Origin of the sequence: Crenobacter caeni (assembly GCF_010435965.1) — a bacterium.
In the GTDB taxonomy this organism is placed as follows: domain Bacteria; phylum Pseudomonadota; class Gammaproteobacteria; order Burkholderiales; family Chromobacteriaceae; genus Craterilacuibacter; species Craterilacuibacter caeni.
Genome location: NZ_JAAGAA010000010.1, coordinates 56,454 through 166,722, shown reverse-complemented (window position 1 = coordinate 166,722; position 110,269 = coordinate 56,454). Strand labels below are relative to the sequence as shown.

The 110,269-nt window shown below is 65.7% G+C and carries 110 protein-coding genes, 1 tRNA gene and 2 pseudogenes (2 of these 113 only partly in view); 62 read left to right on the top strand and 51 right to left on the bottom strand.

The genetic code is table 11. From position 1 onward, the window contains the following. The 10 genes from GZH52_RS12190 to rsmI all read right to left on the bottom strand — a co-directional run. A protein-coding gene (locus tag GZH52_RS12190) for a hypothetical protein (RefSeq protein ID WP_163316730.1) crosses the window boundary here: on the bottom strand, positions 1-45 show its 5' end (the start). Its footprint begins 252 nt before the window's first position; 45 of the gene's 297 nt are visible here — the first part of the coding sequence; its start codon is at positions 43-45; its stop codon lies off the left edge, out of view. Continuing rightward, the gene (locus tag GZH52_RS12185) at positions 42-512 is read right to left on the bottom strand and encodes a DUF5681 domain-containing protein (protein ID WP_163316729.1); all 471 of its coding nucleotides are present in this window, start codon (positions 510-512) and stop codon (positions 42-44) included. Before GZH52_RS12185 ends, GZH52_RS12190 begins: the two co-directional genes overlap by 4 nt. Beyond that, positions 509-952 (bottom strand): hypothetical protein, encoded by a 444-nt coding sequence (locus GZH52_RS12180; protein WP_163316728.1) that lies wholly within the window; start codon positions 950-952, stop codon positions 509-511. Before GZH52_RS12180 ends, GZH52_RS12185 begins: the two co-directional genes overlap by 4 nt. Position 953: 1 nt before the next feature. Beyond that, positions 954-3,176 (bottom strand): hypothetical protein, encoded by a 2,223-nt coding sequence (locus tag GZH52_RS12175; RefSeq protein ID WP_163316727.1) that lies wholly within the window; start codon positions 3,174-3,176, stop codon positions 954-956. Further along, complete coding sequence (locus GZH52_RS12170; protein WP_163316726.1) at positions 3,173-3,532, bottom strand: CHC2 zinc finger domain-containing protein; 360 nt, start codon at positions 3,530-3,532, stop codon at positions 3,173-3,175. Before GZH52_RS12170 ends, GZH52_RS12175 begins: the two co-directional genes overlap by 4 nt. A gap of 21 nt (positions 3,533-3,553) precedes the next feature. Then, a complete protein-coding gene (locus tag GZH52_RS17020) occupies positions 3,554-3,685 on the bottom strand; it encodes a hypothetical protein (protein ID WP_275405073.1) in 132 nt (43 codons plus the stop codon). Then, entirely contained in the window at positions 3,682-4,017 is a 336-nt protein-coding gene (locus tag GZH52_RS12165; RefSeq protein WP_163316725.1) for a helix-turn-helix transcriptional regulator, read from the bottom strand. Before GZH52_RS12165 ends, GZH52_RS17020 begins: the two co-directional genes overlap by 4 nt. A 171-nt stretch (positions 4,018-4,188) precedes the next feature. Beyond that, on the bottom strand, positions 4,189-5,550 hold the full coding sequence (locus tag GZH52_RS12160) for a tyrosine-type recombinase/integrase (protein WP_163316724.1): 1,362 nt from the start codon (positions 5,548-5,550) through the stop codon (positions 4,189-4,191). Between the two features lie 153 nt (positions 5,551-5,703). Further along, positions 5,704-5,788: transfer RNA gene (locus tag GZH52_RS12155), tRNA-Leu, on the bottom strand. A 70-nt stretch (positions 5,789-5,858) separates the two neighbouring features. Beyond that, complete coding sequence (rsmI, locus tag GZH52_RS12150) at positions 5,859-6,683, bottom strand: 16S rRNA (cytidine(1402)-2'-O)-methyltransferase (protein ID WP_163316723.1); 825 nt, start codon at positions 6,681-6,683, stop codon at positions 5,859-5,861. 60 nt (positions 6,684-6,743) lie between these two features. Between rsmI and GZH52_RS12145 the strand changes: the two genes are divergently transcribed. From GZH52_RS12145 to GZH52_RS12130, 4 genes are read left to right on the top strand one after another with little or no spacing between them, the layout of a single operon-like run. Further along, complete coding sequence (locus GZH52_RS12145) at positions 6,744-7,889, top strand: penicillin-binding protein activator (RefSeq protein WP_163316722.1); 1,146 nt, start codon at positions 6,744-6,746, stop codon at positions 7,887-7,889. Beyond that, complete coding sequence (locus GZH52_RS12140) at positions 7,859-8,218, top strand: YraN family protein (protein ID WP_163316721.1); 360 nt, start codon at positions 7,859-7,861, stop codon at positions 8,216-8,218. The genes GZH52_RS12145 and GZH52_RS12140 overlap by 31 nt, the downstream gene beginning before the upstream one ends. Before the next feature lie 28 nt (positions 8,219-8,246). After that, positions 8,247-8,837, top strand: coding sequence for a phosphoheptose isomerase (locus GZH52_RS12135; protein WP_136552516.1), 591 nt, complete (start codon positions 8,247-8,249; stop codon positions 8,835-8,837). Then, positions 8,834-9,418: a BON domain-containing protein gene (locus GZH52_RS12130; RefSeq protein WP_163316720.1), complete on the top strand. Its 585-nt coding sequence runs from the start codon at positions 8,834-8,836 to the stop codon at positions 9,416-9,418. The genes GZH52_RS12135 and GZH52_RS12130 overlap by 4 nt, the downstream gene beginning before the upstream one ends. A 55-nt stretch (positions 9,419-9,473) precedes the next feature. On the opposite strand, the gene GZH52_RS12125 is transcribed toward GZH52_RS12130, so the two are convergent. From GZH52_RS12125 to GZH52_RS12110, 4 genes are all read right to left on the bottom strand, one after another. Then, positions 9,474-10,640 (bottom strand): EAL domain-containing protein, encoded by a 1,167-nt coding sequence (locus GZH52_RS12125; protein ID WP_163316719.1) that lies wholly within the window; start codon positions 10,638-10,640, stop codon positions 9,474-9,476. A gap of 129 nt (positions 10,641-10,769) precedes the next feature. Then, complete coding sequence (locus tag GZH52_RS12120; RefSeq protein ID WP_163316718.1) at positions 10,770-11,684, bottom strand: Tim44 domain-containing protein; 915 nt, start codon at positions 11,682-11,684, stop codon at positions 10,770-10,772. Positions 11,685-11,742: 58 nt separating this feature from the next. Next, complete coding sequence (tsaA, locus tag GZH52_RS12115) at positions 11,743-12,432, bottom strand: tRNA (N6-threonylcarbamoyladenosine(37)-N6)-methyltransferase TrmO (protein ID WP_163316717.1); 690 nt, start codon at positions 12,430-12,432, stop codon at positions 11,743-11,745. Between the two features lie 43 nt (positions 12,433-12,475). Beyond that, positions 12,476-13,222: a GNAT family N-acetyltransferase gene (locus GZH52_RS12110; protein WP_163316716.1), complete on the bottom strand. Its 747-nt coding sequence runs from the start codon at positions 13,220-13,222 to the stop codon at positions 12,476-12,478. Between the two features lie 185 nt (positions 13,223-13,407). On the opposite strand from GZH52_RS12110, the gene mnmG reads away from it, so the two are divergent. Genes mnmG through GZH52_RS12090 form a run of 4 tightly spaced genes read left to right on the top strand, consistent with a single transcriptional unit; the run spans position 13,408 to position 17,564 of the window. Next, the gene (mnmG, locus tag GZH52_RS12105; RefSeq protein ID WP_163316715.1) at positions 13,408-15,300 is read left to right on the top strand and encodes a tRNA uridine-5-carboxymethylaminomethyl(34) synthesis enzyme MnmG; all 1,893 of its coding nucleotides are present in this window, start codon (positions 13,408-13,410) and stop codon (positions 15,298-15,300) included. Next, a complete protein-coding gene (gene rsmG / locus GZH52_RS12100) occupies positions 15,297-15,923 on the top strand; it encodes a 16S rRNA (guanine(527)-N(7))-methyltransferase RsmG (RefSeq protein WP_163316714.1) in 627 nt (208 codons plus the stop codon). Before mnmG ends, rsmG begins: the two co-directional genes overlap by 4 nt. Continuing rightward, complete coding sequence (locus tag GZH52_RS12095; RefSeq protein ID WP_163316713.1) at positions 15,920-16,711, top strand: ParA family protein; 792 nt, start codon at positions 15,920-15,922, stop codon at positions 16,709-16,711. Before rsmG ends, GZH52_RS12095 begins: the two co-directional genes overlap by 4 nt. Before the next feature lies 1 nt (position 16,712). After that, positions 16,713-17,564 (top strand): ParB/RepB/Spo0J family partition protein, encoded by an 852-nt coding sequence (locus tag GZH52_RS12090; protein WP_163316712.1) that lies wholly within the window; start codon positions 16,713-16,715, stop codon positions 17,562-17,564. A gap of 45 nt (positions 17,565-17,609) precedes the next feature. Here the strand turns inward: GZH52_RS12090 and GZH52_RS12085 are convergent, their stop codons facing one another. Continuing rightward, positions 17,610-18,497, bottom strand: a complete 888-nt coding sequence (locus GZH52_RS12085; RefSeq protein ID WP_163316711.1) for a LysR family transcriptional regulator — start codon at positions 18,495-18,497, stop codon at positions 17,610-17,612. 124 nt (positions 18,498-18,621) lie between these two features. On the opposite strand from GZH52_RS12085, the gene GZH52_RS12080 reads away from it, so the two are divergent. The 14 genes from GZH52_RS12080 (at position 18,622) to glmS (ending at position 32,296) form a co-directional block, all read left to right on the top strand. Continuing rightward, positions 18,622-19,617 carry a TDT family transporter gene (locus GZH52_RS12080; protein WP_203525736.1) on the top strand — a complete coding sequence of 332 codons (996 nt, stop codon included), beginning with the start codon at positions 18,622-18,624 and terminating at the stop codon, positions 19,615-19,617. A 176-nt stretch (positions 19,618-19,793) separates the two neighbouring features. Then, on the top strand, positions 19,794-20,801 hold the full coding sequence (locus GZH52_RS12075; protein ID WP_163316710.1) for an ornithine carbamoyltransferase: 1,008 nt from the start codon (positions 19,794-19,796) through the stop codon (positions 20,799-20,801). A gap of 376 nt (positions 20,802-21,177) precedes the next feature. Beyond that, on the top strand, positions 21,178-21,546 hold the full coding sequence (locus GZH52_RS12070; RefSeq protein ID WP_163316709.1) for an ATP synthase subunit I: 369 nt from the start codon (positions 21,178-21,180) through the stop codon (positions 21,544-21,546). Between the two features lie 2 nt (positions 21,547-21,548). Beyond that, the gene (gene atpB / locus GZH52_RS12065) at positions 21,549-22,358 is read left to right on the top strand and encodes a F0F1 ATP synthase subunit A (protein WP_163316708.1); all 810 of its coding nucleotides are present in this window, start codon (positions 21,549-21,551) and stop codon (positions 22,356-22,358) included. Positions 22,359-22,416: 58 nt separating this feature from the next. Next, positions 22,417-22,704, top strand: coding sequence for a F0F1 ATP synthase subunit C (atpE, locus tag GZH52_RS12060; RefSeq protein WP_136552546.1), 288 nt, complete (start codon positions 22,417-22,419; stop codon positions 22,702-22,704). A gap of 55 nt (positions 22,705-22,759) precedes the next feature. Next, the gene (locus tag GZH52_RS12055) at positions 22,760-23,230 is read left to right on the top strand and encodes a F0F1 ATP synthase subunit B (RefSeq protein ID WP_163316707.1); all 471 of its coding nucleotides are present in this window, start codon (positions 22,760-22,762) and stop codon (positions 23,228-23,230) included. A gap of 7 nt (positions 23,231-23,237) precedes the next feature. Beyond that, entirely contained in the window at positions 23,238-23,774 is a 537-nt protein-coding gene (locus GZH52_RS12050; protein ID WP_136552550.1) for a F0F1 ATP synthase subunit delta, read from the top strand. Positions 23,775-23,782: 8 nt separating this feature from the next. Beyond that, positions 23,783-25,327 (top strand): F0F1 ATP synthase subunit alpha, encoded by a 1,545-nt coding sequence (atpA, locus tag GZH52_RS12045; RefSeq protein WP_136552552.1) that lies wholly within the window; start codon positions 23,783-23,785, stop codon positions 25,325-25,327. 36 nt (positions 25,328-25,363) lie between these two features. After that, positions 25,364-26,230 carry a F0F1 ATP synthase subunit gamma gene (gene atpG, locus GZH52_RS12040; protein ID WP_163316706.1) on the top strand — a complete coding sequence of 289 codons (867 nt, stop codon included), beginning with the start codon at positions 25,364-25,366 and terminating at the stop codon, positions 26,228-26,230. 40 nt (positions 26,231-26,270) lie between these two features. After that, the gene (gene atpD, locus GZH52_RS12035; RefSeq protein ID WP_136552556.1) at positions 26,271-27,668 is read left to right on the top strand and encodes a F0F1 ATP synthase subunit beta; all 1,398 of its coding nucleotides are present in this window, start codon (positions 26,271-26,273) and stop codon (positions 27,666-27,668) included. A 14-nt stretch (positions 27,669-27,682) separates the two neighbouring features. Further along, the gene (locus tag GZH52_RS12030) at positions 27,683-28,105 is read left to right on the top strand and encodes a F0F1 ATP synthase subunit epsilon (RefSeq protein WP_136552558.1); all 423 of its coding nucleotides are present in this window, start codon (positions 27,683-27,685) and stop codon (positions 28,103-28,105) included. An 82-nt stretch (positions 28,106-28,187) separates the two neighbouring features. After that, complete coding sequence (gene glmU / locus GZH52_RS12025) at positions 28,188-29,552, top strand: bifunctional UDP-N-acetylglucosamine diphosphorylase/glucosamine-1-phosphate N-acetyltransferase GlmU (RefSeq protein ID WP_163316705.1); 1,365 nt, start codon at positions 28,188-28,190, stop codon at positions 29,550-29,552. Positions 29,553-29,677: 125 nt separating this feature from the next. After that, the gene (locus GZH52_RS12020; protein WP_163316704.1) at positions 29,678-30,451 is read left to right on the top strand and encodes a DeoR family transcriptional regulator; all 774 of its coding nucleotides are present in this window, start codon (positions 29,678-29,680) and stop codon (positions 30,449-30,451) included. Positions 30,452-30,466: 15 nt separating this feature from the next. After that, the gene (glmS, locus tag GZH52_RS12015) at positions 30,467-32,296 is read left to right on the top strand and encodes a glutamine--fructose-6-phosphate transaminase (isomerizing) (protein WP_163316703.1); all 1,830 of its coding nucleotides are present in this window, start codon (positions 30,467-30,469) and stop codon (positions 32,294-32,296) included. A 297-nt stretch (positions 32,297-32,593) separates the two neighbouring features. On the opposite strand, the gene pta is transcribed toward glmS, so the two are convergent. The 7 genes and pseudogenes from pta to GZH52_RS17055 form a co-directional block, all read right to left on the bottom strand. Beyond that, entirely contained in the window at positions 32,594-34,681 is a 2,088-nt protein-coding gene (gene pta, locus GZH52_RS12010) for a phosphate acetyltransferase (RefSeq protein WP_163316702.1), read from the bottom strand. Positions 34,682-34,738: 57 nt separating this feature from the next. Continuing rightward, positions 34,739-35,950 carry an acetate kinase gene (locus tag GZH52_RS12005; RefSeq protein WP_163316701.1) on the bottom strand — a complete coding sequence of 404 codons (1,212 nt, stop codon included), beginning with the start codon at positions 35,948-35,950 and terminating at the stop codon, positions 34,739-34,741. 26 nt (positions 35,951-35,976) lie between these two features. Further along, complete coding sequence (gene pflA / locus GZH52_RS12000; RefSeq protein ID WP_163316700.1) at positions 35,977-36,735, bottom strand: pyruvate formate-lyase-activating protein; 759 nt, start codon at positions 36,733-36,735, stop codon at positions 35,977-35,979. Positions 36,736-36,788: 53 nt separating this feature from the next. Further along, positions 36,789-39,023: a formate C-acetyltransferase gene (gene pflB, locus GZH52_RS11995; RefSeq protein ID WP_163316751.1), complete on the bottom strand. Its 2,235-nt coding sequence runs from the start codon at positions 39,021-39,023 to the stop codon at positions 36,789-36,791. 116 nt (positions 39,024-39,139) lie between these two features. Further along, positions 39,140-39,655, bottom strand: a pseudogene (locus GZH52_RS17125) (substrate-binding domain-containing protein); the annotation flags it as partial. A gap of 12 nt (positions 39,656-39,667) precedes the next feature. Continuing rightward, the gene (locus GZH52_RS17060; RefSeq protein WP_163316698.1) at positions 39,668-39,895 is read right to left on the bottom strand and encodes a type 1 periplasmic-binding domain-containing protein; all 228 of its coding nucleotides are present in this window, start codon (positions 39,893-39,895) and stop codon (positions 39,668-39,670) included. A gap of 77 nt (positions 39,896-39,972) precedes the next feature. Continuing rightward, a pseudogene (locus GZH52_RS17055) lies at positions 39,973-40,086 on the bottom strand (DUF2721 domain-containing protein); the annotation flags it as partial. Positions 40,087-40,346: 260 nt separating this feature from the next. Here GZH52_RS17055 and GZH52_RS11980 point away from each other — a divergent pair. The 9 genes from GZH52_RS11980 (at position 40,347) to GZH52_RS11940 (ending at position 49,074) form a co-directional block, all read left to right on the top strand. Further along, entirely contained in the window at positions 40,347-42,995 is a 2,649-nt protein-coding gene (locus GZH52_RS11980) for a PAS domain-containing hybrid sensor histidine kinase/response regulator (RefSeq protein ID WP_163316697.1), read from the top strand. Beyond that, positions 42,992-44,053 (top strand): HD domain-containing phosphohydrolase, encoded by a 1,062-nt coding sequence (locus GZH52_RS11975; protein ID WP_163316696.1) that lies wholly within the window; start codon positions 42,992-42,994, stop codon positions 44,051-44,053. The genes GZH52_RS11980 and GZH52_RS11975 overlap by 4 nt, the downstream gene beginning before the upstream one ends. 132 nt (positions 44,054-44,185) lie before the next feature. Then, the gene (locus GZH52_RS11970) at positions 44,186-44,614 is read left to right on the top strand and encodes a PPC domain-containing DNA-binding protein (RefSeq protein ID WP_163316695.1); all 429 of its coding nucleotides are present in this window, start codon (positions 44,186-44,188) and stop codon (positions 44,612-44,614) included. Beyond that, complete coding sequence (locus tag GZH52_RS11965) at positions 44,611-45,186, top strand: ECF transporter S component (protein WP_163316694.1); 576 nt, start codon at positions 44,611-44,613, stop codon at positions 45,184-45,186. Before GZH52_RS11970 ends, GZH52_RS11965 begins: the two co-directional genes overlap by 4 nt. Next, complete coding sequence (locus GZH52_RS11960; protein ID WP_163316693.1) at positions 45,186-45,896, top strand: energy-coupling factor transporter transmembrane component T family protein; 711 nt, start codon at positions 45,186-45,188, stop codon at positions 45,894-45,896. Before GZH52_RS11965 ends, GZH52_RS11960 begins: the two co-directional genes overlap by 1 nt. Continuing rightward, positions 45,887-46,723: an energy-coupling factor ABC transporter ATP-binding protein gene (locus GZH52_RS11955; protein WP_163316692.1), complete on the top strand. Its 837-nt coding sequence runs from the start codon at positions 45,887-45,889 to the stop codon at positions 46,721-46,723. The genes GZH52_RS11960 and GZH52_RS11955 overlap by 10 nt, the downstream gene beginning before the upstream one ends. Beyond that, positions 46,716-47,564, top strand: a complete 849-nt coding sequence (locus GZH52_RS11950) for an energy-coupling factor ABC transporter ATP-binding protein (protein WP_163316691.1) — start codon at positions 46,716-46,718, stop codon at positions 47,562-47,564. Before GZH52_RS11955 ends, GZH52_RS11950 begins: the two co-directional genes overlap by 8 nt. Further along, entirely contained in the window at positions 47,564-47,917 is a 354-nt protein-coding gene (locus tag GZH52_RS11945) for a DsrE/DsrF/TusD sulfur relay family protein (protein WP_163316690.1), read from the top strand. The genes GZH52_RS11950 and GZH52_RS11945 overlap by 1 nt, the downstream gene beginning before the upstream one ends. Before the next feature lie 122 nt (positions 47,918-48,039). Next, entirely contained in the window at positions 48,040-49,074 is a 1,035-nt protein-coding gene (locus tag GZH52_RS11940; RefSeq protein WP_163316689.1) for a L,D-transpeptidase family protein, read from the top strand. Positions 49,075-49,139: 65 nt separating this feature from the next. On the opposite strand, the gene GZH52_RS11935 is transcribed toward GZH52_RS11940, so the two are convergent. From GZH52_RS11935 to hemF, 6 genes are all read right to left on the bottom strand, one after another. Then, positions 49,140-49,388 (bottom strand): alanine-zipper protein, encoded by a 249-nt coding sequence (locus tag GZH52_RS11935; RefSeq protein WP_163316688.1) that lies wholly within the window; start codon positions 49,386-49,388, stop codon positions 49,140-49,142. A 185-nt stretch (positions 49,389-49,573) separates the two neighbouring features. After that, on the bottom strand, positions 49,574-50,029 hold the full coding sequence (gene copM, locus GZH52_RS11930; RefSeq protein WP_239058110.1) for a CopM family metallochaperone: 456 nt from the start codon (positions 50,027-50,029) through the stop codon (positions 49,574-49,576). Positions 50,030-50,043: 14 nt separating this feature from the next. Further along, positions 50,044-50,475, bottom strand: a complete 432-nt coding sequence (locus GZH52_RS11925; RefSeq protein ID WP_163316687.1) for a DUF411 domain-containing protein — start codon at positions 50,473-50,475, stop codon at positions 50,044-50,046. A 59-nt stretch (positions 50,476-50,534) separates the two neighbouring features. Next, a complete protein-coding gene (locus tag GZH52_RS11920) occupies positions 50,535-50,855 on the bottom strand; it encodes a hypothetical protein (RefSeq protein WP_163316686.1) in 321 nt (106 codons plus the stop codon). Between the two features lie 58 nt (positions 50,856-50,913). Continuing rightward, complete coding sequence (locus GZH52_RS11915; RefSeq protein WP_163316685.1) at positions 50,914-51,699, bottom strand: MOSC domain-containing protein; 786 nt, start codon at positions 51,697-51,699, stop codon at positions 50,914-50,916. A gap of 29 nt (positions 51,700-51,728) precedes the next feature. Next, positions 51,729-52,637: an oxygen-dependent coproporphyrinogen oxidase gene (hemF, locus tag GZH52_RS11910; protein ID WP_203525735.1), complete on the bottom strand. Its 909-nt coding sequence runs from the start codon at positions 52,635-52,637 to the stop codon at positions 51,729-51,731. A gap of 122 nt (positions 52,638-52,759) precedes the next feature. On the opposite strand from hemF, the gene GZH52_RS11905 reads away from it, so the two are divergent. Next, complete coding sequence (locus tag GZH52_RS11905) at positions 52,760-55,018, top strand: putative bifunctional diguanylate cyclase/phosphodiesterase (protein ID WP_163316683.1); 2,259 nt, start codon at positions 52,760-52,762, stop codon at positions 55,016-55,018. Between the two features lie 5 nt (positions 55,019-55,023). Here the strand turns inward: GZH52_RS11905 and GZH52_RS11900 are convergent, their stop codons facing one another. Continuing rightward, a complete protein-coding gene (locus GZH52_RS11900; protein WP_163316682.1) occupies positions 55,024-56,064 on the bottom strand; it encodes a YeiH family protein in 1,041 nt (346 codons plus the stop codon). 72 nt (positions 56,065-56,136) lie between these two features. Next, complete coding sequence (locus GZH52_RS11895; RefSeq protein WP_163316681.1) at positions 56,137-57,072, bottom strand: YeiH family protein; 936 nt, start codon at positions 57,070-57,072, stop codon at positions 56,137-56,139. Positions 57,073-57,202: 130 nt separating this feature from the next. Between GZH52_RS11895 and GZH52_RS11890 the strand changes: the two genes are divergently transcribed. Together GZH52_RS11890 and GZH52_RS11885 are read left to right on the top strand one after the other, a co-directional pair. Continuing rightward, complete coding sequence (locus tag GZH52_RS11890) at positions 57,203-58,063, top strand: LysR family transcriptional regulator (protein WP_163316680.1); 861 nt, start codon at positions 57,203-57,205, stop codon at positions 58,061-58,063. A 54-nt stretch (positions 58,064-58,117) separates the two neighbouring features. Then, the gene (locus GZH52_RS11885; RefSeq protein WP_163316679.1) at positions 58,118-59,650 is read left to right on the top strand and encodes a GGDEF domain-containing protein; all 1,533 of its coding nucleotides are present in this window, start codon (positions 58,118-58,120) and stop codon (positions 59,648-59,650) included. Between the two features lie 4 nt (positions 59,651-59,654). Here the strand turns inward: GZH52_RS11885 and thrB are convergent, their stop codons facing one another. The 3 genes from thrB to GZH52_RS11870 are packed head-to-tail and all read right to left on the bottom strand — an operon-like array spanning position 59,655 to position 61,671. Then, on the bottom strand, positions 59,655-60,593 hold the full coding sequence (gene thrB, locus GZH52_RS11880; protein WP_163316678.1) for a homoserine kinase: 939 nt from the start codon (positions 60,591-60,593) through the stop codon (positions 59,655-59,657). Between the two features lie 8 nt (positions 60,594-60,601). Next, positions 60,602-60,928: a DUF2782 domain-containing protein gene (locus GZH52_RS11875; protein ID WP_163316677.1), complete on the bottom strand. Its 327-nt coding sequence runs from the start codon at positions 60,926-60,928 to the stop codon at positions 60,602-60,604. 14 nt (positions 60,929-60,942) lie between these two features. Continuing rightward, positions 60,943-61,671 (bottom strand): LOG family protein, encoded by a 729-nt coding sequence (locus GZH52_RS11870; RefSeq protein WP_163316676.1) that lies wholly within the window; start codon positions 61,669-61,671, stop codon positions 60,943-60,945. Between the two features lie 13 nt (positions 61,672-61,684). Between GZH52_RS11870 and polA the strand changes: the two genes are divergently transcribed. The 22 genes from polA (at position 61,685) to GZH52_RS11760 (ending at position 85,690) form a co-directional block, all read left to right on the top strand. Further along, positions 61,685-64,444 (top strand): DNA polymerase I, encoded by a 2,760-nt coding sequence (gene polA, locus GZH52_RS11865; RefSeq protein WP_163316675.1) that lies wholly within the window; start codon positions 61,685-61,687, stop codon positions 64,442-64,444. Between the two features lie 91 nt (positions 64,445-64,535). Next, entirely contained in the window at positions 64,536-65,846 is a 1,311-nt protein-coding gene (locus GZH52_RS11860; RefSeq protein WP_163316674.1) for an anaerobic C4-dicarboxylate transporter family protein, read from the top strand. A gap of 108 nt (positions 65,847-65,954) precedes the next feature. Beyond that, positions 65,955-67,349, top strand: coding sequence for a siroheme synthase CysG (cysG, locus tag GZH52_RS11855; protein ID WP_163316673.1), 1,395 nt, complete (start codon positions 65,955-65,957; stop codon positions 67,347-67,349). A gap of 51 nt (positions 67,350-67,400) precedes the next feature. Continuing rightward, complete coding sequence (locus GZH52_RS11850) at positions 67,401-67,805, top strand: PTS sugar transporter subunit IIA (protein WP_163316672.1); 405 nt, start codon at positions 67,401-67,403, stop codon at positions 67,803-67,805. Then, positions 67,802-68,071, top strand: a complete 270-nt coding sequence (locus GZH52_RS11845; RefSeq protein WP_163316671.1) for an HPr family phosphocarrier protein — start codon at positions 67,802-67,804, stop codon at positions 68,069-68,071. The genes GZH52_RS11850 and GZH52_RS11845 overlap by 4 nt, the downstream gene beginning before the upstream one ends. Positions 68,072-68,091: 20 nt before the next feature. Further along, positions 68,092-69,831 carry a phosphoenolpyruvate--protein phosphotransferase gene (gene ptsP / locus GZH52_RS11840; protein ID WP_163316670.1) on the top strand — a complete coding sequence of 580 codons (1,740 nt, stop codon included), beginning with the start codon at positions 68,092-68,094 and terminating at the stop codon, positions 69,829-69,831. A 16-nt stretch (positions 69,832-69,847) separates the two neighbouring features. Further along, positions 69,848-70,933 (top strand): putative lipopolysaccharide heptosyltransferase III, encoded by a 1,086-nt coding sequence (gene rfaQ / locus GZH52_RS11835; RefSeq protein ID WP_163316669.1) that lies wholly within the window; start codon positions 69,848-69,850, stop codon positions 70,931-70,933. Continuing rightward, positions 70,930-72,063 carry a glycosyltransferase family 4 protein gene (locus GZH52_RS11830; protein ID WP_163316668.1) on the top strand — a complete coding sequence of 378 codons (1,134 nt, stop codon included), beginning with the start codon at positions 70,930-70,932 and terminating at the stop codon, positions 72,061-72,063. The genes rfaQ and GZH52_RS11830 overlap by 4 nt, the downstream gene beginning before the upstream one ends. 85 nt (positions 72,064-72,148) lie before the next feature. Next, the gene (gene msbA, locus GZH52_RS11825) at positions 72,149-73,903 is read left to right on the top strand and encodes a lipid A export permease/ATP-binding protein MsbA (protein WP_163316667.1); all 1,755 of its coding nucleotides are present in this window, start codon (positions 72,149-72,151) and stop codon (positions 73,901-73,903) included. A 162-nt stretch (positions 73,904-74,065) separates the two neighbouring features. Continuing rightward, the gene (locus GZH52_RS11820) at positions 74,066-75,016 is read left to right on the top strand and encodes a sulfatase-like hydrolase/transferase (RefSeq protein WP_163316666.1); all 951 of its coding nucleotides are present in this window, start codon (positions 74,066-74,068) and stop codon (positions 75,014-75,016) included. Between the two features lie 9 nt (positions 75,017-75,025). Next, entirely contained in the window at positions 75,026-75,349 is a 324-nt protein-coding gene (locus tag GZH52_RS11815) for a hypothetical protein (protein ID WP_163316665.1), read from the top strand. 261 nt (positions 75,350-75,610) lie between these two features. Beyond that, positions 75,611-75,979, top strand: coding sequence for a hypothetical protein (locus GZH52_RS11810; RefSeq protein ID WP_163316664.1), 369 nt, complete (start codon positions 75,611-75,613; stop codon positions 75,977-75,979). After that, on the top strand, positions 75,979-77,238 hold the full coding sequence (locus GZH52_RS11805) for an O-antigen ligase family protein (protein ID WP_163316663.1): 1,260 nt from the start codon (positions 75,979-75,981) through the stop codon (positions 77,236-77,238). The genes GZH52_RS11810 and GZH52_RS11805 overlap by 1 nt, the downstream gene beginning before the upstream one ends. Then, positions 77,231-78,385, top strand: coding sequence for a glycosyltransferase (locus GZH52_RS11800; RefSeq protein WP_163316662.1), 1,155 nt, complete (start codon positions 77,231-77,233; stop codon positions 78,383-78,385). Before GZH52_RS11805 ends, GZH52_RS11800 begins: the two co-directional genes overlap by 8 nt. Before the next feature lie 10 nt (positions 78,386-78,395). Beyond that, positions 78,396-79,157: a glycosyltransferase family 2 protein gene (locus GZH52_RS11795; RefSeq protein ID WP_163316661.1), complete on the top strand. Its 762-nt coding sequence runs from the start codon at positions 78,396-78,398 to the stop codon at positions 79,155-79,157. An 11-nt stretch (positions 79,158-79,168) separates the two neighbouring features. Beyond that, positions 79,169-80,776, top strand: a complete 1,608-nt coding sequence (locus GZH52_RS11790; RefSeq protein ID WP_163316660.1) for a phosphoethanolamine transferase family protein — start codon at positions 79,169-79,171, stop codon at positions 80,774-80,776. A 35-nt stretch (positions 80,777-80,811) separates the two neighbouring features. Further along, entirely contained in the window at positions 80,812-82,131 is a 1,320-nt protein-coding gene (locus tag GZH52_RS11785) for a UDP-glucose dehydrogenase family protein (protein ID WP_163316659.1), read from the top strand. 16 nt (positions 82,132-82,147) lie between these two features. Continuing rightward, entirely contained in the window at positions 82,148-83,122 is a 975-nt protein-coding gene (locus GZH52_RS11780) for an NAD-dependent epimerase (RefSeq protein ID WP_163316658.1), read from the top strand. Positions 83,123-83,215: 93 nt separating this feature from the next. Then, positions 83,216-83,716, top strand: coding sequence for a GspH/FimT family pseudopilin (locus GZH52_RS11775; RefSeq protein WP_163316657.1), 501 nt, complete (start codon positions 83,216-83,218; stop codon positions 83,714-83,716). Position 83,717: 1 nt separating this feature from the next. Next, entirely contained in the window at positions 83,718-84,368 is a 651-nt protein-coding gene (locus tag GZH52_RS11770; RefSeq protein WP_163316656.1) for a prepilin-type N-terminal cleavage/methylation domain-containing protein, read from the top strand. 3 nt (positions 84,369-84,371) lie between these two features. Then, positions 84,372-85,286, top strand: a complete 915-nt coding sequence (locus GZH52_RS11765; RefSeq protein ID WP_163316655.1) for a hypothetical protein — start codon at positions 84,372-84,374, stop codon at positions 85,284-85,286. Positions 85,287-85,288: 2 nt separating this feature from the next. Beyond that, positions 85,289-85,690: a prepilin-type N-terminal cleavage/methylation domain-containing protein gene (locus GZH52_RS11760; protein WP_163316654.1), complete on the top strand. Its 402-nt coding sequence runs from the start codon at positions 85,289-85,291 to the stop codon at positions 85,688-85,690. A 9-nt stretch (positions 85,691-85,699) separates the two neighbouring features. Here the strand turns inward: GZH52_RS11760 and GZH52_RS11755 are convergent, their stop codons facing one another. The 8 genes from GZH52_RS11755 to GZH52_RS11720 all read right to left on the bottom strand — a co-directional run bounded on the left by GZH52_RS11755 (position 85,700) and on the right by GZH52_RS11720 (position 92,767). Then, a complete protein-coding gene (locus tag GZH52_RS11755; protein WP_136552691.1) occupies positions 85,700-86,065 on the bottom strand; it encodes a type IV pilus assembly protein FimV in 366 nt (121 codons plus the stop codon). 66 nt (positions 86,066-86,131) lie between these two features. Then, positions 86,132-87,229: a 3-dehydroquinate synthase gene (aroB, locus tag GZH52_RS11750; RefSeq protein ID WP_163316653.1), complete on the bottom strand. Its 1,098-nt coding sequence runs from the start codon at positions 87,227-87,229 to the stop codon at positions 86,132-86,134. Further along, positions 87,226-87,783 carry a shikimate kinase AroK gene (aroK, locus tag GZH52_RS11745; protein ID WP_163316749.1) on the bottom strand — a complete coding sequence of 186 codons (558 nt, stop codon included), beginning with the start codon at positions 87,781-87,783 and terminating at the stop codon, positions 87,226-87,228. Before aroK ends, aroB begins: the two co-directional genes overlap by 4 nt. Before the next feature lie 29 nt (positions 87,784-87,812). Continuing rightward, entirely contained in the window at positions 87,813-89,921 is a 2,109-nt protein-coding gene (locus GZH52_RS11740; protein WP_163316652.1) for a type IV pilus secretin PilQ, read from the bottom strand. Then, the gene (locus GZH52_RS11735; protein WP_163316651.1) at positions 89,918-90,445 is read right to left on the bottom strand and encodes a pilus assembly protein PilP; all 528 of its coding nucleotides are present in this window, start codon (positions 90,443-90,445) and stop codon (positions 89,918-89,920) included. The genes GZH52_RS11740 and GZH52_RS11735 overlap by 4 nt, the downstream gene beginning before the upstream one ends. Further along, entirely contained in the window at positions 90,442-91,068 is a 627-nt protein-coding gene (locus tag GZH52_RS11730) for a type IV pilus inner membrane component PilO (RefSeq protein ID WP_163316650.1), read from the bottom strand. Before GZH52_RS11730 ends, GZH52_RS11735 begins: the two co-directional genes overlap by 4 nt. Then, positions 91,065-91,652 carry a PilN domain-containing protein gene (locus GZH52_RS11725; RefSeq protein ID WP_163316649.1) on the bottom strand — a complete coding sequence of 196 codons (588 nt, stop codon included), beginning with the start codon at positions 91,650-91,652 and terminating at the stop codon, positions 91,065-91,067. The genes GZH52_RS11730 and GZH52_RS11725 overlap by 4 nt, the downstream gene beginning before the upstream one ends. Continuing rightward, on the bottom strand, positions 91,652-92,767 hold the full coding sequence (locus GZH52_RS11720; protein ID WP_163316648.1) for a pilus assembly protein PilM: 1,116 nt from the start codon (positions 92,765-92,767) through the stop codon (positions 91,652-91,654). Before GZH52_RS11720 ends, GZH52_RS11725 begins: the two co-directional genes overlap by 1 nt. 139 nt (positions 92,768-92,906) lie before the next feature. Here GZH52_RS11720 and GZH52_RS11715 point away from each other — a divergent pair, with 139 nt between their 5' ends. Continuing rightward, positions 92,907-95,267 (top strand): penicillin-binding protein 1A, encoded by a 2,361-nt coding sequence (locus GZH52_RS11715; protein WP_163316647.1) that lies wholly within the window; start codon positions 92,907-92,909, stop codon positions 95,265-95,267. Positions 95,268-95,346: 79 nt separating this feature from the next. Here GZH52_RS11715 and arsC read toward each other — a convergent pair whose 3' ends face one another. The 4 genes from arsC to GZH52_RS11695 form a co-directional block, all read right to left on the bottom strand. Further along, the gene (gene arsC / locus GZH52_RS11710) at positions 95,347-95,697 is read right to left on the bottom strand and encodes an arsenate reductase (glutaredoxin) (protein WP_163316646.1); all 351 of its coding nucleotides are present in this window, start codon (positions 95,695-95,697) and stop codon (positions 95,347-95,349) included. 93 nt (positions 95,698-95,790) lie between these two features. Continuing rightward, positions 95,791-96,273: a Cys-tRNA(Pro) deacylase gene (gene ybaK / locus GZH52_RS11705; protein WP_163316645.1), complete on the bottom strand. Its 483-nt coding sequence runs from the start codon at positions 96,271-96,273 to the stop codon at positions 95,791-95,793. A gap of 87 nt (positions 96,274-96,360) precedes the next feature. Beyond that, positions 96,361-97,281 (bottom strand): tRNA modification radical SAM protein MnmL/YtqA, encoded by a 921-nt coding sequence (mnmL, locus tag GZH52_RS11700; protein ID WP_163316644.1) that lies wholly within the window; start codon positions 97,279-97,281, stop codon positions 96,361-96,363. Positions 97,282-97,354: 73 nt separating this feature from the next. Next, complete coding sequence (locus GZH52_RS11695; RefSeq protein ID WP_163316643.1) at positions 97,355-97,537, bottom strand: protein MIGRI; 183 nt, start codon at positions 97,535-97,537, stop codon at positions 97,355-97,357. A gap of 157 nt (positions 97,538-97,694) precedes the next feature. Between GZH52_RS11695 and metX the strand changes: the two genes are divergently transcribed. The 5 genes from metX to GZH52_RS11670 all read left to right on the top strand — a co-directional run bounded on the left by metX (position 97,695) and on the right by GZH52_RS11670 (position 102,571). Next, positions 97,695-98,837: a homoserine O-succinyltransferase MetX gene (metX, locus tag GZH52_RS11690; RefSeq protein WP_163316642.1), complete on the top strand. Its 1,143-nt coding sequence runs from the start codon at positions 97,695-97,697 to the stop codon at positions 98,835-98,837. Next, positions 98,834-99,451, top strand: coding sequence for a methionine biosynthesis protein MetW (metW, locus tag GZH52_RS11685; RefSeq protein ID WP_163316641.1), 618 nt, complete (start codon positions 98,834-98,836; stop codon positions 99,449-99,451). Before metX ends, metW begins: the two co-directional genes overlap by 4 nt. 43 nt (positions 99,452-99,494) lie before the next feature. Beyond that, positions 99,495-100,760: an AmpG family muropeptide MFS transporter gene (locus GZH52_RS11680; RefSeq protein ID WP_163316640.1), complete on the top strand. Its 1,266-nt coding sequence runs from the start codon at positions 99,495-99,497 to the stop codon at positions 100,758-100,760. After that, positions 100,757-101,194: an MliC family protein gene (locus GZH52_RS11675; protein WP_163316639.1), complete on the top strand. Its 438-nt coding sequence runs from the start codon at positions 100,757-100,759 to the stop codon at positions 101,192-101,194. Before GZH52_RS11680 ends, GZH52_RS11675 begins: the two co-directional genes overlap by 4 nt. 105 nt (positions 101,195-101,299) lie before the next feature. Continuing rightward, positions 101,300-102,571, top strand: coding sequence for a sigma-54 interaction domain-containing protein (locus tag GZH52_RS11670; protein WP_163316638.1), 1,272 nt, complete (start codon positions 101,300-101,302; stop codon positions 102,569-102,571). A 16-nt stretch (positions 102,572-102,587) separates the two neighbouring features. Here the strand turns inward: GZH52_RS11670 and GZH52_RS11665 are convergent, their stop codons facing one another. From GZH52_RS11665 to aguB, 6 genes are all read right to left on the bottom strand, one after another. Beyond that, positions 102,588-103,826, bottom strand: coding sequence for an MFS transporter (locus tag GZH52_RS11665; protein WP_163316637.1), 1,239 nt, complete (start codon positions 103,824-103,826; stop codon positions 102,588-102,590). A gap of 45 nt (positions 103,827-103,871) precedes the next feature. Continuing rightward, the gene (locus GZH52_RS11660) at positions 103,872-104,807 is read right to left on the bottom strand and encodes a glycyl-radical enzyme activating protein (protein ID WP_163316636.1); all 936 of its coding nucleotides are present in this window, start codon (positions 104,805-104,807) and stop codon (positions 103,872-103,874) included. A 63-nt stretch (positions 104,808-104,870) separates the two neighbouring features. Then, positions 104,871-106,175: an MFS transporter gene (locus GZH52_RS11655; RefSeq protein ID WP_203525734.1), complete on the bottom strand. Its 1,305-nt coding sequence runs from the start codon at positions 106,173-106,175 to the stop codon at positions 104,871-104,873. A gap of 50 nt (positions 106,176-106,225) precedes the next feature. Then, positions 106,226-106,486, bottom strand: a complete 261-nt coding sequence (gene hpdC / locus GZH52_RS11650) for a 4-hydroxyphenylacetate decarboxylase small subunit (protein WP_163316635.1) — start codon at positions 106,484-106,486, stop codon at positions 106,226-106,228. A 1-nt stretch (position 106,487) separates the two neighbouring features. Then, positions 106,488-109,202 carry a 4-hydroxyphenylacetate decarboxylase large subunit gene (gene hpdB / locus GZH52_RS11645; RefSeq protein WP_163316634.1) on the bottom strand — a complete coding sequence of 905 codons (2,715 nt, stop codon included), beginning with the start codon at positions 109,200-109,202 and terminating at the stop codon, positions 106,488-106,490. 354 nt (positions 109,203-109,556) lie between these two features. After that, on the bottom strand, positions 109,557-110,269 hold the 3' portion of the coding sequence (aguB, locus tag GZH52_RS11640) for an N-carbamoylputrescine amidase (RefSeq protein ID WP_163316633.1). 157 nt of this gene lie beyond the right edge of the window; 713 of the gene's 870 nt are visible here — the last part of the coding sequence; the start codon falls outside the window, past its right edge; the stop codon is at positions 109,557-109,559.

Genomic DNA, 110,269 nt, shown 5'->3' with positions numbered 1-110,269 from the left:
GCCGACCATCTGCTCCAGCCGAGCGATGCGTTCTTTCAGTTTCATCGCGGTGTCTCCAGTTGTTCGAGTGCCTGCAGGCGTTGCTCCAGCTCTTCCACCTCACGCACGCGGGCAAGTCCGGTCAGGCCGGCCATGATGGCGGCCGCTTGCGAGGGGGGCAGTGCACCCTGCAACACTGCCTGCATCACCCGTTCTGCGGACGCCAGGATATTGCCTTGCTCGGGCACGGCCAGCGGCTCCAGCGGCGGCTCGACCGGTTTTAGCGGCGGCAGGGTACGGTCGAGCAGGATCTTGGCCGCCGTGGTGTCGCCGCCCATTGCCTTGTCCGCCAGCACGCCAATGATGGCCGTCAGCCGGTCCGGCCCAAGCGTTTCGCGCAGCAGGTTGGCCCGCGAGCTGCCTTTCCTGCGCCCCGCCGGGTTACCTGATTCGCCGGGCTTCCAGCAGCCCCGTTTCGGTTTTTGGCTACCGGCTTCTTGTTCGACACTGCTTTTTGCAGGCTTAGGGCTCATGGTTTTCTCTCCTTTTGTGCTGCCCGGCGGATCACCGCCTCGGCTTCGGCCAGCGCCACGCGCAAGGCCTCGGCGTCCGGCGCGGATTCGGCTGCGATGCAAAAGCGTTCCTGCACGCGCTCCAGCAAGTCCTCAAGGTCGAGGTGGCTGCGATAACGCGCGACCAAATCCAGTACGGCGTCGGCCAGATCGTCCGCGATGATCATGCCGCCCTTGTTGCCGCCTCGCGCGTCAGTTAGCCGGTAGTGCAGAACAGTGCGTGTGGGCGGTCTGGGCGGCGGGGCATTGCGGGCGGACAGCGCCGAAATAATCTCGCGCTTGTGGGTCTGGATGTACTGGCAGATGTCGTCGGTCAGGTAGCCAGTCGCGGTCAGCTTGTTGGGGCCGGACAGCCTGACCTCCACCCCGGCTTCCTTCAGGAACTCGATAGGGGGCAGCATGCTAGAACTCCTTTTCGGCGTACGGCACGGCCGCCGGCGCATTGCAGGTTTGTGCCGAACGGACCCTCACCAAGTCCACATCTTCACGCTGCCTATCAGCCAGGGGGCAATCCGGTGAACTTGGTGAGCTTGGTGGACGTTGATCCGCCGAAGCCTGCAGCCTGTCCATGCGTGCGATACACCACCAAGTCCCTTCCCTCCGCGAAATAGACGAATCTTCGTGGGCGTCGATGCCGACCATGCGCAAGGGGGGCGCTACCCGTTTAAGCGCGTTGGCCAAACCCTTGGGCGACTTTGGCCAAGCTTCGCAGCGGTCGGGGCGGTACTTGTCCAGACGCTGCAGCAACTCTTTGAGCGTGCAACGCACCACTGGGTGATCGTCCATCATTTCGCGCACGGCGGTCGCCACGGGCGAGGCATCCAACGTGCGCTCGACATTGCCGACCTCGGTCTGCCGGTACAGCCTGACGAAGCTCTCGGGGTGTTGGCCTGTTGCCTTGAACATCGCCATGCCCAGCAGGCAGAAGTCCGCCATTCGCGGGCGGTGTTCCGGCGCGAGGTGAACATCGGGTAGCGTGCGCAGGGTCGCCGCAAACAGGTCCAACAAGGCGCCGAAAATTCGGTCGTACTCGGCGTCGAATTTGGCCTCCAGTTCGGTTCCGGTTGCGCGTGCCTGGATGGTCGGCAGCTCGACCGAAATCGTGCGACTGACCAGGTCTTGCGCCGTGACTACCGCCGCGATGCCGTTCAGCACAATCGGGCGTTTGACCTCGATGGTTATCTCTTCCGCGTCGGTGTAGAGCTGGCGCCGCGCGAATCCACCGCCGGTGGCCAGCGTGCAGAAGGTGTCCTGCATTTCGGGCGACAGGTGCGACAGGTTCTCGTAACTGACCAGCAAGCCGGCGGCGGCGGATACAAACACGTCTTCGCGGGCTTTCGGCGCAGCGCGCAGGTTCACGCGGTTGGGGTCGATCAGGCGGCGCAGATAGTCTTGCGTGGTGCTTTTGGCACTGCCCTGTTCGCCGGTCAGCTCCAGCAGTGGGTACGGTGTATCCGGGCGCAGGGATTCCAGCAGCCACGCCAACACCAGTGGCCGAGCCCACTCCGGGATGTTTACGCATGGCCACAGCGCGTCGAGACTGCCGCCTCGAACCGGGTTAGGCAGCGACCGCATAGATTTGCTGCGCACGAACAGCACGGGCGACTGCTCGATGACCTGCCAGCCCCCAGCGCTAACCTCGACCACGCGCCATTTGTCGTCACCCAGGTCGATCAGGTAACCATTGCCGTGTTTGGCCACCCTGACATGCGCTTCGCGCAACTCGCCTTCCTGGCGGCCGATGCCAGCCAGTGAGGCAAGTGCCTCCTTGACCGCTTGGTCGCGTGCGACTTTGCCGGTCGCCCGGTAAAACGACGCGCTCAACCAGTCCCGAAAGGCGGTCGAGGCGATCTTCCACGCCTGATTACTGCCGTTCAGTCTGGCGAACACATCGCCATCCTGATTGTGGTAAAGCGTGCAGTTCATCTGGACGTGCCGCACCAGTGCCGTCGATGCCGAATCGCGGCTGCCCGCTGGCTCGTCGCCCGCATCGGCATGCTCTGGTGCCAGCGCAGGGATCTCGACCATCGGCAAGCTCTCCAGCGCCTCGACGCCGTGCAGCGGCAGCCAGTCGGCCACATCGTCGCCATCGCCAAGCTGCAACTGATCGACATCCACGACTCGCACGGTCGCGCCGATTTTTTGCAGTGCCGGGATCAGCTCGGCCAGCCACTTTTTGCCCGGCAGGTCGAAGTCCGGCCACAGGATCACCCGGCGGCCTGCCAATGGCATCCAGTCGGCGCCAGCCACGCTGGTCGCCCCGCCCGAGGTGGTCGCCAGCCTGTCAACGTCAGTCAGCGCGGTGGCGCATTTTTCGCCCTCGGCCAGCCACACTTCGGCATCCGGGTGCGCGGCCAATAGTGGCAGGTTCAGCAGCGGCTTCTTGCCCTCGAAAGCCGGCTCGCCTTGCTTCCATCTGTCGCCGTCCAGATGGAACGGGCGGATGACCTTGCCGTCTTTCGTGTCGATGCGTACGCGGGCGAACAGTAGGTTGTGGGCCGCGTCGAAGTACGGCGTCACGGTCGGCTTGTTCGCCGGATCTCGCGCTGCCTCGACGGTTCGCTGGATGGCGGACCACAGCGCACGCTTGTGCTCGGCGGGGACTTGCAAAGTCAGCGAGGTCATTGGCTAGCCCCCCATGCGCCCAGCGCCTGTGCGGCTTGTTTGAAGCCCAAGCCCGTCATGCGCATGTGAAAGTCGAGCACGTCGCGGCAATGAACCCCGCAGGCATGGCAATGGAAGCCTCCGTCGGGGTAGACCGTCGCGCTCGGCGTCCGGTCATCGTGGAACAAACAGCGAACCTGCCAGCCCTTGCCGGATCGGCGCATGGCGTCGCCAAAATGGCTGGTGTAGTAGTCTTCGGGGGCCGGCAGGTACTCGCGACAGAATTGGCCGGGGCCAACTGGCGGATACCCCTTGGGTCTGCCTGCGGTTTGGCGGGCTGGTTGGCAAAGGGTCGCAACCAGCACGCGGATACCCATTAGAGGTCTTGTCGGCATGGATCACCCCACGATGCGTTGCACGACGAGCAGGAACAGCGCGAGCAGCGCGGCGAGCATGATCAGGTCGCCCAGCCAGCCGAGCGCCAGAATCAGCCAGCGCGGAAGCCTAGTTCTCCAGTACGGCGTCTTCATCGTGCGGCTCCCGGTTTGGCTGATGGTGTCGGTTTGGCCGGTTGTACCGGGGTGACTGCCGCGCGAGCGTGCTTGGCGCGTTGTCTGCGTCGGGTAGCTGGAGGGCTGTCTGCCGGTGTGTCGCGCTCGGCGGCACGGGCCAGCAGCCAGTCGAACACTTCATGCGCCAGCCAGCCGACGGCCGACGCGCCCAGCTGGATTGGCCTAGGGAAACTCGGATCATGGCGCGGCGATCTCCGATTGATCTTGTCGTAGATCGTTGACTCGGACAGGCCGAGCTGCTGGCTCACTTCGCGGATTCGCCAAATGATTGGCTGGTCAGGTGTGGTCATTTCTTCCCCCTTGGAACGGATAGCCCTTGCCGGGCACGCGAAGGATTACAAAAAAAACAAGGGGGTGACGGGGTTGTAACGGTAGGCGCCGGAGAGGGTGGCTTGACAATGAAAACGGCCACCCGAGCAGGCGGCCGTCGATGGCAAGTTGGGATGAAATGCGAGCAGTGGTCAGCCCGATATTTGCCGGAACAGCGGCACCACCGTAGGGTGGCCGCCGGCAAATTCGGTGGGATCCACATAATGGCCGGCGCGCTGGGCGTCGAGGAAGTCTCCCCACCACTGCATCATCGCGTGACGCTCCTTCAGAAATTCGGCCTTGTGCATGTAGGCAGCCCGCACGCTATCGCGGTGCTGGTGACTCATTTGTCGCTCGATGGCATCACGGTTCCACTGTCCCGATTCGTTGAGTGCCGAACACGCCATCGTACGGAAGCCGTGGCCACATAACTCGTGTGTCGCATAGCCCATCCTGCGCAATGCCTGGTTGAGGGTGTTCTCGCACAACGGCTTGTCGAAGCTGCGGTCGCCGGGAAAGATCAGGTCGCTGCGGTTATTCAGTTGCTGCAAGCGGCGTAGCACGGCTATGGCTTGCCGGCATAGCGGCACCACATGCGGCGTGTGCATCTTGGCGCCGCGAATCGAGTACCTGACGTCTTCCAGAGGCACCCGCTCGGACGGAATCGTCCAGACCGCGCGCTCGAAGTCGACCTCGTGCCAGCGCGCCATCCGCAACTCGCTGGAGCGCAGAAAGGTCAGCATGATCAGTTCGAACGCGTAGCGGGTGACATGGCGGATGTTGGCGCCGGCGATGCTGTTAAGCAGTTCCGGTAGCCGGTTAAGCGGCAGGGCAGGGCGGTGAACGACCTTGCGCACGGCTAGGGCGCCGCTCAAGTCGATGGCGGGGTTGCTTTCGATACGGCCAGTTTGCACGGCGTAGCGGCAGATCGCGTTGGCGTACTGGCTAAGCCGGCTGGCGACGTCCAGCGTACCGCGCGCTTCGACTGGGCGCAGGGCTGCCAGCAGATGTTTGGTGCGGATGTCCTCGATGGGCATGTCGCCAATGGCCGGCAGCAGATGGGCATGGATCCGCTTCCAGACGCGCTCGGCGTGATCTTCACACCACTTCGCCTTGTTGCGGGCGTGCCATTCGAGGGCGACGGCAGCAAAGCTGTTGGCGCTTGCCTGCGCGGCCTGTTCTTTGGCGACCTGGCGCGCGGCCATCGGGTCAAGCCCCTGCCGTAGCAAGGCTTTGGCTTCGTCCCGGCGTTGCCGGGCTTCTGCGAGCGACATGACGACCTGGTCCGGCAGTGGATTGCCTTGAAGGTCGAAGCTGGTGGCCGAGCAATACACCCCGACCGGAAAGAGCTTTTGCTTGCCGCCAAAGCGGTAAGGCATGCGCCAGTATTTGCCTCCGGTCTTTTCGAGATACAGGAACAGGCTGTCGCCGTCACTTAGCCGGTTCTCCTTACCGGTCGGTTTGGCGTCAGGGTTGAAGCGGGCGTGTTTGATCTGGGTGGCAGTCAGCGGCATCTGTTGGTACCTCCGGTCACATACCAACAAATATACCAACAGAAGTCGTGGATTGCTTTGGACTTGATCGGACTCGATAGGCAACAAAAAACCCCGGAAACCTTTGTTTCTCGGGGTTTTTAGGACTTCGTCGGAGGCCTTTGTACTGCTGAATGGTGCCCGGGGTCGGACTCGAACCGACACGCCTTGCGGCGGGGGATTTTGAGTCCCCTGCGTCTACCGATTTCGCCACCCGGGCGGCATCAGACGATGTGGCGGCATTCTACCGGCCGCCTGTGCAAATGTAAATCGGGATCTATCAAGCAGCCTCAGTCGTTGCCGCGGCTTTTCAGGGCCAGCTCGTACAGTTTCTTGCGCGGCAGGCCGGTGTACTCGGCCAAGAGACCGGCGGCCTGCTTGATGGGCATCGCGGCAGCCATGCCTTCGAGCAGCGCGAGGGTCGCCGCGTCGATCTCCTCGGCGGGGGCGGGCGGTGCGGCGTCGATGATCAGCACGCATTCGCCGCGCTGCTGGTTGCTGTCGGCGCGCACCCGCTCGGCCAGTTCGCCGGCGGGCAGGCGCAGGAAGGTCTCGAAGGTCTTGGTCAGCTCGCGGGCGAGCACCAGCGGACGGCGCTCGCCGTAGACGGCGACCATGTCTTCCAGGCAATCGAGCAGGCGGTGCGGCGCCTCGTAGCAGACCACCGCGTAGTCGGCGTCGCGCCAGGCTTCGAGCTGCGCGCGGCGCTGGCCGCCCTTGGGCGGCAAGAAGCCGGCGAACAGGAAGCGGCCGGTGTCGAGGCCAGCGGCGGACAGTGCGCTGACTACGGCTGACGGGCCGGGCAGCGGGCAGACGCGGTAGCCGGCGGCCCAGACCGTGGCGGCCAAGCGTGCACCGGGGTCGGAGATGCCGGGGGTGCCGGCGTCGGACACCTGCACGATCTTCTGTCCCTCGCCAAGCCAGCCGACGACGCGCTCGGCCATCGCCGCCTCGTTGTGTTCGCGCAGGCTGACGAGCTTCTTGTGCAGGCCGTACGCGGAGAGTAGCGCGCCGCTGACGCGGGTGTCCTCGGCCAGCACGATATCGCACGCGGACAGTGCGGCGTACGCGCGCAGGGTCAGGTCGGCCAGATTTCCAATGGGGGTGGCGACCACATATAATGTTCCGCTTTGGACAGTCTCGCGGGCGGAATCAATCAAGTGATCAAGCGTCGTATGCAAAATCTTGCTCCGTGGCTGCTGGGTGCAGGGTTGTGGATGGCCGCCAGTGTAGCGTCTGCGACCGGTGCGGACTACATCCTCAGGCAGAATGCGCTTGCCGCGCCGCAGGCGCCCGTCCCCGTCACGGCGCCGCTCGCGCAGGATGCGGCCTCTGCGCCGGCTGCGGGCAGCATCGCGACGCAGGCGCCCGTCTGGCCGCCGCTCGAAGGGCGCAAGGTGCGCATCGGCCTGTTGCTGCCGCAGGCGTCTCCCCTGTTGGGCGAGGCGGCCTCCGTGGTGCGCGCGGGCTTTGCCGCGGCGCTCGCGAGCGAGGCGCGCGGCGACGTCGGCGTGACCGAATACGCGTTCGCCGACCGTACCGGGCTCGAGCAGGCGTACCGTGCGCTTGTCGCACAGGGCGTCAACGTGGTGGTCGGCCCGATGACGCGCGGCGAGATCAGCCAGCTTGCGTCGCTGGTTGGCAGTGTGCCGGTGCTCGCGCTCAACACCACCGAGGGCCTCGCGCCTAGGCCCAAACTTTACAGCCTGTCGCTGTCGGTCGAGGCCGAGGCGCGTCAGGTCGCGTCGCTGATGAAGGAAGACGGCGTGCAGCGCCCGCTGTTGGTGTTCGGCGCGGATACCCTGTCGCAGCGCCTGCGTGACGCCTTTCTTGATACCTGGACGGCGCGGCGCGGGACTCAGCCTGTCGTGCTGGCGTTCGATACGGCCAGCGGCGCCGTGCTGGACGCGGCGCTGTCCGGTACCGACGCGGTGTTTTTCGCGCTGCCCGCGCGCGAGTCGGCGCAGCTGAAGATGATCCTGCCGTCCGACCGGCCGGTGTACGCGACTTCGCTCGTCAACGTGCGCGAGAGCTTGCCGGCACTTTCCGGCGTGCGCTTTGTCGATATGCCGTGGCTCTTGATGCCCGAGCACCCGCTGGTGCGCCAGTACCCGCGCCCGGCGCAGGCGCTGACGGTGCCGACCGAGCGCCTGTACGCGCTGGGCGTCGACGCCTACCGGCTCGCGCTGAGGCTCTCCGGCACGCCGCCGGCGGTCGGCAGCCGCGTCGACGGGGTGACCGGCGAGCTGCGCCTGCAGCGCGACCTGCAGTTCCAGCGGACGCTGCCCAGATGGGTGAAGACCGACAGCGCGCAGCCTTAAGCGGCGCCGACGCCGAAGACCGCGCGCTTGCGCTGCTGCTTTCGGCCGGCCTGCGTCTGGTGACGCGCAACTGGCGCTGCCCGGGCGGCGAGCTCGACCTGGTGATGCGCGACGGCGCAAGCTGGGTGTTTGTCGAAGTGAGGCTGCGCGCGTCGCGCCGTTTCGGTGGCGCGCTGGAGAGCATAGACGCGCGCAAGCGCACGCGGCTGGTCAAGGCAGCGACCCGTTATCTACAAGAGTACCGCGTCGACGCGCCTTGCCGCTTCGACGCGGTGGTATTCGAGGGCGCAGATGCGCCGCCCTTATGGATCAAGGACATCATCGCGTGAACGCGCGACCACCGAGGAAGGATAGGCCATGGACCTGATTGCCCGCGTCAACGGACACTTTATCGAAAGCATCGCGACCAAGCAGTCGGCGATGGAAGCGCTGGCCCCCGGCGTCGCGCTGGCGGCGGAGGTGATGGTCGCCTGCCTGATGAACGAGGGCAAGATCCTCGCCTGCGGCAACGGCGGTTCGGCTGCCGACGCGCAGCACTTCGCTGCCGAGATGGTCGGCCGCTTCGAGAAGGAGCGCCCGGGCCTTGCCGCGATCTCGCTGGCGACCGACACCTCGGCGCTGACCGCGATCGGCAACGACTACGACTTCGACCTGATCTTCTCCAAGCAGGTGCGCGCGCTCGGCCAGCAAGGCGACGTACTGCTGGCGATCTCTACTTCCGGCAACTCGGCCAACGTGATCGAGGCGATCGCCGCCGCGCACGAGCGCGGCATGCGGGTGATCGCGTTCACCGGCAAGGACGGTGGCAAGATCGGCGAAATCCTGTCCGCAGACGACGTACACCTGAACGTGCCGGCGACACGCACCGCGCGCATCCAGGAAGTGCACCTGCTGCTGATCCACGCGATGTGCGACGCGATCGACTACATGCTGCTGGGGGGCGAATGATGAAGGCATGGAAGAGCCTGGTGGTGGCGGGGGTGTGCGCGGCGACCCTGTCCGGCTGTGTCGGCTTGGTCGCCGGCGGCGCGGTGGGCGCAACGCTGGTCGCGACCGACCGCCGCACCAGCGGCGCGTACGCCGACGACCAGGTGATCGAGACGCGCTCGGCGGCAAAGATCGCCGAACGCCTGCCCTCGGCGCATGTGAACGTCACCAGTTTCAACCGCGCGGTGCTCCTGACCGGCGAAGTGCCGTCGGCCGAGGCGCGCGCGCAGGCCGAGCAGCTGGTGCGCGGCCAGCCGGGCGTGCAGAAGACCTGGAACTATCTGGTGGTCGCGCCGGCGAGCCCGCTGTCCGCACGCAGCAACGACACCTGGATCACCAGCAAGGTGCGCGCGCGCATGCTCGACGGCCAGGGCTTCTCGCCGAACGCGATCAAGGTCGTCACCGAGCGCGGTGTGGTCTACCTGCTGGGTCTGGTGACGCCGGCCGAGGGCGAGGCTGCCGCCCGTGTCGCTAGCGAGACGGCGGGCGTGACGCAGGTGATTACGGTGTTCGAGCCGATCAGCGAAATGCGCGCGCAGTAAGCCGCGCCGCATCTGCCGCTGCCGACAGCCCGGTTGATCCGGGCTGTCTTTGTTTTTAGCGGGCGACCTGTACGTCGGCGCACAGCACGTGCAGGTCTTCGTCGATCTCGATCGCCATCGACAGCGTCACACAGTTGCGGGTGTCGGTCATCGACAAATAGGGCTCGCTCATATAAAGCACGCCGGGCTGGTCGATCGCGTGCTGGAAGTAGCCGCGGCGCGACCACACCGCGCCGGTGGTGTTGGCGAGCGGCGCGAACTTGGGCTGGCCGGTATCGGTACTGTCGCGGGCGTTCAGGTTGCGGCCGATCTGGCGGCCGCTGCCATCGAGCAGGAAGCAGCGGATCACGTCGGGTAGCGCGAGCATCGGCCGCGCGGCGTCGGTGAAGGCGGTGCCCTGCATCAGCGCGATCGCGCTTTGCACGAAGGCCTGGCGCGCAAGTTCGATCTGCCGGCGCGAAAGCTTGCGCTTCATCAGTTCGCGCACCATCAGTTCGTCCCAGCGCGCATCGACGCGCGGGGTGATCGCCTCGTCCTGATCAGGCACCGGCGCGGGGCGGGCGATGTAGTAGCCCTGCACCAGGTCGCAGCCCGATTCGAGCGCGACCAGCACGTCAGCCTCGGTTTCCACCCCTTCGATCACCACTAGTGCACCGATTTCGTGCATCAGGTGCACCAGTTTGGTGAGCAGGTTGCGCGTACGTGGCTGCTCGGTCGAGCGGCGCAGCAGGTTGCGGTCGAACTTCACGAAGTCGGGTTCGAGCAGGCAGACCCGGTCGAGGTTGGAGTGGCCGACGCCGAAGTCGTCGACCGCGATCAGGAAACCCGCCTTGCGCAGGCGGCGGGCGTTGTCGATCAGCGCGTCGTCGGCTTCCAGCGCGTGCTCGAGCACTTCGAGTACCACCTTCGACGGCGAGAGGCCGCTTTCCACCACGCGCGCGGCCAGCGCGTCGGCGTGGTTGCGGCTGGCGAGCGTCGCTGGGTCGACGTTGAGGAACAGCCAGCGGTCCGTGCCGGCTTCCCGCGCCGCGTGGCGGCAGTGGGTGGCGGCGACGTCGAGGTCGAAGCGGTGGCGGTCGCCGGTGTGGCGGGCGTACGCGTCCAGCGGCGAGATTGGCGCGTCGCCTTCGCGCGCGCGCAGCAGGGCCTCGACGCCGACGGTGCGGCGGTGGGCGAGGCTGTAGATCGGTTGCTGGTGGCTTTCCAGGGTCAGTTCGGGCACGGCGGGCTTTCCAGTGGCAGTCGCGTGTGACTTAGCAAGACGCGTTCCAGTGTACCTGCCCGCCGGCGCAAGGCAAATGGCATGAAAAAACGGGCGCCGAAGCGCCCGTCCGTTTTCCTGCGTGCGGGGTCAGTCCTGCTGGATGCCGGCGAGCAGCCAGCGCGGGCTGTTGCCTTCCTTCACGTAGTGCCAGGTCTCGCTGAACGGCTGCGCGGGCGCGCCGACTTCTTCGCTGACCGTGCCGGTGAAACGTACGCTGGCGATATGGCGCCCGCCTTCGGTCGCCGCGTCGACCACCTGGCAGTCAAGCTGCGGGAAGTCCGCCAGCGTCTGGTTGGCCAGTATCTCGGCGCGGATCTCGGCGAACATCTCCGGCGTCATGTACTTGCTGATCTCGTCGACGTTGTCCGCCGAGTTGAGGCTTTGCAGGTGCATGAAGGTCGCCTTGGCCTGGCGCAGGAAGTGCGCGGTCTCGGTGCCGTCCGGCAGGCGCTGGGCGCCGAAGGCCGGTGCGCTGGCCGCAGCGGCAGCGCCGCCGGCGAGGCCGGAGCCGATCTTCGGGATGCCGCCGAACTGGGCCGGCGCCGGAGCAGGCGCCGGTTGCGGCGCCGCGTACGGGCCTGCTGGCTGCGGCACGCGCATGGCGGGTGCGGCCGGGTGTGCGGCGCGGCGGCGGAACAGCATCATGCCGCCGACGAACAGCAGGCCGAGCATGGCCAGCGTGCCCCACGGCATGCCCGAGCCGCTCTCGCTGGCACCGGACGACGAATCGCTCATCGCCGAGCCGAGCATGTAGCCGGCGGCGGCGCCGGCCGCACCGGCAGCGACGGCGGTGCCCAGACCTGGGCCCTTGCGCGGTTGCTGGGCAGGTGCCATCGGCTGCGCCGGCTGCATCGGTGCCGGCTGTTGATAACTCTGGCTCGGGGTCGAGCGCTTCATGCCGAAACTCTTGCTCTTGCCGAGCTTGGCCGCTTCGGCAAAGGGCGCCGCGAGCAGCGTTGCCAGCGAGAACGCGAGAACGGCTGTCTTCGCGCGAGTAACCATGTGTGTATCTCCTGTGAGGGGGTTGGGCTGTGACCGGCCCGTGTCGGACAAAGTTCGGTCAGCTCGCGACTATTTCAAGCACTTCGGCGCAGCCGTCGGCGACCCGGAAGCGCACGTCGCAGTCGTAGAGGCGCACGCCGTACACGCGCGCCGGGTCCTGCTGGTAGGCCGGGCGCGGGTCTTGCGCCAGCACTTCCTCGGCCAACTGCACCAGATCCTTCGCGTGCCCGGCGAGGGCGAGCTGCTGCAGCGCCTGCGGCTGCCAGCGCACGGCAAGCCTGGGCGGCGGGCCGTCGACGAAGCCGCCGCGCGCGTCGCTGACCGCCTCGACGAAGGGGATGTAGGGCTTGATGTCGAGCACCGGCGTGCCGTCGACCAGGTCGGCGCCGGAGATGTGCAGGCGCACGCCGTTTTCGGTGTCGACCGCGTGCAGGCGCACCAGCGACAGCCCCAGCGGGTTGGGGCGGTGCGTCGCGCGGCTGGCGAACACGCCGACCTTGCGGTTGCCGCCCAGCCGCGGCGGGCGCACCAGGGGCTGCCAGCCGCGTTCGGCGGTCTGGTGGAACACGAACTGCAGCCACAGGTGGGAGAAGGCTTCCAGCCCGCGTACCGCGTCAGGCTGGTCGAAGGGAGGCAGCAGTTCGACGGTCTGCCGCGCCGACGGCGCGAGGAACGGCTGGCGCGGCACGCCGAATTTGTCGCGGAACGGCGAGCGCACCAGCGCGACCGGGGTGAAGGTGTAGTCCATCGGCCGATTGTAGTGGCCGCGGCCCGCGCTGCCAAAGCCGGGTTCAGCCGCCGAAATGGCGCAGGTGGCGGCCGGCGAGCCGCTCGAGCGGCAACAGCACAAAGAAGTCGGCGCAGTTGAAGTCGGCGTCCCACGCCGGCTCGCCGCACACCCACGCGCCGGCGCGCAGGTAGCCGCGCAGCAGCGGCGGCATCGGCTGCAGGGTCGGCGGGGTGTGGATGTCGGCAAGCGGCAGCGCGAGGCGCGGGGTGACCCGCCACTCGGCCGGCGACAGGTGAGCCGCCTCGACGCGGCGGTGGACGCTGGCCGCCAGGTGACCGCCGTCGGCGAGGCCGACGCTGGCGCAGCCGGCCAGGTAGCGTGCGCCGTGCCGCCGCGCGTAGTCGGCGAGCGCCCCCCACAGCAGGGTGATCACCGCGCCGCCGCGGTAGTCGGCGTGTACGCACGAGCGGCCGACCTCGAGCAGCGCGGGCTTGAGCGCGGCAAGCCGCGACAGGTCGAATTCTTGCTCGCTGTAAAGCCTGGGCAGGCGGGCCGCCTGCTGCGGGGGAAGCAGACGGTAGGTGCCGACGACGAGGCCGTTGACGCGGTCCTCGACGATCAGGTGGTCGCAGCAGGCGTCGTATTCGTCGCGGTCCAGCCCCTCGTGCGCCGAGGGCAGCGCGGCGCCGAGCTCTTCGGCGAATACCGCGTAACGCAGGGCCTGCGCGCGGCGGACGTCGTCCGGGCTGCTGGCGAGGCGTACGCCAAGGCGGGCGGCGGGCGTGGCACGTTGGGCAAGTTGCAGCATCGGTCGGCTCCTGGGTGGGATGCCTTGATGCTGCGTGCGCAAGTTGACGGCGCGTTTGCAGGACAATGATGTTTTTATGAAACTGGCACGTGGACTGCCCGCCATACCCCTGTCAAATCAATGTCTTAGCCCGTGGCGGCGTTTTGGCGTACAATGCCCGGCTTTGCTGGATTTCTGGGTTGAGCATGATCTATCCGACGACTTTCGACGTGATTGTGGTGGGCGGCGGCCACGCCGGGACCGAAGCCGCGCTGGCAGCGGCGCGCATGGGGCAGCAGACGCTGCTCCTGACGCACAATATCGAGACGCTGGGGCAGATGAGCTGCAACCCGTCGATCGGCGGCATCGGCAAGGGTCATCTGGTCAAGGAGGTCGACGCGCTAGGCGGTGCGATGGCGCTGGCGACCGATATCGGCGGCATCCAGTTCCGCACGCTGAACGCGTCGAAGGGGCCGGCGGTGCGTGCGACGCGCGCGCAGGCCGACCGCATCCTCTATAAGGCGGCGATCCGCGACATGCTGGAGAACCAGCCCAACCTCACGCTGTTCCAGCAGCCGGTCGACGACCTGCTGCTCGAGGGTGACCGCGTCGCCGGCGCGGTGACCGCGATCGGCGTGGTGTTCCGTGCGCGCACCGTGGTGCTGACCGTCGGCACCTTCCTGTCGGGCAAGATCCACGTCGGCCTGGAAAACTACACCGGCGGCCGTGCCGGCGACGCCGCGGCGACCGTGCTCGGCGCGCGCCTGCGCGAACTCTCGCTGCCGGTCGGCCGCCTGAAGACCGGCACGCCGCCGCGCATCGACGGGCGTTCGATCGACTTTTCCGTGCTGGAAGTGCAGCCGGGCGACACGCCCGAGCCGGTGTTCTCGTTCCGCGGCAACCGTGCGATGCACCCGCGGCAGCTGCCGTGCTGGGTCACCCACACCAACTTGCACACCCACGAGATCATCCGCTCCGGCTTCGACCGCAGCCCGATGTTTACCGGCAAGATCGAGGGCGTCGGCCCGCGCTACTGCCCGTCGATCGAGGACAAGATCAACCGCTTCGCCGACAAGGACAGCCACCAGATCTTCCTCGAGCCGGAAGGGTTGACCACGCACGAGATCTACCCGAACGGGGTGTCGACCTCGCTGCCGTTCGACATCCAGCTGGCCGCGCTGCGCTCGATGAAGGGGCTGGAGAACGTGCACATCCTGCGCCCCGGCTACGCGATCGAGTACGACTACTTCGACCCGCGCGGCCTGAAGTCGACCTTCGAGAGCAAGGCGATCGCCGGCCTGTTCTTCGCCGGGCAGATCAACGGCACCACCGGCTACGAGGAGGCCGCCGCGCAGGGCCTGCTCGCGGGCCTGAACGCCGCGCTTTACAGCCGTGGCGAAGAAGGCTGGTGCCCGCGACGCGACGAGGCGTATCTGGGTGTGATGGCCGACGACCTGGTGACCAAGGGGGTGGCCGAGCCCTACCGCATGTTCACCAGCCGCGCCGAATACCGGTTGCAGTTGCGCGAGGACAACGCCGACCTGCGCTTGACCGAGACGGGGCGCAAGCTCGGCCTGGTCGGCGACGCGCAGTGGGACGCGTACTGCCGCAAGCGCGACGCGGTCGAGGCGGAAAAGCAACGCCTGGCGGCGACCTATATCCACCCGGCCAAGCTGCCGGCCGGCGAGGCCGAGCGGGTGACCGGGCAGGCGCTGGCCCGCGAATACAGCCTGCTCGAGCTGTTGCGCCGCCCCGGCGTCGACTACGCGGCGCTGATGACGCTGGAGGGCGCGGGCGAGGGGTTGCCGGCGGGCGAAGTTGCCGAGCAGGTTGAAATTCAGGTCAAATACCAGGGCTATATCGACCGCCAGAACGAAGAGCTGGCGCGCCAGGACAAGCTGGACGACATCCGGCTGCCGGAGGGTCTGGACTTCACGCAGGTGTCCGGCCTGTCCAAGGAAGTGCAACAGAAACTGACGCAGCAGCAGCCCGAAACGCTGGGCCAGGCTTCGCGCATCCAGGGGGTGACGCCGGCCGCGGTGGCGCTGCTGATGGTCTACCTCAAACGCGGCCTGGGCCAGACGAAGAAAGACGCATGACACATTCCGAAGAACTGCGGCGCGGTGTCGCCGCGCTGGGCTTGGCGCTGGACGAAGCGCAGCTCGAAAAGCTGGCCGGCTACCTGACCCTGCTCGGCAAGTGGAACCATACCTACAACCTGACTGCGGTGCGCGACGAAGCGCGCATGGTCAGCCATCACCTGCTCGACAGCCTGACGCTGGTGCCTTACCTGAGCGGCGCCCGGCGTCTGCTCGACGTCGGTTCGGGCGGCGGCATGCCGGGCATCCCGGCGGCGATCGCGCGGCCCGACCTGTCGGTGGTGCTGCTCGACGCCAACAGCAAGAAGACGACCTTCCTGCGCCAGGCGGCGATCGAGCTGGGCCTCACCAACGTCGAGGTGGTGACCAGCCGCGTCGAGGCGTACCAGCCGGAACAGAAGTTCGACCTGATCACCAGCCGTGCCTTCTCCGAGCTGGCCGACTTCGTGCGCCTGACGCCGCACCTCATGGCCGACGGCGGCCAGTGGCTGGCGATGAAGGGCGTGTGGCCGTACGAGGAAATCGCCCAGTTGCCCGCGACCGTCGAAGTGGTCGAGGTGTTGCCGCTGAAGGTGCCCGGCCTCGAGGCCGAGCGGCACCTGGTCAGGATCGCGCAGCGATGAGCGCGCGCGTCATCGCCATTGCCAACCAGAAGGGCGGCGTCGGCAAGACCACCACCGCGGTCAACCTGGCGACCGGGCTGGCCCAGCTCGGGCGGCGGGTGCTGCTGGTCGACCTCGACCCGCAGGCCAACGCGACGATGGGCAGCGGCATCCAGAAGAGCGGTCTCAAGCACACGGTCTATCAGGTGCTGCTCGGCGACGAGGAGCTCTCCGACGTGCGCCAGCGCTCGGTCGAGGGTGGCTACGACGTGCTGCCGGCGACGCGCGACCTGGGCGGCGCCGAAGTCGAGCTGGTGCAGGAACTGGCGCGCGAGGCGCGGCTGAAGAACGCGATCGCGCAGGTCGAGGACGAGTACGACTATGTGCTGATCGACAGCCCGCCGTCGCTGACCCTGCTCACGCTGAACGGGCTGGTCGCCGCGCAGGGCGTGCTGATCCCGATGGTGTGCGAGTACTACGCGCTCGAAGGCCTGTCCGACCTGGTGACCACGCTGCGCAAGGTGCGCACCGCGGTCAACCCGAAGATCGAGATCCTCGGTCTGGTGCGCACCATGTTCGACGCGCGCAGCAACCTGTCGCAGCAGGTGTCCGCCCAGCTGGCGGCGCACTTCGGCGACAAGGTGTTCAGCACGGTGATCCCGCGCAATGTCCGCCTGGCCGAGGCACCGAGTCACGGGCTGCCCGGCGTCGTCTACGATCCCTCTTCACGCGGTGCGCAGGCCTATCAGGCGCTGGCGGCCGAGCTGGTCGCCCGTCTCGAAGGCGCGGCCGCCACGGAAGTACGCTGATATGAAGAAACTGAAAGGACTGGGGCGCGGCCTGGACGCGCTCCTGGCCAACGCCGACCCGGCCGACGACCGCCTGCTGACGCTGCCGGTCACCAGCATCCGTCCCGGACGCTACCAGCCGCGCGCCCATATGGACGAGACGGCCCTCGAAGAACTGGCCGCCTCCATCCGCGCGCAGGGCGTGATCCAGCCGGTGGTGGTGCGCGAGCTTGGCCTCGGCGACTACGAGCTGATCGCCGGCGAGCGGCGCTGGCGCGCCAGCCAGCGCGCGGGACTTACCGAGATTCCGGCCGTGGTGCGCAGCGTGCCCGATGAGGCGGCGATGGCGATGGCGCTGATCGAGAACATCCAGCGCCAGGAGCTCGACCCGATCGAGGAGGCCAGGGGCCTTGCCCGCCTGATCAAGGAATTCGGGCTGACCCACGACGCGGCGGCCGGCGCGGTCGGCCGCTCGCGCAGCGCGGTGTCCAACCTGCTGCGCTTGCTGCAGCTGCCCGAGTCGGTGCAGCACCTGCTGCACGTGCGGCAACTGGAGATGGGGCACGCGCGCGCGCTGCTCGCGCTGCCGGCGCCTGCGCAGGTCGAGTTTGCCCAGCTCGCCGTCGCCAACGGCTGGTCGGTGCGCGAAGTCGAGCGCCGCATCCAGCAACTGGCGGACACCGTGACGCCCGCCGCGCCAGCGCGCAAGCACGCCGACCCCGACGTCGCCAGGCTGTGCGAGACGCTGTCCGAGCGCCTCGGCGCCAAGGTCGCGATTCGCCCGGGCAAGGGTGGTTGCGGCAAGATGACTATCGAGTACTCGTCGCTCGACGAGCTGGACGGGATCATCGGCCGCCTGCAGCACGGCGAGTAAGCCTCTCGTCCGCCGCGCCTTGCCTGCGGGCAGGCGCGGCTTTTTTCAGGTCTTGCCGCTCAGCCAGCCCAGCACCTCGGCCGCTCTTGGCGCGAGGTAGCGGCTGGCCAGACGGACCACCGTCAAGGGCCGGCTGAACCTGAGCGGCAGTGAGAGCCTGAGTAGCTCGCCATCATTCACCCGCTCCCGCACCGCCAGCGACGAAACCAGCGCGCAGCCCAGCCCGGCGCCGACCGCGTGCACGATCGCTTCGCTGGTGTTGAAGGTCAGCGTGGCAGGCGTTTCACCCAGCAGCGGCAGCACGAGCTGCTCGAACTGCACCCGGCTGCTGGAGCCCGGCTCGCGGATGATCCAGCGCTGCTTGCCCAGCGCCGCCCAGCCTGCGCCTTCCCCCTGTGGCCATGCCCAGTCGCGTGGTGCGATCACCCACAATTCGTCCTCTTGCCAGGGCGTGGCCGTCAACCCCTGGTCCAGCACCTCTCCCTCGATCAGCGCCAGGTCCAGCTCGTAGCGTTGCAGCTGGGCGCATAGCGCCTGGCTGTTGTGGATCTCGGCTTGGACTTGCACGTCCGGAAAGCGCGCCATCAGCTCGGCCACCAGCCGCGGCAGCAGGTAGTTGCCGATGGTGTCGCTGGCACCCAGGCGCAGCCGGGTCGGCAGCGCGTCTGCCCGGGAAAACTGCTGCTCGATCTGCTGCGCGCGGGTCAGCAACTCGTCCGCCAGCGGCAACAGCGTCTCGCCGGCAGCGTTCAGGCGCAGGCGGTAGCCGCTGCGGTCGAACAGCGTCGCGCCCAATTGGCGCTCCAGCTCCTGCAGGGACTGGCTGAGTGCCGCGCGGCTCAGGCCCTGTTCCTCGGCGGCGGGCGCGAGCGAGCCCAGTCGGGCGACGGCGAGGAAGGCTTGTAGTTGGCGCAGGGTCAGGTGTGTTGTCAATTTAATATTTACGCCATGTAAAAAACATCCAGATTTTATTTATTTTTGGCCGGTCGTACAGTGTGTGCATCGAAAGCAGCGCGGCAGGCATCCGACGGATGTCCCGCATTTCAAGGAGCTCAGCATGCATACGACTCTGCATCAACCGGCCAGGCTGGCGGACAACGCCCGTTGGCACGACTGCCTGTGTGCCATTCCGACGCCGATGGGCGGTCTGGCATTGGGCATTGCCAGTCTGGGCTGGTGCTGGGAGAACTTCATGCCCGCCGGCGGCCTGTTCCAGTTGGCCGGTGCCGGCATCGCCAGCGTGCTGCTATTGTCGCTGCTCTTCAAGTTTATCCACGCGCCGCAACTGTTGCGTCAGGACCTGGCGCACCCGGTGGTCGGCAGTGTGGTGCCGACCATGGCGATGGCGCTGATGGTCGTCTCCAAGGCAATTTCGCTGTTCTCGCTGCCGCTGGCGCTGACGGTCTGGTTGTCGGCCATCGCCCTGCATCTGGTATTCCTGGCGAGTTTTGTCTGGCACCGTGCCCGCGACTTCCGTCTGCACCATATGGTGCCCAGCTGGTTCGTGCCGCCGGTAGGCATCATCGTCGCAGCGGTCAGCTTCCCGGGCGGTTCGCTGCTGTGGCTGGCGCAATCGCTGATCGCCTTCGGGCTGGGCTGCTACCTGTTGATGCTGCCGGTGATGATCTACCGCCTGGTGTTTGCCAGCGAGGTGCCCGACCAGGCCAAGCCCACGCTGGCGATCCTGGCCGCGCCGGCCAGCCTGGGTCTCGCCGGTTACCTGACCGTGGTGCAACAGCCTTCGTTCCTGCTGGTGGGGCTGCTGGCCGGGATCGCGGTGCTGATGACCAGCGTGATCTACCTGTTCTTCCTGCGCCTGATGCGCCTGCCGTTTTCGCCTGCCTACGCAGCCTTTACCTTTCCGCTGGTGATCGGCGCGACCGCGCTCTACAAGCTGGCGGTTCAGCTGGGTGCGTGGGGGTTGGGTGCCGAGTATGTGGCGCAAGTGCACGCGCTGGCCGATTTCGAATTGCTGGTCGCCGCGCTGGTGGTGGGCTTTGTCGCCTGGAAGTACCTGCACCATTACCTGATCGCGCATCTGGTCCGCCACTGAGAGGGCGTACGGGGTGGCGGCCGTAAAACCTGCTGCTATAAATACATTAGTAGATAACTGAATTTCCATATTGAGTCGTCTTTGCCGAGCGTCGGGAAGTGGATGACTCTCTGGTGGGGCTTGGTCGCCCGCCTTTAGCGGGTGCAACTGGAAGTTTTATCTCAAGGAGCGTCAAAATGGCTTTCAACCTGAAAAACCGTCATTTTCTGAAAGAGCTGGACTTCACCCAGCGCGAGCTGAAATACCTGCTCGACCTGGCGCGCGACCTGAAGCGTGCCAAGTACGCCGGCAACGAGGTGCAGCGTCTGGTCGGCAAGAATGTCGCCCTGATCTTCGAGAAGACTTCGACCCGCACCCGCTGCTCGTTCGAAGTGGCGGCCCACGACCAGGGCGCGCATGTGACCTACATCGACCCGACCAGCTCGCAACTGGGCCACAAGGAAAGCATCGCCGACACCGCGCGCGTACTCAGCCGCTTCTACGACGGCATCGAGTTCCGCGGCTTCGCGCAGGAAGACGTCGAGGAGCTGGCCAAGTACTCGAGCGTACCGGTCTTCAACGGCCTGACCGACGCGTGGCACCCGACCCAGATGCTGTGCGACGTGATGACCATGACCGAGAACTGCGACAAGCCGATGGGGCAGATCGCCTACGCCTACGTCGGTGACGCCCACAACAATATGGGTCACTCGCTGATGGTGATCGGCTGCCTGATGGGCATGGATGTGCGCATCGCCGGGCCGAAGGGGCTGGAGCCGGACGCCGAGCTGGTCAAGCAGTGCCAGGAAATCTGCAAGACCTCCGGCGCGCGTCTGCTGGTGACCAATGACCCGAAGGCCGCGGTCAAGGGCGCCGACTTCATCCACACCGACGTGTGGGTATCGATGGGCGAGCCGATGGAGCGGTGGGGCGAGCGCATCGCGCTGCTCAAGCCGTTCCGCGTCGACGCCGCGCTGATGGCCGCTTCCGGCAACCCGCACATCAAGCTGATGCACTGCCTGCCTGCGTTCCATAACTCGAACACCAAGGTCGGCAAGCAGATCGCCGCCCAGTACCCGGAATTCGCCAACGGCATCGAAGTGACCGACGACGTGTTCGAAAGTCCGGCCAGCCTGGCCTTCGAACAGGCGGAAAACCGCATGCACACCATCAAGGCGATCATGGTCGCCACCATGGGTAGCTGATCTTCCCGCTTGAGACGTCGCCCGTGGGCATGGGCGACAGACGGGCGTCCCGCATGCCGTGCGGGACGCCTCTTTTCCGTCTTGCCGGCTGAAGGGAAATGGCAGAGGCGGGCAGGTGGCGAATCACTCTGAGCGCATCCGCAGGCGTGATGGTGGATGCGTGTTCCGGCGCGGAGTCGATGCGCATGCAGGTCGCGCCTGAAGGTGATGACTTTCGAATATTAGAAGATTGCCTGCGAGGGCGGTGCAGCCTGCAGAGGTCGGCGCCAGCGTGGAAAAATCGTGTATGCTGCAGTGCGTCTGTATTAGCCGTCATTTGTTGACGTCATTTTGATGCGGTGCCTATAATCGTGCGATTTTTCAGACGATGTGCACTATGGTCAGGCCGGAAATAAAGCGCGTCGTGTGGTTGCAGTGCAAGCTGACGGTGGTGGCCGTCGCCGTGGCGGCGGTATGGTCGTCCGGAGATGTGTCCGCCGTGGTTTCCGCCCTGATGGGCGGGCTGACGGCGATCGTGCCGGCACTGCTCTACATCCGGGTCGCGTACGCCGTCAGGCGGGCGTCCCCTGCAGTACTGATGAAGGCGCACTACAAGGCTGAAGCGGCGAAGTTCGCGCTCACCCTATTGATATTTGTAGTCGTCCTTCTGTTTTTCAAGGATTTATCGGTGGCGGCCTACTTTTCCAGCTACGCGCTGGTGGTGCTCGCCTACTGGTTTGGGCTTCTAATCAAAACCGAGAAATAGCGATGGCAGGCAACGCAACTGATTACATCAAGCACCACCTGACGTTCTGGAAGTCTTCGCACGAGGGTTTCTGGTCGTTTCATATCGATACCTTCTCCGTCTCGCTGATTCTGGGCTTCATCTTCGTCGGGGTGTTCGCGATGGTCGCGCGCAACGCGAAGCTGGAAAACCCGGGGCGCTTGCAGCTGTTTGTCGAGTCCATCATCGAGATGGTCAACACGCAGGTGAAGGAAATCTTCCACGCAGAGAGCAAGGTGCTGGCCCCGCTGGCGCTGACCATCTTCTGCTGGGTGTTCCTGATGAACTTCATGGACTTGCTGCCGGTGGACCTGATCCCGATGGCCGCGCAGTGGATCGGCTACACCTTCTTCGGCGCCGACCCGCACCATGTCTACTTCCGTGTCGTGCCGTCCGCCGACGTCAACGCGACCTTCGCGATGTCGATCTCGGTGATGTTCTGCATCATCGGCTTCTCGATCAAGGCCAAGGGCCTGGGCGGCTGGGGCAAGGAACTGCTGACCGCGCCGTTCCACGCCCACAGCCCGGTGCTGGTTGCCATCCTCGCCCCGGTGAACTTCGCGTTCCAGATGGTCGAACTGGTCGCCAAGCCGATTTCGCTGTCGCTTCGTCTGTTCGGCAACATGTACGCCGGCGAACTGATCTTCATCCTGATCGCGCTGCTGCCGTGGGGCGCGCAGTGGATCCTCGGCGCGCCGTGGGCGATCTTCCACATCCTGGTGATCACCCTGCAGGCCTTCGTGTTCATGATGCTGACCATCGTGTACATGAGCCTCGCGGTCGAGAAGCACTAAACCGATTTTTCAAACCGTTTCACCAACCATCCTTGTATTAGCTTCAGGAGATATCCAAATGGAAAAACTTGCTCTGATTTCCCAGATCCAGTCGATGACCGTTCTGGCAGCTGCTCTGATCATCGGTCTGGGTGCCATCGGCACCGCTCTGGGCTTCGCCATCCTCGGCGGCAAGTTCCTCGAGTCCTCCGCTCGCCAGCCGGAAATGATCCCGGTTCTGCAGACCAAGCTGTTCATCATCGCCGGTCTGCTTGACGCGATCTCCATGATCGGCGTGGGTGTTGCGATGCTGTACACCTTCAACAACCCGTTCCTCGCCGCTGCACTGGCCGCTCTGGGCGCTTAATCCCTGAAACGGGATTGTTGGTTGTTGTAAGTCACTCATCTGGAGGAAAACAAGCGTGGAATTCAACGCAACACTACTGGGTCAGGCGATCACTTTCGCCATCCTGGTGTGGTTCACCATGAAGTTTGTTTGGCCTCCGCTTACCAACATGATGGATGAGCGTGCCAAGCGCATCGCAGATGGCTTGGCTGCCGCCGAACGTGGCAAGCAGGATCTCGAGGCTGCCGAGCAGCGCGTTGCGGACGAAATCCGCAAGGCGAAGCAGCAGTCGACCGAGATCATGCTGGCTGCCGAAAAACGTGCCAACCAGATCGTGGAAGAAGCCAAGGACGCAGCGCGCATTGAAGGCGCGAAGCTCGTGGCCGACGCCAAAGCCGAAATCGAGCAGGAAACCCTGCGCGCGAAGGAGGTCCTGCGCGAGCAGGTCGCCGTCCTCGCCGTCGCCGGTGCGGAGAAGATCCTGCGCCGCGAGATCGATTCGGCCAAGAACGCCGATCTGCTGGCCTCCATCAAAGCGGAGTTGTAATCAGCTCATGGCAGAACTTACTACCGTAGCAAGGCCCTATGCCGAAGCGGTATACAGCCTCGCCAGTGAACAGAAGTCCACGGACCGTTGGTCCGAGGCACTGTCCTGGCTGGCTGCCATGGTGAAAACCCCGGGCGTCGCCGATACGCTGACCGACCCGAAACATACCGCTCAAGAGGTTGAGGCACTGCTGCTGGACGTGCTGGGTGAGCGCGGCTCCGAGGAAGTGAAGAACTTCCTCGCTGCCCTCATCGAGAACGGACGCCTGCTGTTGCTGCCGGAAATTGCCAATCAGTTTGAACTCCTGAAGGCCGAAGCCGAGGGGGTACTCGAGGCCGTGGCCGAGAGCGCCTTCCCGCTGGACGACGCGCAGAAGTCCGAACTCACCCAGACGCTTTCCAGGAAGTACGGCAAGACCGTACGCCTTGACGTGCGTGTGGACCCCGACCTGATCGGCGGTGTCCGGGTGTTGATCGGCGATGACGTCATCGACGCTTCCGTTCGCGGCAAACTGCACGCAATGGCGGCAAGCCTCAAGAATTAGGAGAGATCATGCAGTTGAACCCCTCTGAAATCAGCGATCTGATCAAGGCCAAGATCCAGAACCTGGCTGAAGGCGCTGAAGCCCGTACCATGGGTACGGTGATTTCCGTGACCGACGGTATCGTTCGCATCCATGGCCTGAAGGACGTGATGCAGGGCGAAATGCTCGAATTCCCGGGCAACACCTTCGGCCTCGCCATGAACCTGGAGCGCGACTCGGTCGGCGCCGTGGTGCTGGGCGAGTACGAGCACATCTCCGAAGGCGACGAAGTCAAGTGCACCGGCCGCATTCTGGAAGTGCCGGTTGGTCCGGAACTGGTCGGCCGCGTGGTCGACGCGCTGGGTCGTCCGATCGACGGCAAGGGCCCGATCGCTGCCCAGCAGTTCTCGCCGATCGAAAAGATCGCTCCGGGCGTGATCGCACGTCAGTCGGTGTCGCAGCCGATGCAGACCGGCCTGAAGTCGATCGACTCCATGGTGCCGATCGGCCGTGGCCAGCGTGAGCTGATCATTGGCGACCGCCAGACCGGTAAGACCGCCGTCGCCCTCGACGCCATCGTCAACCAGAAGGGCACCGGCGTCATCTGTATCTACGTCGCCATCGGCCAGAAGGCTTCGTCGATCGCCAACGTGGTGCGCAAGCTCGAAGAGCACGGCGCGATGGGCCACACCATCATCGTCGCGGCCACCGCTTCCGAAGCGGCTGCGCTGCAGTACATCGCACCGTACTCCGGCTGCGCGATGGGCGAATACTTCCGCGACCGCGGCGAAGACTCGCTGATCGTGTACGACGACCTGTCCAAGCAGGCTGTCGCCTACCGCCAGATTTCGCTGCTGCTGCGCCGTCCGCCGGGCCGCGAAGCCTACCCGGGCGACGTGTTCTACCTGCACTCCCGTCTCTTGGAGCGCGCATCGCGCATCAACGAAGACGAAGTGGCCAAGCTGACCGACGGCAAGGTGACCGGCAAGACCGGTTCGCTGACCGCGCTGCCGATCATCGAGACCCAGGCCGGCGACGTGTCCGCGTTCGTTCCGACCAACGTGATCTCGATTACCGACGGCCAGATCTTCCTGGAAACCGACCTGTTCAACTCGGGCATCCGTCCGGCCATCAACGCCGGTATCTCGGTGTCCCGCGTCGGCGGTGCCGCGCAGACCAAGGTGATCAAGAAGCTCGGCGGTGGTATTCGTCTGGCGCTCGCCCAGTACCGTGAACTGGCCGCGTTCGCGCAGTTCGCGTCCGACCTCGACGAGGCGACCCGCAAGCAGCTGGCGCACGGTGAAGTCGTGACCGAACTGATGAAGCAGAAGCAGTTCTCCACCCTGTCGGTCGCCGAAATGGCGCTGACCCTGTGGGCGGTGAACAAGGGCTGCTACGAGGACGTCCCGGTGAAGAAGGCGCTGGCCTTCGAAGCGAGCTTCCTGGCTTACGTGCGCGCCAACCATGCCGAACTGCTGAAGGAAGTCGACGCCAAGGGCGACCTGTCGGGCGACAACGAGCAGATCCTGGTCAAGGCGATGGAATCGTTCAAGGCCGGCTACAGCTTTAACTGAGCCTTTCGCTAACGCTGTTTAAAGAAAGGTTCAGATATGGCAGTCGGCAAAGAGATTCTCACCAAGATCCGAAGCGTGCAGAACACGCAGAAGATCACCCGCGCGATGCAGATGGTGTCGACCTCGAAGATGCGCAAATCGCAGGAACGCATGCGTGCTGCGCGTCCTTATGCCGAAAAGGTGCGTGCGGTGATGGCGCACCTTGCCCAGGCCAATACTGACCTGGAGCACCCCCTGCTTGCGAAGCGCGATCAGGTCCGTCGCGCTGGCATCATCCTGATCACCTCGGACAAGGGTCTGTGCGGCGGCTTGAACGTGAACACGCTCAAGCGCTTCTACGCCAAGGTGAAGGAACTGAACGAGGCGGGCGTCGAAGTCGACGTCTGCGCACTCGGCCAGAAGGGCCTCGCGGCCAGCCAGCGTACGCGCCAGAACGTGGTGTCGAGCGCGGTCCAGCTGGGCGACACGCCCCGCATGGAAAAACTGATCGGTCCGCTGACGGTGCTGTTCCAGAAGTACGCCGAGGGCGAGCTGGACGCTGTCTACCTCATCTATCCGCGCTTCATCAACACGATGAAGCAGGAACCGGCGCTCGAGCAGCTGTTGCCGCTGACGCCGGAACTGATGGTGGTCGACCATTCGCACTCGTGGGATTACCTGTACGAGCCGAGCGCGGTCGACGTGATGCAGTTCCTGGTGCGCCGCTACATCGAGTCGGTGGTCTACCAGGCTGCGACCGAGACTTCGGCGTCCGAGCAGGCCGCGCGGATGGTGGCGATGAAGGCAGCGACCGACAACGCCGGTAACGCGATCAAGCAGCTGCGCCTTGTGTACAACAAGTCGCGCCAGGCTGCGATCACGACCGAGTTGTCGGAAATCGTCGCCGGTGCCGCCGCCGTCTAAGTGGCGCGTCCGTAAAAGTTTACTGAGTTTAGGAACGATAATGAGCCAAGGCAAAATCGTACAAATCATTGGCGCGGTGATCGACGCGGAGTTTCCGCGCGACGCCATGCCAAAGGTTTATGATGCCCTCAAGCTGGTCGACGTTGACCTGACGCTCGAAGTCCAGCAGCAGCTGGGCGACGGCGTGGTCCGTTGCATCGCCATGGGCAGCTCGGATGGTCTGAAGCGCGGCATGGCAGTGGCCAACACCGGCGCACCGATCTCGGTGCCGGTCGGCAAGGCAACCCTGGGCCGCATCATGGACGTGCTGGGCAACCCGGTGGACGAAGCCGGTGCGGTCGGTACCGACGCGCGTCGCGCCATCCACCAGAGCGCCCCGAAGTTCGACGAACTGTCGGCCGCCACCGAGCTGCTGGAAACCGGCATCAAGGTGATCGACCTGCTGTGCCCGTTCGCCAAGGGCGGTAAGGTCGGCCTGTTCGGCGGTGCCGGTGTCGGCAAGACCGTGAACATGATGGAGCTGATCAACAACATCGCCAAGGCGCACTCGGGTCTGTCCGTGTTCGCCGGCGTGGGTGAGCGTACCCGTGAGGGCAACGACTTCTACCACGAGATGAAGGACTCCAACGTCCTCGATAAGGTGGCGATGGTGTACGGCCAGATGAACGAGCCGCCGGGCAACCGTCTGCGCGTCGCGCTGACCGGCCTGACCATGGCCGAGCACTTCCGCGACGAGAAGGACGAGAACGGCAAGGGCCGTGACGTGCTGTTCTTCGTGGACAACATCTACCGTTACACGCTGGCCGGTACCGAAGTGTCCGCGCTGCTGGGCCGTATGCCGTCCGCGGTGGGTTACCAGCCGACGCTGGCCGAGGAAATGGGCCGTCTGCAGGAACGCATCACCTCCACCCGTACCGGCTCGATCACCTCGATCCAGGCCGTGTACGTACCGGCGGATGACTTGACCGACCCGTCCCCGGCGACCACCTTTGCGCACCTTGACGCGACCGTCGTGCTTTCGCGTGACATCGCTTCGCTGGGTATCTACCCGGCGGTGGACCCGCTCGACTCGACCTCCCGCCAGCTGGACCCGCTGGTCGTCGGCGACGAGCACTACACCGTGGCGCGCGGCGTGCAGACCACGCTGCAGAAGTACAAGGAACTGCGCGACATCATCGCGATTCTGGGCATGGACGAACTGTCTGAAGAAGACAAGCTCGTCGTGTACCGCGCGCGTAAGATCCAGCGTTTCCTGTCGCAGCCGTTCCACGTGGCCGAGGTGTTTACCGGTTCTCCGGGCAAGTACGTGCCGCTCAAGGAAACCATCAAGGGCTTCAAGGCCATTCTCTCGGGTGAATACGACCATCTGCCGGAACAAGCGTTCTACATGGTAGGTGGCATCGAAGAAGCCGCAGAAAAAGCCAAGACCCTTAACTGATAAGGAGACGGCTTATGGCACTGATGCAGGTGGAAGTGGTCAGCTCGGAAGCGCTGATCTACTCGGGCGAGGCGGAGTTCCTGGTGGCTCCGGCCGCCGAGGGCGAAGTCGGTATCTACCCGCGCCACGTACCGCTGCTGACGCGTATCAAGCCGGGTGTGCTGCGCCTGACGGCGCCGGGCAGCAAGGAAGAAGTGCTGGTCGCGGTGTCCGGCGGCATGATGGAAGTGCAGCCGACGCTGGTGACCGTGCTGGCCGACACCGCAATCCGCGGTGCCGACCTTGACGAGGCGCGTGCGAACGAGGCGAAGCGGGTGGCCGAAGAGGCGATCCGCAAGTCCGGCGACGACCGCGACACGGCGAAGGCACAGGCGGCTCTGGCCGTCGCCATCGCCGAGCTCAAGGCGCTCGACTACCTGAAGCGGCGTACCCGCTAAGGTTGCGCACCTGAATGGTGTATATTCGGGGCTGCCACGCAAGTGGCAGCCTTTTCTCGTTTTTACGGATTCTGTTTACCTCATGAACCCTCTGAGCGTCGTCATCCTCGCTGCCGGCAAGGGCAAGCGCATGTATTCCCGTCTCCCCAAGGTGCTGCACAAGATCGGCGGCTCGCCGATGCTCGCGCGGGTGATCGCCACCGCGCGCACGCTGTCGCCGTCGCGCCTGGTCGTCGTCTACGGCCACGGCGGCGAGATGGTGCGCGAGACGGTGCGTGACGCGGACCTCGCCTGGGCGCTGCAGGCCGAGCAGCTGGGCACCGGCCACGCGCTGAAGATGGCGCTGCCCGAACTGCCCGCGAGCGGCCGCACGCTGGTGCTGTACGGCGACGTGCCGCTGACCCTGAGCGGGACGCTCTCCGAGCTGGTCGCGCTGGCCGGTGACGAAGTGGCGCTGCTCACCGACGAGCTGGCCAACCCGTCCGGCTACGGCCGCATCGTGCGCGGTGCCGACGGCGCGATCGAGGCGATTGTCGAGGACAAGGACTGCTCCGAGGCGCAGCGCTCGATCCGAGAAATCAACACCGGCATGCTGGTGCTGCCGACCGCGCGCCTCGGAGCTTGGCTGGATGAATTGAAGAACGGCAACGCGCAGGGCGAGTACTACCTGACCGACGTGATCGCGCTGGCGCGCCGCGACGGCGTGCGCGTGCACGGCATGAAGGTCGCCGACAGCTGGCAGGCGGCCGGCGTCAACAACAAGGTGCAGCTGGCCGAACTCGAGCGTGTGCTGCAGCGCACGCAGGCCGAGGCGCTGCTCACCAACGGCGTCACGCTGGCCGACCCGGCGCGCATCGACATCCGCGGCACGCTCGCGCACGGCCAGGACGTGCAGATCGACGTCGGCTGCGTGTTCGAAGGCGCAGTCGAGCTTGGCGAGGGCGTCGAAGTGGGCGCCTACTGTGTGCTCAAGAACGTGAAGGTCGCCGCCGGCACCCGCATCGCGCCTTACTCGCACCTGGAAGACGCGGTGGTCGGCGAAGCCTGCCGCATCGGCCCGTACGCGCGGCTGCGCCCGGGCGCCGAGCTCGCCGCGCACGTGCATATCGGCAACTTCGTCGAAGTGAAGAAGAGTACGGTCGGGGAGGGGTCCAAGGTCAACCACCTTACCTATATCGGCGATGCCCAGATCGGCGCGCGCGTGAATGTCGGCGCGGGGTCGGTCACCTGCAACTACGACGGCGTGAACAAGTTCCGCACGGTGATCGCCGACGACGTGTTCGTCGGCTCCGGTACCATGATGGTGGCGCCGGTGACGCTGGAGGCGGGCGCGACCATCGGCGCCGGCTCGGTGATCAGCAAGGACGCGCCGGCGGGCGCGCTGACCGTCGCCCGCGCACGGCAAACCACCATCGCCGGCTGGCGCCGCCCGCAGAAGAAGGGCTGAGCCAGCGCTCTCCGCCCCAACGCCCTGCCCGCGAGCAGGGCGTTTTGCATTGGAGCGGTGGGCCAGCCTTGCAGAGGGCATGTTGCGCTGCTATAGTCCGATAACTTTCGAACCGAAAGATAACGGTGACCAAACGAAACACCCAGCAGCGCAGGCACGCGATCGTCGCGCTGGTGCAGGAGCAGGGCGAAGTCAGCGTCGACGCGCTGACCCGCCGCTTCGACACCTCGGAAGTGACCATCCGCAAGGATCTTGCGCTCTTGGAAACCGGCGGCCTGTTGCTGCGCCGCTACGGCGGCGCGGTCGCGCTGCCGGCCGAGATGGTCGGCGCCGACGGCGCCGGCGTTTCGGAACGAAAGCTCGCCATCGCGCGCGCCGCCGCGGCGCGCATCCGCGACCATAACCGCATCATCGTCGACAGCGGTACCACCACCCGCGCGATGATCCCGCTCTTGGGGCAGAAGCGGGGGCTGGTGGTGATGACCAACGCGCTGAACGTCGCCGCGGCCTTGCGCGAACTGGAAAACGAGCCGACGCTGTTGATGACCGGCGGCACCTGGGACCCGCATTCGGAGTCTTTCCAGGGGCAGGTCGCCGAGCAGGTGCTGCGCTCGTACGATTTCGACCAGCTGTTCATCGGCGCCGACGGCGTCGACCTGGCGCGCGGCACCACCACCTTCAACGAACTGGTCGGCCTGTCACGGGTAATGGCCGGCGTCGCGCGCGAGGTGGTGGTGATGGTCGAGTCGGACAAGATCGGCCGGCGCATTCCGAACCTGGAATTGCCCTGGACGAGCATTCATACGCTGGTGACCGACGACGCGCTGCCGCCGTCGGCCCGTGAATCGATCCGTGCGCACGGGGTCACGCTGGTCGTGGCCGGCGCGGACGGCAACTAGTCAGGAGAGAAGCCTATGTGTGGGATCGTGGGGGCGATTGCCCGTCGCAATGTGGTGCCGATGCTGGTCGATGGCCTCAAGCGCCTCGAATACCGCGGTTACGACTCGGCGGGCGTCGCCGTGCTCGCCGGCGACGAGATCCGCCGCGTGCGCCGCGTCGGCCGCGTCGCCGAGATGGAGAACGCCGCGCACGCCGAACAGCTGGACGGCATGCTCGGCATCGGCCACACCCGCTGGGCGACGCACGGCGGCGTGACCGAGCCGAACGCGCACCCGCACGTGTCGAACGGCCTGATCGCCGTCGTGCACAACGGCATCATCGAGAACCACGAGGCCAAGCGCGCCGAACTGAAGGCCGCCGGCTACGTGTTCACCTCGCAAACCGACACCGAGGTGATCGCGCATCTGGTCGAGCACCACTACCGCGCGGGGCACGACCTGTACGCGGCGGTGAAGAAGGCGGTGCGCGAGCTGACCGGCGCCTACGCGATCGGCGTGATCGCGCGCGATCGCCCCGACGAGCTGGTATGTGCGCGCATGGGCTGCCCGCTGCTGGTCGGCCTGGGCGACGGCGAGAACTTCATCGCCTCCGACGTCTCGGCGGTGATCGCGGCAACCCGCCGCGTGGTGTTCCTGGAGGAGGGCGACGTCGGCTTGCTCACCCGCGACGACGTGACCATCACCGACCACGCCGGCTTTGTCGCCGAGCGCCCGGTACATGTATCCGACGTGTCGCTGGCGTCGCTCGAACTCGGGCCCTACAGCCACTTCATGCAGAAGGAAATCCACGAGCAGCCCAAGGCGATCGCCGACACGCTGGAAGCGCTGGTCGACGCTGGCTTCCAGCCGCGGCTGTTCGGCCACAAGGCCGGCGAGATCCTGCCGCAGGTGCGCGGGGTGAAGATCCTCGCCTGCGGCACCAGCTACTACGCCGGCCTGACCGCGCGCTACTGGATCGAGGCGATGTCGGGGCTGCCGTGCGACGTCGAAATCGCCAGCGAGTACCGCTACCGCGCCGCCTGCGCCGACCCCGAGCACCTGGTGGTCACCATCTCGCAGTCCGGCGAGACGCTGGACACCATGGAGGCGCTCAAATACGCGCGCGAACTGGGCCACCGCTGGGCGCTGTCGATCTGCAACGTGCGCGAGAGCGCGATCCCGCGCGCGTCCGACCTGGTGTTCTTCACCCGCGCCGGCGCCGAGATCGGCGTCGCGTCGACCAAGGCGTTCACCACCCAGCTGGTTGCGCTGTTCGCGCTCGCCGTGCTGCTGGGCAAGCAGCGCGGCCGCATCGGCGCGGCCGACGAGGCACGCCTGATCGACGAGTTGCGCCACCTGCCCGGCTCGATCCAGCATGCGCTGAACCTGGAGCCGCAGATCAAGGCGTGGAGCGAGCGCTTCGCCGCCAAGAACGATGCGCTGTTCCTCGGCCGCGGCCTGCACTACCCGATCGCGCTGGAAGGCGCGCTCAAGCTCAAGGAAATCTCGTACATCCACGCCGAGGCGTACCCGGCGGGCGAACTCAAGCACGGCCCGCTGGCGCTGGTCGACGAGAACATGCCGGTGGTGGTGATCGCGCCGAACGACAGCCTGCTCGAGAAGGTGAAGTCGAACATGCAGGAAGTCGCCGCGCGCGGCGGCGAGCTGTTCGTGTTCGCCGACCTCGACAGCCACTTCGAGGAGAGCGACGGCGTGCACGTGATCCGCACGCCGCGGCACGTCGGCGTGCTGTCGCCCATCGTCCACGCGATCCCGGTGCAGTTGCTGGCCTACCACGTCGCGCTCGCGCGCGGCACCGACGTCGACAAGCCGCGCAACCTCGCCAAGAGCGTGACCGTCGAGTAAGCCGACGTACCGGGCCACAGCTGGCGCCGTGACAACGCGGCGCCGCCTGGGGGTTCCGGTTGGCGGATGAGAGAAGGGCCTGCCTGTCGGCAGGCCCTTTGGCGTTCAGGGGACCGGCTGGCCTTCGGCCAGTTCGTAGAGCTCGAACCAGGCTTGCCTGTCCAGCACCACCTGCAGCGCTTCACCGAGGGTGTGGATGCGCTCGACACGGTTGCTATCGTGGCCGGCAGGATGTTCGCCGGCTTGCCCAGGTAGCCCCCCGGTTCAGACCGGCTTCCGCCGTTCCGCGCGTGCGGTTTACTGGGCGGCCTGGATCGCAGTGAGCGCGATGGTGTAGACGATGTCGTCGACCAGCGCGCCGCGCGACAGGTCGTTCACCGGCTTTCTCAGCCCCTGCAGCATCGGGCCGACCGATACCACGCCGGCCGAGCGCTGCACGGCCTTGTAGGTGGTGTTGCCGGTGTTGAGGTCGGGGAACACGAACACGTTGGCGCGACCGGCGACCGGGCTGTCCGGCGCCTTCTGGCGGCCGACGCTTTCCACCGACGCCGCGTCGTACTGCATCGGGCCGTCGATCAAGAGGCCGGGGCGCTTCTCGCGGGCGATGCGGGTGGCTGCGCGAACCTTCTCGACGTCGTCCCCCGAGCCTGAGGCGCCGGTCGAGTACGAGATCATCGCGACGCGCGGCTCAAGGCCAAAGGCGAGGGCGGAGTCGGCGGACTGGATCGCGATGTCGGCCAGTTGCTCGGCGCTCGGGTCCGGGTTGATCGCGCAGTCGCCGTAGACCAGTACCTGGTCGGGCATCAGCATGAAGAACACGCTGGAGACAATCGACGCACCCGGTGCGGTCTTGATCAGCTGCAGCGCCGGACGCACGGTATTGGCGGTGGTGTGCACGGCGCCGGAAACTAGGCCGTCGACTTCGCCCAGCGCCAGCATCATGGTGCCCATCACCACCGTGTCTTCCAGCAGCTTTTCCGCCTGCGGCGCGGTCAGCCCCTTGGCCTTGCGCAATTCGACCATCGGCGCGACGTAGCGGTGCAGCGCCTGCTCCGGGTCGATGATCTCGATGCCGGAGGGCAGGGTCAGGCCCTGTGCATCGGCGACTTCGCGGATGCGCTCGGGCTTGCCCAGCAGCACGCAGCGGGCGATGCCCTTTTGCTGGCAAATTACCGCGGCTTTCAGCGTGCGCGGCTCGTCGCCCTCGGGCAGCACGATGCGCTTGCCCGCGGCGCGGGCCTGGCCGATCAGCAGGTGGCGGAACGCCGGCGGCGGCATGCGCAACTCGCGCGGCTCGCCGATCTTCTGCTTGAGGGCGCTGGTGTCGATCCGCTCGGCGGCGAATTCGATGACCTGCTCCATGCGCTCGGCGTCTTCGCGCGACACGTAGCTTGGCAGGCGGGCCAGCAGCGCGCTGGTCTCGAAGGTATCGAGATGGGTGGTCAGCACCGGCAGGCCGGCGAGCTTGGCCGGTTGTACCAGCGGCACGATGCACGGCGAGATGCCTTCGCCGCAGGTCAAGAGCAGGCCGGCCAGCGGCACGCCACGCAGGGTGGCCAGCGCAGTGGCCAGCACCACGTCGGAGCGGTCGCCCGGGGTGACCACCAGCGCGCCCGGGCGCAGACGGTCGGCCATCTTTTCAACCGAGCGGGCCGCCACCACGATCTCGTGCACGCGCAAGCGGTTGGCGTTGCCCAGGTGTTCGATGCGTAAATCGAGCGGGGCGGCCACGTCGAGCAGGCGTGGTGCGTTGAGCGACGCCTCGAACGGCACACAGGCGATCACCGGCAGCGTGCCGCGGCTGCGCAACAGGTCTTCGGCTAACGGCTGGCCTTCGGCGCCCGCCGGCAGCTTGTTGACGATGACGGCGGCGGCTGCGGACAGGCCGGCGTCGAGGTAGGGGCGCTGCGCCAGCTCGATGCCTTCTACCAGTTCGCGTGCGGTGCGGCGGGCGGCCGAGGCGACCAGCACCAGGTCGGCGGTCAGGCTGCGCGCGAGCTCGATGTTCAGCTGCGGCGCGATGGTCTGCTCGCTGGTGGTCAGCAGGCCTTCGACGATGACGACGTCGAACTGCGCGCGCACCGCCGCGACGCGCTGGACCACTTCTTCCATCAGCTCTTCGCCGCGGCCTGCGCGCAGCAACTGTTCGGCCTCGTCAAAGGAGATGGCCGGCGGCACGTCGATGCCGCACAGCGTCTGCGCGAAATGGACGGACAGGTCGGGTGTGCCCAGCGACTTGGACGCCTGGCTGATCGGCTTGGCGAAACCGACCCGGATGCCGTCGCGCTCGAGCGCGCGCACCAGCCCAAGCGCCATCGACGACAAGCCGATATCGGTGCCGACCGGGGCCAGGAACAGGATCTTGCTTTGCACGGGGAGGTTCATGTCGGGCTCCGTCTGGCCGCGGCGCGGTGCGGGCGGCAAGACTTCCGGGTTCAAGGGTCAGGCGGCCAGCGCGCTCAGGCTGGCGAGGCCGGCCAGGCGGGCGGTGTCGAGGGCGATCATGCCTTCCTCGTCGGTCGCCACCACCGCGACGGCGGGGCCCTGGCCCGCGTCGATGCGGCCGGCCTTGCCGCGCACGCAGCGCTGGTTGGCGGCGCTGTCCAGGGTGACGCCGAGCGCCTTCAGGTGTGCGCAGGTCATCTGGCGCAGCAGCGACGAGTTCTCGCCGATGCCGCCGGTAAAGGCGATCGCGTCGACGCGGTCGAGCGACATGGCCAGGCCGCCGATATGGCGGGCCAGACGGTGCGCGAACACTTCCAGCGCGATTTTTGCGCCCTCGTGCCCTTCGGCCGCCGCATCTTCCAGCGTGCGGCAGTCGTTGGAGAGGCCGGACAGACCGAGCAAGCCAGACTGCTTGTTGAGCAGCGCATCGACGCCGGCGAGGTCGAGGCCGAGGCGTTCGGCGATATACGCGATGCTGCCCGGGTCGATGTCGCCGGAGCGGGTGCCCATCACCAGCCCTTCCAGCGGGGTCATGCCCATGGTGGTGTCGACGCTGACGCCGTTTTTCACCGCGGTGGCCGACGCGCCGTTGCCTAGGTGCGCGATCACGATGCCGTGCTCGGCCGGCAGCTTCAGCATGCTCGCCGTTTCGGCCGCGACAAAGCGGTGGCTGGTGCCGTGCATGCCGTAGCGGCGCACGCCGTGTTCGCGGTAGAGCTTCATCGGCAGCGCGTACAAATAGGCCGCGCGCGGCATGCTCTGGTGGAAGGCGGTGTCGAACACGGCGACTTGCGGCAGCGCCGGCAGCGCCTGGCGGGCGACGCGGATGCCCAGCAGGTTGGCCGGGTTGTGCAGCGGTGCGAGCCGGATGCACGATTCGATGGCGGCTTCCACCTCGTCGTCGATCAGCACCGAGCCGTTGAAGCGCTCGCCGCCGTGCACCACGCGGTGGCCGACGGCCGCGACGCGTTCGAGCATGCCCTGTGCGCGGAGATGGCCGATCACGCTTTCGAGCGCCGCGTCGTGCGCGCCGCCCTGCAGCGTGTACTTTTCCTTGCCGCTGGCCTGCTTGACGGTGATGCGGGCGTCGCTGGTGCCCAGGCATTCGGCGAGGCCGGAGAGCAGCGGAGTGCCGCCGGCAACCGGCTGCAGGGCGAATTTGAGCGACGAGCTGCCGCAGTTGATCACCAGGATGAGGGAATCGGTCATGTCGGATTCAGTCAACAATAGGGTATTCAGTGGACGTTTAGCCCGCGGCTGCGGAACTGCCCGCGTACGCGTTCGGTGAGTTCCGGCGGCGGCGCCGGGGTGTCGGCAAGCGTGTAGGGCATGCCAAGCTCGGCCCATTTGGCTTCGCCCAGCTTGTGAAACGGCAGCACCTCGACGCGCTCGACCGCGTCGCCGAGCGAAGCGGCAAAGCCCGCCAGCCGCTCGACGTCGTCGAAGCCGTCGGTCAGCCCGGGCACCAGCACGTAGCGGATCCACATTTTCTTGCCCAGCTGCGCGAGGCGGCGTGCGAAGTCGAGCGTAGGCTGCAAGGGCTGCGCGGTGAGCGCCTGGTATTGCGCGGGGTCGCTGTGCTTGATGTCGAGCAGCACCAGGTCGACCACGTCGAACCAGACGTCGTCGACGTTTTCATGCAGGAAACCCTGGGTGTCGAGCGCGGTATTCAGCCCCATCGCCTTGGCGCCCGAGAGCAGGCCGTGCACGAAGTCGGGCTGCATCAGGGGCTCGCCGCCGGAGACGGTGACGCCGCCGGCAAAACGCAGGAAACCAGCGTAGGGTTTGAGTTCGGAGAGTGCTTCGCTGACCGAGACCTTGCGGCCGTGGTGCAGCTTCCAGGTGTCCGGGTTGTGGCAGTACAGGCAGCGGAACTGGCAGCCGGACACGAAATAGACGAAGCGTACGCCGGGGCCATCCACCGCGGCGCCGGTTTCGACCGAGTGCAGATAGCCGATGGTGTCGGCAGCGGGGGGCTGGGCGGACGTGTCCATTCGGGGGGGCTCCTGAAGCAGGCGGCACCCGCGAGGAGTGCCGCCCGGACCGCTTACATGCGGCCGTGGAAGGTACGGTTGATCACGTCAAGCTGCTGTTCGCGGGTGAGCTTGACGAAGTTCACCGCGTAGCCGGACACGCGGATGGTCAGCTGCGGGTACTGTTCCGGGTGCGCCATCGCGTCAAGCAGCGTGTCGCGGTCGAACACATTGACGTTGACGTGGAAGCCGCCGGCCGCCGCGAAGCCGTCCAGGCAGTTGGCGAGGTTGCGGATGCGCTCTTCCGGCGAGTGGCCCAGCGCGTCCGGCGTCGCCGACGCCGTCCAGCTGATACCGTCGAGCGCGGCGTCGTACGGCAGCTTGGCGACCGACGCGCCGGAGGCGACGAAGCCCTTCACGTCGCGGCCGTTCATCGGGTTGGCGCCCGGCGCGAACGGCTCGCCCGCGCGGCGGCCGCACGGCGTGTTGCCGGTCTTCTTGCCGTACACCACGTTGGAGGTGATGGTCAGCACCGACTGGGTCGGCGTCGCGCCCCTGTAGAAGTAGGGCTGCGCCTTGATCTTGTCCATGAAGGTCTCGGTCAGCCACACCGCGATGCTGTCGGCACGGTCGTCGTTGTTGCCGTACGCCGGGTAGTCGCCCTCTATCCTGTAGTCGACGGCGAGGCCTTCCTCGTTACGCACCACGTGTACCTTGGCGTGGCGGATCGCGGAGAGCGAGTCGGCGGCCACCGACAGGCCGGCGATGCCGCAGGCCATGGTGCGCAGGATGTCGCGGTCGTGCAGCGCCATCTCGATGCGCTCGTACGCGTATTTGTCGTGCATGTAGTGGATGATGTTCAGCGCGTCGACGTAGGTCTTGGCGAGCCAGTCCATCATCGGCAGGAACTTGGCCATCACTTCTTCGTAGTCGAGCACGTCGCCCTTGATCGGCTCGAAGCCGCGAGCCACCACGGCGCCGCTCTTTTCATCGACGCCGCCGTTGATCGCGTACAAGAGCGCCTTGGCGAGGTTGGCGCGCGCGCCGAAGAACTGCATCTGCTTGCCGATCGCCATCGCCGACACGCAGCAGGCGATGCCGTAGTCGTCGCCCCACTTCGGCCGCATCAAATCGTCGTTCTCGTACTGGATGGCCGAGGTGTCGATCGAGACCTTGGCGCAGAAGTCCTTGAAGCCGCGCGGCAACTGGGTCGACCACAGCACGGTCAGGTTCGGCTCCGGCGCCGGGCCGAGGTTGTAGAGGGTGTTCAGGAAGCGGAAGCTCGACTTGGTGACCAGCGTGCGGCCATCCAGTCCCATGCCGCCGATCGATTCGGTCACCCAGGTCGGGTCGCCGGAGAACAGTGCGTCGTACTCCGGGGTGCGCAGGAAACGCACGATGCGCAGCTTGATCACCAGGTCGTCGATCATCTCCTGCGCGGCGTCCTCGGTGAGCGTCCCGGCCTTGAGGTCGCGCTCGATGTAGATATCGATAAAACTCGATACGCGGCCGAAGCTCATCGCCGCGCCGTTCTGCTCCTTCACCGCGGCCAGGTACGCGAAGTAGCTCCACTGCACCGCTTCGCGGGCGCAGGTGGCCGGACGGGCGATGTCGAAGCCGTAGCTTGCCGCCATCACCTTGAGTTCGGCGAGCGCGCGGTACTGCTCGGAGCACTCTTCGCGCAGGCGGATTACGTCGTCGGTCATCGGGCTCTTCAGCGCCATCCATTCGCGCTTGCGCTCGGCCATCAGGAAGTCGACGCCATAGAGCGCGACGCGGCGGTAGTCGCCGATGATGCGGCCGCGGCCGTAGGCGTCGGGCAGGCCAGTGATCACGCCGGACTTGCGCGCGGCGAGGATCTCGGGGGTGTACGCATCGAACACGCCCTGGTTGTGGCTCTTGCGGTACTTCTCCCAGATTTCCTTCACCAGCGGGTCGATCTTGAAGCCGAACGCTGCGAGGCCGTTCTCGACCATGCGCAGGCCGCCGTTGGGCATGATCGCACGTTTCAAGGGCGCGTCGGTCTGCAGGCCGACGATCACTTCGTTTTGCTCGTCGATGTAGCCCGGCGCGTGCGCAGTGATGCTGGATCCGCGGTCGGCGGACACGTCGAGCACGCCGCGTTCACGTTCTTCTTTCAGGAGGACGGAGAGTGTGTCCCAGATGCCGCGGGTGCGCGCGGTGGCGTCGGCGAGGAAGCTGTCGTCGCCCTGGTACGGGGTGACGTTGCGCTGGATGAAGTCGCGCACGTCGACACGGCTTTGCCATTCACCGACGGCAAAGTCGCGCCACGGGTCGGCCGACAGCATGTTCTGGTTGATCGCTTCCACGGTGCGCTCCTTGGAGATTTGAAAGTCTGATGGGTGTTCGATCTGGTCGTTTTGTTACATATCGAAGCGCTATGATTGTAACGAAGGCATGATCTTCACTCAACGTAAAACGAGCATGCACTCGCCGTTGATATTCTAAATATATGAATTACATGGATTGTTTGCGTATATCCTAGCCGGGTGCGCGCTTTCGAGAATGTTCGATAACGATCAAAAGCGAAATATTTCGCGCGTGTGTGGCGCGGCGACGTCGCGCAGGGCGTGTCACGCCGGCGTCTGCAGTGCGGGGCTGGGTCTGGGTCGTATTGAGGGGGCCGCGCTTGTTGCCGTGCGCGATGGGCGGGGCGAGGGGAGAGGCTACGGGCTTGGCCTGGGCGCGCGGTCAGACGATGCGGCTGGTATCGCGGGGTATCAGGTCGAAGCCGACGTCGAGGGGAATGTCCTGCCAACTGTCCCTTGGGCTGCTCGCAGCACCCGATCAGCGCCTGCATTGGTTTGCTGCCGATCTGCCCGCGGTGCGGGCGCAGGGTGGTCAGGGGCGGGATGCGGCTTGCGGCAAAGTCCAGGTCGCCGTAGCCGACGACGGACAGGGCCTCGGGCACCCGGATGCCGCGCCGCTGCGCCTAGAACAGCACGCCCAGCGCGGCCCAGTCGTTGGAGCAGATGATGCCGTCGATGGCGGTGTCGGCAGCGATCGCCGTGCCCGCCGCCTGCACGATACGTTCTTCCGAACCCGGGATGTTGATGATGTGCGGCGCGTGCAGGCCGGCGACTTCGGCGGCTTCGCGGTAGCCGTCGGCGCGAATGCACGCGCATGTCGTCCGCCAGCCTGACCCCCTGGTAAACCACACGCTGGCAGCCGCGTTGTCAAAGCCCACCTGCAGCCCGAAGGACGGCTCGCCCAGCTCCTACATCTGGCCGACGGCTCCGGGGCCTGCCGGTCGTCCTTGCACAGGTTGCGGATCACGCCGGCCAGCGCGAGAAACCGGTTGGTGTAGGCGAGCAACAGCATGCACAGGGCGGGAAACAGCAGGCTGGGCATGGCAAGCTCTAAGGCGGGGCGGGAGGGGATTGCTTTCAGGAGACGCAGAGTCAGCGCTGGACAGTAGGGCTACGATTTTGCCTTTGGAAGCACTCTTTGCGTTCTATATTCCGGCAGTGCTGGTGTGACTGCCGGTGGATACGGCACGATGCTGAAGATGTTTGAGGTTTCTGTATTGCAATGTAATATCTGCGCCTGAGTAACCATGTCTGTAAAGTGGTGTTGTGCGCCAGTGGGGCGCTTCTGTTGGAAGGCTTGCCATGGATTCCCTGCTGGCTTTACGGCGGGCGCTTGATGCGCACGCGATTGTCAGTGTTACTGATCTTGCGGGCAATATCCTTGAGGTCAACGACAAGTTCTGCGAAACCAGCGGTTACCCGCGCGAGGCGCTGATCGGGCGGAACCACCGGCTGCTCAAATCCGGCATGCACGACGCCGCCTTTTACGCGTCGATGTGGTCGACCATCAGTGCGGGAGAAAGCTGGCAGGGCGACGTGTGCAACCGCCGGCTCGACGGTTCGCTCTACTGGGTGCGTTCAACCATCACGCCGATTCCCGGCGCCGACGGCCTGCCCGAGCGCTATATCTCGATCCGTACCGATATCACCCCGCTTTACGAGGCCGAGCGCTCTGCGCGGTTGGCAGCAGAGCAGCTGTCGGCGACGCTGAGCGCGATTCCGGACACCCTGATCGAACTGGACGAGGACGGCCGTTTCCTGCGGATCGGCCATGGCGCCGAATGCCACGACGGACCGGTATTCTGTTGCCAGCTGCTTGGCCGCAACGTAGACGAGGCCTTCGATACGGTCTCGGCTGGCCAGCTACGCGTGGCGTTGGCCGAGGCGATCGGCAGCGGGCAGTGCAGTGACCTGCCGCTGTGGATTCGCGTCGATGGGCGGCAGCATTTTTTCGAGCTGTCCGGTTCGCGCTTGCCCGACGCGGACCGCAAGCGGCGCTGCCTGCTCGTGGTCCACGACGCCACGCGGCGCAAGAATCTGGAAACGCACTTTGCCTTCGCCATCGACGGTGCGGGCGAAGGGGTGTGGGACCTGCATTTGTCGAGCGGGCAGGTGAAGTTCTCCGGCCACTACGAAGCGATGCTGGGGTATGCGCAGGGCGAGTTGGCACCGACCCTCGACGCCTGGCTGTCGATGCTCCACCCTAACGACAGGCTGGGCACGAGGACGGCCTTTTTTGGCTATCTGGCCGGACAGCAAGACAGCTACTCCGTCGAATTCCGCCTGAGGCACAAGGACGGTCATTACATCTGGATCCATAGCCGCGGCACCATTGTCGAGCGTAGCGCCGATGGCTTGCCGCAGCGCGTGATCGGGCTGCATGCCGATATCACGGCGCGCAAGCAGACAGAGGACGCATTGCAGTTGTTTCGCCGTCTGGTCGAAAGTACCGACCAGGCGATCCGCGTGGCGGACGCGGCACACCGCATCATCTACGTGAACCCGGCCTATGAGCGGATGGTTGGTGTACGCAGCGAAGATGTGCTCGGCCGGCGTTTCGACTGTATCGCCACGACAGAGTCTGCGGCCACTATTTTTCCCCTGATCGTTGCGGCGATCGAGAACGGTAGCAGCTGGCAAGGGCTCGCCCAGCTGTGTCGCCCGGATGGCAGCAAATTCTTCAGCCTGAGCAGCGTGCAGCCGATCCGCGACGTGCATGACGGTTCGCTGCTCTACAGCTTCAATACTTTTAGCGACCACAGCGAGGAGATTGCGCGCAGCCAGGCGCTGGAGACCGCGCTGACCGAAGCCAACGCGGCCAACCAGGCCAAGTCGAGCTTCCTCTCCAGCATGAGCCACGAGTTGCGCACGCCCTTGAATGCGGTGATCGGTTTCGCGCAGATGCTCGAGTTCGACGACGCGCTCGACGAGGACCAGCACGACAATGTCGCCGAGATCCTTAAGGCCGGCCGTCACCTGCTCGCGCTGATCAACGAGGTGCTGGACCTTGCCAAGATCGAGGCAGGCCGCGTCGAACTCTCCCCGGAACCGGTCGACGCGCGTGAACTGGTCGACGAGTGCATGCATCTGGTGTTGCCGCTGGCGCGTGCGCGCGGCATCTCGCTGGCGCCTGTCGCGGTGTCCGGCACCATGCAGGGCGACCGCGTCCGCCTCAAGCAGGTGCTGCTCAACCTGCTCTCCAACGCGATCAAGTACAACCGCGATGGCGGCAGCGTGCAGGTGTCGAGCCGGGTACAAGACGGCCGGCTGACGCTGGAGGTCGCCGACACCGGGCCGGGTATCCCGGCAGGAAAGCTGGGAGGTTTGTTCGAGCCCTTCAACCGGCTGGGCGTGGAAAACAGCTCGGTCGAGGGAACCGGCATCGGCCTGAGCATCTGCAAGCGGCTGGTCGAACTGATGGGTGGCGAGATCGGTGCCATCAGCGAAGAGGGCGTCGGCAGCCGTTTCCATTTCAGCATGCCGCTTGCCGACGCGGTCCAGGCCGGTCAAGCGGCGGCCAGCGCCCGGATGGACGTGCAGGATGCAGCACGTCCGCGCCAGCGGGTGCTCTACGTCGACGACAATCCAGCCAATCTCAAACTGGTCGGCCAGCTGTTCGCGCGGCGCCACCCGGTCGACTTTTCGAGCGCGCAAGACGCCCAGCAGGGGCTGGCACTCGCGCTGGAGACAAGGCCTGACCTGATCCTGCTCGACGTCAACATGCCGCAGATGGACGGCTACCAGTTGCTGGGCATCCTGCGCGCCGAACGCTCGCTAAGCCGGGTGCCGGTGGTCGCCGTCACCGCCAACGCCATGCCGCGCGATATCGAGCGCGGCCTAGCTGCCGGTTTTGCCGCCTACCTGACCAAGCCACTCGATATTCCACAGTTCCTGGAGACCGTCGACCGCCTGCTTGCGGAGGCGGCCAGCAGGCCCGAGACCATCGCATGATCGACCCGAACCACCAGAGCGCCCGCATCCTCGCCATCGACGACGAGCCGGCCAACCTGAAACTGCTGTCCAAGATGCTCGCAAGCCAGGGCTACGCGGCGCCGCTGTTGGTGCAGGACCCGTGCGAGGCGGTCGCCGCTTACCAGGCGCAGCGCCCCGACCTGATCCTGCTCGACCTGAACATGCCGCATCTGGACGGCTTCGGGGTGATGGCTGCCTTGCGCGCGCTGGACGACCCCTTGCTGCCCCCCATCGTGGTGCTGACCGCGCAAAGCGGCCGCGAGTGGCAGTTGCGGGCGCTCGCCGCCGGTGCGCGTGATTTCATCTGCAAGCCTTTTGACCGCAGCGAGCTCTTGATGCGGGTGCGCAACATGCTCGACGCGCAGCTTGCGCACCGGCTGCTGCACGAGCACCGGCAGCAACTGGAGGCGGAAGTCGCCGCGCGTACGCGCGAGCTGGCCCAGTCGCGCGTGCAGATCGTCCAGCGGCTCGGCCGCGCCGCCGAGTTCCGCGACAACGAGACCGGCCAGCATGTGCTGAGGATGAGCGAGGTTGCCACGATCATCGCCCGTTCGCTGGGCTGGAACGAGGCGCAGTGCGAGCTGATCTTGCGCGCGAGCCCGATGCACGATATCGGCAAGATCGGCATTTCCGACCAGATCCTGCTCAAGCCCGGGCGACTGGACGACGAGGAGATGCGCGTGATGCGTACGCACTCGGCGATCGGCGCACAGATCCTCGAAGGCAGCGACGACCCGCTGCTGCAGATGGCGTGCCGCATCGCGCGCTCGCACCATGAGAAGTGGGACGGCAGCGGCTACCCAGACGGGCTTGCCGGCGAGGCGATCCCGCTGGAGGCGCGCATCTGCGCGGTGGCCGACGTGTTCGACGCGCTGGTGTCGGTGCGTCCCTACAAGCGGGTGTGGCCCATCGAGGAGGCGCTCGCGCTGATCGAGCGCGAGGCCGGCCATCATTTCGACCCGCTGGTGGTCGAACACTTTCTCGCCAACCTCGAAGCGGTCCTCGAGGTCAACCGCCGTCACCGCGAACCGGAATGACGGCCCGTCCGCTGCCTTGGCGAGCCGGCGGCAGCACACTGCCGGCCTTCCCGTCTGCCGCAAGGATTGAGCGCGCGGCGCGCCCTGCGTAAAATCGCGCGCCTCAAGTTACTGTCGCCGCGAGGCCTGTCCATGCATTCCGCCCGTTTTGTCGTCGTCCGGCTGCTGCCGGGCGAGGAGTTGTTGTCCGCGCTCGCCAGCCGTCTTGCCGGGCAGGGTGTGGCCGCCGGCTGGATCGCCGGCGTGGTCGGCAGCCTGAGCGTCGCCGCGCTGCGCTTCGCCGGCCGTCCGGACACCACCTGCCTCTGCAACGTTTTCGAGATCGTCTCGCTGTGCGGTACGCTGGACGCGGGTGGCGGCCACCTGCACATGACAGTGGCCGATGCGCAAGGCGCGGTGCTGGGCGGGCATGTGATGCCAGGCTCGGTGGTGCGCACCACCTGCGAGCTGGTGATCGGCGTGCTCGAAGGCGTCGCCTTCGGCCGCGAACCCTGCCCGTTGTCGGGCTACGATGAACTCGTCGTCCTCCCTCAACCAGACCGGAAAGACTCCGCGCAATGAATCCGCTGTTTTCCACCCGCACGCTGACGCTGATGTCGGCGGGCATCGCCTTCAATATGGTGCTCGGCCAGCTCGCGTCCATGCTCAAGCTGCCGATCTTCCTCGACGCGATCGGCACCTTCGTCGTCGCGCTGTTGGCCGGCCCGCTCGCCGCGCTGGTCACCGGCGTCGCGACCAACCTGATCTGGGGCGTGCTCACCAGCCCGGTCGCCGCCGCGTTCGCGCCGGTGGCCGGCGTGATCGGCCTCGTCGCCGGCCTGTGCGCGCGTGCCGGCGGCTTTCGCTCGCTGCCGCGCGTGCTGTTGTCGGCCCTGCTGGTGACCGTCGCCGTGGTGGTGGTGGCGACGCCTATCCGCGCCTACCTGTTCGGCGGTGCGACCGGCAGCGGCGCCGACTTCTTCGTCGCCTACCTGAACGCGGTCGGCAGCAAGCTGATCGAATCGGTCGCGCTGACCGTGTTCGGCGTCAACCTAGCCGACAAGGTCGTCAGCGCGCTGCTGGCGTGGACGCTGGTACGCGCCTTGCCCGCGCGTCTCTCTGCGACCTTCCCCGCCGCAGCCGCCGTGCGCTGATGCATCCGTTCACCGGCTTCGCGCTGTTGCCGCCCTTGCTGCTCTTGACGCTACGGCTTACCGACGCGCGGGCGCTGGCCGCGCTGCTGGTCGTCTTGCTGGTGCTGGTGTGGATGGGGGGCGAGCACCGCGTGCGGTTGCGCCGCTGGGCCCTGTTGATGCTGCCTCTGGCCGCCGGCCTTTGGCTGGTGCACGGGCGTTATCTCGACAGCCTGGTCTTCGGCGCCGATGTCGCCGACCGGCCGCAACGCCTGTACGCGGCTGCCCTGTTGTGGCTGCGCGTCGGCTGCCTGCTCGCCGGCGCGCAAGTCGCGCTGCGTCTAGCACCGCCGGCGCGCCTCACCCGTGCGCTGTTTGCCAGCCGCCTGCCGCCGAGCGTTGCCTACCTGCTGGCGAGCCCGCTGTTGCTGTCGGTGCAGCTGCGTCGGCGCCTCGCCGAAGTGACTGAGGCGCAGCGCGCACGCGGGGTCGACCCGGCCGCGCCGTGGCCGCAGCGCGCCCGCACGCTGATCGCGCTGGCCGGCCCGCTGGTGGTGTGGACGCTGTCGGACGTGGGCGAGCGCGCCAACGCGCTCGACGCACGCGCATTTCGCAGCGTGCCATGCCGCACCACGCTCGACGCACCGGCCTTCACCGCGCGAGACCGCGCGCTGCTCGCGGCCGCGCTCGCCGCCTTTGTGCTGGTGGCCGGGAGCTGGTTATGGCGCTGATCCGTTTTGCGCAGGCGTCGCTGACCCGTGCCGGTGCTACTGCACCCTGCCTCTCGTGCATCGACTTTGCGCTGCCTGCCGGGCAGACGCTGGCGGTGGTCGGCGGCAGCGGCAGCGGCAAGAGCACGCTGGCCGGCTGGCTCGCCGGCTGGGTGCCGCACGCGCTGCCGGCCACCGAGGCCGGCGTCGCCGAATTCGACGGCGCGCCGCTGTCGGGCGCGTTGCCGGCCGTACGCGCGGGCCAAGTGCAGCTGGTGCAGGGCAACCCGTACGCCGCGCTGACCGGCTGCGCGTTTACCGTGTACGACGAGGTCGCCTTCGGCCCGGAAAACCTCGGCCTGTGCGAAGAAGAGATCCGCGCGCGCTGCCGCGAGGCGCTCGCGTTGTGCGACGCCGAAGCGCTCGCGGTGCGCGCGCCGTCCACGCTGTCCGGCGGCGAGGCGCAGCGCGTCGCGCTCGCCTGTGCACTGGCGATGAGGCCGCGGCTGCTGCTGCTCGACGAGGCGTTCAACCGGCTCACCCCGGCCGCTGCCGACCGGCTGCTGGAGAGACTCCGTGTGCTGCCTATGCTCACGCTGGTGCTGTTCGAGAAGTCGTTCGAGCGCGCGGCCGGCGCAGACCTCATGTTGTGGCTGGACGGCGGCGTGCAGCGCGCGTGTGCAGAGGCCGGCGTGCTGTTCGACCGCGTGTTGCCCGCGCTCACCGCGAGCGACGCAGTGCGCGCCGCGTGGCGGTCGCGCGCGGCGGATCTGTGGCGCGACGGTGTCGCCGCGCCGTGTTCGGCTGCGGACGCGCTCACGCGCTTTGCCGAGGTGGCCGATGGCTGAACCCGTCCTTTCCTTCGAGCAGGTCGGCTACGGCTGGGACGGCGCGCCGCCGTTGCTCGCGTCGCTGTCGCTGACGGTCGCCGCCGGCGAGTGCGTCGCGCTGGTCGGCGCCAACGGCGCCGGCAAGTCGACGCTATTGCGCCTCGCCTGCGGCTTGTTGGCGCCATCGGACGGCAGGGTGAGCGCAGGCGGGCTCGATACCCGACTCGCCCGCCCCTCGGCGCTTGCCCGCGTCGCCGGCATGATGTTCCAGGAGGCCGAGCGCCAGCTTTGCTGCGGCCGCGTGCGCGACGAAGTGGCGTTTGCGCCCCGCCTCGGCGGCTTATCCGCGACAGAGGTCAAGCGGCGCACCGCGCGGGCGCTCGAAGCGACCGCGCTCGCATCGCACGCCGACGCTCACCCCTTTGACCTGAACGCCGGCGAGCGCCGCCTGCTGACGCTCGCCGCGCTGATCGCGCAGGACGTGCCGCTCATGCTGCTCGACGAGCCGACCCGCGACTTCGACGCCGTGCAACTGGCGCTGTTCGAGGCGTGGCTCGCGCGGGAAAAGTCCGCAGGGCGTGCCATCCTGCTGATCAGCCACGATTACGATTTTGTTGCCCGCAACTGCCCGCGGGTGCTGCACCTGGCCGGCGGCGGCGTCATCGCCGACGGCCCGCCCGAACAGGTGCTGCACGACCCGGCGCTGCAAGGCGACAGCCCCGGCGCCGCGCCGACCCTGCCAGCCTTGTGCCGCGCGATAGGTTTGCCGCCGACCACCGACGCGGCGTGCTTCGACGCGGCGTGGCGCGTGGCCTGCGAGCGGCGTGCCGCCTTGTCCAAGTCCCGAGGAGAAGCCTGATGCAGAACATCCTGTTTATCGTCAACGCGCCGCCGTACGGCAGCGAGCGCGTACTGTCGGCGTTGAGGCTGGCGACCCAGCTCGCTGCCGAGGAGTTTCCGCCCGCGCTGCAGGTCTTCCTGTTGTCCGACGCGGTCGGCTGTGTGCTGTCCGGCCAGCAGGCCGCCGCCGGCGTGCCGCTGGGGCAGATGCTCGCCGAGCTGATCGGCGCCGGCGTCAGGGTCTACGCCTGCCGTACCTGCCTGGATGCGCGCGGCCTGACGGCCGACCGGCTGCTGGCGGGAGTCGAGGTCGGCACCATGCCCATCCTCGCCAAGCTGACGCTGGATGCCGACAAGGTGCTCAGTTTCTGACGCCGCGCGGGTAAAGCGTGGCCGGCGCTCATGCCCTTGGCAGCGGGAAGCCGGACGCACTGGCGCCGCCGCGGGCGGGCTGCTTGACTGAAGTTGTCACACTGCCTCATAGGGAGGCTGCCATGTCGATTTTTTTCAGGCTGCTGCTGCTGGGCACGCTGCTGTGTCCGCCGGTGCTGCGCGCCGAGGTGTTCGATCTGCCGGACAACGGCGACACCGTGGTCGGAACACCGCAACGCATCCGTGTCGAGTCCGAGGGCAATTCGCTGCTCGACCTTGCCCGCCACTTCAATACCGGGCTGATGGAGATCACGCTGGCCAACCCCGGCGTCAGCCTGTGGACGCCGCAGCAGGCGCCGTCCCTGCTGATCCCCAGCCAGTACATCCTGCCGCCCAAGCCGTGGCGCGGCGTCGTCGTCAATATCCCGCAGCGCCGGCTATTCTATTTCCTGCCGGCGAAAAAGGGCACGCGCCCGCAGGTGGTCACCGTGCCCCTGGGCATCGCGCGCGAGGGCTGGTCGACCCCGCTGGGCGAGACGCGGCTGGTGCAGACCATCCGCGACCCGGGCTGGACGCCGCCTGACAGCATCAAGGCCGAGCACCTCGAGCAGGGCGAGGTGCTGCCCGACTACGTGCCGCCGGGCGAGGACAACCCGATGGGGCTGATTGCCTTCCAGACCGGCTTCAAGAGCATCTTCATCCACGGCACCAACAAGCCGTGGGGGCTGGGCACCCGCGCGAGCCACGGCTGCCTGCACCTGTACCCGGAAAACGCCGAGGCGCTGCTGAAGATCCTGCCGCGCGGCACGCCTATCCGCATCGTCAACCAGCCGCTGGTCGCGGGCCTGTTGGACGGCCTGCCGGTGCTCGCGTCCTACCCGCTGGTCGCCGAGTACCAAGAGGCGGCGCCGACGCTGGAAACCGCGCGCGAGCTGGTCGGGCAACTCGGGGAAAAGACCGATGTAGAGCTCGACACTGCACGCGTCGAGGCGGTGCTCGCGCAGCCGACGGTGTTGCCGACCTTCGTGTCGGCGGGCGCGCCGACCGACGCCGAGCGCGTCGACGCGCTGCCGGTCGAACCCTACACCCTGCCGCCGTACGGCGAGGATGCCAACCGCGCGCGGGTGCCCGAGCGGGTGCCGGCCGATGGGGGGTGAGACGGCAAGCCCCAAACGACAAGGCCCGGCGATGCCGGGCCTTGTCGTGGGCTGGGGAGCAATGCTTACTTGACCATACCCTTGTTCATCATGCTGTTGAGCTGGGACGCGGTCTGGTTGGCGGTCTGTTGCGCCTGCTGCGCCATTTGCGCGGCAGCCTGCGCGTTGGCGTTGGCCTGGTTGGCGTTGGCGAGTGCCTGGTCGGCGGTGGACTGGGCCTTCGCTGCCATGTCGCGGGCGGTCTGGTCGGTCGTGGCGCAGGCGGCGAGCGACAGCGTGAGCGCGCCCATTGCGATTGCGGACAGGATTCTCATGGTGGATCTCCTTGCTCGATGCTGAAGATGGCTCAGCACGGCAGGTCCATTTCCTGCTCGCGCGCCGTCTCCATGCGGGAAAACTAGACCCTGCCCTGCAAAAAGCAAGCCGCGCGGCGGCACCCGGCGCGCGAAAAAAACAGGCAGCCCGGGCGGCTGCCTGCCTGCGTGGCGTCGCGCCCGCCTTACTTCAGCGGGTGGTTGGCCAGCCAGTTTTGCATCTGCGCGATTTCCTTTTCCTGCGCGGCGATCACGTCCTGCGCAAGCTTGCGCACTTCCGGATCCTTGCCGTGCTGCAGTACGACCCGCGCCATTTCGACCGCGCCCTGGTGGTGCGGAATCATGCCGGCCATGAAGTCCCGGTCGGCGTCGCCGCTATACGCGATATTCATGCCTTGCATCATCTTGCCGTGCGCGGCGATATACGCGCGGGTCGACGCGCTGGCATCGGCCGGTGCGCCGTGCATCATCGGGTGCCCGCCGGGCATCATGTGGCTGCCGTGCGGCATCGTACCGGCCATCGGGCAGGCGTTCTGCGAGGCCATCGGGCAGGCCGGGGCAGGCGTGCCGGCAGGGGTAGGCGCGGCGGCGTAGGCGGTGCCGGCGGCGGCCAGGCAGGCGGCGATCAGCAGTTTTTTCATGGTGTTCTCCTCGTTCAGCGTTGAGCGTAGACGGTGGTGCGGCCCTGACGGTCGAAGGTCAGCACCTGGTAGGGCTGGCGGGTCGGGCCTTCCATGCCCGGGCTGCCCAGCGGCATGCCCGGCACGGCGAGGCCGGCGATCGCCGGCTTGTCGCGCAGCACCTTTTTCACGAGATCAGCCGGCACATGGCCTTCGAACAGGTAGTTGCCGATCTTCGCTGTATGGCAGGAGCGCAGGCTGCCGGGCACGCCAAGCTTGTCCTTGGTCTGCGACATCTGCGCGTCGATCTTGCTGTCGACCCTGACGCCGTTGTCCTGCATATGTTTGGCCCACGCGTCGCAGCAGCCGCAGTGGGGATCCTTGTACATGGTAGCGGCCGGCGCGGCGAGCGCAGGCACGGCGATCAGCGCGGCGATCAGCGCCGCGGCGGAGGTGGTCTTTTTCATGGATGCTTCCGTGTATCGAGTTCAGGAAGACGCGGCAGGGTGCCGCGTCGTGGCCGGGCTCAGACGGAACGCGGAGGCTTGTGCGGCGGGGCGTGGCTACAGGTGATCGCAGCCGGTTCGAGGTGTGGGTTGTGCACTTGCGAGTAGTGGGTGCCGGGCAGGGCCGCACCGACGCCCGTCGGCACCGCGCCGTTGATGACCGGGCAGCAGTGCGCGTCGGTGGCGGGCAGCGGGTGCGCCTTCGCCTGCGTGTCCTGACAGCCGGCCGCTTCGCTTGCGCAGCACGTGTGCGCCTCGGTCATGTTCGCAGGCAGCGCGAAGCCCGCCAGCGGCAACAGCGCGAGCGAGAGCATCAGCAGGACCTGGCGGACAAGACGCATGGTATGGAGAAACCTATTCAGACTGGAGCCGATGCTAGCACGCACCGGCAAAGCAGCGCTACGCGATGATCTCGACCCTGGCGCCGGTTTCGAGCACGCCTGCGTTGCGGGCGACCAGATTGATGCCGAAATGCACGCCGTCCGCGTAACGCCGCTCGCGGGCGAGTGTCTTCAGCGGTTCGCCGTCGGTGCGCCGCCGTGCGGTGTCCGGGTCTATGGTGGTCAGCACGCAGCGCGTGCAGGGGCTGGCCACTTCAAATTCGACCTCGCCTATCCTCAGGCGGCGCCAGCCGTCTTCCGCCCACGGCAACGCGCCATCGACGACCAGGTTGGGCCGCAGCGCGCGCATCGGCACCGGCGGTGCTATCGCCGCGTTGAGCGCCGCGAGCGACGCGCGGTTGGCGAGCAGGTAAGGGTAGCCGTCGGCGAACGACAGCGGTTCGCGCAGCGCCTCGCGCCGCCGCTGCGACGTTTCGCCCAGCCACAACAGGCGGCACGGGCGGCCGACGAGTTCGCTGAACCACGCGTCGACACGCGCGTCGCCGTGGCGGGCGTCGAACGCGTCGCCCCACACCTTGGCGCGTGCGTGTTCGGTGTAGCGGGTGGCGAGTGCCGCGACGGGCGGTTGGCCCGGCGCGGAAAACAGCACCATCCCCGGCCACAGCTCGGCCGTAACGCTCACCAGTTGCGGGTCGGAGCGGGCGGTAATGAAGTCGCCCTCGGGGGTGGCCAGCAGCCACTCGCGGTCGTGCAGCAGGCCCGTCGGAGTCGCCAGCGCGCGGGCGACGGCGTTGCCGCGGCAGGACTTGAGCGGGTAGACGTATAACTCGGCAAGTGTCGGCATGCGGGCTCCTCGGGGCGGGTAGTTGGCGGCTATACCCAGTCGCGGGCGGTCAGGTAGTGTTCGGTCAGCCGCGCTTCGGGCGAGCCCGCTTCGCTCTGGTAGCCGTACTGCCAGCGCACCAGCGGTGGCATCGACATCAGGATCGATTCGGTACGCCCGCCGCTTTGCAGGCCGAACAGGGTGCCGCGGTCCCAGACCAGGTTGAATTCGACGTAGCGGCCGCGCCGGTATAGCTGGAACTGGCGCTCGCGCTCGCCCCAGGGTGTGTCGCGGCGGCGCTGGACAATCGGCAGGTAGGCGTCGAGGTAGCCCTCGCCGACCGCGCGCATGAAGGCGAAGCTCGCGTCGAAGCCGGGCGCGTTCAGGTCGTCGAAGAACAGGCCGCCGACGCCGCGCGGCTCGGCGCGGTGCTTGAGGTAGAAGTACTCGTCGCACCACGCCTTGTAGCGCGGGTAGGTGTCGGGGCCGAACGGCGCGCACAGGTCGCGGGCGACGGTATGCCAGTGCACGCAGTCCTCGTCGAAGCCGTAGTAGGGGGTGAGGTCGAAGCCGCCGCCGAACCACCAGATCGGCGCCTCGCCGTCTTTCTCGGCGACGAAGAAGCGCACGTTGGCGTGGCTGGTCGGCACGTAGGGGTTCTTCGGGTGGACGACCAGCGACACGCCCATCGCCTCGAAGCGGCGGCCGGCGAGTTCGGGCCGGTGCGCGCTGGCCGACGCGGGCAGCGCGTCGCCGGTCACGTGCGAGAAGTTGACGCCGGCCTGCTCGAACAGCGCGCCGTCGGCGAGTACCCGGCTGATGCCGCCGCCGCCCTGTTCACGTTGCCAGGCGTCTTCGGCAAAGGTGGCGCCGCCGTCGGCCGCTTCCAGCGCCGCGCAGATGCGGGCCTGCAGAGACAGCAGGAAGGACTTGACCTTGTTCTTATCTTGCTCGTTCATGTTGCTGTTCGTCATTTTTGATGTTGCGCATATTAGCAGAGCAGGGTTGCGCTTTGCGTAGCTGTTCGTGCCACGGACTCCCTCATGATATAAAAGTGGATACACAGCAATTGGAATTGCATATGTCGGACTCCAAGCGGCCCGATCGGCTGCAACGCCAGCTGACGCGGCGTTTCAGCCTGCTGATGCTGGGCCTATCGTTCGCGCTGGCCGTCGGCTGCCTGTTTGTCGTGCGCGTGCAGTTACAGGCGACGGCGGCGGTGCTGCAGGCAGCGGCAAGCGAGAAGGTCGGCTTGCTGCTCGACGCCGAAACCAGCCGCCTGTCGTCGCTTGCCCGCGACTATGGCCGCTGGGATGAAACCTACCGCTATGTCGAGCGGCCCGAGCCTGGCTTCGTGAACGAGAACTTCGGCTCGAGCTACCAGGGCCTCGATGTCGACTTCACCGCAATTCTCGGTGCCGATGGCCGCGAACGCTTCCGCAGCGGCTGGCCGCCGCGCGCGCGCCTGCCCGCCAGCTTGCGCACCCAACTGGCCGAGCAGCTTGCCGAGGCACAGCGCGCGCCTGCGAGCGAGCCGCGGCACTATCTGGTCCTGTTCGACGGCATGCCGCTGCTGCTCACCGCCGCAGCCGTCACCGACACCGAGGCCGAGCGCCCGGCCAATGGCCTGATCTTGATGGGGCGCTTTTTCAACCAGGACTATCTTGCCCGCCTGTCCGAACTCGTTGGCGGCGATCTGCGCTTCGTCCCTGCCGATGCGGTGAGGCCGCCCGCGTCGTGGACGCTGGCGCAAGCGGTTGTGCCGCTGTCCGGTGACTTGGGTGGCCGCGTGCTGCTGCTTGAAGCGCCGGTGCCGCTGGGTTGGTTGCCGGCCACGCTGGTGCTGTTCGCAGGCAGCCTGCTCTTGTGCATTGCCGTCAGTGCATGGTGGATGCGCCGCTTCCTGTCCGAGCGGGTGGTCAGCCGCATCGGCCGCTTCGCCGAGCTGGCCCGCCTGCGCAAGGCCGGCGGCCTGAGCGCGTGGCCGGTCGATGGGAACGACGAGATCGACGCGCTGGCCGTGGCCTACAACGCGTTGGGCGAGGAAGCGAGCGAGGCGAGGCTGGGGCTTGCGCAGTTGGAGGTGACCGATCCCTTGACCGGTGTCGGCAACCGCCGTGCCCTCGAACGGGCGCTGGACGACCTGTGCGCGGCGCAACCTGCACACGCGAGCCTGCTGCTGTTGAACCTCGACGGTTTCAAGCTGGTCAACGACAGCCTGGGGCATGGCGCCGGAGACCAGTTGTTGCAGGAGGTCGCTTACCGCCTGCGCAAGGCGCTGGAGGCGCCGGCTACGCTGTACCGTCTGGGTAGCGACGAGTTTGCCGTCATGCTGCCCGCGTGCGCGCCGCAGGCCGCGCGGGCGTGGGCACTGCGCCTGCAGGCGGTGCTCGGCGGCCGGTTTTCCTTTTCGGGACGTCAGTTGTCGTTCTCGGCGTCGGCCGGGGTCGCGGCCTACCGGGCCGGCCTGTCCGGCGCCGACCTGTTGCGCCACGCGGACCTGGCGCTGGCGGGCGCCAAGGCCCGCGGGCGCGGCGAGGTCGCCGCTTTCGACCCGGCGATGCACGAGTCGGTCAGCGAACGCATGCGGCTCGAGCAGGGCCTGCGTGCCGCGATCGCCGCCGGCGCGATCACGCCGTATTTCCAGCCGGTGATCGACGCCGAGACCCGGCGCCCGTACGCGCTGGAACTCCTGGCTCGCTGGCAGTTCGAGGGCAGGGCGGTGTCGCCGCTGACCTTTATCCGGCTGGCCGAGGAGCTCGGCCTGATCGGCGAGCTGACCGACGCGCTGCTTGCGCGCGCGTTGCCGCAGTTTGCCGCGCTGCGCGCACGTGCGCCCGGCCTCAAGCTGCAATTCAACCTGTCGGCGTTGATGCTGGGCGACCGCGGTTTTGCCGATCGTCTGCTGGCGCTGCTCTTGGCCTGCGGCGTGCCGGCCGAGGCGGTATCGGCCGAGGTGACCGAGACCGCCGCCTTGCAGGAGCAGGGCGACGAGCTGCTCGGTTGCCTGGTGCGGGCCGGTATCGGCCTGCACCTCGACGACTTCGGCACCGGCTATTCGTCGATGACGCGGCTAGCCGAGTTGCCGTTCGACACGGTCAAGCTCGACCGCTCGTTCGTGGTGCTGCTGGGCGAGGGCGACGAGACGCTGGCGCGCGCGGTGCACGACATGGCGACCGGCATGGGCATGGCACTGATCGCGGAAGGCGTCGAGACCGAAGCGCAGTTTGCCGCGCTGTCCAGGCTGGGCTACCGCCGGATGCAGGGCTATTTGTTTGCGCGGCCGATGTCGGCCAGTGCGCTCGAGCGCTGGCTCGCCGAGGACGTCAGCCGGGTGTAGCGGGTTCAGGGCGCACCCAGCAGCAGGGTACACAGCAGGGCGCCGCCGACGACCAGCCACGCGAACAGGATCGCGGCGAGGGTGAGCGGCTTGACGCCCGCACGGCGGATCGCCGAGACATGGGTGGTCAGCCCGAGCGCGCCCATCGCGGCGGCCAGCACCACATTGTCGAACACCACGACTTCGGCGACCCAGCCTTGCGGCAGCAGCGCGAGCGAGTTGAAGCCGGCGACGGCCAGGAACAGCACGGCAAACCAGGGGATCTGCACCTTGCCGCGCCCCTTGGCGCCACCGCCGCGGTGGCGGCGGGCCAGCCACGCCGACAGGAAGATCAGGAAGGGCGCGAGCATCATCACGCGGATCATCTTGGTGATCACCGCGCTGGTCGCCGCGTCTTCGCCGACGGCCTTGCCGGCGGCGACCACCTGCGCGACTTCATGGATGGTCGCGCCGCTGAAGACCCCGTAGAAGAAGGTGTCGTTGTGCACCCAGCCCGCCGCGACCAGCGCGTGCCAGGCGGCGGGGTAGACGAACATGGCGAGGGTGCCGAACACCACCACGGTCGCGACCGCGACCGCCACCTTGTCCGCCTGCGCGCGCAGCACCGGTTCGGTCGCGAGCACCGCCGCTGCGCCGCAGATCGAGCTGCCGGCGCCGATCAGGATGGTGCTTTGCTCGTCGAGCTTGAATACGCGCCGGCCGAGCACCCACGCGAGATAAAAGGTCGACGCGACGATCAGCGCGTCGATCACGATGCCCATCACGCCGACCGCGGCGATGTCCTGGAAGGTCAGCCTGAAGCCGAACAGGATGATGCCCAGCCTGAGCAGCTTGGCCTTGGCGAAGTCGACGCCGTCGTGGCAGCGGCCGGCGATGGCCGGGTAGACCGTGTTGCCCAGCAGCATGCCGCCGACGATGGCGATGGTCAGCGCGGAAAAGCCAAGCCGGCGCATGGCATCCAGCTCGGCGAGCCACATCGAGGCCAGCGCCAGCGCGATCGAGAGGGCAAGGCCGGGCAGCAGCGAAATGATTTTGTCGTTTTTCATGGAGGGAGCGAGCTCATCTGGAGTTTTCTATCCAGATGATAGTTGCCCGCTCCCGTCTTGCCGGCGGAGTGCCTACAGCTTGAGGACGGCGAGGCTGGCGCTGCCGATGATCGCCCACAGCAGCACGCCCAGCAGCATGGGCCTGAGGCCGACCTGCCTGAGCACGTCGCGCGACAGCGCGGCTCCGATCAGGAACAGCGTCAGCACCAGCGCCTTCTTCGACACCCACACTACCGCATGGCTGAACGCCACCGGGATCTCGACATAGGTGTTGGCGACCATCGCCAGCACGAAGAAGAAGATGAACCAGGGGATCTGGATCTTGGCGTCGCGGTCGCGGAATATCAGGGTGGTGACGAAGGCGAGCGGGATGATCCACAGCGCGCGGGTCAGCTTGACCGTGGTTGCCACCTTGAGCGCGGTCTCGCTGTACGCGGCGCCGGCGCCGACCACCGAGCTGGTGTCGTGGATCGCCATCGCGGCCCAGATGCCGAACTGCTGGTCGGTCAGCCCGAAGTAGTGCCCCAGCGGCGGGAAGATGAACAGCGCGACCGCGTTGAGCACGAAGATGGTTGCCAGCGACACCGAGATCTCGCTCTCGCTGGAGCGGGTCAGCGGCGAGACGGCGGCGATCGCGCTGCCGCCGCAGATGGCGGTGCCGGCGGCGATCAGGTAGGCGGTGCCGTCGCTGAGCTTCAGGCGTCGGCCGATCACCCAACCCAGCACCATGATCAGGCTGACCGAAACGATGGTGAACAGCATGCCGTCGCGGCCGGACGCCAGCGCCTCGTGCAGGTTCATGCCGAAGCCCAGGCCGATCACCGAGTACTGCAGCAGTTGTTTGGACAGTTTCTTGCTCAGCGCAGGCAGCGGGTTGCCGACCGACAGCGCGAAGGCGAGGCCGGCGAACAGGCCGATGGCCGGCGAGAACAGCGGGCTGAGCAGCGCCAGCGCGATAAAGGGCAGCAGACGGGGATCTTGCCCGTGCAGGATGGTAGGAAGGTTCATCGTGTGATCCGTAGGGTGCCGGACGGGATGTGGCCGACATTTAATGGGAGCGGACGATACCTTTTTTGCTTAAATAAAAAAAATGGATATATTTCATTCTTGGTATCAGTAAATTTAATAAGGGGGGCGGGTGAGGATTACCCTGCGTGAACTCGAGGTGTTCGTCGCCATCGCCGTGCACGGCTCGGCGACCACGGCGGCGTCGCGTGTCGCGCTGACCCAGTCGGCGGCGAGCCAGGCGCTCGACAAGCTCGAAGTCAGCCTCGGCGTGCGCCTGTTCGACCGCGCCGGACGGCGGCTGGTCCTCAACGAGAACGGGCGGCGGCTGCTGCCTCAGGCGCGCGCTTTGCTAGCCGACGCCGCCGCGCTCGAGCGCCTGTTCGAGACCGAGCTGCCGCTGTTCCGCCTCGGGGCGAGCACCACCATCGCCAACTACCTGCTGCCCTGCCCGCTGGCCGACTTTCGCCGGCGCTACCCGGGCGCCCAGCTTGAGCTTCGGGTCGCCAATACCCGCGACATCGTCGACGCGGTCGTCGATTTTTCGGTCGACTGCGGCCTGGTCGAAGGGCCGTGCCAGCATCCGGCGCTGCTGGTCGAGCCGTGGCAAGAGGACGAGCTGGTGGTATTCGCCGCCCCCGGCCACCCGCTGGCCGGGCGGACGCTGACGGCTGAGGAACTCGCCGACGCACCGTGGGTGTTGCGCGAGGCGGGGTCGGGCACCCGCGAGGAAGTCGAGCGGCTGCTGCTCGCACACCTGCCCGGCTTGCGGCTGGAACTGGAGCTGGGGGACTCGGAAGCGATCAAGCGCACGGTCGCTGCGGGTTTTGGCGTGTCCTGCCTGTCGCGGCGGGTGGTCGAAGACTGGCTCTCCGATGGCCGCCTGTGCACGCTGCAAGGCGCGCTGCCGGTCCTTGCCCGCACGCTGTGGCGGGTGCGCCGGCGCGAGCGCGTGCCGGGACGCGGCCTGCAGGCCTTCCTCGACCTGCTTTGACCGGAAGGCGGGATTTGTTTAGGCTGGGGGGTACATGATAATTAGATTTGTCTGATGCTTAACGGCAAGCATTCCCTGCACCGTTTGCTGGTGTCGGCCACCCTGCTGATGGCGCTGCTGACCTCGCTGCTGGCCGGCTTACTACTGGCGTTCGATCTGCAGTCCGCGCTCGAGCGGCGGCGCCAGGTCTACGAAGCGCTGCTCGACACCTTTACCGGTGTCTACCTGCAGGAGCAACTTGAAAGGGACCGTGCGCTGTTGGGCGCCTTGTCGGCCCAGCTAGAGGAGTCGGGAGAGAGCGGGCTCGCGTTGTCACCGTCCTGGCCGGTCCTGGTGCGCGCGCTCAAGGCCGGTGGCGAACATGCCTATTTTTACAATGCCCGCACCGACCATATCGACGCCTACCCCGCATGGACGCGGCCGGCCGGTTTTGTCGCCGCCGAGCGGCCGTGGGCCGTACTGCTTGACCCGGCTGTCCGGGACGAAACCACCTGGGTTGGCCCTTACTCCGAATTCAGCAGCCATCAGCCGATGATGACGGCGGTGCGCCGCGTGCGTGGCGCGGACGGTGCTTTGCGTGGGCTGCTGATGGTCGACCTGGCGATCTCTCCGCTCGAACGGGCGCTCGAACGCGTGGTCGGCACCACGCCTGCGACGCTGACCATTTTCAACCGGGACGGGCGTGTCGTCGCGGCGGCCAACCCTTTGCGCACGCCGATCGGCGCTGCATCCCTGCGGCGTGCGGCCACTTCGGCGGACCTCGTGCAGGCCTTGCGATACGGCGTGTTGGTGTACCGGCAACTGCCGTCGCCGGCATGGGACGTCGTGCTCTATACGCCGGCTGCCGAGGTGCGCCGCGAACTGCTTGAGGCCGCGCCCCGTTACCTGGTCGGGCTGTTCGGCCTGCTGGCCTTGTGGCTGGTCGGGTTCTCGCTGTTCAAGCGCATCTTCGTGCGCGAGCAGGCGTTGCTGTCCTCGGCGATGGCGGCGTTATCGCAGGGAGCCATGCCTGCAGAGCCCCTGCCGCGGCGCGCGCGGACCTGGTTTGTCGGCGAGCAGTTGGGGGTGATCCAGCGCGTCGCGCGCGAACTGGACGACGCGAAACGGGCGTCGCAGCAGGACGTGCTGACCGGCCTGGCCAACCGCCGCGCCTTCGACGCCGACTTCGCCCGCCGCTGGCAGGCCGGCGCGCCGTTCTGGCTGCTGGCCATCGACATCGACCATTTCAAGCAGTTGAACGACCGCTACGGCCACCTGTTCGGCGACACCGTGCTGCAGCGGCTGGGCGCGGCCCTGCAGGAGGGCGAGACGGCGTTGGCGCTCTACCGCACCGGCGGCGACGAGCTGATGGCGCTGGCGGACGGGTCGGCCGATATCGCGGCATTGCTGGACAGGATGTTCGCGCGGGTGTGCGCCCTGCAGTGGCGGGAGCGCGAACTGGTGGTCAGCGTCAGCGTCGGCGCGGCTGCCTCGGGCGAGACCGCCGACGCCGAAGCCTTGCTGCAACTGGCCGACGCGCGCCTGTACCAGAGCAAGCACGCCGGCCGCGGCCGCGCGACCTGGCTCGCGGCGGCGCAGCCGGCCTGAGCGCTTACAGCCAGAAGTCCCGGCGCTCGCGGTGGGCGAGCAACAGGTCGCGGAACGCGTTCGGGTCCTTGGTGAAGGTCAGCTCGCCCGCCTGCGGGAAGTGCAGGTCCAAGAGGCGCGACACCCAGAAGCGCAGCGCGCCGGCCCGGAGCATCACCGGCCAGTCGTTTTCTTCCTCGCCGGTCAGCGGCCTGACCTTGCGGTAGCCTTCCAGAAAGGCGCGCGCGAGCGCGTCGTCCATCGTGCCGTCCGCCCGGCGCGCCCAGTCGTTGACCGCGATCGCCACGTCGTACAGCAGGATGTCGTTGCACGCATAGTAAAAATCGATGAAGCCGGCGACCGCGTCGCCCTTGAGCAGCACGTTGTCGCGGAACAGGTCAGCGTGGATCACGCCCGAGGGCAGGTGGTCGAAGCGGTGGCTGTCCTGCAGTTGGATCTCTTCCTTCAGGAGCGCGCGGTCCGCGTCGGTGAGCAGCGGGTACAGCCTGTGCGCGCTCTGGCTCCACCAGCGCGGCCCGCGCGGGTTCTTCATGCGCAGCGTGAAGGTGTCGCCCGCCTTGTGCAGCGCGGCCTGCATCGCGCCGACCGCGCGGCATTGCGCGGCGCTCGGTGTCGCGGTGTCGGCGCCGTCCAGGCAGCTGACCAGGCACGCCGGCTTGCCGGCGAGCATGGACGCGAAACGGTCGCTGTTGTCGGCGACCGGCGTCGGGCAGGCGACGCCGTGCCGTGCGAGGTGGCTCATCAGCGCGAGGTAGTACGGCAGCTCTTCGAGCGCGAGCGCCTCGAACAGCGTCAGCACGTAGCGGCCCTGCGTGGTGGTGACGAAGTAGTTGGTATTGGTGATCCCGGCGGCGATGCCCTTGAGCCCGACCAGATTGCCCAGGCTGTAGCCGGCGAGCCAGTCTTCGAGTTGCCGCGGGTCGACGGTGGTATAGACCGACATGCTGTTCCTCAGAAGCGCATCAGGACCCACTGCGGGATCACGACGCGGCGGGTGGGGTCGATCTGCTTGAGGTTGCCGCTGCCGTCCTCGTCGACCAGGTAGTAGGGCACGCCGATCGACGGGGTGACCTTGATCATGTAGAGCAGGCCGTTGATCCGGTATTCCTCGATCTTGTCGCTGCCCTTCTGGATGATGCGCACCTCCGGCTCGGGCGCGCCCGGCTGGACGACGCCGTCGGCGATCGCAGGCGGGGGCGGCAGTGGCGCGGGGGCGGGCGGGGTGTCGGCCAGCGCGAGCGGGCTGGCAACGAGCAGGGCAAACAGGGTGCGGCGCATGGGGAGTCCTTCGCTCACAGGTTGAGCAGTTGTTCGCGTTCTTCGGGCGACGCCTCGAAGCCGCGGGTTTCGTAATGCTTGAAAATGGTGTCGACGATGGCCTGCGGCTCGTCGATCAGCTTGACGAGGTCCAGGTCGTCCGGGCGGATCATGCCGCCTTCGACCAGGTGCGCGCGCATCCAGTCGATCAGGCCGGACCAGAACTCGCGCCCGCACAGGATGATGGGGATGCGCCGGCTCTTGCCGGTCTGCACCAGCGTCAGCGCCTCGAACATCTCGTCCAGCGTGCCGAAGCCGCCGGGCATCACCACGTAGGCGATCGCGTGCTTGACGAACATCACCTTGCGGCTGAAGAAATGGTTGAACTTCAGGCTCAGGTCCTGGTACGGGTTCGGGTGCTGTTCGTGCGGCAGCACGATATTGAGCGCGACCGACGGGCTTCTGCCGTAGAACGCGCCCTTGTTGGCCGCCTCCATGATGCCGGGGCCGCCGCCTGAGATGATGGAGAAGCCGGCGTCCGACAGCAGGCGGGCAATCTCCTCGGCCAGCTTATAATGCCGGTGATCGCGCGCGGTGCGCGCGCTGCCGAAAATACTCACTGCCGGCGTGATACCCTGCAACTCTTCCGCCGACTCGACGAATTCCGACAGGATCTTCATCACGTGCCACGCCTCGCGCGCGCGGAAGCGCTGCATCATCGCGTAGCGGTCGCTGGTTTGCGGGATCTTGTCGGACAAGCTCATGGCCTAGCCTCTTATGAAAACACTGCTACTGATTGACGGCTCTTCTTATCTTTATCGCGCGTTCCACGCGATGCCCGACTTGCGCTCGCCGGACGGCCGGCCGGTCGGCGCGATCTACGGCATGGTCAACATGCTCAGGCGGCTGGAAAAAGAGGTTGCCTCCGATTATAGCGCCTGCATTTTCGATGCTAAAGGCAAGACATTCCGCGATGCATTGTACCCCGAGTACAAGGCGCACCGCCCGCCGATGCCCGACGACTTGCGCAGCCAGGTCGAAGGCGTGCACGCGGTGGTCGACGCGCTGGGCTGGCCGCGGCTGGTGGTCGACGGCGTCGAGGCCGACGACGTGATCGGTACGCTCGCGCGCATGGGCGAGGCGGCGGGCCTCAAGGTGGTCGTCTCCACCGGCGACAAGGACATCGCGCAACTGGTCACGCCGCAGGTGACGCTGGTCAACACCATGACCAACGAAGTGCTCGACGAAGCGGGCGTGCAGGAGAAGTTCGGCGTGGAGCCCGCGCACATCGTCGACTACCTCGCGCTGATCGGCGACAAGGTCGACAACGTGCCCGGCGTCGACGGCTGCGGCCCGAAGACCGCGGTCAAGTGGCTCGCCGAATTCGGTAGCCTGGACGGCGTGATCGCACGCGCCGACGAGGTGAAGGGCAAGACCGGCGACAAGTTGCGCGCATCGCTTGCCTGGCTGCCGACCGCGCGCGAGCTGGTGACCATCAAGTGCGACGTCGACCTCTCGCAGGACCTGCCGCACGCGCTCGCAGGCCTGGCCCCGTGCCAGCGCGACGCGGCGAGGCTCGCCGAGCTGTACCGCGAATTCGGCTTCCGCACCTTCCTGCGCGAACTGGAGGCCGCCGCGCCGGAGACGGCCGCGCAGCCGGCGGGCAGCATGGACGACTTGTTCGCCGACCCGGCAGGCAGCCTGCCTGCTACCCTGCCGGCGGCACCCGCCGAGCGGCGCTACCAGACGGTGCTCACCGACGCGCAACTGGATGAATGGCTAGGGAGGCTCACCGCGGCGAAAGTGAGCTCGGTCGACACCGAGACCGACAGCCTCGAGCCGATGGCCGCGCGCATCGTCGGCATCAGTGTGTCGGTGGTGGCAGGCGAGGCCGCGTATATCCCGCTCGCGCACCACTACGCGGGCGTGCCAGACCAGCTGGACCGCGACGCGGTGCTCGCCAGGCTCAAACCGTGGCTGGAAGACGCGTCCCGCCCCAAGCTCGGGCAGAACCTCAAGTACGACCGCCACGTGTTCGCCAACCACGGCATCGCGCTCGCCGGCGTCGTCGACGACACCATGCTGCAAAGCTACGTCGTCGAGAGCCACGAGCGGCACAATATGGACGACCTGGCGCGCCGCCATCTGGGCGAGACGACCATCTCCTACGAGGAGGTGTGCGGCAAGGGCGCCAAGCAGATCGGCTTTGCCGAGGTCGACCTTGACACGGCGACCCGCTACGCGGCCGAAGACGCCGACATCACGCTGCGCCTCGCATCCGCCCTTGCGCCGATGCTGGAGGGGCGGCTGGAGAACGTGTACCGCAACATCGAGCTGCCGGTGGCCGAGGTGCTGTTCCGCATGGAGCGGCACGGCGTGCTGATCGACCGCGAGCGGCTGCAGGCGCAGAGCCACGGCTTGGGGCTACAGATGCTGGCGCTGGAGACCCGCATCCACGAGCTGGCCGGGCAGAGCTTCAACATCAATTCGCCCAAGCAGCTGCAGGAGATCCTGTTCGGCAAGCTCGGCATCCCGACCAAGGGCGTGAAGAAGACCGCCAGCGGCGGCTACTCGACCGACGAGTCGGTGCTCGAACAGCTCGCGCTCGACCACCCGCTGCCCAAGCTGATCCTCGAGTACCGGGGGCTTGCCAAGCTCAAGTCGACCTATACCGACAAGCTGCCGCAACTGATCAATCCACAAACCGGCCGCGTGCACACCAGTTATTCACAGGCGGTCGCGGTGACCGGCCGCCTGTCCAGCTCCGACCCCAACCTGCAGAACATCCCGGTACGCACCGCCGAGGGGCGGCGAGTGCGCGAGGCATTTGTCGCGCCGCCGGGGCATGTGATCGTCTCCGCCGACTACTCGCAGATCGAACTTCGGATCATGGCGCACCTGTCGGGTGACGAGGGCCTGTGCGCGGCGTTCGCCGCCGGCGAGGACATCCACCGCGCGACGGCAGCCGAGGTGTTCGGCGTGGCGCGCGACGAGGTCAGCAGCGAACAGCGGCGCGCGGCCAAGGCGATCAACTTCGGGCTGATCTATGGCATGGGCGAGTACGGTCTCGCCAGCCAGCTCGACATCAGCAATGCTGCCGCCAAGGTGTACAAGGACAGCTACTTCCGCAAGTTCCCCGGCGTCGCCGACTATATGGCGCGCACCCGCGAGGAGGCGCGCGAGCAGGGCTACGTCGAGACTGCCTTCGGCCGCCGGCTCTACCTGCCGGAGATCCGCTCGTCCAACGGCATGCGCCGCGCCGGCGCCGAGCGCGCGGCGATCAACGCGCCGATGCAGGGTACGGCGGCCGACCTGATCAAGCTGGCGATGATCGCCGTGCAGCGTTATCTGGACGAGGCGAAGCTCGGCAGCCGCCTGGTGATGCAGGTGCACGACGAACTGGTGCTCGAAGTGCCCGAGGCCGAGCTTGAGTTGATCCGCCACAAGCTGCCCGAGTTGATGGCCGGGGTCGCCGCACTCAAGGTGCCGCTGCTGGCCGAGGTCGGCGCGGGCGAGAGTTGGGAGGCTGCGCACTGAGCCGAATCAAGCCGGATTTGATCTGGCACATGAGAAGATAGTACGTACTTTGCAATAATCCGGCCCCATCGATTTCCAGATGGGGTTTTTCATGTTTGCAATGCAACTCGCGGTGGTCGCGCTGGCGATCATCGTCGGCGCCCGCCTCTCCGGCGTCGGCCTGGGCATGATGGGTGGGCTCGGCCTTGCCGTGCTCACCTTCGTGTTCGGCCTCAAACCGACCGCGCCACCGATCGACGTGATGCTGATGATCCTCGCGGTGATCACCGCGGCGGCGGCGATGCAGACCGCCGGCGGCCTCGACTACCTGGTGCGCATGGCCGAACGCATCCTGCGCCGCAACCCGTCGCGCGTCACCTTCCTCGGCCCGCTGGTCACCTACGTGTTTACCTTGTTCGCCGGCACCGGCCACGTCGCGTACTCGGTGCTGCCGGTGATCGCGCAGGTCGCGCGCGAGTCCGGCGTGCGCCCCGAGCGCCCGCTGTCGATCGCGGTGATCGCCTCGCAGCAGGCAATTGTCGCCAGCCCCATTTCGGCGGCGACCGTCGCCTTGCTCGGCATGCTGTCCGGCCAGGGCTTCGAGCTGATCGACATCCTGAAGATCTCGCTGCCGGCGACCTTCTGCGGCTGCCTGATCGGCGCCGCCGTGGTCAACCGCATGGGACGCGAGCTAAACGACGACCCCGAATACCGCCGCCGGCTGGACGCCGGGCTGATCGCCGAGACGGGCGCGGCCGAGCAGGCTGCGTTGCCGGCCGGTGCGCGGCTGTCGGTATGGATCTTCCTCGCCGCCGCGCTCGCGGTGGTGCTGGTCGGCACCTTCCCCGAACTGCGTCCGGCGTGGCCAACCACCGAGGGTGGCAGCGACCGCCTGTCGATGGCGCTGGCGATCGAGATGATCATGCTGAGCGCGGCAGGCCTGATCGTGCTCGCGTGCCGGGTCGAGGTCGGCCGCGTCGCGCAGGGCTCGGTGTTCCAGGCAGGCGCCGCCGCGGTGATCGCGATCTTCGGCATCGCGTGGATGGGCGACACCTTCTTCCACGCGCACATGGACTACCTGTCCGCGTCGGTGCAGCACCTGGTGACGCAGGCGCCGTGGCTGTTCGCGCTGGCGCTCTTCATGATGTCGGTGCTGCTCAACAGCCAGGCGGCGACCGTGCGCGCGCTGGTGCCGCTGGGCATGGGCCTCGGCCTGCCCGGCGCCAGCCTGATCGCGATGTTCCCGGCGGTGAACGGCTACTTCTTCATCCCGAACTACCCGCCCCTGATCGCCGCGATCAACTTTGACACCACCGGCACCACGCGCATCGGCCGCTGGCTGCTCAACCACAGCTTCATGGTTCCCGGGCTGGTCGCCACCTGGAGTGCGGTCGCCATCGGCTGGCTGCTCGTCATGCTGTAAGCCGTGTTGTCTGGCCACCCGAAAGCCCTGCCTGCGTGCAGGGCTTTTTGTCACTGCCCGTCCGCACGCGGCTTGCGGTATGCTGTCCGGGTTTCTGGAGGGCTGTCCGTGGATTATTTCCCGATCTTCGTCAAACTCGAAGGCGCGCCGTGCCTGCTGGTCGGCGGCGGCGAGGTCGCGCTGCGCAAGGCGCGGCTGTTGCTGGACGCCGGCGCCCGGCTGACCGTGGTCGCGCCTGAACTTGCGCCCGAACTGGCTGAACTGGCCGGGGCCGGCCGCCTGCGTCACCTGCCGGCGCGGTTCGACCCCGCGCAGATTGGCACTCAGCGGCTGGTGGTCGCCGCCACCTGCGACGCGGCGGTCAACCGCGCGGTGTCGGACGCCGCGCAGGCGGCCAATATCCCGGTCAACGTGGTCGACGCGCCGGCGCTCTCTACCTATATCACGCCGGCGATCATCGACCGCTCGCCGCTGGTGGTCGCGGTATCGACCGGCGGTGCGGTGCCGGTGCTCGCCCGCCTGGTCCGTGCACGGCTGGAGAGCATGATCCCGGCCGGCTTCGGGCGTCTGGCCCGCTTCGCCGGCGCCTGGCGCGAGCGGGTCAAGGTGCGCTTTGCCAATGTCGACGAGCGGCGCGCGTTCTGGGAAGCCGCCTTGCAGGGGCCGCTCGCCGAGTCGGTGATGGCCGGCGCCGACGCGGACGCCGGCCGGCAGATGCAGGCGCTGATCGACCAAGACGTGCGCTGGCACGCCGGTTGCGTGTATCTGGTCGGTGCCGGCCCGGGCAACCCCGACCTGCTGACCTTTCGCGCGCTGCGCCTGATGCAGCAGGCCGACGTGGTGCTGTACGACAAGCTCATCGCACCGGAACTGCTCGAACTGGTGCGCCGCGACGCCGAGCGCGTGTACGTCGGCAAGGCGCGTGCCGACCATACGCTGCCGCAGGACGACATCAACGCGCTGATGGTGCGCCTGGCCAAGGACGGGCGGCGCGTGCTGCGCCTGAAGGGGGGCGATCCGTTCACCTTCGGCCGTGGCGGCGAGGAGATCGCGACGCTGGCGGCCGAGGGCATCCCGTTCGAGGTGGTGCCCGGCATCACCTCGGCGTCGGGCGCGGCGGCGTACGCGGGCATCCCGCTGACCCACCGCGACCACGCGCAATCGGTGGTGTTCGTCACCGGACACCTGAAGGACGGCAGTGTCGGCCTCGACTGGCCGGCGCTGGTGCGCCCGCAGCAGACGGTAGTCGTCTACATGGGTTTGTCGGGCATCAAGGAGCTTGCCGAAGGATTCATGCAGCATGGCAAGCCGGGCTCGACGCCGGCCGCGCTGATCGAGTCTGCGACCACCGAGCGGCAGCGGGTGTTCACCGGCACGCTGGAGACGCTGGCGGAGCTTGCCCGGGCGCACGCGGTGAAGTCGCCGGCGTTGATCATTGTCGGCGAGGTGGTCCAGCTCTCCGGGGCGCTCGCCTGGTTCAGGCGCAACGAGGAGGCGGGCTGATACAATGGCCGTCATCTGTGTCCGCCAAACTCCGTATTTGAAGGAAAAGCGATGGTCGGCATCTTGTTGATCACCCATTACAAGCTCGGCGAGAGCCTGCTCGAGTGCGCAAGCCATGTGCTGGGGCAGGCGCCGGCCAATATCGTCGCGCTGCCCGTCGAGCGCGACGTCGACCCCGACGCGGCGCTGGAGGCGGCGCGCACCCTGCTTGCGCGCGTGGACGAGGGCGCCGGCGTGCTGGTGCTCTCCGACATGCTCGGCGGTACGCCCGCCAATATCGCGTCGCGCCTGGCGGTGGCGGGGCAGGTGGAAGTGGTGTTCGGCGTCAACCTGCCGATGCTGGTGCGCGCGGCGAGCTACGCGGCGTGCCTCACGCTTGCCGAAGTGAAGGCCAAGGCGCTCAGCGGCGGCGGCGAAGGGGTGCAGGCGATCGACCAGGGACAAGGAAAAGCATGATCAAGCAAGAACTGGAAATCATCAACAAGCTCGGCCTGCACGCACGCGCGTCGAGCAAGTTCACGCAGACGGCGAGCCGCTTCAAGAGCGAGGTGTGGATCGCGCGCAATGGCCGCCGGGTCAACGGCAAGAGCATCATGGGGGTGATGATGCTGGCCGCCGGCAAGGGCGCGACCGTCGAGCTGGAGGTCAACGGCGAGGACGAGACGGCGGCGATGGACGCCATCGTCACGCTGATCAACAACCGCTTCGACGAGGCGGAATAAGCGTCGCGAAGGGGACGGGCATGAGCATCATCCTGCACGGGGTCGCCGTCGGCGGCGGCATCGCGATCGGCCGCGCGCACCTGCTCGCGCAGAGCATGGCCGACGTGCCGCACGTTCAGCTGGACGAGGGCGAGGTCGCGCCCGAGCAGCTGCGCTTTGACGAGGCGATCCGCGCCACCCGCCGCGAACTCGAGATGCTGCGCGGCAGCATCCCGCAGAACGCGCCGGCCGAACTGGGCGCCTTCCTGTCGCTGCACATCATGCTGCTGGGCGACGTCACGCTGTCGCACGAGCCGCGCGAGATCATCGAGACGCAGCGCTGTAACGCCGAGTGGGCGCTGAAGAGCCAGTGCGACCGCCTGGTCGAGCAGTTCGACGCGATGGACGACGACTACCTGAAGGAGCGCAAGCACGACGTGCTGCAGGTGACCGAGCGCATCTTCAAGAACCTGCGTGGCCACGGCGGCGAGCTGCTCGCGCCCGATCTGCTGTCCGACGACACCATTCTGGTCACCCACGACCTGTCGCCGGCCGACATGGTGTACTTCAAGGAGGCGAACATCGCCGCCTTCATCACCGACGTCGGCGGCGCGACCAGCCACACCGCCATCCTCGGCCGCGGCCTCGACCTGCCGTCGGTGATCGCGCTGCACCACGCGCGCGAGCTGATCCGCGAGGACGAGACGGTGATCGTCGACGGCGTGCAGGGGGTGGTGATCGTCGCGCCGGAGCCCTCGGTGCTGGCCGAGTACCGGCGCCGCGCGCGCGCCTGGCGCGAGAAGAAGCGCAAGCTCTCGCGCGTGCGCAAGGCGCTGCCCAACACGCAGGACGGCACCGATATCGAGCTGCTCGCCAATATCGAGCTGCCGTCCGACGTCGAGGACGTACCGGGCAGCGGCGCGGTCGGCGTCGGCCTGTTCCGCAGCGAGTTCCTGTTCCTCGGCCGCGACACGCTGCCCAGCGAGGAAGAGCAGTACGCCGCGTACCGCCAAGTCGCCGAGGCGCTAAAGGGCGCGCCGGTGACCGTGCGCACCATGGACCTGGGCGTCGACAAGAACCCCAAGTGGCTGGGGCGCAGCAGCGCCGAAAACCCCGCGCTCGGGCTGACCGGCATCCGCCTGTGCCTGGCCGAGCCGCTGATGTTCCGCGAGCAGCTGCGCGCGCTGCTACGCGCGTCCGCGCACGGCAAGATCCGCATCCTGTTCCCGATGGTCAACGCGCTGCCCGAACTCAAGCAGGCGCTCGCCCAGCTTGAGTACGCCAAGGCCGAACTGCGCGAGGTCGGCTTCCCGTTCGCCGAGGACATCGAGGTCGGCGCGATGATCGAGATCCCGTCGGCCGCGCTGGTGGTCGGCAGCTTCCTCAAGCATGTGGATTTCTTGTCGATCGGCACCAACGACCTGATCCAGTACACGCTGGCGATCGACCGCAACGACGACGCGGTCAGCCACCTGTACGACCCGATCCACCCAGCGGTGCTCAAGCTGATCGCGCACACCATCAAGACCGCGACCCGCGCCGGCATCCCGGTGTCGGTATGCGGCGAGATGGCCGGCGACGCGCGCCTCACCCGGCTGCTGCTCGGCATGGGGCTGCGCCGCTTCTCGATGCACCCGGCGTGCGTGCTGGCGGTCAAGCAGGTGGTGCGCGACACCCACCTTGACCATATCGCGCCGACCGTCGCGCGCATGCTCAGGAGCGAGGACCCTGATAGAATTGCCGATCTGCTACAACAACTGAACGCCGAGCCGGACGCCTGATCCGGCTTTTTTGCTTATGCTCAAAGACGCCATCGATCTTGGCCAGGTGCGACGCGCGCTGGTGATCAAGTTGCGCCACCACGGCGACGTGCTGCTGGCGTCGCCAGTGCTGACCGTACTGAAAAACCACGCACCACATGTCGAGATCGACGCGCTGGTGTACCACGACACGCGGGAGATGGTCACGCTGCACCCAGCAGTGAGCGAAGTGTTCACCATCGATCGCAACTGGAAGAAGCTTGGTGCGCTCGGGCAACTGCGCGCCGAGTGGTCCTTGCTGAAGCAATTGAAGGCGCGCGGGTATGACCTGGTGGTCGCGCTGAATGATCACAACCGAGCCGCACTGGTGACCCGCTGGTTGGGGGCTCGCTGGTCTGTTGCACCCCAACTGCCTTGGCATGGCCGTTTTTTTCGCAAGAGTTTCACGCATTTGCACGCTCGGGTTCCGGGCAATACCCGCCATACCGCTGCCGCCCATCTCGATGCCTTGCGACGCCTAGGCATTTACCCGGGAACTGATGAGCAGCGTTTGGTTCTTGAACCCGGGACGTCTGCCCAGGACCGCATTCGTGCCATGCTTTCCGAATATGGGCTGTCTGGCCGTGATTTCACGGTGGTTCATCCGGGGTCGCGCTGGTTTTTCAAATGTTGGCCTGCAGAGCGGATGGCTGACCTGATTAACCGACTGCCCGAGTCTTGTGGGGCGGTCATACTCACTGGTGCACCATCGACAGAAGAAAAAAACATGGCAACCGAGATATTGTCGAAGGTAAATAGACCGGTGCTGGATCTGGTCGGAAAACTGAGCCTCAAGGAGCTTGCAGCGCTGATCGGTGAGGCCAGGCTGTTTGTAGGTGTCGACTCTGTTCCGATGCATATGGCGGCTGCCATGCAGACGCCTTCGGTAGCTCTGTTTGGGCCTACGCTCGATAAGGTGTGGGGGCCTTGGATGTCCCCGCATAAGCTCGTGATGCTCGACATGCCTTGCCGTCCTTGCGATCGCAGAGGTTGTGGAGGAGGGGAGCGCAGCGATTGCATCGAGCAGATTCCGGTCGAACAGGTGCTCGGCGCGGTCCATGAATTGATGGAAGAGACGGCATGACCCGATTGGCGATCGTCAGGCAGAAGTACAATCCGGCCGGTGGTGCCGAGCGTTTTGTCAGCCGCGCGCTCGACGCGCTGGCCCGCGAGGGGTCGCTCGAGGTCAGTCTGATTGCGAGGCATTGGGAACAGATAACGGGTGTGCATGCGCTGAAGGCTGACCCCTGGTATCTGGGAAGCTTGTGGCGGGATGCCGGCTTTGCCCGGGCGGCGCGGACGTTGTGGCAGCGGGAAGGATTTGAGCTGGTGCAGTCGCACGAACGCATCCCCGGTTGCCAGATTTTCCGTGCTGGTGACGGCGTGCACGCACGCTGGCTCGATTTGCGGCGCAGGACCATGGGCTGGGCGGGACGGCTACGTCTGGCGATCAACCCCTATCACCACTATGTGCGCAATGCCGAGCGGCGGATGTTCCTCGACCCGGCCTTGCGTCTGGTGATCTGTAACTCGCGGATGGTAATGCACGAAATCCAGCAAGACTTCGGCCTCTCCGATGACAAGGTTGCGGTGATCTACAACGGCGTCGATACCGAGGCGTTCCACCCCCGTCTGCGGGTGCTACACCGCGAGCCGATGCGCGAGCGCTGGCAGGTTCCTGCTGATGCGCCAGTGCTGCTGTACGTGGGCTCCGGTTTCGAGCGCAAGGGTGTCGAGCGTGCCCTGCGCGCGGTTGTTGGCCAAGAGCGGGTGCATCTGGTGGTGGTCGGCGGCGACAAACACCTGAACCGTTACCAGACGCTGGCCAGCAGGCTGGGTATTGAGGCCAGGGTACGCTTTACCGGCCCCCAGCATGATGTGAAGCCGTTCTACGGGATGGCTGACGCTTTCATCCTGCCGACCTTGTACGACCCTTTCCCCAATGTCTGTGTCGAGGCGCTGGCCTGCGGGCTGCCCTTGCTGACCACCCGTCAATGCGGTGCAGCGGAATTCGTGCGAGAAGGGGAGAATGGCTGGGTGGTCGACGCACTCGACCAGCCTGCACTGCAGCAGGCGGTGTCGTCGTGGTTGGCGCTGCGTGGGCAGTGGTCCGCGCTGTCGGCTGCGGCAAGGGAGGCTGCCGAGCCGCTGACACTGGACGCGATGGCCGAGACGCTGCTCGCCTGTTATCGCCGTTTGCTGGCCGCAGCCTAGCAGCGCGTGACGGGTCCGGGGCGGACAGGGTGTCGCTCAGTCCGTTCCCTGTTTATAATCCTGTGTTTTTTCAGGGAATTCAGGCATGTCTGCCTCGTCGTTCAAGGAGAGCCTCGCCCTGTACCGCAGGGTGATGCGCTACCTGCTGCCGCATTGGAAGATCTTCACCGTGTCGACGCTGGCGATGGTCGTTGCGGCGGCGACCGAGCCGGCCTTTGCCAGCCTGATGAAGCCTTTGATCGACGGCGGGTTTGTCGAAAAAAGCCGCGAGGCCATCATCTGGACGCCGTTGGCAATTGTCGGATTGTTTGTGGTGCGGGGTGTTGCGACCTATGTCAACGAGTACGCCTCCGCGTGGTTGACGGGGCAACTGGTCGAGCGCTTGCGTACAGAAATGTTCGAGCGCATGCAGACGCTGCCGATGGCCTATTTCGACGCTCATCCGTCCGGCAATACCCTATCGCGTATCGTCAGCGAAACCACCCAGGTCAGCGACGCAGGCTTCAACGTGATCACCGTCACTGTCAAGGACGGCCTGACTATCGTCGGCCTGCTTGGCCTGCTGCTCTACACCGACTGGCGCCTGGCACTGATCTGCTTTGCCGTAATGCCGGTGGTTGCCGTGTGCGTGCGCTACGTCAGCAGCAAACTGCGCAAGCTGTCGCGCAAGAACCGGCAGGACCAGGCGCAGATGACGCAGATCGTGTCCGAGGTGATCGCCTGCCAGAGTGACGTGCGCGTTTATCAAGGTGAAGCGCAGGAAATGCATCGCTTCGGCAAGTCGGCCGAAGCGATGCGCCGTAACCAGATCAAACGCAGGGCGACCAACGCCGCGAGTACCGGAATCACCCAGTTGCTGATCGCGGTAGCGCTCGCGGTGATCCTCTATTTCGCCGGTGTGCTGGCGCAGACCGCCAACTTCTCGGCCGGCGACTTCATGTCGTTCCTGACCGCGATGTTGATGCTGTTCGCGCCGCTCAAGCGGATCACCGGCATCTCGCAGAACATGCAGCGAGGTCTGGCAGCAGCCGAAAGCGTGTTCGAGTTCCTTGACCAGACGCCAGAGAGGGACACTGGCAGCCATGTGTTGCAAGAAACGCGCGGTGAACTGACTTTACGCGACGTTTCCTTCTTCTACCCGGGTGCGGAGCATCCTGCGCTGGATGGGATTTCATTGGAGATCCGCGCGGGAGAGACGCTCGCCTTGGTTGGGGCAAGTGGCAGTGGCAAGACGACACTGGCTAGTTTGCTGGCGCGTTTCCACGAGCCGACCGCAGGCGAGATCCTGCTCGATGGTCGCCCGCTACGGGAGTACACGCTGGCCAGCCTGCGTAGCCAGATCGCATTGGTTAGCCAGAACGTCGCGCTGTTCGACGATACCATCGCCGCGAATATTGCGTATGGCCGTACCGATGTGAGCCAGCAGCAATTGGTCGAGGCTGCGCGCGCCGCCAACGCGCTCGAATTTATCGAGGCACTGCCGGACGGTTTTGCAACCGTGATCGGCGAGGATGGCTCGCGTCTTTCCGGTGGCCAGCGTCAACGCTTGGCGATCGCCCGCGCCATCCTGAAAAATGCACCGATCCTGATCCTCGACGAGGCGACCAGCGCGCTCGATACCCAGTCCGAGAGGTTGGTTCAGTCCGCCTTGGAAAACCTGATGCGTGGGCGTACGACGGTAGTGATTGCGCATCGCTTGTCTACCATCGAGCGGGCGGACCGGATTGTCGTGATGGAGCGAGGCAGGATGGTTGAGTCAGGGGCACATCTGGATCTTATGGCTCGAGGTGGGATTTATGCCCATTTGCAGAAGCATTCGACGCTGCCCTCTGTCGATTGATAATCGTTTTATAAAAGGTGTGCTGTGCGTAAGTCTTGGCTTTTGTTCTGTTTTCTGTGGTTGGCATGTTCTTTATTTTTTTTCTTGTATTGGCTTGACAAGAATTTTGGCGAGGTAACGTTCAATCAGCTTGTTTTTCACATGCAGATGGAGTCGGCAGGGATGGTTGATGTCGACCCTAAGTTGATACGAAGTTTCATTCGTGGTGTGGTTTTTTGGCCATTCGTGTTGGCGGCTATCCTTTGTGTAATGGTTTGTCGTTTTGATGTGTATAAGCGTTTCCGCCTGATTTTTAGTTGGCGCGGTGCGGTTGGTGTATGTGTTGTGTGGGGACTGGCTTTTTCTCACCAATTCGGTGTTGCAGCGCATTTTAGACAGCCTGGCCAGGAAGATTTTTTCTCGAAAAACTATATTAATCCTAAATCAGTCTCCGTTGATTTAAGCAATGGACGTAGTCTTTTGCTTGTGTACGTTGAGAGTTTGGAACGTGCCTATTCGGATAAGAGTATATTCGGGAAGGATCTACTTGCTCCATTGTCTGTAGAGCGGCGCAATGGACTTGCTTTTGAGCAATTTGAGCAAATGCCGGGGGCTAGTTGGACGATTGCTTCCGTCGTATCCAGTCAGTGTGGAATTCCGCTTAAGTCAGTAATGGTGTTTGGCGGAAACAAGCAAGGCCAGAATTTGGCAAGTTATCTGCCAGGAGCCATGTGTCTGGGCGATGTTTTGAAGCAAAATGGTTATAAAAACGTATTCATGAACGGGGCTGACTTATCTTTTTCCGGGATGGGGGTTTTTATGGCAACGCATGGATATGACGAGATGTACGGGCGACAGGAATGGCTGAAAAAAGGCTATCCGAGAGAGCAGATGAATGGTTGGGGTTTGTACGATGGAGACTTGTTCAATGAGTCTAGGATTGCCTTGGATCGGCTGATGGCAGAGAGAGAGCCGTTCAATCTTACAGTGTTGACAATTGACGCTCATGGGCCAGAGGGTTTTTTGTCTGAATCCTGTCAGAAGCGGGGCTTTGTTGGCGGTTTTGAGTCGGTGCTCGAATGTTCGGTACATGATCTTGCTTCGTTGCTGGATTATGTTGAAGCAAAAGGATGAAGTGACCGTTTGAGTGTTGTGGTGGTTGGCGATCATCTGGCTATGAAGAATCCGGTCTCCGAAAAACTGGAAAAATCAAAAAATCGTAGTGTGTTTAATGCTTTTTACTATCCGGGTTTACGATCTTCTCGCTCGGTGATTAATAGTTTTGATATGTATCCGACTGTGCTGGCTTCCATGGGGGGGAGAGTTGATGGCGGTCGTCTTGGGCTGGGTTATGCAGCAGTTGGGTTAGATGCAGTCAATCCAGATCCTGAATGGCTGGATGGCCTGCGCAGGAATTCCCTAAACGATAGCCCTGTGTATGATGCGCTGTGGTTCTCCGCGCATTGATGCGCTCGTTGAGACTGAGCGTTATGGATCTCATGGGATTGAGTTCGTGATTTGATTTGCTGCCATATTTTAGATTTTTTGAGTGATTTCATGGGTCGAAAAGAAAATAGGCTCGGCGCTGACGGCTTAAGGTTGTTGTCTGCGCTGGAGTGTATAAAAAGGCAGGGTAGACCCGCTTTGGTTTGCATCGCTGGCGCCAGTGGGAGCGGAAAGTCTTTCCTGGGTAAGTATATTCGGAAAGGAGGTCTGCCTGGACTTCCCATGCGTCAGGTGGCTGTCATTGATGATGGGGTGATGACGAGGAACCTGTTTTGGGGCTTTTTGCGGCCAAAGGTCAAGTTTCCGTACAAAGGGATTCAGGATGACCTTTCGCCTTTTTTGCCTTTCATTTCAAGTTCGGTACGGTTTATTTTCTTTGTTTGCTCTACCCCGCTTGATAGAATCAGTCATTGTGATTTGTTGATTGTTCTGCATTGTGAGGATGATGTGCGAAGAAGTCGCCTGCTGTCTAGAGAAGGGGGGCGTGCAGTAGAACGCTTGCAGCGGGAAAGCAAACTTGATGCAGTTGTTTATCCGAGTTGTTTGAATCGGGTGGATGTGAATAGTACGGATCTTTTTGAGGTTAAGTAATGAAAGTAATAAATATAAACCGAAATATTCGCTATCTGCTGATTGGATTGCTATGTCTATATCCTGTGGTAGGCGCCAGGGTTTTTCCGTTAGGCGATGGTGGTCGTTATCTGTCGGTGCTGGCAGCACCTGTTAGCGTGTTGTTAATCGGTTACGCCATCTCGACTAGACAATTTTCTTTGCGCGATGGATGGTCGGAGGGGGGTAAGTGGTTGCTGCCCTTGCTGCCTTTTACGTTTGCTTTTTGGGTTTCGACGCTTATTCACCCCGGAACGGAAATGCATGGCGAGACATTTAGCCGCATCATCTATGGGGCCTTATTGTTTATCGCTGCGCGCTTGCTGGGTGTGCGTGTTCATCACTTGTTATGGGCAGGTTTTTTTGCTGGGTTGGTTTACTTTGTCATTGCTATTCATGATGTATTTATGCTCTCGCCTGAGAGGATGAGCTCTGGTTATAAAGTTTACCTGGGCGAAGATGGGGCGATTCGTGCCGGAGGTGGAAGCAATCCTATTCATTTTGGGCAGGTAACATTTTTCCTATTTGGTATGTTGGTATTGGGTGTTTTTTCAGGTGCTGCAAAGCATGATGTCAAGGTTGCATCACTTTGGTTGTTATCTATTGCCTTATTGGTGGTGGCTACGTTGCTGACACTGTCGCGTGGTCCGTTGTTAGCTATTGTGCCGCTGGTGTTGCTGGTTTTTTATATTGCAGACCAGTCGTTAAAGAAATGGATTGCGGTCTTGTCTTTCAGTGGCGTAGTCTTGGCCGGAATAGCGCTGGTTGCCTATCCTGATGCCTTGGCAAGAATTATGCTGGCTTGGACGGAAGTGCACCGTTACTTTACCGAGCCTAGCTTTACGTTCTCCTCCGTCGGCGCTCGACTGGAGATGTGGAGGATCGCACTGCTTGCATGGTCTAAAAACCCATTGTTTGGAATGGGGTTTGTATCCTACTCGCAATTGCAGGCGGATATGCCATTAATTGGGGTTATTGACCCTGTTGTCGCTAGTCATGTTCATTTTCATAATGACTATATGCAAAGTGTTGTACAGGGGGGGGCTTTTCTGTTGTCTGGGTTGGTTGCGTCCCAGCTGCTGATTGCTGTTTTGCATCGGAAAAATGTTTACATCTTGTTTTTGGTTTTTTCTTGGGTTTTCTTTTCGTTTGTTGATCTGTTGTTTTTCAAAAAAAGCATGTTGACGATGTTTGTTTCGGTCTATGCGCTATTTGCAGCGGCGGAGATCAATGATGAGTAAGTCTGGCTTCCTGTTTTATCTGGACGGTTTGGGTGCGGGTGGGATATCCAAGGTTTATATTTCGCTTGCCGAGGTTTTGCTGCAACGGGGTGTGCCGGTTGGATTTATTATTGCCGAAAATAGGGTTGAATTGTCTTTCCCTTTAGGTGCTTGGTTTCGGATAAACAAGGACGGCCATTCTGGCCGGGTTGGGAAATCTCATAAATACATTGGGGATTCATTGCGATTTCTTGAGGTGGCTATTGCTGAGTTTGAATCTGTATTTGGTTCGGCTATTGTTTTGGTGGCCGGAGATCGAGTTCCATTGGTTGCATGCAATGCCAAGCATGCTCACATATTAAACAGCGTGCACGCATCTAAGCTTGGGGTGCAGAAATGTCCAGGGTTGTTGGGGCGTTTCCGGCAGTGTTTACGAATATTGCGACGTACGTCAGGGATTCAGCATGTGCTGAATGGAAGGCCGTTGCATTGCGTATCAGGAGGTCTGAGCTTGGAGTTGACGGGCTCGTTTGGTGTGAGGCCAGAGAAGTTGGTTGTTATATATAACCCATTTGATATCCTTGCTATAAGAAAGCAGGCATGTATTCCAACGCCGGAATCCATTGCTCAGGAAAAACCTTTTATTGTTGGTGTCGGGCGTTTTATAAGATCTAAGCATTTTGAACGTCTCATTGATGCATTTTCGCGTTGTAAGTTTGATGGTGATTTGATTCTGATCGGGCAAGGTGAAGATGAAGGGTTTTTGCGAAAGGAGATTGCCAGGCTCGGCTTGCAGTCGCGAGTCAAAATAGTTCATTTTCATGAAAATCATCATGCCCTTGTTTCTAAAGCTAAGTTGTTGGTGTCAACTTCAAGTGCTGAGGGCTTTGGCAATGTGATAGTAGAAAGCTTGATTGTAGGTGTGCCTGTGCTCAGTCTTGATTGCCCTCATGGTCCACGTGAAATTATTGAGCCGCTTTGTCCTGAAGCTGTCGTACCAATGAATCAGATGGCTCGTTTGCCGGACTTGATTGACAGGTTTGTCGATTCTCCTTATGTCATTCGAGATGATTGTTTGCGCCGATTCGATGCCGAGCATATTGCAGATCAGTACATTGAATTGGCTGAGAAAATTCACTTGATGCATGGTGAAGAAATAAATGGTTAATGGTGCCGTGATGCATAAAATAAGTGGACTGGTAATCAGCTTCAATGAAGAGCACAACATCGTTGATTGCCTGCGGTCGCTCAAGCAGGTGTGTGACGACGTGGTGGTCGTTGACTCGTGCAGTACCGACCGGACAGTTGAACTGGCTAGGGCCGAGGGCGCGACGGTACTGATCCAGCCTTTCCTCGGCGACGGCCCGCAGCGGATTCATGGCTTGCCGCATTGCCGACACGACTGGGTCGTCAACCTGGATGCCGACGAACGCTTGGAGCCGGACTTGGTTGATTGGTTGCGTCGGACGGATCTTGATGTGCTGGCTTGTGACGTGGTCGATAGCCGGCGACGCAACTACATCGGCGAGCGTACGACCCGGTTTGGTGGCCAGTATCCGGATTATGTGTCGCGGATATTCAACCGGACTCGGGCAGCGTTCAGCCCCGTCGTCGCGCATACCCGCGTTACTGGTTCTAGGCATATCCGGATCCCTTGCCATATCACGCACTATTCATACCGGGACTACGCGGACTTGTTTGCGCGGCAGGTCAAGTACGCCAAGTGGATGGCGGATAACCTTGCCGAGCGAGGCAAGCCGGTTTCTCCGCTGAGCGCGCCGCTACACGGTTTCTGGTCATTTTTCCGGCATTACGTGGTGAAGCTTGGCTTTCTGGCCGGCCAGGACGGTCTGGCAATTGCCTTGGGCAAGGGCGTAGGCTCTTACCTGAAATACGCGCATGCGGCAGAACAGATCAAGCGCAAGGCAAGGCAGAAATGAGTCGCGGAGTCATGCAGTCGCTCAGTCTTAAGCTACCGGCCAAGCTAGTCTGGCGCAACGGTTGGGGCTGGCTACTGTTCAGCCTGTTTCTGGCCTACGCCTTTGTGTTGATGTATTACCCGTTTGCGGAAATCCAGACCAAGCGACTGAGCTGGGTCGTGGTCAACGCGCTGACGTTCTTTCTGCTAGCTCGGTTGCCGGGAATGGGCAGGATGCTCGGCGCGCTGTTGATCGGGTTGTTGTTCTCGATCAATTTGTCTTTTATCTGGTTCTACGGCAGCAGGCTGACGGGGGGAGCGATTGCTTCCGCGTTCGAGACTAACCCCCATGAGGCGCTAGGTTTTATCGAGCATGTAGGTGTATTGCCGTTTGCCTTGTTCGCCGCGATTTCGGCTTTGATCTACTGGCTAGCAGGAAAGGTACAGCCTGTCGGGCGCAAGGGCGGTTCTCTGCTGCTGTTCATCGTCCTTTTCCCGCTACTGAATTTGCTGCTGCCCGCCGCCTTTGGCGCAGGCGGACGCGAAGCGTACGAATTCAAGATCAACCCGGTGTCTACCCTGAGTAGGGCGTATTTGCGGATGCAGTTGCTGACCGATGCGATGGCGGTTGCCAGCTATCGCCATGAGATGTCCAAGCTGATGGAGGAGTCCACTCGGCCGCGCAGCCTGTTGCCGGGCACCCATTTTGAGCGCGATGCGCAGGGGCGTCCGGACACCATCGTGCTTGTGATTGGCGAGAGTGCGGCAAAGGGGCACTACGGGCTGTACGGTTATCGCGCGGGTGCGGACCGTGCCATGCAGGACCTGGCTAGCCAGCATGGGCATGCGCTCGTTGTCGATAAGGCCGTTGCGCCCGCTCCCATTACCCGTGAATCGTTGGTGCGCGTGCTTTCTTTCGCTTCTGCCCGTGACGACCAGCCTTTCGTGCGTAACCTCAACCTCGTCGAAATGGCACGGCAAGCCGGTTACCAGACTGTCTGGCTTTCTAATCAGTCCGAGGTAGGGCGGCACGATACCAGCGTAGGCGTGATGGCCAATACCGCCGACCAGGTCTACTTCAACCGGGGTGGCGGGCTGGATATCCGGCTGTTGGATAGATTTCGTCAGGTGTTGAGGCCCGGCACACGCCAGTTGATTGTCTTGCACCTGCAGGGCAGCCACCTTGCGTACGCTCGGCAGCATGACAATGCCGACTGGGAGTCTGCAGCAAGCTCCACAGCCGAGGTGCGCCACTACGATGCGACGGTGGCGCATACTGACCGCGTGCTGGCGGGTATTGTTCATGTGCTGCCGAGGCAGACGTCCTTGATGCTGTATGTCCCCGATCATGGCGAGATCGTGAACAAGGGGCACGGTTTTCTTGCCCCTGACGCGCGCCAGTACGATATCCCAATGCTGGTCTGGGGAGGTGAGTCTCATGTCGCATCCATTGCGAATGCGCTGAAGGCCTTCCGGGAGCCTTCCGGTGTCTATTTCAACACGGTGAATCTTCCCTTCGTGTTGTCCGAGACGATGGGTTACCGGTTTTCTGCTGCTGTTGTGCAGCAGGCAAGAAATGACGCGGCCTACCTGTTCAATGTGGATGGCCAGGTGTTGCCGCTATCCGCGCTCGAACGGTGAGGTTGGCAAAAAAGAAATGAATTGAGGATTGAAGTATGAAGATTACCGTCATTGGTTCCGGCTATGTCGGGCTGGTTACCGGCACCTGTCTGGCCGAAATGGGCAACCATGTGCTGTGTCTGGACGTCGACCCAGCCAAGATCGAGTTGCTGCAGCAAGGGGGCATCCCGATCTACGAGCCGGGGCTGGACGAGATGGTCAGGCGCAACGCCGCGGCAGGGCGCCTGTCATTCACGACCGACGTCGCCGAATCGGTGGCTTTCGGCGAGATCCAGTTCATCGCGGTCGGCACGCCGCCTGACGAGGACGGCTCTGCAGACTTGCAGTATGTATTGGCGGCTGCGCGCAATATCGCGCGCCATATGGACGGCTACCGGGTGGTGGTCGACAAGTCGACGGTGCCGGTAGGGACGGCGGACAAGGTCAAGGCGGCTATGCAGGAGGTGTTAGCCGAGCGCGGCGCGGCCTTGCCGTTCAGCGTGGTGTCGAACCCGGAGTTCCTGAAGGAAGGCGCGGCGATCGAGGACTTCATGAAGCCCGACCGCATCATCGTCGGGGCCGAGGACGAGCAGGCCATCGCGACGATGCGCCGCCTGTACGCGCCGTTCCAGCGCAACCACGAGCGCATCCTGTGCATGGACGTGCGTAGTGCGGAACTGACCAAATACGCGGCGAACGCGATGCTGGCGACGCGCATTTCCTTCATGAACGAGTTGGCGAACCTGGCCGAGACGCTGGGTGCGGACATCGAATGGGTGCGCAAAGGCATCGGTGCCGACCCGCGTATCGGCTACCATTTTCTCTATCCGGGGGCGGGCTACGGTGGCTCGTGTTTCCCGAAAGATGTCAAGGCGCTGGCAGCGACCGGCCGCGAACACGGCCATGCGATGCGTGTGCTCAACGCGGTTGAGGCGGCCAACGACGCGCAGAAGTTGCGCCTGGTCGACAAGGTGGTCGCCCGCTTTGGCGAAGATTTGTCGGGGAGGCGTTTCGCATTGTGGGGGCTGGCGTTCAAGCCGAATACCGACGATATGCGCGAAGCGCCGAGCCGGGTCATCGTCGACGAACTGACCCGCCGCGGCGCGGCAGTGGTCGCCTTCGACCCGGTCGCCACCGACGAAGCGAGGCGGGTGATGGGGAGCAACCCCAGGCTCGCGTTTGCCGCCGATATGGACAGTGCGCTGCTCGGAGCGGACGCCTTGCTGATCGTCACCGAGTGGAAGGCGTTCCGGGCGCCGGACTTCGAGCGCATCCGCACCTCGCTCAAGCAGCCGCTGATCTTCGATGGCCGCAACCTGTACGATCCGGCCTGGTTGCGGGGCGAGGGATTCGAGTACCTGGCTATTGGCCGCTGAGTAGAGGAGCAGAGTCATGAAAGTTCTGGTCACCGGTGCCGCCGGCTTTATCGGGCGAGCCATTTGTGAGCGGTTGCTGGAACGCGGCGGGGTCGAGGTGGTCGGTATCGACAACCTGAACGACTACTACGCGGTCGAACTCAAGCATGCCCGCTTAGCCACGTTGCAGGGGCAGACCGGGTTTTCTTTCCGCAGGCTGGACATTGCAGACTGGGCTGCCATGGACGCGTTGTTTGCGGCAGAGGGCTTCGATTATGTGATCCATCTGGCGGCACAGGCCGGTGTGCGCTATTCGATCCAGAACCCGCATGCCTATGCCGAGAGCAATCTGACCGGCTTTACCAATGTGCTGGAAGCGTGCCGTCGCTATCCGGTCAGTCATCTGGTGTTTGCCAGCTCGAGCAGCGTTTACGGGCGCAACGCCAAGGTACCGTTCAGCGAGGATGACCGGGTCGATCTGCCGGTTAGCTTCTACGCTGCGACCAAAAAGTCCAACGAGGTGATGGCCGCCAGTTACGCCCACCTCTACGCACTGCCTGCCACCGGTTTGCGCTTCTTTACCGTATACGGCCCCTGGGGGCGGCCGGACATGGCGCCGTGGCTGTTCACCGACGCCATCCTCGACGGTCGTCCGATCAAGGTGTTCAACCACGGCAAGATGCAGCGTGACTTCACCTATATCGACGACATCGTCGAGGGCGTGCTGCGGGTGATGGAGCATGTGCCGACGGGCGAGTTGCCCTATGCGCTGTTCAATATCGGAAACCACAACCCGGTCGAGCTGATGGCCTTTATCGAGGCCACTGAAGCGGCGTGCGGGCGCGAGGCGGTCAAGGAGTACCTGCCGATGCAGGATGGCGATGTGCCGATCACCTACGCCGATACCACCCGTCTGCGCGAGGCGGTTGGTTTCTCACCGGATACGTCACTGCGGGATGGCATGCAGCGTTTTGTCGACTGGTACCGTAGCTATCATCAGTTCAAGGATTGAGGCTCGCATTTCTCGGCAGCAGGTCTACAGTAAGCGCAGACCGCATCAAGCGGCATCCATCTGGGTGCCGCTTTTTTCATGGAGGGCTAGCTGATGCTGGGGTGGAACCGGGCACATGCGGATGGCTTCAGCCTGCTGGAACTTGTCGTGGTGCTGGCCATCCTCGGCGTCTTGCTGGGCATGGCGTGGCCGGCGCTCTCCGGTTGGCTTGAGCGTCGGCGTCTGCTGGCGGCCGCCGACGCGCTGCAGGATGTACTGAGCGTTACGCAGCAGCAGGCGCTGGCGCATGACACCCGTCTGTATCTTGCCTTCGTACCACTGGCTGCGGATGGTTGGGAGGTCGTGCGCTCCGAGCTGGCTGCGTGCAGCAGTGCCGGCTGCGGCACGCAGGTGTTGGCTGACGACGACTATCCGGGCATCCGTCTCTTCTCGACGACCTTTAGCGGCAACCAGACCGAGTTCGACCCGGTGCGCGGGCTAGCCGACAACGGCAAGGTGGTGCTGGAGAGCCGTGGCGGCTTGCGTGCCGGCGTGATCCTCAGCAGCGTCGGGCGGATCCGCCGTTGCGGCGAGGGCACGCGCGAGGCTTGCTGAGATGCGCAGTGCGGGCGGTTTCTCCCTGATCGAACTGCTGGTCGCCGTGGCGATCGCGCTCACGGTGCTGGGTGCCGCGTCCTTCGTGCTCACGCACCAGTTGGGATATGGCCAGCGGCTGCTGAGCGAGACTCGCCTGCACGCGCAGGCGGGTACGCTGCTCGAGCGCATGACGCGGGACCTGCGGCGTACCGGCTACCGTGAGCATGAGCAGGCCTCGGCCGATTTCGACCTGAGGCTGCCGGCGACAGACTGTGTGCTGTATAGCTATGACCGCTACGCCGACGGCGTGGCGTCGGCCAACGAACGTTTCGGCTTCAAGTGGCAACGTGTCGACGGTGTAGGAGTGCTCAGGATGCGCAAGAGCGGCGCAGGGCTAACTGATTGCGCGGAGGGCAGCTGGGAGACGCTGTCGGACCCGGCATCGATCGAGGTCACTTCTCTCGAGTTTGTCGCGCTGGATCAAGCCTGTTACGACGCGGCGAGCGCAGCCAGGCGCCCGTGTCCGCAGCATGCCGGCGCCGGTGAGCGTCTGCTGGTTCGGCGCGAGCTCGAGGTCAGGCTGCGGGCACAGGACAGGGCGCGAACCCTGCCGCCGGTTGCCCTGGCGGCGCGCGTGGCGCTGCCCGTTGCTCCGCTGCTGCCGGAGTAGGCGATGCGCAGCGCTCAACGCGGGCTGGCCCTGCTCTTCGTGGTGATGATGTTGCTGGTGCTGGGGCTGCTCAGTGTCCACCTGCTGTCGGCCGTGGAGGCCTACCGGCGGCAGGTCGCGCTGCAGGTGCAAGCGAGGCAAGTCGAGGAGGCCGCCCGAGCCGGCCTGTTGCACGGTGTCGCGCGATATCTCGCGCGTGGCGCGGACGCCGACGGCAACGGGATGGCCGACGCACCATGGCGTGGCGAACTGGGTGCTTACCGTTGGCAGGTGGGGTATTGCGCGGCCGCGCAGGTCAGCCCCGCCTGCGTAGCGCCTGGTATGGCAGAGCCGCTTCGCCTGCTTGCGCAGGCGACATCGGCGGACGGGCAGATCAGGCGGGTGGTGACGGTGCGGCTGTCCAGCGGGCCGCTGTTGCCCCGGGTGCCGGTGGCCGCGATCGTGGTCGAGCGCAGCGCCGCTTTGCCGCAAGGCGGCCCGTTGGAGACGGTCGCCGACTTTGAAACCGCCCTGCGCGCGGTGAGCGGTCGCACGTTGTCCGGCTGGCTGGCGCTGGACGCTGGCGAGGGTGTGTTTGACGAGGATGGGCAGGCATTGCTGTTGCGGGCATACCCGCCCTCTGCCGATGGTGCGGCGACGCCCGTCGCGGCGGCGGATGCCGGTTCGGCTGCCGCACCGGTGTTACTGGTGTCCGGGCAGACGCTGGCGGTCCCGGCCGGGGTGACGGTTTACGGACTGCTGGTCGCGCCGCGCATCGAGCTGGCCGCCGGCAGCCGGCTGGTCGGGGCGTTGCTGGCGCAGACGCTGGTGGCCGACGCGCAGGCGCGGGTCGACCATGCGCCGCTGCTGCTGGCGTCCCTCGCCGGCCGGCGCTTGCGCCACGTCGTGCCGCATAGCTGGCGCAACTGGCAGGGCTAACCATGCTGAGGCGTCCGGCAGCGGGGTTCAGTCTGCTCGAGGTGCTGGTCGCGCTCGCCTTGCTGGTGCTGGCTGCCTTGCTCGGCGAGCAGTTGCTGTGGATAGGCAGCCAGAGTCTGGGCGACGCGCGGCAGCGTTCTCTGGCCTTGCAATTGGCAGAGCTAGAACTGGAGCGTTTGCGCGGGGAGTACGGCATCGCCCAGGTCCCCTGCCGGGAAGCGGGCGTGGCGCAGGGCTCGCGCGACGAGCGCATCAAGAATACGGACTACCGGGTCGGCTGGCAGGTGGATAGCCGCTGCTCGCCCGTGCGCTTCCAGCTGACGGTCACGGTTGGCTGGCAGGGCGCGAGCGCACGACAAAGCCTGCGTCTCTTCGCGGAAAGCGGCGACGCGGGCTGGCGGTAAGGCAGGTGCTTACTGGTAGAGCGGGTTGTGCGGGTCGATCGCCTGGCCGTTCTTGCGCACGGTGTTCCACACCGGGTAGGTGTGCAGTTCTTCGCGCAGTTGTTTGGCCAGTTGCGAGTAGCCGTCGGCGTTGCGTTGCAGCGAGTAGGCGCGCAGCAGCGCGATCTTGGCGGCGGTGTTGCCGGCGTCGCGCTTGAGCGCGTCGCGCAGCACCAGTACCGCGTCGTCGAGCCTGCCGTAGTGCAGGAACACCTCGGCTTCGCCGACAGGATCGATGCCGCGTTTGTGCGGGGGAACGAAATTCAACTGACGCCACAGCTTGCGCGCCGTATTGGCACTGGCCTGTCCGGCAAGACTCGCGATCGCACTGAACATGACACCCCCCGAATGTGGTAGCGGGGAAAAGATTACCAGCGTCCGGCGGGTGGCTCAATCGAAAAGCTACACTTTCAACGAGTGTTGTATAAATTTCCCGGAAAGTATGCTGTTTACAATATCAGTGGGCGCATTCGCCACAACAGCGTCGCCGATACGCTTCAATAAAACATAGCGAACACTACCATTCTCTGCCTTTTTGTCGTGAGACATCAAGGACATCCAGCGCTCGGCGCCCAAGTCCGGCGCGCGGGTCGGCAGGCCTGCCGCGGCGAGCAGGGCTTCGACGCGAACGACGTCGTCATTGCTGATCCAGCCAAGCGCGCGCGAGGTGTCGGCGGCGAGCAGCATGCCGGCAGCGACCGCCTCGCCGTGCAGCCACACGCCGAAGCCGAGCCCGGCCTCGATCGCATGGCCGAAGGTATGGCCGAGGTTGAGCAGCGCGCGCACGCCCTGTTCCTTCTCGTCCTGGCCGACAATGTCGGCCTTCATCCGGCAACAGTGCTCGACCGCGTACGCGAGTGCCTGCTTGTCGCGTGCACGCAAGCGGGCCATGTTGTCTTCCAGCCAGCCAAAGAACGCCGCGTCGCCGAGCAGGCCGTACTTGATCACCTCGGCGAGGCCGGCCGACAGTTCGCGGTCGGGCAGGGTGTCGAGCAGGTCCATGTCGGCGACTACCGCGCGCGGCTGGTAGAAGGCGCCGATCATGTTCTTGCCCTGCGGATGGTTGATCGCCGTCTTGCCGCCGACCGACGAGTCGACCTGCGCGAGCAGGGTGGTCGGCACCTGCACGAAAGGGACGCCGCGCTGGTAGCAGGCGGCGGCAAAACCGGTCATGTCGCCAACCACGCCGCCGCCCAGCGCGACGAGCGCGGTCTTGCGCTCGCAACCGGCCGCGAGTAGCGCGTCGAAGATCAAGTTGAGCGTCGGCCAGTCCTTGTAGTCTTCGCCGTCCGGCAGCACGACGGTGAGCGTCTCCACGCCCTCGCGTGCGAGTGCGGCGCGCAGGCGTTCGAGGTAGAGCGGCGCGACCGTCTCGTTGCTGACGATCATCGCCTTCTGCTGCGGCAGCACGCGGGCGATCAGTGCCCCCTGGTCGAGCAGGCCTTGGCCGATATGGATAGGGTAGCGGGTATCCGGCAGGACAAGGTCGAGCGTTCTCATGCTTGGTCGGGCTCCGTGAGCGGCTTGGGGGGCTGGCCTAGGCGTTCTTCCAGCTGGCTGATCAAGAGGTTGACGTTCTGCTGGGTGGTGTCGATTACCAGATCGGCGATCTCGCGGTACAGCGGGTCGCGTTCGGCGAACAGTTGTTCGAGCTTGCCGCGCGGGTCGGCCGTCTGCAGCAGCGGGCGGTTGGTGCAGTGCTGGGTGCGGGTCAGGATGTCGTCGATGCTGGCGCGCAGGTAGATCACCGTGCCGTGCGCGGCGAGCTGGCGGCGGTTCTCCGGGTCAAGCACCGCGCCGCCGCCGGTCGCCAGCACGATGTTCTTGCGCTGGGCCAATTCGGCGATCATCTGCCGCTCGCGTTCGCGAAAACGCGCCTCGCCCTCGATGTCGAAGATGGTCGCGATGCGCACGCCGGTACGCGCCTCGATCTCCTGGTCCGAGTCGAAGAAGGTCTTGCCGTGGCGGCGCGCCAGCGCGCGGCCGACCGTCGTCTTGCCGGCACCCATCAGGCCGACCAGAAAAAAATTGCCTGCCAGTTTCATGGCAGGCATTGTACCGGATGTCATGAGACGGTGTCGCCTCAGCGGACCAGCGCTTCGCTCTCGATGATGCGCGGGGTCAGGAAGACCAGCATCTCGCGACGTTCGCTCTTCTTGCCGTTGCTGCGGAACAGGTGGCCGAGCACCGGGATGTCGCCCAACAGTGGTACCTTGGTGACGGTGTCGCTCTGGTCCTGCACGTAGATGCCGCCGATCACCACGGTGCCGCCGTTCTCGATGCGTACCTGCGTCTTCACCTCGCGCTTGTCGATCGCGGGTTCGCTCAGGTTGTCGAGGAACTTCGGCGCGTCCTTGTTGATCTGGATGTCGAGGATCAGCTCTTCTTCCGGCGTGATCTGCGGCGTGACCTCGAGCACCAGCGCGGCTTCCTTGAATTCGGTTTCGGTGCCGTTGTCGCTGACCGTCTTGTACGGGATCTCGGTGCCTTCCTTGATGATCGCCTTGGTGCGGTCGGCGGTCAGCACGCGCGGGCTGGAGATGATCTTCGAGTTGCCCTGCTGCTGCGATGCCTGCAGCTCTAAGCCGATGATCGAGCTCGCGCCCTTGTAGATCACGCCGAGGCTGCCGGTGGCGCCGGTGATCGGCAGGTTGACGTTGGGCGGCGTCGGCAGGGTGGTGGCGCCCCCGCCGGGCGGGGTGATGTTGCCCGGGCCGATGCCGGAGCCGACCGAGGTGTCGCCGCCGACCTTGGCGAAGCCCAGCTTGACGCCGAGGTCGCGCTGGAAGGTGTCGCGCGCCTCGACGATGCGCGCCTCGATCAGTACCTGCTTGGACGGCTTGTCGATGATGCGCAGCACGTCGCGGATCTCCGAGAGCACCTGCGGCTTGTCGCGCACGATCAGCTGGTTGGTCTTGGCGTCCGCGTACGCCGACGCGGCCTGCGCGCCCGGGCTGGTCGCCTGCGGCTTGTCCTTGTCGCCACCGCCGATCTGCACCAGGCCGCGCACCGCGGCCATCACGTCCTCGACCGAGCGGTACTTGATCTTGAAGATCTCGGTGACCAGCGGATCCTGCAGCGTGGTTGCCGCGCGCACTTCGGCCGCCTGCTTGGCCATCTCGATCATTTCCGCCTGCGGGGCGACACGGATCACGTTGCCGACCTGACGCTTGGCGAGGCCTTTTTGCTGCAGCACGAGTTCGAGCGCCTGATCCCACGGCACGTTCTTCAGCACCAGGGTCACGTTGCCGCTGACCGAGTCGCCGGTGACCAGGTTGAAGCCGGCGAACTCGGCCAGCGTCTGCAGCACGACGCGCACGTCGACGTTCTGGAAGTTCAGCGACAGCTTGTCGCCCTTGTAGGCGGGCTTGTCCTGCGCGGCGAGCGCGGCGTTCGCCTGCTCGCGGCTGAGCTTGCGCACCTCGACGACCAGCTGGCGGTCGGTCTGGTACGAGGAGTAGTCCCACTCGCCGTTGTTCTGCAGCACGATGCGGCTGCCTTTGCCGGCGGCGGCCGCGTCGACGCGCTGCACAGGCGTCGCGAAGTCGGTGACGTCCAGGTTGCGCGCGAGGCGGGCCGGCAGCGGCGCGCCGACGCTGACCGTCAGCGCGCGGCCGTTGCGGTTGATGTCGGTGCTGGCGCCGGCGGGCAGGTCGACGACGAGCTTGCCCGCGCCGTCGGCGCCGCGGCGGAAGTCGATCTGGCCCACCTCGTAGCCGCCGGCCGCGCGGGTGTTCAGCGGGGCGATGGTCGGTGCCGGCAGGGGCGCTGCCGCAGGGGCGGGCGCGGTGACGCTCGCCGGCGCCTGCGCGCCGCCCAGACTGACCAGCACGCGGTTGCCGTCGGTGCGGGTGCGGTAGGGCGCGGCCTGAGTCAGCGCGAGGACCACGCGGCTGCGGCCGCCGGCCTCGACGACGGTGGCGCCGGAGAGCAGCGGGCCGGGCAGCGGCTGGCTTTGCTTGAGGGTGCTCGCGGTGCCCGCGAAGTCGAAGGCGATGCGCGGCGGGTTGCTCAGCGCGAAGCTCTGCGGCAGGGCGGCCGGGCCGGTCAGGGTGATCGCCAGTTCCTGGGCGCCGCCCTGGTTGCGCAGCACCTCGATGCTGGTGATGGTGTTGCCGGCCGCCCACAAGAGTTGCGAGGCGCCCAACAGGGCCAGCGAGCCGGCCAGGGTCGTCAGTTGCGTGCTTTTCATTTGGTTTGCCCTTGTCCTTGTTCCTGGGTCAGCAGCAGTTCCGTATCGCGGCGGACCCACTCGCCGTTGGCGTCCTCGACGGTCTCGCTCAGGCGCAGCGCGTCCGGCGTGATGGCGGTGACGCGGCCGAAGTTGCTGCCGATAAAGCTGCCGGCGCGGACCGTGTAGACGACGCCGTCGGGCGCCTGGATCAGCGCGTGGCGGACGCCCTTGATTTGCAGGCTGCCGATCATTTTCAGGCGTTCGAGGTCGTAGTTTTCCAGCGCGTCACGTGGCCGGCTCAGGTCGGGCGCATTGGCGGCGTTGCGCCCGGCCAGCTTGAGGCGGGCCGCGTCGAACGGCGAGGGCAGGCCGTAGGCGGTGAACTCGGCGCTTTGCGCCTGCGGCAGCGCCGGGATCGGCTCGACCTGCCCCTTGATGTCGCGGTCCTGCGCCTGCATCCACTGGTCCAGGTCGTCCGGGCCGGCCGAACAGCCGGTGATCAGGGCGGCGGCCGCCGTGCAGAGGAAGAAGCGGGTGTTCATGGCTTGGCCCCCTGGCTCTGCGCCTGCTGCTGCGCCATCTTCTCTTCGGGCTCCAGCGTGCGGTAGGTCTTGGCGATCGCCTGCATGGTCAGCCGCCCGTCCTTGCCGCCCGGCGTCAGCGTGATGTTGTTAAGCGTGACGATGCGCGGCATCTTCGAGAGGTCGGACACGAAGGTGGCGAGGTCGCTGTAGCTGCCGGTCAGGCGGATCTCGATCGGCAGCTCGGCAAGTTCGGGGCCGGCGACTTCCTGGCCGGGGCGGAACAGTTCGAACTGCAGGCCGCGGCCGACGCCGGCCTGGTTGATCTCGGCGAGCACCGACGCCATTTCCGCCTTGGTCGGCAACTGGCGCAGCAGGCTGCCGTAGCTCTTCTCGATCTCGGCGAGCTGCGCTTGCAGCACTTCGAGGTTGGCGAGCTGGCGGCGCTTGTCGGTGTAGCTGGTTTTCAGCTCCGCCTCGCGCGCCTCGGCGGCGGCGATCTCGTCGCGCTGCGGGCCCAACAGCAGGAACCAGGCGGCGATAAGCAGCGCCGCCACCATCACCGCGAGCAGGCCGAACTGGCGTGCGCGCGGCCAGTCGGGCGCGGTCTTGAGGTCGAGGTTGCGCAATTCTTCGAGCGTCATGGCTTGGCTCCTTGTGCCGGTGCGGTAGGCGTGGCCTGCACGTCACGCGCCTTCAGGCTGACCGTCAGGCTGAACTCGCTGGTGCGCAGGTTGCCCTGCGGCGCAGCCTTGACCTCGATCAGCACCGGGTTGGCGAACACGGCCGAGTTGCCCAGCTGGCTCATGTAGTTGGAGACGCGGGCGCCGGAGAGCGCGTAGCCGCTGATCGCGACGGTGCGCTCGGTCTGCTTGAAGTCCTTCAGGTAGACGCCCTCGGGCAGGTCGCGCACCAGCGCGTCGAACAGCAGCACCGCCTCGACGCGGCCCTCCTGCAGGCGCATCGCCATGTCCTTGCGCGCCAGGAGCGCGGCCTTCTGCGCGCGCAAGTTGTCGACCTTGCCCAGCCGCGCGGTCATCATCGCGATCGCGTCGTCCAGGCGCTGGTTGCGGGCGAGCTGCGTGTCAAGCGTCGAGCCCTGCCACAGGTAGGCGCCGGCGATCAGCGCGCCGGCGAGGCCGAGCGCACCGGCCAGATAAAGCTGGAAGGTCTTGCGGTGCGCCGCTTTTCTCAGTTCGCGGTAGGGGAGCAGGTTGATGCGGATCATCAGTCGAACCTCCTCAGCGCGAGTCCGCTGGCGACCAGCAGCGAGGGTGCGTCGAGCAGCAGCTCGCGCAGCGCGATGCCCGGCGCCTGCGTCATCGAGGTGAACGGGTTGGCGATCATGGTGCTGATCTGCGTGCGCAGCGCGACGGCGTCGTCCAGCCCGGTCAGCATGCTCGAGCCGCCGGCGAGCAGGATGTAGTCGACGCGCAGGTACTGCGACACGCTGACCGTGGTGTAGAAGAACTGCAGCGCGCGCTGGATCTCCTGCGCCAGCGAGTCGACGAAGGGCTGCAGCAGCTCGGACTCGTAGCCTTCCGGCAGCAGCATCGAGCGCTTGCCCTTCTCGGCCTCTTCCTGAGTGAGGCCGTAGCGGCGCTGCACCTCGCGGGTCAGCTGCATGCCGCCGAACGCCTGTTCGCGAAAGTAGAGCTGCTGGCCGTTGCGCACCACCGAGCAGTGGATCTTGGTCGCGCCGATGTCGAACAGTGCGAAGGTCTGGTTGAAGCCCTGGTCGGGCAGCTGCTGCTGCAGCTGCTCGAACGCGGTGAGCATCGCGAATGCCTCGACGTCCATCACCGCGACTTCGAAGCCCGCCATCTCGGCGACCGCGACGCGCTCCTCGACCTTCTCCTTGCGCGACGCGCAAATCAGCACGTCCAAGTCGTCCGCCTGGGTGGCGGACGGCCCCAGCACCTGGAAGTCGAGGTTGACCTCGTCAAGCGGGAAGGGAATGTACTGGCCGGCCTCGCTCTCGACCTGGAATTCGAGGTCGTTGCGGTCCTGCGTCGCTGGGATCAGGATCTTCTTGTAGATCGCCATCGTCGTCGGCAGTGCCAGCGCGACGCGCCGGCTCGGGCTGGCGAGCTTGGCGCGGGCGCGGCGCAGCGTGTCGGCGACGGCGTCCACGTCGTTGATGTTGCCTTCGCTGACCGCGTCGCGCGGCAGCGGCTCGATCACGTAGCGCTCGAGCTGCAGCGTCCTGCCGACGCGGCCGATCTCGACCATCTTCACGGCCGTCGCGCTGATGTCTACGCCGATCAGTCCGTCGGCGCGGGGGGCAAAGCGGCCGAGCAGCCGGCCGATCGCCTGCGGAAATTCCAGTTTTCCACCGGGCATGCGTTGTTTTCAGCCCCCTTGTGACCGCGGGGGTCTGCCTCCCTTGTAATGAATCCGCTAATCGCCGCCGCCGGGAACTTTGCCCTGCCGCTGACGTGAAACCGGTATAATCAGCCTTCGATTTTTATTGCCAAACACCATGTTGCAGAGAATTCTCAAGGTCATCCTCGGCGTCGTGATCGGCGTTTCCACCCTGGCGGCCGGTGTGCTGGCCGTGGCTGTCCTCGTGACCTGGCCGCGGCTGCCCAGCCTCGACGTGCTCACCGACTACCGCCCGAAGGTGCCGTTGCGCGTTTACGCGGCCGGCGGCGAGTTGATCGGGGAATTCGGCGAAGAACGACGCTCTTTCACCAGAATTCACGACATTCCGCCGCTGATGAAGAATGCGTTGCTGTCCGCGGAGGACGAGCGCTTTTACCAGCACGGCGGCGTTGATTATGTCGGCGTTCTTAGGGCGGCCTTGGGAAACATAGTATCTGGATATAGCCGGTCGGGTGCAAGCACGATCACCATGCAGGTTGCTAAAAACTTTTTCCTGTCCAGTGAAAAGACATTTACCCGCAAATTCAACGAAGCGCTGCTCGCTTTCAAGATCGAACACACGCTGAGCAAGGACCAGATCCTCGAGCTTTATCTGAACCAGATTTACCTCGGCCAGCGTGCGTACGGCTTCGCCGCCGCTTCGCAGGCCTATTTCGGCAAGCCGCTGAAAGACCTGAGCATTTCGCAGTACGCGATGCTGGCCGGCCTGCCCAAGGCGCCGTCCTCGTACAACCCTGTGGTCAATCCGCAACGTGCCCGCCTGCGCCAACTATACGTGCTGCGCCGCATGCACGAGTTGGGCTATATCAATACCGCGCAATATGAGGCGGCCAAGCAGGAGCCGCTCGAACTGGCGTCCCCCGGACGCGATACCGGCGTCCCGGCGCAGTTCGTCGCCGAGCTGGTCCGCCAGGCGATGTACGACAAATACAAGGACGCCGCGTATACCGAGGGTTTCCGCGTCTACACCACCATCGACGCGGCCAACCAGCGCTGGGCGTTCGACAGCCTGCGTGCCGGCCTGATGGACTACGACCGCAAGCTCGGCTACCGCGGCCCGGAATCCTTCGTCGACCTGAGCGCGCTGACCGAGGACCGCGACGAGGCGCTCGACGAGGCGCTGTCGTCGATCCGCGACAGTGGCCAGCTCGAGCCGGGCGTCGTGCTTGAGGCGTCACCGTCCGAGGTCAAGGTCTACCTGCGCGGCGGGCGCTTCGCCCGCGTCAAGGGCGAGGGGCTCGCCTTCGCACGGCGCGCCCTCTCCAGCAAGCTGACGCCGGCCCAGCAGATCCGCCCTGGGGCGGTAGTGCGCATCCAGCCCAACCGCAAGGGGCAGTGGGAAATCACGCAGATGCCCGAGGTCGAGGGCGCGTTCGTGTCGATGGACCCGCATAACGGTGCGATCCGCTCGCTGGTCGGCGGCTTCGACTTCAACCGCCGCAGCTTCAACCACGTGACGCAGGCGTGGCGCCAGCCCGGCTCGACCTTCAAGCCCTTCATCTACTCGGCGGGTCTCGACCGCGGCTTCACCGCGTCGACCTTCATCAACGACGCGCCCTTGTCGATCGACCCAGCCAGCATCGGCGGCCAGCGCTGGGAGCCGAAGAACGACGACAACCGCTACGCGGGGATGATCACCATGCGCCGCGCGCTCGCGCTGTCGAAGAACATGGTGTCGATCCGCATCCTGCAGGGCATCGGTACCGACTACGGCCAGCAGTACGCGTCGCGTTTCGGTTTCGCGGCGAAGAACAACCCGGCTTATCTCACGATGGCGCTGGGCGCCGGCATGGTCACTCCGCTGCAGATGGCCGAGGCGTACTCGGTATTCGCTAACGGCGGCTACCGCACCCGCGCCTACTTCATCGACCGCATCGAGGACATCGACGGACGGGTGATCGCGCGCACCTCGCCGCAGGTCGCAGGCCAGGGCGCGCCGCAGGTGATCGACCCGCGCAACGCCTTCATCATGACCAGCATGCTGCGCGACGTGGTCCGTTTCGGCACCGCCAACCGCGCGATGAGCCTCGGCCGTACCGACCTCGCCGGCAAGACCGGCACCACCAACGACTTCCGCGACGCGTGGTTTGCCGGCTACAGCCCGAACCTGGTCGCGGTGACCTGGGTCGGCTACGACCAGCCACGCAGCCTCGGCCGTTACGGCTACGGCGGTACCGCCGCCTTGCCGATCTGGACCAACTACATGGCCAACGCGCTCAAGGGCCAGCCGGAAGTCGACCTGCCGCCGCCGGAAGGCATCGTGGTCAAGCCGGGCGCCGGCCTGCGCGGTGGCGACGAGTACTATCTCGAGGAGTTCCAGCGCACCAACCCCGAACTGCGCCTGAACAACCAGGGCGCGGTACCCGGCGCGGCGCGCACCGAGGAAGAGGGCACGGCGGCACCGGTGCCCGACGCCGCGCAGGACGCGGTCGAGAACGTCAAGGAACTGCTGTTCTAGCGGAAGGTGGCGTCACGCCGCCAAAACAGGAAGGGACGCCGAGGCGTCCCTTTTTTGTTGTCTGCGCCAGGTGGCGTGCTCAGCGTTCGAGCAGTTCCAGCACGCGCTCGGGCGGGCGGCCGATCACCGCCTTGCCAGTGCCCACCGCGATCGGCCGCTCGATCAGGCGCGGGTTGTCGTGCATGGCGGCGATCAGGTGGCGGTCTTCCAGCGTGATGTCGTCCAGGTAGAGTTCCTTGTACTCCTCCTCGTGCTTGCGCATCAGCGCGCGCGGCTCGAGCCCGAGCATGTCGAGCAGGCGGGTCAGTTCTTCGGGGGACGGCGGCGTCTTCAGGTAGTCGATCACCTCGACTTCGGCACCGGCGTCCTGCAGCAGCTGCAAGGCTTCCCTTGATTTGGAGCAACGTGGGTTGTGGTAAAAGCGGATCATGGCCGTCTCCTTGTTTTGGCAACCGCCGGCTGGGCGCTCGCGCGTGGCCGGCAAGCTTAAGGATGCCACCTTCCGGCGCCGCGTGCCACGGACTCAGCCTGCGGCGTCGACCAGCACCGGCTTGAGCACGCGGATCAGCTCGGACGGGGCGAGCCCGACCAGGAAGCCGCGCTTGCCGCCGTTGATCCAGATGCGCGGCAGCTCGGCGATCGACGCCTGCAGGTAGACCGGCATCGGGTGGCGGGTGCCGAACGGGCTGGTGCCGCCGACCTGGTAGCCGCTGTGGCGGTCGGCGGTCTTCGGGTCGCACGGCGTCACCTTCTTCGCGCCGATCTGGCGCGCGAGCAGGCCGGTCGCCACTTCGCGGTCGCCGTGCATCAGCATGATCAGTGGCTGGTGCGCGTCGTCTTCCATGATCAGCGTCTTGATGCACGCGTGCTCGTCTATGCCGAGCTCGCGCGACGACACGCGGGTGCCGCCCTTTTCCTCGTACTTGTACAGGTGGCCGCTGAAGTCGACCTGATGTTCGCGCAACACGCGCACCGCCTGGGTGACCGGCAGTTTGTCCTTCGCCATCGTTGCCCTCCCAAAAGCACAAGGGTAGGCGCTCGCGCGCAGCGGGTAAAGCGCCGACGTGCAGCCTAGCCCGGGTGGGCGGTGTGCTTACGCCGGCTGCCAGGGCCTACCGAGGCTCGCGCCCTGCGCGCCGTGGGCGGCGAGGTCGGCGGCGATCGCCTGGATCGCGCTCCAGCGCGGGCCGCACCAGTCGGGCGCGATCAGCGTCGGCTGCTGCGCGGTCGCCGATACCCGGTGGTAGACCACCTCGGGCGGCGTCGCGCGGATCAGGTCGGCGGCGAGCGCCGCGTAGTCGGCGAGCGCCATCGGCGCGACCTCGCCGCGGCGGTACTGCGCGGCCATCCGGCTGCCGCGCACGATCATCAGTGGGTGCAGTTTCAGCCCCTCGACGCCGATGTCGAGCACGGTCTGAAGTGTCTGGTGGATTTGCGGCACGCTCTCGCCGGGCAGCCCGGCGATCAGGTGGGTGCATACCTGCAGGCCGCGCGCGTGCGCGCGGCGCACCGCATCGCGGTAGTCAGCCAGCGTGTGGCCGCGGCGGATCAGGGTTTGCGTCGCGTCGTGCGCGCTTTGCAGGCCGAGCTCCAGCCACACTTCCAGGCCGGCGTCGCGGTAGCCGGCCATCAAGTCGAGCGCGGCGTCCGGCACACAGTCCGGGCGGGTGCCGACGCACAGGCCGACGATGTCGCTTTGTGTGGCCGCCTCGTCGTACAGCGCCTGCAGCGTCTCGACCTCGGCGTAGGTGCTGGTGTACGCCTGGAAGTAGGCCAGATAACGGCGGGCGCGGTCGGTCTTCGCCTTCTCGCGCGCGATCTGTTCGGTGATGGAGAGGGTGCCCGCGTCGCGGCCGAAGCTGCGCACATTGCAGAAGGTGCAGCCGCCGCGGCCCAGCGTGCCGTCGCGGTTCGGGCAGGTGAAGTCGCCGGAGAGCGACAGCTTGTGCACCCGCTCGCCGAAACGGCGCTTCAGGTGCTGGCCGAAGGTGTGGACGAGGTGGTCGAGTTGCATGGCGGCCGGCAAAAGGCCGCAAGTATAACAGTGTTTGCTGATGCCTCGTGGCGGATCAAGGACTTGCGCACACCTACAGCCGGTGCAGGCCGAAGTAGTAGAGCACGCCGAAGATCGCCGAGCTGATCAGCAGCGCCTGCGCGAGGACCTCGGCCCATTCGCGCAGCGTCTTCTTCTGCCCGCGGTCGAACAGCCAGCGCCACGCCGCCCACAGCAGCAGGCAGAACACGAAGAGCTTGAACAGGCGTCCGAACATGGCAGGAGAAGCCGCAGGGTGAGGTGGCGCATTATCTCTTCGGGTTTTATGCGCGCGCAACCTTATGTCGAGGATATAATTAATCGGCCAATCATTCGTCAAACGAATGTACCGGTGGCGCCCCTGCCGCCGCCGGTACCCGTCCGGGTTTTTTGTAATGACCGATTCTTCATCCTCCGTCGGCCTCGTGCGCGCAGAGCGCGCGGCGTTCGCCACGCCCCTGCCGCTTGCCAGCGGCAGCGTGCTGCCCGCGTACGAGCTGGTGTTCGAGACCTACGGCACGCTCAACGCCGACGCCAGCAACGCCGTGCTGATCTGCCACGCGCTCTCCGGCCACCACCACGTTGCCGGCCGTTACGCCGAAACCGACAAGGCCGCCGGCTGGTGGGACAATATGGTCGGCCCGGGCAAGCCGATCGACACCAACCGTTTCTTCGTGGTCGGCGTCAACAACCTGGGCGGCTGCCACGGCAGCACCGGCCCGTCGTCGGTCAACCCGGACACCGGGCGTCCGTGGGGGTCGACCTTCCCGCTGGTGACGGTCGCCGACTGGGTGTGCGCGCAGGCGCGGCTGGCTGATAGGCTCGGCATCGAGTGCTGGGCGGCGGTGATCGGCGGCAGCCTGGGCGGCATGCAGGCGCTCGAATGGTCGATCCGCTACCCGGACAGGGTGCGCCACGCGCTCTTGATCGCGTCCGCGCCCAAGCTCTCTGCGCAGAACATCGCGTTCAACGACGTCGCCCGCCAGGCGATCCTGACCGACCCTGAGTTCCATGGCGGCGACTTCTACGCGCACGGCGTGCTGCCGCGGCGCGGCCTGCGCCTGGCGCGCATGCTCGGCCACATCACCTATCTGTCCGACGACGGCATGGGCGAGAAATTCGGCCGCATGCTGCGCTCGGGCGAGTACAAGTTCGGCTTCGACGTCGAATTCGAGATCGAGTCCTACCTGCGCTACCAGGGGGACAAGTTCTCCGACCGTTTCGACGCCAACACCTATCTATTGATGACCAAGGCGCTCGACTACTTCGACCCGGCCGCCGCCTACGGGGGGGATCTCGCCGCCGCGCTCGCGCCGGCCAGGGCCGAGTTTCTGGTCGCCAGCTTCACCAGCGACTGGCGGTTCTCGCCGGCGCGCTCGCGCGAGACGGTCAAGGCGCTGATCGCTGCCGGCAAGCGCGTCAGCTACGCCGAGATCGAGTCGGCGCACGGCCACGACGCCTTCCTGATGACCGACCCCCCGTACGTCGCGCTGATGCGTGCCTATCTTGACCGAGTCGCCCAGGAGGCCGGCGCATGAAACCGCATACCCCCTTGCGCGCCGACCTCGCGCTGATCGCCGGCTGGATCGCCCCCGGCAGCCGTGTGCTCGACCTGGGCTGCGGCCGCGGCGAGCTGCTCGCCCACCTGCAGGCCGAACGGCGGGTGACGGGCTACGGCGTCGACTTCGACGTCGACAATATCGTCGCCTGCGTCGGAGGCGGCGTGAACGCGGTGCAGGCCGACCTCGAGAGCGGGCTCGCCGAATTCGGCGACGCGAGCTTCGACGTGGTGGTGCTCTCGCAGACCATCCAGGCGATGCGCCACACCGAGGCCATCCTCGTCGAGATGCTGCGCGTCGGCCGCGAGGCGATCGTGTCCTTCCCCAACTTCGGCTACTGGCGTAACCGCTGGCAGATCGTCGGCGGGCGGATGCCGGTGTCGGACGCGATGCCCTACCAGTGGTACGACACGCCGAACATCCACTGGTGCATGCTGGGCGACTTCGAGGCGCTGTGCGCGAAGAACGGCATCTCGGTGCTGGAGCGGGTGGTGATGACCGGCGAGCGCCGCGTCAGCCTGTGGCCGAACCTGATGGGCAGCCTCGCCTTCTACCGCGTCAGCCGCCCGGGGCGCGCCGCCGGCGTACAATAGCGGTTTTGCCGCCGCCGGCGGCCCACCCCGACAAGGCTTTTACATGTCCGACACCCCGTCCACCTGGCAGCAGGTTTTCTCGCGGCGGATGCTGATTTGCGTGTTCACCGGCTTCAGCTCCGGTCTGCCGCTCTATCTGCTGATCAACTTGCTGCCGGCGTGGCTGCGCGGCGAGGGGGTCGACCTCAAGGCGATCGGCCTGTTCGCGCTGATCCAGCTGCCGTTCACCTGGAAATTCCTGTGGGCGCCGCTGATGGACCGCTACGTGCTGCCGATCCTGGGGCGCCGCCGCGGCTGGATGCTGGTCACCCAGCTTGCGCTGATGGGGTCGATGACCGCGTTCGGCCTCTACACGCCGCAGCAGAACCTGGCGTCGATCGCCGCCTTGAGCTTCGCGGTTGCCTTCTTCTCGGCGAGCCAGGACGTGGTGATCGACGCGTTCCGCCGCGAGATCCTGCCCGACCGCGAACTGGGCCTGGGCAACACCATCCACATCAACGCCTACCGCCTCTCCAGCCTGATCCCGGGTTCGCTCGCGCTGATCCTGGCCGACCACCTGCCGTGGGCGCAGGTATTCCTGATCACCGCGCTCTTCATGTTGCCGGGTATCGCGATGACGCTGCTGGTCAGGGAGCCGGCGCTGGCGGCTTCGACGCCGAAGACACTGCGCGAGGCGGTGGTCGAGCCCTTCCACGAGTTCCTGACCCGCAACGGCGTCAAGGGCGCGCTGTGGGTGCTCGGCTTCATCTTCCTCTACAAGCTGGGCGACAGCATGGCCACCGCGCTGGCGACGCCGTTCTACCTCGACATGGGCTTCTCCAAGTCCGAGATCGGCCTGGTCGCCAAGCACGCCGGGCTGTGGCCGGCGGTGATCGGCGGGCTGATCGGCGGCGCATGGATGCTCAAGCTCGGCATCAACCGCGCGCTGTGGGCGTTCGGCGTGGTGCAGGTCGCGTCCATCGTCGGGTTTGCCTGGCTCGCGCAGCAGGGACCGTTTGCCGAAGTCGGCGCGCGCGAGCTGACCTATCTTGCGCTGGTGATCGGCTTCGAGGCGCTCGGCGTCGGCCTCGGCACCGCAGCCTTCGTCGCCTTTATCGCGCGTACCACCCACCCGGCGTACACGGCGACGCAGTTCGCGCTGTTCACCAGCCTCGCCGCGGTGCCGCGCACGCTGGCCAACGCCGGCACCGGCTACCTGGTCGAGGGGCTGGGCTGGGCGTCCTTTTTCTGGCTATGCACCGCGATCGCGCTGCCCGGCATGGTCCTGCTCCTGAAGGTGGCGCCGTGGAAAGGAGAACAGAGCGCATGACTTCCATCCGCATCCCCGTACTGGCCGTTTTGCTCGCGTCGGCCGCGAGCGCGTGGGCGCAGGACGCCTCCGCCCCGCAGGCCGCGCCCGAGCGCGCACCACTGGCGGCTTCTGCCCCGCTGGCAGAGCCGCCGGCGCCGGTGCTTGTTCCGGCACCCGTCGTTGCGCCCGAACCGCCGCCACCTGCGCCCCGGCCGGTGCGCTACCGCTGCGAGGGCGACGTGGCGATCGAGGCGGTCTACCCGCCGCTGGACCGTGCCGACGACCCGGTGACCATCAGCTGGCTCGGCGGCAGGGAGACGCTGAAGATCGCGCGCAGCGGCAGCGGCGCGCGCTACGTGAACCGCAGCTACGTGTGGTGGACCAAGGGCGATACCGCCTTTTTGAGCACCCGCGGCGGGCGCATGCTGGTGCGCAACTGCAACGCGCAGTAGCCGGCATGTTGAGCCATTGACAAGGGTCAATTGCTGGTTCGTCTAGCATTACCCGTTTGCGCCAGCCTTGCTAAGATATCGCACGCTATCCAATATGGGGCAGGTATGGCTGATCAGGCTGCGATGGAGGTGGGCGTTGGCGACGGCGCGCTGATGGTCGACGCCGAGGGCCGGATTTCCTTCATGAGCGAGAGCTGCGCGCTGCTGCGCGGCGTGCCGGTGGCCGACGCCGTCGGTGCACGGGTCGACGACGTGTTCCCGGCCACCTTGCTGCACCAGACGCTGGAAACGGGCCAGCTCGAGCGGCACACGCCGTGGAGCGACGGCTGCGCGCTCGAACTGTTGGTGTCTCGGGTGCCGGTGATGGCGCACGGGCGCGTATGCGGCGTGCTCGGCTACGTCGACAAGGTGCTGCGTGCAGGCCCGGGCAAGACGCCGTGTTTCGACAGCCTGCCCAGGCTGTCGCCGCTGGCGCGGCTGGTGCGCGACCAGCTCAAGCAGGTGGCCGCCTTCGACACCACGGTGCTGCTGACCGGCGAGAGCGGCGCGGGCAAGGAGGTGTTTGCCCGCGCCATCCACGAGCGCAGCCGCCGCGCCGCGCGCCCCTTCATCAAGCTCAACTGCGCGGCGATCAACGACGCGCTCGCCGAGAGCGAACTGTTCGGCTACGACAGGGGCGCGTTCACCGGCGCGTCGCGCGACGGCCACAAGGGCAAGTTCGAGCTGGCCGACCAGGGCACCCTGTTCCTCGACGAGATTGGCGAGCTGCCGCCCGGGCAGCAGGCGAAGCTGTTGCGCGCGCTGCAGGAAGGGCAGGTCGACCGCGTCGGCGCCGAGCGCAGCCGCCACGTCGACGTGCGGGTGATCGCTGCGACCAACCGAGACCTTGCGCAGATGGTGCGCGAGGGCACTTTCCGTGAAGACCTCTATTACCGGCTCAACGTCGTCCACCTGCGCGTGCCGGCGCTGCGCGAGCAGACGCTCGACATCCCGGTGCTGGTCGAGCGGCTGTGGGGCGAGCTGTGCAGCCGGCACCACCATTACAGCCAGCTGTCGCAGTCGGCCGTCGCGCTGCTCGCCGAGCAGACGTGGCCGGGCAATATCCGCGAGCTCAAGCACACGCTGGAGCGCGCGCTGGTGTTGCTGCCGCAAGGAGTGATCGGCCCGGACGAGATCCGTACCCTGTTCGACGCGGCGCTGGGCCAGGCGCTGCCCGTGCAGTTTTCGCCGGTGCTCGACGCCGACTGCCTGCTGCGCACGCTGGCCGCCTGCGGCAACAACCGCAGCGAGGCGGCCCGGCGGCTGGGCATCTCGCGTGCGCTGCTCTACAAGAAGCTGCACCAGTTCGGCCTGTGGGAGCTGGCCGGCGGCGCCTGACAGCCCCGCGCGGCGTTCAGCAGGCCGGCCGGGCCGGGGGCTGGCTAGCGGGCGCGAGAGCCGGCACGGCCGCGTGGCGGCGGGCGAACACGCCGGTGCGGTACAGGTGGTTGAGCGTGAAGATCTGCAGCAGCGCACCCAGCCCCATCGCCCAGAAGCTGGCGGTGAAGGTGCCGGTCACCTCGCGCAGCCAGCCGAATACCTGCGGCCCGATCAGGAAGCCGAGGTTCTCGCCGATAATCACGATGGCCATCGCCACGCCGATGCCCTGCGGGCGGCGTGCCAGCAGCGGTGCCGACGCGAACACGATGGGCGGGATCACGCCCGAGATCAGCGAGAACACGCCGATGGTCACGCAGAACACCGTGAGGTCGGGGATCGCGAACAGCGGCCACAGCAGCAGAAGCAGGGTCGGCGGCAGCACGAACATCGCCCGGCGATGGCCGAACTTGTGCAGCAGCACCCCGCCGTACAGGTCGCTCGCGATCGACGCGACCGCGTAGATCAGCGTGCCGCTTACCGCCAGCACCAGCGGCAGGCCCATCACCTCGTTCAGGTAGGTCGCGCTCCAGGTGGTCAGCGAAAAGATGCCGAAGGTGAATGCGGCGAAGGTCAGCGCGGCCGCCCACACGTCGGTATTCTTCAGTTCGTCGACCAGGACCGCGCGCTCGGGCAGCAGCCGCGCCGAAGGGTCGCGCGGCGGGTTGGGGATCACCAGCGCGAACAGCAGGACGCCCGGCACCATCGACGCGATCAGCAGCACCCAGTAGGCCTCGATCGACAGCGAGGCGAGCACGCGCGGCGCGGCAAAGAACACGATCAGGTTGCCGACCGGAATCCAGGTCGACCAGATGCCCATCGCCACCGGCATCTTGTCGGCGGGCAGGAACTGCCCGATCGCCGTCGGCGCCGAGACGGCGACCAGCCCGAAGCCGATCCCCTGCACGGCGCGTCCGGCGACGAACTGCGCGAAGCTGCCGGCGTACAGCGTGCAAGCGAGGCCGGCCATGATCAGCAGCAGGCCGGCCAGCCCGACGTTGCGGACCCCGTAGCGCGGGATGATGAAGCCGCACGGCGTCGCGAACAGCAAGGTGGCGATGGCGAACATCGACATCAATAGCCCGGCCTCGGTGTACGAGATGCCGTAGCGCTCGAACAGTGCCGGCATGACCGGCGGCACGGCGAACTGGGCGAAGGTCGCCAGCACGCCGCACAGGAAGGCGACCCACAGGATCAGCCAGTGTCTGCCTTGCATGGCCGTTTCTCCCGAAGTTTAAGGTGAGGTTCGTGCGCCGTGCGCCTAGAACGGCGTCTCGTGGCCGACGAAGCAGTAGATGCCCTCGTCCAGCGCGGCGCGCTGCAAGGCGCGCATATGCGCGTCTTGTGGCGGCTTCATCTCGGCGAACGGGTAGCTCTGGTCGAGCTGGCGGTATTTGGATTCACCCATCCGGTGGAAGGGCAGCAGGTTCAGCGCGTCCATGCCGATGTCGCGGATGAAGCGCGCGGTCGCGCGGATGTTCTCCTCGCTGTCGTTGTAACCGGTGATCACCGGCACCCGCACCACCAGCACGCCGTCCCAGTCGGGCTTCTTCGCCAGTGCCTCGATATTGGCGAGGATGCGCGCGTTGTCGACACCGGTGCGCGCCTTGTGCGCGTCCGGGTCCATATGCTTGATGTCGGTGAACACCCAGTCGACGTACTGCATCACGTCCAGATAGAACTCCGGCTGGACGTGCGAGGTGGTTTCGATGCAGGTGTGGATCATCGCCTCCTTGCAGCGGCGCAGCACTTCGCGGATGAAGTGGCGCTGCAGCAGGGGCTCGCCGCCGGAGAAGCTGGCGCCGCCCTTGCCGCCCCAGAACTGGCGGTCGCGCTGGAAGATCTGCATCAGTTCGTCGACGGTGTAGTACTTGCCAGTCAGGCACTTTCCCTCGTGGTAACACACGGTCACGCAGTCATGCGTCTCGCAGTGCGCACACTTGTCGCGGTCGTGGCGGGCGAGGCCGTCCACCACCGAGATCGCGCCGTGCGGGCACGCGTCCACGCAGTGGCCGCAGCGCACGCAGCGGCTCTCGTAGTACAGCATCTCGGGGTAGCGGTGGATGCCCTCGGGGTTGCAGCACCAGTCGCACTTGAGCGGGCAGCCCTTGAGGAACACGGTGGTGCGGGTGCCCGGGCCATCGTGCAGCGAATGGCCCTGGATGTCGAAGATGAGGCCCTTGAGCGGCTCGTCCATGGTGTGCTCCTGTCTTTATGCTTGGGACAAGCCCCGGGCGCGGGCCCGGGGCGTGGTGGATACTCAGGCGTGGGCGTGGTGGCCCAGGTCGTCCTCCTTCTTTACCGGCGCGTGCACCATGCGTGGCAGCGAGGCGGCGAGCAGGATGGAGACGAAGAAGCTGCCGATCGCGTAGTAGATCGAGTAGGTGTAGCTGCCGGAGAGGTCCTTCAGGTAGCCGCCGATGAAGGAGCCGGCGAACGGGCCTACCCCCATCACGATCAGCGTGCACATCCCCCAGATCTTGCCGAGCGTCTTCGCGCCGAACACCGAGCCGGTGTAGCCGACTACCCCGCCGGGGACGATTGCCCAGTACACGGCGAAGATCACGCAGGAGACGTAGGCGATGGTCATGCTCTGGCCGGACATCAGCAGCAACACGCAGGCGACGACGCCGGTGCTGGGGCCCAGGATCAGCATGAACTTGCGGCCGACCGTCTCGTTGCCGGTCTTCTCGACCACCCAGTCGGACACCTTGCCCATGATCGGCATCGAGAAGATGCCGACCAGGCCGATGATCGAGTACGCGCCGATCGCGGCGTCGCTGGTCCAGCCAAGGTCGGCGACCCAGTACGACACCACCTGCGTCCAGATCAGGAACTCGGCCATCATGCTGGTGAGGAACATCAGCACCACCGCCCACACCGCGTACTGGCCGAACGCCTCCTTCACCGTCCACTCGTACTGCGCCTTGGCCGGGCCGCCCGCGACCGAGCCGTTGGCCTTGACGCCGTAGGCTTCGGGGCCCTTGCGCGCCATTACCACCGCCAGCGCCAGCGCGACGAACATGATGCCGCCCAGCAGCATCATGGTGCCGCGCCAGGCGTCGGCACCGCCGTCCGCCAGCGACGCCTTGGTCACGTAGGCGAGCGAGAACTGCGCGAGCGGCGCGCCGGCGAAGGCGAGCCCCCACATCGCGCCGTAGGTCTTGCCGACGTACCACTTGCGCACCGACACCGTCGAGGTCACCCACAGCATGCCGGTGGCGACGCCGCCGACTACGCCGAAGGTGAACAGGTAGGCGAAGTGGCTGCTGACCATCGAGGTCAGCACGAAGCCCAGCGCGCCGAACACGGTGGCGATCGCGTACACCGGGCGGGTGCCCCACTTGTCGAGGATCATGCCGCTGAAGTAGGCGGTCACCGCGTAGATCGCCATCATCAGCGAGTAGCCGAGGGTGACTTCGGACTGGGTCCAGCCCAGGTCCTCGCTCATCGGGATCTTGAGGATGGCGAAGGTCGCGCGGTAGCCGAACAGGCAGAACACCGCGAGCCACGACGCCGCGACGGTCATCAGCCCGTAGCGGCGGGAGAGTTGCTCTTCGTTCATACAAAGCTCCTGTCAAAAAAGGCCCGCCAGGTGGCGGGCCTTGTCTGCGCCTAGTGCACCGCCGTGAAGTCTTCGCAGGTGATGGCGATCATGTCGCCGTACGCCGCGAAGGCCGGGGCCGCCGCCGTACAGCAGCCGTTGCTGGCGTCCTCGGCCTGGTAGTGCTTGCAGAACTTGCACTTGGCGAGGCGTTCGTAGCCCTCGGGCGCCTCGGCGTCGGCGTGCACCAGCTTGCCGGTGCGGTGGTCGATGCCCTTGTCCACGTCGATGGCCACATAGTCACGGGTGTCGCGGAAGGTCAGTTGTGTCATGTCAGAAGCCCTCGTATTCAGTACGTGCGATCAGTTCGTCCTGCACCGACTTGCCGATTTCGACCCAGTACTGGGTGAAGCCGGCGACGCGGACCATCAGGTCGCGGTAGTTTTCCGGATGTGCCTGCGCGTCGCGCAGCACCTTGGTGTCGACCACGTTGAACTGGATGTGGAAGCCGCCCTTGCGCATGTAGGCGCGGATCAGGTCGAGCAGTTTCTTGCTGCCTTCCGGCCCGCGGATCGCGGTCGGGTGGATCTTCACGTTCATCTGCGAGTTCTGGCTCATCGAGTGGTCCCACACGGTCGCCGAACTGAGCAGCGCGAACGGTCCGTTGCGGTCGGTGCCCGGGTAGGCAGACATCGACGCGTCGGCGTAGGTGGTGCCGGCCAGGCGGCCGTCCGGTGTCGCGCAGGTGGCCGAGCCCTGGGCGCCGTGCGTCGACACCGAGATCTGGCACGCGTACATCGGCTTGGCGTACAGCGACTGGTAGTTCGCGCAGTCGTCGCAGAACCAGTTTTCCCACTCGAGCAGGACCTCGTCGGCCGCCTTGTCGTCGTTGCCGTATTTCGGCGCCTGCAGCAGCGCGAAGTGCAGGCGGTTGAAGCGGCCGTCGTCGTCCTCGCGTTTTTGCTGGTCGGAGATCGAGAACGAGTTGACCTCGTGCGCGGTCTTGAAGCCGAAGTTCTTGCTCATCGCCTCGCGCACCTCGTCGAGGGTGAACTGCTTCTCCTCGAACACCAGTTTCTTCAGCGCCGCCATCGAGTTGACCCAGGTCACCGTGCCGCAGCTCTCGACGTTGTACGTCGCGTTGAAGCGGTAGCCGAGCTCGTTGATCAGGTGGCCGCTATCGAGGCACCCCGGCTTGAGCATGGAGTTGAACACCGCCATGTTGTTCTTGCGCCAGATGTCGTGCTGCAGGTTGTTGCACAGCTCGAGCACCTTGCACGACAGTTGCCAGTACAGCTTGAACTGGTCCCACACCTCCTCGTAGCTTTCAAGCTTGCGGTTGTGCGGCGGGTAGACCTGGGCCTTGGTGCGCTGGTCGACGCCGTTGAACAGCGTGAGTTCGAGGATCTTCGGCATCGCCAGGAAGTGGATGCCGACCGAGGTCGGCTGGCACGCGCCGCCGGGCACCTCGTAGCTCTTGCCGTTCAGGTGGATGGTCTTCCACACGCCCGGCTGGCTCTCCAGGCAGCCGCCGATCGACCAGGCGCGCGCCTCTTCCAGCGTGATGTTCTCGCACGCGTAGTGCTGCATGAAGAACTGCTCGGCGACGTCGTTGTTCATGAACGCCGGGTAGCCGGCGCCGGACTTGATCACGTCCATCGCCAGCAAGAGGAAGTCTTCCGGCAGGCGCTCGTCGTAGTGCAGCGCGATGGTCGACTGCGGCATCGCGTTGCGCACGCCGGCTTCGAGGATCAGGTACTCGAGGCGGTTGACCGCCGACTCGCCGCGGCGGTTGACGCCGCCGACCGACAGGGTGTTGAACGAGTTGCCGGAGAGCACGCCGCCGACCACGCCGGTCGACGCGAACGGGTCGATCGAGGTCTTCAGTATGCGGTCCTGTTCGAGCAGTTCGAGCACCTCGTCCTCGGTGATGCGTCCGGCGGCGATGTCCTGCTCGAACCACGGGTACAGCACCTGGCCCAGGCGGCCGACCGACATGCCGGAGATGGCGTCCTCGTTGACCACTGCGATATGCAGCGTCTCGACCATCTGCAGCGCCTCGATGAAGGTGCGCGGCTGGTGGTGCGCGATATGCTGCAGGCGGTCGGCCATCGCCGCGTACTCAGCCGACTGCTGTTTGTCAGGGGTGACGCCGGATAGGCGGCGCGCCTCGGCCGCGTAGTTCTCGATCCACTTTTGCACGCCCTCGATCACCAGCTTGACCGCGTAGTAGTTGTACAGGCGGTTGGTGCCGACCATGCCGTCGCCGCCGGCGTCGCCGGCGCACTCGGCCATTTTCTCCTCGCACATGCGCACGATGCCGTCAAAGCCGTACTCGAGCGGGTAGTAGTAGTTGATCACCTCGCGGCCCTGCGGCAGCGTGAAGCCGGAGTCGAACATGCACACCAGGGAGCGCATCACTTGCTCCTTGATGTCGTAGCCCGGCACCATGCGCTCGTAGCGGTTGGAGATCTGCTCGACCGACTTGTCCTGCCACATGTGCGCGAGCTTGACCAGGATGCCGACTTCTTCCTGGCGCACGCCAAACTTGCCGGCGACCGACACCACGTTGCCGAACGACTGGGTGACGTTGCCGCCGCCGGCGCCGAACTTGGAGTGCTCGCCGGCGGAGGCCGAGCCGCTCTTCATCGCCGCCTGGTAGAGCGCGTCGCCTTGCGCGAGGAAGAAGGAGTTGGTCAGCCACGGCATCGCGAACGAGCCGCGGACGAACGGCCCCTTGCGCATGGTCAGCAGCTCTTGCGGGTAGATCGCCGGCGTCAGGTGGCTGAACGCCGCCTTCAGCGCGAGCGCGCGGCGCACCACCGGCAGCTCGAGGTCGTTGCGCATGTACTCGCGGGTGTACCAGTACGGGAACTCGTTGTTGATCGAGGAGAGCGCTTCCATATAGCGCTCCTTCAGGTACTTCACGCGCTCGTGCGGCTCGCGCTGGATCTCGCGGTCGGTGAGCGCGGCGGGCGCCTTGCCGCCGGCCTCAAAGTCCATCGAGATGCCGGCTTCGCTGAGCACTTCCTTGAATGTCCGTGCCATGACTTACCTCCAAAGTTGGGAAAGTGGGATTGCTGAAGCTCGAAAGATAGATAGCAATCGCTGTGCCAACTTGGGTATGCACGGCAGGATGCGCCCTGCAGCGGGCTGGGCCGTGCTTGCGGGTGTCACCGCCTGTCACCGCGTCCACCGGCGGTGACACCACCTGCCGGCGGGTGCGCCACCCGCACGGCCTTGTCGTGCGGGCGTTGCGGCAGGGTGTCAGCACGGTGACAGGGGTGACAGTGCCCGGTGATACCGCCCAAGTGGGGCTGTCCGGGCGGAGAAAGGGAGGTGCTTGGACCCGGAAGAGAACGGCCGGGGCTAGCCCCGGCCGTCTGACGCAGGCGTCGCGGTTCAGCCGCGGCCGTCCAGCGTGCAGATCGCGCGGTAGTACTCGGGGCGGCGGTCGCGGAACACGCCCCACGCGCGGCGCTTGGCGGCCAGTGCGTCAAGGTCGAAGGTCGCGGTGAGCACCGCGCGGCTCACCGCGTCGGCCTCGGCCACCAGTTCGCCTTCGGCGCCGGCGATGAAGCTTCTGCCGTGGAAGGTGTCGCTCCAGTTTTTCCCCCACTCGGTGCCGACCCGGTTGCTCGCGATCAGCGGCATCAGGTTGGCGGCGGCGTGGCCGCGCTGGCAGATTTGCCAGTGGTCGGCCGACTGGATGCCCGCGTCGTGCGGTTCGCTGCCGATCGCGGTCGGGTAGAACAGCAGCTCGGCGCCATTCAGTGCCAGGCAGCGCGCGGCTTCGGGGAACCACTGGTCCCAGCAGATGGCGACGCCGATCTTCGCGTAGCGGGTCTGCCACACCGGAAAGCCCTTGTCTCCGGGCGAGAAGTAGAACTTCTCCGTGTAGCCCGGGCCGTCCGGGATATGCATCTTGCGGTAGGTGCCCAGCACGCTGCCGTCGGCGTCGATCACCGCGACGCTGTTGAACTGGGTCTGCCCGGCGCACTCGAAAAAGCTCACCGGCAGCACCACCGCCAGTTCGGCGGCCAGCGCCTGGAAGCGCGGCAGCCACGGGTGGTTTTCCAGCGCGTGGGCGCGCTCGTTGTAGTTGGCGTCCTGGT

Bases quoted from the DNA above. Each gene is read 5' to 3' on its own strand.
- GZH52_RS12185 (WP_163316729.1), bottom strand. From the start codon at position 512: ATGAGCCCTAAGCCTGCAAAAAGCAGTGTCGAACAAGAAGCCGGTAGC.
- GZH52_RS12180 (WP_163316728.1), bottom strand. From the start codon at position 952: ATGCTGCCCCCTATCGAGTTCCTGAAGGAAGCCGGGGTGGAGGTCAGG.
- GZH52_RS12175 (WP_163316727.1), bottom strand. From the start codon at position 3,176: ATGACCTCGCTGACTTTGCAAGTCCCCGCCGAGCACAAGCGTGCGCTG.
- GZH52_RS12170 (WP_163316726.1), bottom strand. From the start codon at position 3,532: ATGGGTATCCGCGTGCTGGTTGCGACCCTTTGCCAACCAGCCCGCCAA.
- GZH52_RS17020 (WP_275405073.1), bottom strand. From the start codon at position 3,685: ATGAAGACGCCGTACTGGAGAACTAGGCTTCCGCGCTGGCTGATTCTG.
- GZH52_RS12165 (WP_163316725.1), bottom strand. From the start codon at position 4,017: ATGACCACACCTGACCAGCCAATCATTTGGCGAATCCGCGAAGTGAGC.
- GZH52_RS12160 (WP_163316724.1), bottom strand. From the start codon at position 5,550: ATGCCGCTGACTGCCACCCAGATCAAACACGCCCGCTTCAACCCTGAC.
- GZH52_RS12145 (WP_163316722.1), top strand. From the start codon at position 6,744: ATGCAAAATCTTGCTCCGTGGCTGCTGGGTGCAGGGTTGTGGATGGCC.
- GZH52_RS12140 (WP_163316721.1), top strand. From the start codon at position 7,859: ATGGGTGAAGACCGACAGCGCGCAGCCTTAAGCGGCGCCGACGCCGAA.
- GZH52_RS12135 (WP_136552516.1), top strand. From the start codon at position 8,247: ATGGACCTGATTGCCCGCGTCAACGGACACTTTATCGAAAGCATCGCG.
- GZH52_RS12130 (WP_163316720.1), top strand. From the start codon at position 8,834: ATGATGAAGGCATGGAAGAGCCTGGTGGTGGCGGGGGTGTGCGCGGCG.
- GZH52_RS12120 (WP_163316718.1), bottom strand. From the start codon at position 11,684: ATGGTTACTCGCGCGAAGACAGCCGTTCTCGCGTTCTCGCTGGCAACG.
- tsaA (WP_163316717.1), bottom strand. From the start codon at position 12,432: ATGGACTACACCTTCACCCCGGTCGCGCTGGTGCGCTCGCCGTTCCGC.
- GZH52_RS12110 (WP_163316716.1), bottom strand. From the start codon at position 13,222: ATGCTGCAACTTGCCCAACGTGCCACGCCCGCCGCCCGCCTTGGCGTA.
- mnmG (WP_163316715.1), top strand. From the start codon at position 13,408: ATGATCTATCCGACGACTTTCGACGTGATTGTGGTGGGCGGCGGCCAC.
- rsmG (WP_163316714.1), top strand. From the start codon at position 15,297: ATGACACATTCCGAAGAACTGCGGCGCGGTGTCGCCGCGCTGGGCTTG.
- GZH52_RS12095 (WP_163316713.1), top strand. From the start codon at position 15,920: ATGAGCGCGCGCGTCATCGCCATTGCCAACCAGAAGGGCGGCGTCGGC.
- GZH52_RS12090 (WP_163316712.1), top strand. From the start codon at position 16,713: ATGAAGAAACTGAAAGGACTGGGGCGCGGCCTGGACGCGCTCCTGGCC.
- GZH52_RS12080 (WP_203525736.1), top strand. From the start codon at position 18,622: ATGCATACGACTCTGCATCAACCGGCCAGGCTGGCGGACAACGCCCGT.
- GZH52_RS12075 (WP_163316710.1), top strand. From the start codon at position 19,794: ATGGCTTTCAACCTGAAAAACCGTCATTTTCTGAAAGAGCTGGACTTC.
- GZH52_RS12070 (WP_163316709.1), top strand. From the start codon at position 21,178: ATGGTCAGGCCGGAAATAAAGCGCGTCGTGTGGTTGCAGTGCAAGCTG.
- atpB (WP_163316708.1), top strand. From the start codon at position 21,549: ATGGCAGGCAACGCAACTGATTACATCAAGCACCACCTGACGTTCTGG.
- atpE (WP_136552546.1), top strand. From the start codon at position 22,417: ATGGAAAAACTTGCTCTGATTTCCCAGATCCAGTCGATGACCGTTCTG.
- GZH52_RS12050 (WP_136552550.1), top strand. From the start codon at position 23,238: ATGGCAGAACTTACTACCGTAGCAAGGCCCTATGCCGAAGCGGTATAC.
- atpA (WP_136552552.1), top strand. From the start codon at position 23,783: ATGCAGTTGAACCCCTCTGAAATCAGCGATCTGATCAAGGCCAAGATC.
- atpG (WP_163316706.1), top strand. From the start codon at position 25,364: ATGGCAGTCGGCAAAGAGATTCTCACCAAGATCCGAAGCGTGCAGAAC.
- atpD (WP_136552556.1), top strand. From the start codon at position 26,271: ATGAGCCAAGGCAAAATCGTACAAATCATTGGCGCGGTGATCGACGCG.
- GZH52_RS12030 (WP_136552558.1), top strand. From the start codon at position 27,683: ATGGCACTGATGCAGGTGGAAGTGGTCAGCTCGGAAGCGCTGATCTAC.
- glmU (WP_163316705.1), top strand. From the start codon at position 28,188: ATGAACCCTCTGAGCGTCGTCATCCTCGCTGCCGGCAAGGGCAAGCGC.
- glmS (WP_163316703.1), top strand. From the start codon at position 30,467: ATGTGTGGGATCGTGGGGGCGATTGCCCGTCGCAATGTGGTGCCGATG.
- pta (WP_163316702.1), bottom strand. From the start codon at position 34,681: ATGAACCTCCCCGTGCAAAGCAAGATCCTGTTCCTGGCCCCGGTCGGC.
- GZH52_RS12005 (WP_163316701.1), bottom strand. From the start codon at position 35,950: ATGACCGATTCCCTCATCCTGGTGATCAACTGCGGCAGCTCGTCGCTC.
- pflA (WP_163316700.1), bottom strand. From the start codon at position 36,735: ATGGACACGTCCGCCCAGCCCCCCGCTGCCGACACCATCGGCTATCTG.
- pflB (WP_163316751.1), bottom strand. From the start codon at position 39,023: ATGCTGTCGGCCGACCCGTGGCGCGACTTTGCCGTCGGTGAATGGCAA.
- GZH52_RS11980 (WP_163316697.1), top strand. From the start codon at position 40,347: ATGGATTCCCTGCTGGCTTTACGGCGGGCGCTTGATGCGCACGCGATT.
- GZH52_RS11975 (WP_163316696.1), top strand. From the start codon at position 42,992: ATGATCGACCCGAACCACCAGAGCGCCCGCATCCTCGCCATCGACGAC.
- GZH52_RS11970 (WP_163316695.1), top strand. From the start codon at position 44,186: ATGCATTCCGCCCGTTTTGTCGTCGTCCGGCTGCTGCCGGGCGAGGAG.
- GZH52_RS11965 (WP_163316694.1), top strand. From the start codon at position 44,611: ATGAATCCGCTGTTTTCCACCCGCACGCTGACGCTGATGTCGGCGGGC.
- GZH52_RS11960 (WP_163316693.1), top strand. From the start codon at position 45,186: ATGCATCCGTTCACCGGCTTCGCGCTGTTGCCGCCCTTGCTGCTCTTG.
- GZH52_RS11955 (WP_163316692.1), top strand. From the start codon at position 45,887: ATGGCGCTGATCCGTTTTGCGCAGGCGTCGCTGACCCGTGCCGGTGCT.
- GZH52_RS11950 (WP_163316691.1), top strand. From the start codon at position 46,716: ATGGCTGAACCCGTCCTTTCCTTCGAGCAGGTCGGCTACGGCTGGGAC.
- GZH52_RS11945 (WP_163316690.1), top strand. From the start codon at position 47,564: ATGCAGAACATCCTGTTTATCGTCAACGCGCCGCCGTACGGCAGCGAG.
- GZH52_RS11940 (WP_163316689.1), top strand. From the start codon at position 48,040: ATGTCGATTTTTTTCAGGCTGCTGCTGCTGGGCACGCTGCTGTGTCCG.
- GZH52_RS11935 (WP_163316688.1), bottom strand. From the start codon at position 49,388: ATGAGAATCCTGTCCGCAATCGCAATGGGCGCGCTCACGCTGTCGCTC.
- copM (WP_239058110.1), bottom strand. From the start codon at position 50,029: ATGAAAAAACTGCTGATCGCCGCCTGCCTGGCCGCCGCCGGCACCGCC.
- GZH52_RS11925 (WP_163316687.1), bottom strand. From the start codon at position 50,475: ATGAAAAAGACCACCTCCGCCGCGGCGCTGATCGCCGCGCTGATCGCC.
- GZH52_RS11920 (WP_163316686.1), bottom strand. From the start codon at position 50,855: ATGCGTCTTGTCCGCCAGGTCCTGCTGATGCTCTCGCTCGCGCTGTTG.
- GZH52_RS11915 (WP_163316685.1), bottom strand. From the start codon at position 51,699: ATGCCGACACTTGCCGAGTTATACGTCTACCCGCTCAAGTCCTGCCGC.
- hemF (WP_203525735.1), bottom strand. From the start codon at position 52,637: ATGAACGAGCAAGATAAGAACAAGGTCAAGTCCTTCCTGCTGTCTCTG.
- GZH52_RS11905 (WP_163316683.1), top strand. From the start codon at position 52,760: ATGTCGGACTCCAAGCGGCCCGATCGGCTGCAACGCCAGCTGACGCGG.
- GZH52_RS11900 (WP_163316682.1), bottom strand. From the start codon at position 56,064: ATGAAAAACGACAAAATCATTTCGCTGCTGCCCGGCCTTGCCCTCTCG.
- GZH52_RS11895 (WP_163316681.1), bottom strand. From the start codon at position 57,072: ATGAACCTTCCTACCATCCTGCACGGGCAAGATCCCCGTCTGCTGCCC.
- GZH52_RS11885 (WP_163316679.1), top strand. From the start codon at position 58,118: ATGCTTAACGGCAAGCATTCCCTGCACCGTTTGCTGGTGTCGGCCACC.
- thrB (WP_163316678.1), bottom strand. From the start codon at position 60,593: ATGTCGGTCTATACCACCGTCGACCCGCGGCAACTCGAAGACTGGCTC.
- GZH52_RS11875 (WP_163316677.1), bottom strand. From the start codon at position 60,928: ATGCGCCGCACCCTGTTTGCCCTGCTCGTTGCCAGCCCGCTCGCGCTG.
- GZH52_RS11870 (WP_163316676.1), bottom strand. From the start codon at position 61,671: ATGAGCTTGTCCGACAAGATCCCGCAAACCAGCGACCGCTACGCGATG.
- polA (WP_163316675.1), top strand. From the start codon at position 61,685: ATGAAAACACTGCTACTGATTGACGGCTCTTCTTATCTTTATCGCGCG.
- GZH52_RS11860 (WP_163316674.1), top strand. From the start codon at position 64,536: ATGTTTGCAATGCAACTCGCGGTGGTCGCGCTGGCGATCATCGTCGGC.
- GZH52_RS11850 (WP_163316672.1), top strand. From the start codon at position 67,401: ATGGTCGGCATCTTGTTGATCACCCATTACAAGCTCGGCGAGAGCCTG.
- GZH52_RS11845 (WP_163316671.1), top strand. From the start codon at position 67,802: ATGATCAAGCAAGAACTGGAAATCATCAACAAGCTCGGCCTGCACGCA.
- ptsP (WP_163316670.1), top strand. From the start codon at position 68,092: ATGAGCATCATCCTGCACGGGGTCGCCGTCGGCGGCGGCATCGCGATC.
- rfaQ (WP_163316669.1), top strand. From the start codon at position 69,848: ATGCTCAAAGACGCCATCGATCTTGGCCAGGTGCGACGCGCGCTGGTG.
- GZH52_RS11830 (WP_163316668.1), top strand. From the start codon at position 70,930: ATGACCCGATTGGCGATCGTCAGGCAGAAGTACAATCCGGCCGGTGGT.
- msbA (WP_163316667.1), top strand. From the start codon at position 72,149: ATGTCTGCCTCGTCGTTCAAGGAGAGCCTCGCCCTGTACCGCAGGGTG.
- GZH52_RS11820 (WP_163316666.1), top strand. From the start codon at position 74,066: ATGGTTGATGTCGACCCTAAGTTGATACGAAGTTTCATTCGTGGTGTG.
- GZH52_RS11810 (WP_163316664.1), top strand. From the start codon at position 75,611: ATGCGTCAGGTGGCTGTCATTGATGATGGGGTGATGACGAGGAACCTG.
- GZH52_RS11805 (WP_163316663.1), top strand. From the start codon at position 75,979: ATGAAAGTAATAAATATAAACCGAAATATTCGCTATCTGCTGATTGGA.
- GZH52_RS11800 (WP_163316662.1), top strand. From the start codon at position 77,231: ATGAGTAAGTCTGGCTTCCTGTTTTATCTGGACGGTTTGGGTGCGGGT.
- GZH52_RS11795 (WP_163316661.1), top strand. From the start codon at position 78,396: ATGCATAAAATAAGTGGACTGGTAATCAGCTTCAATGAAGAGCACAAC.
- GZH52_RS11790 (WP_163316660.1), top strand. From the start codon at position 79,169: ATGCAGTCGCTCAGTCTTAAGCTACCGGCCAAGCTAGTCTGGCGCAAC.
- GZH52_RS11785 (WP_163316659.1), top strand. From the start codon at position 80,812: ATGAAGATTACCGTCATTGGTTCCGGCTATGTCGGGCTGGTTACCGGC.
- GZH52_RS11780 (WP_163316658.1), top strand. From the start codon at position 82,148: ATGAAAGTTCTGGTCACCGGTGCCGCCGGCTTTATCGGGCGAGCCATT.
- GZH52_RS11775 (WP_163316657.1), top strand. From the start codon at position 83,216: ATGCTGGGGTGGAACCGGGCACATGCGGATGGCTTCAGCCTGCTGGAA.
- GZH52_RS11770 (WP_163316656.1), top strand. From the start codon at position 83,718: ATGCGCAGTGCGGGCGGTTTCTCCCTGATCGAACTGCTGGTCGCCGTG.
- GZH52_RS11765 (WP_163316655.1), top strand. From the start codon at position 84,372: ATGCGCAGCGCTCAACGCGGGCTGGCCCTGCTCTTCGTGGTGATGATG.
- GZH52_RS11760 (WP_163316654.1), top strand. From the start codon at position 85,289: ATGCTGAGGCGTCCGGCAGCGGGGTTCAGTCTGCTCGAGGTGCTGGTC.
- GZH52_RS11755 (WP_136552691.1), bottom strand. From the start codon at position 86,065: ATGTTCAGTGCGATCGCGAGTCTTGCCGGACAGGCCAGTGCCAATACG.
- aroB (WP_163316653.1), bottom strand. From the start codon at position 87,229: ATGAGAACGCTCGACCTTGTCCTGCCGGATACCCGCTACCCTATCCAT.
- aroK (WP_163316749.1), bottom strand. From the start codon at position 87,783: ATGCCTGCCATGAAACTGGCAGGCAATTTTTTTCTGGTCGGCCTGATG.
- GZH52_RS11740 (WP_163316652.1), bottom strand. From the start codon at position 89,921: ATGAAAAGCACGCAACTGACGACCCTGGCCGGCTCGCTGGCCCTGTTG.
- GZH52_RS11735 (WP_163316651.1), bottom strand. From the start codon at position 90,445: ATGAACACCCGCTTCTTCCTCTGCACGGCGGCCGCCGCCCTGATCACC.
- GZH52_RS11730 (WP_163316650.1), bottom strand. From the start codon at position 91,068: ATGACGCTCGAAGAATTGCGCAACCTCGACCTCAAGACCGCGCCCGAC.
- GZH52_RS11725 (WP_163316649.1), bottom strand. From the start codon at position 91,652: ATGATCCGCATCAACCTGCTCCCCTACCGCGAACTGAGAAAAGCGGCG.
- GZH52_RS11720 (WP_163316648.1), bottom strand. From the start codon at position 92,767: ATGCCCGGTGGAAAACTGGAATTTCCGCAGGCGATCGGCCGGCTGCTC.
- GZH52_RS11715 (WP_163316647.1), top strand. From the start codon at position 92,907: ATGTTGCAGAGAATTCTCAAGGTCATCCTCGGCGTCGTGATCGGCGTT.
- arsC (WP_163316646.1), bottom strand. From the start codon at position 95,697: ATGATCCGCTTTTACCACAACCCACGTTGCTCCAAATCAAGGGAAGCC.
- ybaK (WP_163316645.1), bottom strand. From the start codon at position 96,273: ATGGCGAAGGACAAACTGCCGGTCACCCAGGCGGTGCGCGTGTTGCGC.
- mnmL (WP_163316644.1), bottom strand. From the start codon at position 97,281: ATGCAACTCGACCACCTCGTCCACACCTTCGGCCAGCACCTGAAGCGC.
- GZH52_RS11695 (WP_163316643.1), bottom strand. From the start codon at position 97,537: ATGTTCGGACGCCTGTTCAAGCTCTTCGTGTTCTGCCTGCTGCTGTGG.
- metX (WP_163316642.1), top strand. From the start codon at position 97,695: ATGACCGATTCTTCATCCTCCGTCGGCCTCGTGCGCGCAGAGCGCGCG.
- metW (WP_163316641.1), top strand. From the start codon at position 98,834: ATGAAACCGCATACCCCCTTGCGCGCCGACCTCGCGCTGATCGCCGGC.
- GZH52_RS11680 (WP_163316640.1), top strand. From the start codon at position 99,495: ATGTCCGACACCCCGTCCACCTGGCAGCAGGTTTTCTCGCGGCGGATG.
- GZH52_RS11675 (WP_163316639.1), top strand. From the start codon at position 100,757: ATGACTTCCATCCGCATCCCCGTACTGGCCGTTTTGCTCGCGTCGGCC.
- GZH52_RS11670 (WP_163316638.1), top strand. From the start codon at position 101,300: ATGGCTGATCAGGCTGCGATGGAGGTGGGCGTTGGCGACGGCGCGCTG.
- GZH52_RS11665 (WP_163316637.1), bottom strand. From the start codon at position 103,826: ATGCAAGGCAGACACTGGCTGATCCTGTGGGTCGCCTTCCTGTGCGGC.
- GZH52_RS11660 (WP_163316636.1), bottom strand. From the start codon at position 104,807: ATGGACGAGCCGCTCAAGGGCCTCATCTTCGACATCCAGGGCCATTCG.
- GZH52_RS11655 (WP_203525734.1), bottom strand. From the start codon at position 106,175: ATGAACGAAGAGCAACTCTCCCGCCGCTACGGGCTGATGACCGTCGCG.
- hpdC (WP_163316635.1), bottom strand. From the start codon at position 106,486: ATGACACAACTGACCTTCCGCGACACCCGTGACTATGTGGCCATCGAC.
- hpdB (WP_163316634.1), bottom strand. From the start codon at position 109,202: ATGGCACGGACATTCAAGGAAGTGCTCAGCGAAGCCGGCATCTCGATG.